The sequence below is a fragment of the Mycobacterium sp. IS-1590 genome (assembly GCF_001500025.1).
Lineage (GTDB): Bacteria > Actinomycetota > Actinomycetes > Mycobacteriales > Mycobacteriaceae > Mycobacterium.
Window position 1 is genome coordinate 173,015 of record NZ_LQIW01000049.1, and the last position, 90,596, is coordinate 263,610.

Here is a 90,596-nt window from a genome sequence, read left to right on the forward strand (position 1 = left end):
CACCGGCCTGACCATCGACGTCAATGCCGATCTTCTGGCCCTCGGCCTGGACAGCATCGTGGCGCTGTCGGTGGTGCAGGCCGCGCGCAGGCGCGGAATCCCGTTGCGCGCCAGGCTGATGCTGGAGTGCGCGACGTTACGGGAGCTCGCGGAGGCCATCGAGAACGAGTCCGCGCTCGCCGAACACGACGACGACCCCGACGGCCCGACGCCCGTGCTGCCCAGCGCGCACTGGCTCTACGAACACGGCGAACCACGGCGGCTGGCGCAGACCGAGGCCATCCGGCTGCCCGAGGGCATCACCGGTGAGCGACTCCAGCAGATCCTGCGCGCGGTGATCGGCGGTCATCCGGTGCTGCGAAGCCGCATCGACCGGCAGACGATGACGCTCGTCGAGCACGAGGCGCAGAATCTGCTGACCGAGGTGCGGGTGGACGACGACACGGACGAAGCGCTCGTCGCAGCCGTGGCCAAACACGCTCACCGGTCGGTGCAACGCCTCGACCCGGAACGGGGTTCGATGCTTGCCGCGGTGTGGCTGCACCCGCCGGCCGGTCCCGGCATCCTGCTGCTGACCGTGCACGTGCTGGCGGCCGACCCGGCGTCCTGGCGGATCCTGTTGGCCGAACTCGACGCGGCGTGGCACACGATCAGGTCGGGCCGTGAACCGGCGCCCATCCGGGAGCACACCAGCTACCGGCGCTGGGCGAGGCTGCTCAGCGAGCGGGCGTACGCCCTTGAGACGGCCGACTTCTGGGCGGCCCAACTCGAGGGCGACGACCCGCCGCTGGGCGCCCGCAGGCTGCGGCCGCAGACCGATCGCGTCGGCGATGTCGTCGTCTCCATGGCGGTGACCGACACGGACCTGACCCAACGGTTGCTCAACGCGTCCGAACCCGCACCGCACCTGCTGGCGGCGGCCGCCGCGCGCACCGTCACCCGATGGCGGCTGCACCGCGGCCAAGACACACCGACGCCGCTGTTGGCCCTGGAGACCCACGGCCGCGCCGACAGCCTCGTCGACGCCGTCGACACCTCCGACACCGTCGGCTTGCTCACCGCGATCTATCCGCTGCGCGTGCAGACCACCCGCAGTGCCGGCGAGATCCCCGGCGACGGCATCGATTACGGGCTGCTGCGCTATCTGCGGCCCGATACCGCCGAGCGCCTTGCGGCGCTGCCCGAACCGCAGGTGTTGCTCAACTTCCTGGGCCGGGTGCACGCGGGCTTCGACGGCGGTGCGCTGCGCCCGGACCGGGCGCTGCTGGCGGGAGTGTCGCCGCTGCCCGAGCCGCGGCTGGCGGTTCGGCACGAACTGACGGTGCTGGCGGCGGTGCTCGGCGACACCGACGCGCCGCTGCTCGGCACGCAATGGCGCACGCTTCCCGACATTCTGTCCGCCGACGATGTCGCCGCCCTGCAGGCGATGTGGCAGGAATCGCTACGAGAGGTCGTTTCATGAGCCGGACACTTGCGGTGGTGGGCGCGGGCGCGAAGGCCGTCGCCGTCGCCGCCAAGGCCGCCGAACTCCGCGACATGGGCATCGACGTGCCCGAGGTCGTGGCCGTCGAGAAGACCGGCGTGGCCGCAAACTGGCAGGCCGATGGCGGCTGGACCGACGGCCAACACCGGTTGGGCACGAGCCCGGAGAAGGACGTCGGCTTCCCATACCGCTCGGCCCTGGTACCGCGGCGCAACGCCGAACTCGACGAGCGCATGACCCGGCACAGCTGGCAGCAGTATCTGATCTCCACGGGCCAGTTCGCCGAATGGGTCGACCGCGGACGGCCGGCTCCCACCCACCGCCGGTGGAGCCAGTACCTGCGCTGGGTCGCGGGCAATGTCGAGATGAACGTGGTCAGGGGCGAGGTGCGGAGCATCTCGGTCGACACAGCCGACACCGGATCCGGTGAACCGCGGTGGGCGCTGCACACACCCGACCGCACCGTCACGGCCGAGGGTCTGATGATCACCGGCCCCGGGCAGCCGGAGCGCTCGATCCTGCCGGGCAACCCGCGGGTGCTGTCGATCGCCCAGTTCTGGCATCGCGCGGCGCAGTACGAGTTGATCCGCGCCGAGCGCGTGGCCGTCATCGGCGGTGGAGAGACCGCGGCGTCGATGCTCAATGAGCTGTTCCGGCATCGGGTTTCGACGATCACGGTGATCTCACCGCAGGTGACCCTGTTCACCCGGGGTGAGGGTTTCTTCGAGAACACGCTGTTCTCCGATCCCACCGGCTGGACCAGCCTGACCATGGCGGAGCGACGCGACGCTCTGTTGCGGACCGACCGCGGGGTGTTCTCCGCGCGGGTGCAGGAAGCGCTGCTCGCCGACGACCGGATCCGTCACCTGCGGGGCAGGGTCGCGCACGCGGTCGCCCGCGAGGGCCGAATCCGGTTGACGCTGAGCACAACTGCGGGCGGGGAGTCCCTGGAGACGGTGCACGGATTCGATCTGGTCATCGACGGCTCGGGTGCCGACGCGATGTGGTTCGTCTCGCTGCTCGGTCAGGACGCGTTGGATCTGTTGGAACTCGGCCTGGGCGCGCCGCTGACCCCGGATGTGCTGCAGGAGGCCATCGGCGACGACCTCGCCGTGGGTGGGTTGCGGCCCAAGCTCTTCCTGCCGGGTCTGTCAGGGCTCACACAGGGTCCGGGCTTCCCCAACCTGTCATGTCTGGGCCTGTTGTCGGACCGCATCCTGGGAGCCGACCTGGGCGAGGCCGCAGGCGCAAAGTCGCTGAAAGGACCTGCGCGTCAATCCGTTCGGTGACGGGCGCCGCTGAACCCGTTATGCCTGGGCCCATCCGTGGGCTGGGGAGGGCACGTCCATGTCGAACACCCGCGCGTGCAGCACCGTGCGGTTGCGCAGCGCGGCGCGCACCGCCCGGTGCAGCCCGTCTTCGAGGTAGATGATTCCCTTCCAGCGCACCGCGTGCGGGAACAGGTCGCCGTAGAACGTCGAATCCTCGGAGAGCAGTCGGTCGAGGGCGAGCACCGTGGTGGTGGTGACCAACTCGTCGAGCCGGATCTGGCGCGGCGGGATCTGCGCCCATTGGCGGTGTGACAACCCGTGGTCGGGGTAGGGCCTACCCTCCCTGACTCCCTTGAAGATCATCGGGCCAGCGTCCTTCGAGTCGTCCCCCGAGTCCTCCCCGGACTGTGATTTCACGATGACAACAACAAGCAAGGTTAGTGCACCGCAGTTGTGCGCGTCGCCCGTGTCGAAGGACCGCTCGCGCGCTATCGGCGCTGTTGGTGCCCCTAAAATGGGTGACAACGCGATTCGAGGGGTAGGTGAGCAGACATGGGTAGCGCCGACGACCGCCGGTTCGAGGTGCTGCGCGCGATCGTCGCCGACTTCGTGGCCACCAAGGAGCCGATCGGGTCGAAGACGCTCGTCGAGCGGCACAACCTCGGCGTCTCAAGTGCGACCGTGCGCAACGACATGGCGGTGCTGGAGGCCGAGGGCTACATCACCCAGCCCCACACCAGCTCCGGACGCGTGCCCACCGAGAAGGGCTATCGCGAGTTCGTCGACCGGATCGACGACATCAAACCCCTGTCGTCGTCGGAACGCCGCGCGATCCTGTCGTTCCTCGAATCCGGGGTCGACCTCGACGACGTGCTGCGCCGCGCCGTGCGGCTGCTCGCGCAGCTGACGCGCCAGGTCGCGATCGTGCAATACCCGACGCTGTCGACCTCCACGGTCCGCCATCTCGAGGTGGTTGCGCTCACCCCGGCCAAGCTGCTGCTGGTGGTGATCACCGACACCGGCCGCGTGGACCAGCGCATGGTCGAGTTGGGCGACACGCTCGACGAGCACGACGTCACCAAGCTGCGCGACCTGCTCGGCCAGGCGCTCGAGGGCAAACCGCTGGCTGCGGCATCGATCGCGGTGGCGGACCTGGCCTCGCAACTGGACGGGCACGGCGGGCTGGCTGACGCGGTCGGCCGGTCGGCCACCGTGCTGGTCGAGACGCTCGTCGAGCACCGCGAGGAGCGGCTGCTGCTGGGCGGCACCGCCAACCTCACCCGCAACACCGCCGACTTCGGCGGCTCCCTGCGCTCGGTGCTCGAGGCGCTCGAGGAGCAGGTGGTGGTGCTGCGGCTGCTGGCGGCGCAGCAGGAGGCCGGCAAGGTGACCGTGCGCATCGGCCATGAAACCGAGGCCGAGGAGATGGCGGGCACCTCCGTGGTGACCACCGCGTACGGCAGTTCGGGCAAGGTGTACGGCGGCATGGGTGTGTTGGGTCCCACCCGAATGGACTATCCGGGAACTATCGCTAATGTCGCTGCGGTTGCTCTCTATATCGGGGAAGTCTTAGGCAGCCGGTAACCACCGGCACAGGCGGAAGGTCAGGCAAGTCAGCGTGGCACGCGACTATTACGGGCTGCTCGGCGTGAGCAAAGGCGCGTCGGATGCGGAGATCAAGCGCGCCTATCGCAGGTTGGCGCGCGAACTCCATCCCGACGTCAATCCCGACGAACAGGCCCAGGCCCGGTTCAAGGACATCAGCGCCGCCTACGAGGTGCTCAGCGATCCGGAGAAGCGCCGCATCGTCGATCTCGGCGGTGACCCATTGGAATCGGCGTCGAACGGAGCCGGGTTCTCCGGTGGGTTCGGGGGCCTGGGCGACGTCTTCGAGGCGTTCTTCGGCGGCGGCGGCGCCACCCGCGGACCGATCGGCCGGGTGCGACCGGGGTCGGATTCGCTGCTGCGGATGCGGCTGGACCTGTCCGAGTGCGCGACCGGCGTGACCAAGCAGGTCACCGTCGACACCGCGGTGTTGTGCGACCTGTGCCACGGCAAAGGCACACACGGCAACTCCAGCCCGGTGGCCTGTGACACCTGCGGCGGTCGCGGCGAGATCCAGACGGTGCAGCGCTCCCTTCTGGGCCAGGTCATGACGTCGCGGCCCTGTCCGGTGTGCGGCGGCGTGGGTGAGGTCATCCCGGATCCCTGCCACCGCTGCGGCGGCGACGGCCGCGTGCGCGCCCGCCGGGAGATCAGCGTGAAGATCCCGGCAGGCGTCGGCGACGGGATGCGGGTGCGGTTGGCGGCCCAAGGCGAGGTGGGGCCGGGCGGGGGACCCGCGGGCGACCTGTATGTCGAGGTGCACGAGCAGCCGCACGCCACGTTCCTGCGCGACGGCGACGACCTGCACTGCACGGTCTCGGTGCCGATGGTGGACGCGGCGCTGGGCACCAGCGTCACCGTCGACGCGATCCTCGACGGGCCGACCGAGATCGCGATCCCGTCCGGCACCCAGCCCGGCGCCGTCGTCACGCTGCGCGGCCACGGCATGCCGCATCTGCGCTCCGGGGTGCGCGGCGACCTGCACGCGCACATCGACGTGGTGGTGCCGTCGCGGCTGGACAGCGAGGACGCCGAACTGCTGCGCAAGCTCAAGGCGAAGCGGGCCCGCGACGTCGCCGAGGTTCGCTCCGCGCAGCCGACGGCCGCGAGCGGCGGGGGGCTGTTCAGCAGGCTGCGTGAGACGTTCAGCGGCCGCTGACGGGGCAATGGTATGCCGAGGGCTGTGCGCGAGACCGCGCTGCGTGCTGTGCCGAACCGCGATCCACAACCAACCGGACAGTCTCGGATCGACAAGCCGTGACGCAGGGGCTGTTCTACGTCGACGCCCTGCCTGCGGTCGGTGAGCTCGCGGTCGTCGAGGGCGACGAGGGCTTCCACGCCGCCAATGTGCGCCGCATCCGGCCCGGCGAGCGGTTGCAGCTCGGCGACGGCGCCGGGGAGCTGGCGCACTGCGAGGTCAGCGAGGTCGCAAAGGGCAGAGTGACGGCGCGGGTACTGGACCGGCGCTCCGTACCGCCCCCGTCGCCGACCGTGACCGTCGTGCAAGCGCTGCCCAAGTCGGATCGCTCGGAGTTGGCGATCGAATCGGCGACCGAGGCGGGCGCGGATGCGTTCGTGGCCTGGCAGGCCGCGCGCTGCGTGGCGCGGTGGGACTCGGCGGCCAAGGCCGAGAAGGGGCTGCGGCGGTGGAGTGCGGTGGCCCGCTCGGCGGCCCGGCAATCGCGGCGGGCCCGCATCCCCGAGGTCAGCGGGCCGGTCTCGACGGCCCAGCTGGTCGACGAGCTCACCGATCGTGACGCCGTCGTGCTCGCGCTGCACGAATCGGCGACGCAGCGGCTCGCCGATGTGGCGGTGGCCGCGGCGGATGCGGTGGTCCTGGTGGTGGGACCCGAAGGCGGGATCGCCGACGACGAGCTCGCAGCGCTGACAGACGCGGGTGCGACGGCCGTGCGGCTGGGGCCCACGGTGCTGCGGACTTCGACGGCCGCGGCCGTCGCGCTGGGGGCATTGGGCGTGCTGACCGGCCGGTGGTCGTGATACACCGCCACTTCGAGCATTGGGTCGTGTCGCTGACCAGCGGTAAACTGTGCGCAGACATCTGCAACGGCCAGGTCAGAACCAGAAAGCAGGCACTGAACCCTCTTGACGCCCCGCGAGACGACCGCTGACTCTGATCAGTCTTCTGAGTCGGTACGCAGCAGCATCAACATTCCGCCCGACCTCGTCGTGGGCCTATTGGGTTCCGCCGACGAGAATCTGCGCGCGCTCGAGCGCGACCTGGCGGCCGACATCCACGTGCGTGGCAACGCGCTGACCCTGTCCGGCGAACCCGCCGACGTCGCCCTGGCCGAACGGGTGATCTCCGAGCTGATCGCGATCGTGAGCAACGGCCAGGCCCTGAACCCCGACGTCGTGCGGCACAGCGTCGGGATGCTCACCGGAACCGGCAACGAGTCGCCCGCCGAGGTGCTCACCCTCGACATCCTGTCGCGGCGCGGCAAGACCATCCGGCCCAAGACGCTGAACCAGAAGCGCTACGTCGACGCCATCGATGCGCACACCATCGTGTTCGGTATCGGACCCGCCGGCACCGGCAAGACGTATCTGGCGATGGCCAAGGCCGTCAACGCATTACAGTCCAAGCAAGTGTCGCGCATCATCCTCACGCGGCCGGCCGTGGAGGCCGGTGAGCGGCTCGGCTTCCTGCCGGGCACGCTGAGCGAGAAGATCGACCCGTACCTGCGCCCGCTCTACGACGCGCTGCACGACATGATGGACCCGGAGCTGATCCCGAAGCTGATGAGCGCCGGGGTGATCGAGGTCGCGCCGCTGGCGTACATGCGTGGCCGCACTTTGAACGATGCGTTCATCATCCTCGACGAGGCGCAGAACACCACCGCCGAGCAGATGAAGATGTTCCTCACCCGGCTCGGCTTCAACTCGAAAATCGTTGTGACAGGCGATATCACGCAGGTCGACCTGCCCGGCGGGGCCGCTTCGGGCCTGCACGCGGCGATGCGGATCCTCGACGGCATCGACGACATCCACTTCGCCGAGCTCACCAGCGCCGACGTTGTGCGGCACCGGTTGGTGTCGGAGATCGTCGACGCGTACGCGCGGCACGACGAACCCACGCAGCTGAACCGGGCCCAGCGCCGCGCGTCCGGCTCCCGGTCCCGGCGGTAGCGGTCGATATGAGCATCGAGGTGTCCAACGAGTCGGGCATCGACGTCTCCGAAGAGGAATTGATCAGCGTCGCCCGCTTCGTCATCCGCAAGATGAAGGTCAACCCCGCGGCCGAATTGTCGATGGTGCTGCTCGACACCGCGGCGATGGCCGATCTGCACATGCGGTGGATGGATCTGCCCGGTCCCACCGACGTCATGAGCTTTCCCATGGACGAGTTGGAGCCCGGCGGCCGGCCCGACGCGCCCGAACCCGGTCCGGCCATGCTGGGCGACATCGCGCTGTGCCCGCAGTTCGCCGCCGATCAGGCCGCCGCGGCGGGGCATTCGCTGGGCCAGGAGCTGGCGCTGCTCACCGTGCACGGGGTATTGCACCTGCTGGGCTATGACCACGCCGAGCCCGCGGAGGAAAAAGAGATGTTCACCCTGCAGCGTCAACTGCTCGAGGAGTGGGTCGCCGACCAGGTCGAGGCCTACCACCAGGACCGCCAGTCCGAGAAGGAACGCCGGCTTCTGGACAACTCCCGATACTTCGACGAGCTGTGACCGGCGTCGGGCAGCTGATCTTCGCGATCGTCCTCGTCTTCTTCGGCGGGCTTTTCGCGGCGATCGACGCGGCGCTGAGCACGGTGTCGATGGCGCGCGTCGAGGAATTGGTCCGCGAGGAACGGCCGGGAGCGGTGCGGTTGGCCAGGGTGATGGCCGAGCGCCCTCGCTACATCAACCTGATCGTGCTGCTGCGCATCGCCTGCGAGGTCGGGCCGACGGTGTTGTTGGCCGCCTACCTCGACGGCCATCTCGGCGTCACATGGGGGTTGTTCGTCGCCGCCGCGATCATGGTGGTGGTGAGCTTCGTCGTGATCGGCGTCGGCCCCCGCACAATCGGCAGACAACACGCCTACACGATCGCCCTGCTCGCCGCCCTTCCGCTGCAAGCGCTTTCGGTGTTGCTGACACCGATCAGCCGGCTCCTGGTGCTGATCGGTAACGCGCTGACACCGGGTCGCGGATTCCGCAACGGCCCGTTCGCCTCCGAGATCGAACTGCGCGAGGTGGTCGATCTGGCGCAGCAGCGCGGGGTCGTGGCCGACGACGAGCGGCGAATGATCCAGTCGGTGTTCGAACTCGGTGACACTCCGGCACGAGAGGTGATGGTGCCGCGCACCGAGATGGTGTGGATCGAAAGCGACAAGACGGCGGGGCAGGCGACCTCGCTCGCCGTGCGCAGCGGCCACTCCCGTATCCCGGTGATCGGGGAGAACGTCGACGACATCGTGGGTGTCGTGTACCTCAAGGACCTCGTGCAGCGGACGTACTACTCGACCGACGGCGGTCGCGGCACCAAGGTTTCCGATGTCATGCGGCGCCCGGTGTTCGTACCCGATTCCAAACCGCTCGACGAGCTGCTGCGCGAGATGCAACGCGACCGCGTTCACATGGTGCTGCTGGTCGACGAGTACGGTGCGATCGCCGGCCTGGTCACCATCGAGGATGTGCTCGAGGAGATCGTCGGCGAGATCGTCGACGAGTACGACGCCGGCGAAGTGGTTCCCGTAGAAGACTTGGGGGACAACCGGTATCGCGTCTCGGCGCGGCTGCCGATCGAGGATCTCGGCGAGCTCTACGACATCGAGTTCGACGACGATCTCGACGTGGACACCGTCGGCGGTCTCGTCGCGCTGGAACTCGGTCGCGTCCCGCTCCCGGGCGCGGAGGTGACGTGGGACGGGTTGCGACTGCAGGCAGAAGGCGGACCGGACCACCGTGGGCGGGTGCGCATCGGCACGGTGCTGGTCAGCCGCACCGAACCTGCCCAAGGAGACGACGAGGACAACAATGAACGCTTGGGCGAAGAGCGGTGAGGCACAATGACTGACCTCGACAGTGAGGACGCCAAGCTCGTGACGCTGGCGCGCGGGGCGATGGCGAGGGCCGAGGCGGGCAGCGGCGCCGCCGTGCGGGACCGCGACGGGCGCACCTACGCGGCTGCTCCGGTGGCGCTGACGGCGTTGGAACTGACCGCCTTACAGGCCGCCGTGGCCGCAGCGGTGTCCAGCGGTGCGACCGGTCTGGAGGCCGCGGTGGTGCTCGGCGGATCCTCCGACGACGCGGGCGTGGCGGCGGTGCGCGAGCTGTCGGCGGATGCGGTGGTGATCGTCGCCGATCGATCCGGGCGTCCGGTGTCAAACCCGTGAGCGACGAATTCCGTTCGGGCTTCGTCTGTTTCGTCGGCCGGCCCAACACCGGTAAGTCGACCTTGACTAACGCGCTGGTCGGCACCAAGGTCGCGATCACGTCGAACCGCCCGCAGACCACCCGGCACACCATCCGCGGAATCGTGCACCGGGAGAACTTCCAGATCGTGCTCGTCGACACCCCGGGGCTGCACCGTCCGCGCACGCTGCTCGGCCAGCGGCTCAACGACCTGGTCAAGGACACCTACTCCGAGGTCGACGTCATCGGATGGTGCATCCCCGCCGACGAGAAGATCGGCCCCGGCGACCGCTGGATCCACGACCAGATCCGCGCGGTCGCCCCCAGGACCACGCTGGTCGCGATCGTCACCAAGATCGACAAGGTGTCCAAGGACCGCGTCGCGGCGCAATTGGTCGCCGTGAGCGAACTGGTCGGCCCCGACACCGAGATCGTTCCGGTGTCGGCGACCGCGGCCGACAACCTCGATGTGCTCGTCGACGTGCTGGCCTCCGAACTGCCGCCGGGGCCGGCGTTCTACCCCGACGGCGAGCTCACCGACGAGCCCGAGGAGACCCTGATGGCCGAGCTGATCCGCGAGGCCGCGCTCGAAGGTGTGCGCGACGAACTGCCGCACTCGCTGGCCGTCGTCATCGAGGAGGTCTCCCCGCGGGAGGGCCGCACACCGGAGCAGGGTGAACTGATAGACGTGCACGCCATCCTGTTCGTCGAACGCGAAAGCCAGAAAGGCATCGTCATCGGCAAGGGCGGGGCCAGGTTGCGCGAGGTCGGCACCGCCGCGCGCCAGCAGATCGAAAAGCTGCTGGGCACCAAGGTCTACCTCGACCTGAGGGTCAAGATCGCCAAGAACTGGCAACGCGACCCGAAACAACTGGGCCGCCTGGGCTTCTAGCTCAGCTCTGGGCGCCCGAGCCGGGCTCCCCGAACGGCCGTCCCGGGCCGTGCGCCGGCGGGGCCCCGTCGCCCTTGCCGTAGACCGCCACCACCACCGTGCGGTCGATCGCGTTCGCCGACCACACACCGATGTCGACGTTCGAGCAATCGGCCATGATCGCCTTGTAGTCCGGCCGGTGATACCACTGGTTGATCAACTCGATACCGCTCATCGCCAGTGCCGGGTTGATCGCCACCGTCTCGGTCACCGCACCCGCGTAGCCGGCGTTGCGCGCACGGTCGGCCACCGTGCTCCCGTCCGACCCGATGTCGCCGCCGAGTGCGCGGTTGTTGAGCACGTCGTTGGTGTGCCATTCGGCGGCCAGGCGCAGCTTCGGGTTGATCTTGATGTCGGTGTCGCAGCCGGCCTGTCGCTGCACGGTGTAGACGTTGGCCACCACACCGTCGTTGAACCGCTTGTTGTCAGCGGCCGCGGTCGGAACTCCAGCCACCAAGCCGCCCACCAGCCCCAGAACCGGAAATGCGCACGCGTAACCCAGCGCTCTCATGCCCGCAGACTCTACGCGACCTCCTCGGAGACGTCGTCGGGTTCGCGCCGATCGCGGGCCGCTACCGGCTCGTCGGAGGCCGCGGCGGGCTCGGGGTCGGGCGCGGGTGCGGGAAACCACCACGGCTCGGGCTGGCGCACCGTCCAGCCGTTGATCGCTTCAAGCTCCGCGGCCAGCGAGATCAACAACGGCTCGCTGTTGGCCGGACCCATCAGCTGAACGCCGATCGGCAGACCCTCGGAGGTGAACCCGGCCGGCACGTTGATCGACGGCCAGCCCAGCAGATTCCACGGCCAGGTCACCGGGCACGCCTTGATCATCGTGCGGTCGGTGGCCAGCCCGCCGAGCTCGTCGAACTCGTGCACCTTCGGCGGTGGCTGCGCGGTCGTCGGCGCCAGCACCACATCGGCGATGTTGAAGATGTATCCGATGCGGCGGTGCGCGCGAGCCTCGCGGGCGCGGGCCTTGCGCAGCACGTGCTCCGACAGCAGCCGGCCGGTGCGCAGGTTGGCTTTGGTCCGTTTGTCCAGTGTGACGCCGTGACCGAGCCGGTCCGCCCAGTCCAGCAGCCCGGACGTGGAGCGGGACAGGAAGTTCCACGACATCTCGAGGCTGTAGTCGGGATCGGCGGCGAACAGGCTGTGCCCGAGGTCCTCGAGCTGAGCGGCGACGACGGACATCGCTGCCTGGATCTCCGGGTGCAGTTTGGCCCGGAAACCGGTGAACGGAAACTTCGTCGACATCGCGATCCGCAGGGGACCGGGCGCCTGAGCCACGTATTCCGAAACCTTGACCGGCGGCGGCTGATGGCGATCGCCTGCGACGTTGCCGGACGCGGCGTCGAGCACCAGCGCCGCATCGGCGACGGTGCGCGCCAGCACCCCGTTGACCGTGATCCCGTTGAACGCCTCGGGCAGCGGCCATGTCGAGATGCGGCCGCGCTGCGGTTTGATACCGACCAGATGTGTCCACGCGGCGGGGATGCGCACGCTGCCCGCCCCGTCGGAACCGATCGCGGCGGTCACCAGCCCGGCCGCCACCGCCGCGGCGCTGCCGCCGGAGGAACCGCCGGGCGTGTGGTCACGCGACCACGGGTTGCGGGTATGGCCGAACGCGGGCCCGCTGGTGAACGGCCACTGACCCAGTTCGCAGGTGTTGGTCTTGCCGACGATGACCGCGCCTGCGGCCTTCAACCGCCGCACCACCTCGGCGTCCCGGGTGGCGGGGCGCACGTCACCGTCGGCGCCGAACCTGGTCGGATAGCCCGCGACGTCGACGTCATCTTTTACCGCGATCGGGATGCCGCAGAGCGGATACTTCGAAAGATCCTGGCCCGCGGCGCGTTTGCGGTGGGCGCGGGCGGCGTCGGCCAGCGCCTGCTCGGTGAACACGACGCGGAACGCGTTGAGCGTCGGCTGGCTGGCCGCGATGGCGTCGAGCGAGCGCGCAACCAGTTCCACCGACGTCACAGAGCCGCTCGCGAGCTGGAAGAGCTGTTGAGTGAGGGTGGGGAAGCGCGTGTTTTTGACCATCGAGTAGAAGCTTATCGGCGGTGCGGATCGGAATCTGACGGACCGCAGTGGGAGACTGAACCGATGCGGCTGTATCGGGACCGGGCGGTGGTGCTGCGCCAGCACAAGCTCGGCGAGGCCGACCGCATCGTGACACTTCTCACCCGCGATCACGGGTTGGTGCGGGCCGTGGCCAAGGGGGTGCGGCGCACCCGCAGCAAGTTCGGCGCCAGGCTGGAGCCGTTCGCGCACATCGACGTTCAGCTGCACCCGGGCCGCAACCTCGACATCGTCACCCAGGTGCAGGCCATCGACGCGTTCGCCTCCGACATCGTCAGCGACTACGGCCGCTACACCTGCGCCTGCGCGGTGCTCGAGACCGCCGAACGCCTGGCCGGCGAGGAGCGCGCCCCGGTGCCCGCGCTGCACCGGCTGACGGTGGCCGCGCTGCGGGCGGTGGCCGACGGTGGCCGTCCCCGTGAGCTGGTGTTGGACGCGTACCTGTTGCGCGCCATGGGGATCGCGGGTTGGGCCCCGGCGTTGACCGACTGCGCCCGCTGTGCCGCGCCGGGTCCGCACCGGGCTTTTCACGTGGCGGCCGGGGGCAGCGTATGCGTGCACTGCCGGCCCTCCGGGTCGGTGACGCCGCCCCAGGCGGTGTTGGACCTGATGGCCGCGCTGCACGACGGGGACTGGGAGTACGCCGAGACGTCGACCCCGTCGCACCGCAGCCAGGCCAGCGGCCTGGTGGCCGCGCATCTGCAGTGGCATTTGGAGCGCCAATTGCGGACGTTGCCGCTGGTGGAACGGGTGTACCGGGTGGATAGGAGTGTCGGCGACCTGCAGGCGTCGGTGGTCGGGCAGGATGTGCCACATGGCAAGCGAACGGGATGGGCGGAGGAAGAAGGCTCCGCCGACCTACCCACAGCTGCCTCCGGCGCCTGACGACTATCCCACGTTCCCGGACAAGTCGACGTGGCCCGTCGTCTTTCCCGAGATCCCCGCGGGCACCAACGGCCGGTTCGCGCGCCCGCCCCAGCACACGTCGAAGGAGGCCGCGCCGCGGATCCCGGCCGACCAGGTGCCCAAGCACGTCGCGGTCGTCATGGACGGCAACGGGCGCTGGGCCACCCAACGCGGCCTGCACCGCACCGAGGGGCACAAGATGGGTGAGGCCGTCCTCATCGACATCACTTGCGGGGCAATCGAAATCGGCATCAAACACCTGACCGTGTACGCGTTCTCCACCGAGAACTGGAAACGCAGCACCGAAGAGGTGCGCTTCCTGATGGGTTTCAACCGGGAGGTGGTGCGTCGCCGCCGGGAGAACCTCAACGACATGGGCGTGCGGATGCGCTGGGTCGGCTCGCGGCCCCGCATGTGGCGCAGCGTGATCAAGGAGTTCGACATCGCCGAGCAGATGACCGTCGGCAACGACGTCATCACGATCAACTACTGCGTCAACTACGGCGGGCGCACCGAGATCGTCGAGGCGACCCGTGAGCTCGCGCGCCTGGCCGCCGACGGCAAGATCAAGCCGGACCGCATCAGCGAAGCGACGTTCGCCAAGCACCTGCACCGCTCCGACATCCCCGACGTCGACCTGTTCATCCGGACGTCGGGAGAGCAGCGTGCCAGCAACTTCCTGCTCTGGCAGGCCGCCTACGCCGAGTTCGTGTTCCAGGACAAGTTGTGGCCGGATTACGACCGCCGCGACCTGTGGGCCGCCTGCGAGGAGTACGTCAACCGCAACCGTCGCTTCGGCAGAGCCGAATGATGTACCTGAGCGGAAGAGCCTGATGGCACTGCAGGAGCGGCTCGGCGAGATCCTCGACGGTGTGCTGCCGGTGACGCGAGAGGCCGACGGGGCGCTCACCGTCCACCACGACGAGACCTTCGCCTCGCTGCGCACGGTTCCGATCGCCGAGGGCCTGGAATTGGTGTCGCTCACCCAGATTCTGGCCTGGGATCTGCCGCTGGACGCCAAACTGCGCGCCGCGGTCGCCGAACACGCCCACAACACGCTGCTGGGTACGGTGTCGCTGACCTCCAAGAGTGCGCCGAAACAGGTGGCCGCCGGGGCCAAACGCAACTCCAAGAAAGCCGCGGATGTGCTGCTGCGCTACAACTTTCCGGCCGCCGGGCTGACCGATGACGCGCTGCGCACGCTGATCCTCATGGTGCTGGCCACCGGCGCCGAGGTGCGTCGGGCGTTAGTCGGCTGAACCGTTCGTCGCTGCGCACTGGACACAGACGCCGAAGATTTCGATCGTGTGGCTGACATCGGAGAAGCCGTGCTGCCGGGCGATGTCGGCCGCCCAGGTCTCGACGTCGCCGCCTTGAATCTCCACCGTCGAGCCGCACGCACGGCAGACCAGGTGGTGGTGGTGGTCCTCCGAACAGCGGCGGTACACCGACTCGCCGGTGTCGGTGCGCAACGTGTCGACGACGCCGGCCGCCGCCATCTGTTGCAGGGTGCGGTACACGGTGGTCAGCCCGATACCCTCGCCGCGCCGCCGCAGCTCGTCGTGCAGTTCCTGGGCCGAGCGGAACTCCTCGACGTTCTCCAGCAGGTCCGCGATGGCCGCGCGTTGTCGGGTCGCGCGCACTCCGGTCGTGTTCACTCGTCGGCCTCGGCCGCGTGCGTCACCGCCGCGACGACGATGTCGGCGAGGTGATGATCGACGAGGCGGTACATCACCTCGCGACCGGAGCGCTCACCGGCGACGACGCCCGCGGCCTTCAGAATGCGCAGGTGCTGGCTCACCAGCGGTTGGGGCACCGCCAGCGCGTCGACGAGCTCGTGCACGCAGCGCGCCGACTCCCGCAACTGCAGCACGATCGCGATCCGCACCGGGGCGGCCAACGCGCGCAGCAGGTCACCGGAGGTGTCGAGCACATCGCGCGAGGGCAGGTCGGGATACGGGGCGCCGCCGTGGTCGTGGGCGTCCTCGGCGACGACGCGTCCCTCGGCCAAAGTGGAAACGATTTTCATTACGGCCAACAATACATGCGCTTCCATGCATGTCAACGCCGCATCGCGGCCCCCCACCTCGGCGCGAGCGACCGCGTCTGCCCCCGAAATTGCGGCGTGTCGCCGGCCAACTGCGGTCGCTCGGCGGCGGTGAGGGTGTCGCTAGGCTATGCAGTCGTGGCTCACTCTTCCTCGATCATCGACACAGTTGCGAACCTGGCGAAGCGGCGCGGTTTGGTCTACCAGGCGGGGGAGATTTACGGCGGCACCAAGTCGGCGTGGGACTACGGCCCGCTCGGGGTGGAACTCAAGGAGAACATCAAGCGTCAGTGGTGGCGGTCGGTGGTGACCAGCCGCGACGACGTCGTGGGCCTGGACTCGTCGATCATCCTGCCTCGCGAGGTATGGGTGGCGTCCGGACACGTCGACGTGTTCAACGATCCGCTCGTCGAATGCCTCAACTGCCACAAGCGCCATCGGCAGGATCACCTGCAGGAGAACTACGCCGAGAAAAAGGGGATCGAGGATCCCGAATCCGTGGCGATGAGCGAAATCGCCTGCCCGGACTGCGGGACCAAGGGCCAGTGGACCGAACCGCGCGACTTCAACATGATGCTCAAGACCTACCTCGGGCCGATCGAGACCGAGGAGGGCCTGCACTATCTGCGGCCGGAGACTGCCCAGGGCATCTTCGTCAACTTCACCAATGTGGTGACCACACAACGTAAGAAGCCGCCGTTCGGTATCGCGCAGACCGGCAAGAGCTTCCGCAACGAGATCACGCCCGGCAACTTCATCTTCCGCACCCGCGAGTTCGAGCAGATGGAGATGGAGTTCTTCGTCGAGCCGTCGAGCGCACGCGAGTGGCACCAGTACTGGATCGACGAGCGGCTGCAGTGGTACGTCGAGCTGGGCATCGACCGCGACAACCTCCGGCTCTACGAGCATCCCAAGGAGAAGCTGTCGCATTATTCCGACCGCACCGTCGACATCGAGTACAAGTTCGGCTTCCAGGGCAACCCGTGGGGTGAGCTGGAGGGTGTCGCGAACCGCACCGACTTCGACTTGTCCACGCACTCAAAGCATTCCGGTGTCGACCTGTCCTACTACGACCAGGCCAACGACACCCGCTACGTCCCGTACGTGATCGAACCGGCGGCCGGGCTGACGCGCTCGTTCATGGCGTTCCTGGTCGACGCCTACGCCGAGGACGAGGCGCCCAACGCCAAGGGCGGCGTCGACAAGCGAACCGTGTTGCGGCTGGACCCGCGGCTTGCGCCGGTCAAGGCCGCGGTGCTGCCGTTGTCGCGCAACGAGGCACTCTCGCCGAAGGCGCGCGACCTCGCCGCGGACCTGCGCAAGTGCTGGAACGTGGAATTCGACGACGCGGGCGCGATCGGGCGGCGCTACCGCCGCCAGGACGAGATCGGCACCCCGTTCTGCGTGACGGTCGACTTCGACACGCTCGAGGATCACGCCGTCACGGTCCGCGAGCGCGACGCGATGACACAGGACCGGGTGTCACTCGACAACGTCAGCGACTACCTCGCCGCCCGCCTCAAAGGCTGCTAAGCCCACTACCGCGAGCGCCCGTGTTTGTCCGCAACACGCCGCGAGACTGTGACACCTCGCGGTCGCTCGCGCGAGCCGAGCAACCTAGAAGCGCCCCCCGCCGCCGAACATCCCGCCTCCGCCACCGGAGCCGCCGAACGAACCGGGGCTGAATCCGCCACCGCCGAATCCGCCGAATCCCCCGCGCATTCCGCCGCTGAGGATGTTGCCGATGAGGATGCCGCCGATGATCGCGCCCATATTGCCCCCACCGCCGCGGCCGCCGCCGCCGAACGGGCCCATGTAGGAACTCTGCGCATTCTGAACATCGGCGTTGGCCAGGTTCTGCGCCTGTGATGCGAGCATCGCGGCGCCGTTGGCGTGTTTGACGGCCTCGGCCGGTTCGGTGGCCCGCCTCTCTTCGGCTGCGCCGATCTGGCGGACGGCCTCGGCCAAGCGGGTCCGGGCCTCGGGGCCGACGATGCCGCGACGGGTGTCGATGAAGTCCGACACCGACCTCACCCGCGAGCGCGCCGTGAACAGCGCCTCGTCCAGCGCTCGGTTGAGCCGTTCGGCGGCCTCTCGCTCCTGTTCGACGGCGGCCAGCAGCCGGTCCAGATCGGCGTCGGCCTTCGTCAGTTCGGTGAAAGTACCCAGTGGGTCAGCGGCTTTCGAGCGCTGCGCGGCGGCGACGGCGGCCGCTGCCGCATCGCGCGCCTCGGCCAGTTGCGCGGCCTGCGGCACGTTGCCCTGCTGCAGCAAGGCGCCGGCCTGCTTGATGCCGTTCTGGATGTCCTCGATCGCCGCGGGCAACGTGGCCGCGGCGCGACGGATGTCGCTGGCGGCGCTGTCCACCGCGTCGAGCAGACCGCGCGCCTGCACCAACGCCGACTCCGCCGCACGCACACACTCGACGAGCTCGCTCTGGCGTCCCGGCACCGGGCGGGCGGCAAGGTCGCGCCCGCGGCCGATGCTCTCATCGGCGAAGTCGAGCAGCTCCTTGGCCGCATCGACGTTGCCCGCAACCGAACTCAGCGCCGTCGAATCGAACTCTCTGTGCAGCTCGGCCAGTTTCTGGCGCGACGGCTCGAGCCGAGCGGTGATGTCCACCACCCGCTGAGTCATGGAGTCGAGTTTGGACGGAGCGTTGATCACCAGGTTTCGCAGCTCGGTGAACGCGTCGCGCTGCGCGTCGAGCTCTCGGTCGGCCTTGGCCGCCGCGACGACCACACGGGTCAGCAGGTCGCGCCGCTGCGCCGGGGTTTCGGGGATGGCGTCATCGAGGATCTGGCGGACATTGAACGCTTGGGCGAGCGTGGTTTTCGCATTGTTGACCGCCCGCGTGAACGGCTCGGTCCGTGCGGTGCCGAACTCTTCGACCGCCAACTCCAGCTCGTGGTCGCTGGTCCGCACCGCGTTGTCGACCTCGACCACCATCGCTCGCGACAGGTCGTCGAGCGCGTCCAGTGACACCGCCGCCAGTGCCTGCGGGTCGCTCGGGTCGACTCTGCGCGCAGCGGCGAACTCGGCCTCCCTACGCTTGCGCTGCCGTCGTCGGCGCCAGATCATCAGCACCACCACCGCGAACGCGATCACTCCCAGGGCGATGAGCAGTCCGACCCAACTCAGACTCGACCCCGAGCTGCCCGACCGGGCGAGCCCGTCGGCCGCCGCGACCGCCGCGCCGGCCCAGTCGCCGCTGCGCAGCGCGGGTTCGACGTCGTTGCGCCGCACGCTGTCCACCCGGCTCGAGCTCAACTCCGTTGCGCTGTCGGGCACCAGGAAGGCATATGAGCGGTCGACCGTGGCCACCGCCAACAACGCGTCATAGGAACCCAAGTCGCTGACGCGCATGGTGTTGCGCGCCCACGTCTCGGCCGACTGACCGGAGAACGAGTCGACGTAGACGACCCACAACCGGGTCCTGCGGCTGTTGTAGAGCGAGTCGACCGCCGAGGTCACCTCCGCCCGACCGGCGCTGTCGAGGACGCCCGCGTTGTCGGTGACGTAGCCCGGCAGTCGAAACGGTGGCTCGGCAGCCGCCGTCGGCGCGATGAGCGCACCGGCGGTGAGCAAGGCGAGCACGAGGGTCAGCAAGCGGACGAGGCGCATGCCCGCCAATCTAGTGCGCGACGCGGTCGGGCCGGTTGGTGCTGGCAGACTATCCGTCGGTGACAGGCAACGCAGATCCCTACGACGAGTTCGACCGCCGGCGATGGGTGGCCGAATCGCCGAAGAGTGCTGCGCTGCCGGGGACCGACACCGAGCACCGCACCGATTTCGCGCGCGACCGGGCACGGGTACTGCACTGCGCGGCGCTTCGTCGACTGGCCGACAAGACCCAGGTGGTCGGGCCGCGCCAGGGCGAGACACCGCGCACCCGGCTGACCCACTCGCTGGAGGTCGCCCAGATCGGCCGCGGCATGGCGATCGGCCTGGGTTGTGACCCCGACCTCGTCGACCTCGCAGGCCTGGCCCACGACATCGGTCACCCGCCCTACGGCCACAACGGCGAGCGTGCCCTCAACGAGATCGCCGCCGACTGCGGCGGCTTCGAGGGCAACGCCCAGAACTTCCGCATTCTGACCCGCCTCGAGCCGAAAACCCTTGACGCAGAAGGCGGTAGTGCGGGGCTGAACCTCACCCGGGCCGCACTGGACGCCGTCACCAAGTATCCGTGGCGTAGGGGGACGCGGCAGGCGAAATTCGGTTTCTACGAGGACGACGTGCCCGTGGCCGACTGGGTGCGCGCCGACGCGCCCGCCGAGAAACCCTGCCTGGAGGCGCAGGTCATGGACTGGGCCGACGACGTCGCCTACTCGGTGCACGATGTCGAGGACGGGGTGGTCTCCGGTCGCATCGACATGCGGGTGCTGGCCGACAACGACGCGGCGGCGGTATTGGGTCGACTCGGGGAGTCGAGCGGGATGGGCGCCGGGCTGCGGTCCGACGACCTGGTGGCAGCCGCGTCGCGGCTGTCCAGCCTGCCGGTCGTGGCCGCCGTGGGTAAGTACGACGGCACGCTCGCCGCATCCGTCGCGCTCAAGAAGTTGACCAGTGAGCTCGTCGGCCGGTTCGCGTCCGCGGCAATCGCAGCGACCCGGGAGGAATCGGGCCGGGGCCCCCTGGTCCGCTACCAGGCCGAGCTGCGCGTCCCGGATCTGGTGCGGGCCGAGGTCGCCGTGCTCAAGATCTTGGCGCTGCAGTTCATCATGTCCGATCCCCGGCATCTGGAACTGCAGGCCCGCCAGCGCGAACGCGTACACCGCGTGGTGGCGTGGGTCGCCGCGGGGGCGCCGGCGACGCTCGACCCGATCTTCGTGCCGGCGTTCAACGCCGCCGGTGACGACGGAGCCCGCCTGCGGGTGGTCATCGACCAGGTCGCGTCCTTCACCGAGGGCCGTCTCGAGCGGTTGGAACCCGCCTAGGCTTCCGCCCGGGGCGCTCTAGACTGGCCCGGTGGCCGGCCGCATTCCTGATCGCGACATCGCGGCCATCCGCGACCAGGTTCGCATCGAGGACGTCGTCGGCGACTACGTACAGTTGCGGCGCGCGGGCGCGGACTCCCTCAAGGGGCTGTGCCCGTTCCACGACGAGAAGTCGCCGTCGTTCCATGTGCGGCCCAACCACGGCCACTTCCACTGTTTCGGCTGCGGTGAGGGTGGCGACGTCTACGCGTTCGTGCAGAAGATCGAGCACGTCAACTTCGTCGAGTCGGTCGAACTGCTCGCCGACCGCGTCGGTTACACGATCACCTACACCGGCGCCTCGACCACCAATGTGCGGCGCGACCGCGGCAGCCGCAGCAGGTTGCTGGCCGCCAACGCGGCAGCGCAGGAGTTCTACGCGGCGGCGCTGGAGTCCGACGAGGCCGCACCGGCGCGGCAGTATTTGATCGAGCGCAACTTCGACGGCCACGCGGCCCAACGGTTCGGCTGCGGTTTCGCGCCGTCAGGCTGGGACACATTGACAAAGCATCTGCTGCGCAAGGGTTTTGAGTTCAAGGAGCTCGAGGCGGCAGGGCTGTCCCGGGAGGGCAAACGCGGCCCGATGGACCGGTTTCACCGCCGGCTGCTGTGGCCGATCAGGGCCAGTGGCGGCGAGGTGATCGGTTTCGGCGCACGCCGGATCTTCGACGACGACCCGATGGAGGCCAAGTACGTCAACACCCCCGAAACGGTTCTGTACAAGAAGTCGTCGGTGCTGTTCGGGTTGGACCTGGCCAAACGCGACATCGCCAAGGGGCATCAGGCCGTCGTGGTCGAGGGCTACACCGATGTGATGGCGATGCATCTGGCAGGGGTGACGACCGCGGTCGCGTCGTGCGGAACCGCGTTCGGCGACGAGCACCTGTCGATGTTGCGTCGACTCATGATGGACGACAACTTCTTTCGCGGCGAGCTGATCTACGTCTTCGACGGCGACGCCGCGGGTCGTGCCGCCGCGATCAAGGCGTTCGAGGGTGAACAGAACCTGGCTGGCCAGTCGTTCGTCGCGGTGGCTTCAGAAGACAAACTGGCCGGGATGGATCCGTGTGACATCCGGCTTCATTTCGGTGACGGTGCGCTACGCGACCTGGTGGCACGTCGAACGCCGTTGTTCGAGTTCGCCATTCGCACCGCGCTGGCCGAACACGACCTCGACAGCGCCGAGGGCCGGGTCGCCGCCCTGCGCCGGTGCGTGCCGATGGTGGCCCGCATCAAGGAACCGATGCTGCGCGACGAGTACGCGCGGCGGCTGACGGGCTGGGTCGGCTGGGCCGACGAGGGTCAGGTGCTCACGCGGGTGCGCGAGGAGGCGCAGAAGCGGGGGATGCCCGAACGCGCCGGTCGCAGGCGCGCCGCAGGCGAGCAGGTGCAGCCACGCAGGCCGCGCACTCCTGATCCGGGTTCGCGGCCCGACCCCGCGGACCCGACGCTGTGGCCACAGCGCGAAGCGCTCAAAGCCGCGCTGCAGTATCCGGCGCTCGCCGGACCGGTGTTCGACTCGCTGACGGTGGAGAGCTTCACGCACCCGGGTTACGCCGCGGTGCGTGCGGCCGTGGACGCCGCCGGTGGCACATCCACCGGCCAGTCGGGCGCGGAGTGGATCGAGACGGTTCGGACGCAGACCGAGACGCCCGCCGCGGCGAACCTGGTCAACGAACTCGGCGTCGAAGCCATCAACGTCGACGACGACGAGCGGTTGCCGCGCTACATCGGCGGGGTCCTGGCCCGGCTGCAGGAGGTCTGGGTGGGGCGGCAGATCGCCGAGGTCAAGTCGAAACTCCAGCGCATGTCACCGGTCGAGCAGGGCGACGAGTACCACGCGCTGTTCGGGGACCTGGTCGCGATGGAGGCGTATCGGCGCAGCCTGCTCGAGCAGGCCAGCGGAGACGACATCTCTGCGTAGTCCCCGGTAACGCGATAAGGTGGGCGCGCTATACAACCGTGGGAACGGTCAGGAAGGCGTGCACGTGACATCGACCAACAACCGGGCGCGACGCATCGTCGCCGCAGGCGCGTTCGCGGTGGCCGCGGTTGCGGCGCCGCTCGCCGCATCCGTGCTGTCCGAATCCGATGCAGCCCCACCGCTCAGCCAGTGCCTGGCGTGGTTCGGGAACAAGGAGGACGGCCGCTGCCTCGGCGTCTCCAACGGCAACGGCATCAACGTCGGCACACCCGACATCGGCCTCAATCAGGGGCAGGCCGGCGTCAACACGGGCCCGTTGGTCCCGGGCCAGACGATCACCGATCCGTACCGCTAACGGACCTTCCTCACCTGGGCGGTCTCGGGGGCGATGACCTCGGTTCCGTTGTCGATCTCGGTCAACCTGATCATCGGTGGATCCGGTGAGACCCGGTCGGCGATCTTGCGCCTTCCGGCATCGAGCACCGCTTTGGCCGCGGGGCTCTCGGTGACTGCCTTGTAGGTGCCGGCGATCTGTTCATATCGGCGGCGGCCGGCCTTCGAGCCGAGTACATAGCCGACACCCAATACGACGAAATACCCGATCACGGGGTCCCTTCCAGACGACGGTCGTTGCGTTCCATCCTGCCTCACGCACCTGAGAGCGCGAGCGGTGGCGGCGTATTGGCGGCGCCGCCGACACGTACGCTAGAGTCAACCCCCGTCCCGCAGACAGCGTGCTGGCGGGAGAGCAGTCCCCTGTAGCTCAATTGGCAGAGCATTCGGCTGTTAACCGAAGGGTTGCTGGTTCGAGTCCAGCCGGGGGAGCAGCCATCCGTCCCGGGCGATGCACGCTAGCGTCCAGAGCAAAGTCCTTCCGGCTCGGTGTAGGCGGTTTCGCGGCGGCGTTGCGTTCAACGCGTGATTGGCGGGTTTCAAATCCTTGGACGTGTCGGTGCTTCCGCTCCGGCCTTCGCGGGTCATGATGAGCGCATGGCCGAGGCAGGATTCTGGATCGCGTGGGGAATACCTGCGCGCGGACGCGAAGTGCAGGCACTCGGACTCCTCAGACAGTCCGTCACTGGGTATCTTGTCGAGCTCCAGCGGGACGGACGGATCGAGCGTTTCGACACCGCAATCCTTCGTCCCCAAAGCATCGAACTCGGGGGATTCATCTTGATCCAAGGCTCTCAGGAGCAGATCGACGTCCTTCGCCGCGACCAGCAGTTCGAGCAGTGGGTGACCCAAATCCAACTGGTAGCCGACAGCGTCGGAATGGTGGATGCCTGGGTCAACGACGGCCTCGGCGAGGCGATGGATCTTTACGACGAGGCGCTGCGCAAGGCTGGGCTGACCTCGTAGGAGATAGCTCGGCTGTGGCTCCGGTAACGCAAAACCCGTACACGGCGATGACAGCACTGACAGGTGTTGCGAGTGAGACATGTGTCGGATTTTGCTGTACACCCCCACGACTGCGACTAGATTCGTTCAACGGGGAGGGGGTTTCGTCGGAGGGTGAGCATGGGCGCAGCACGTTACATCGGTCGTGTCGGGGGTTTGGCCGTCGCTTTGGGGATCGGCACTGCGGTAGCTGCCGGGCATGGCATCGCAACGGCCGACACCAGCGACTCGCAGTCCGATAAGCCGTCGGCCAACTCCGAGCAGTCGTCGACGGCTACGACCGGCGGCGAGAAAACCGGGAGCGGCGCCGCGCCAGCGACTGCCGGCACGACATCCTCGACCGGCACCTCGAAGTCGACGTCCACTTCCACATCGGCGTCGAACGCGACGGAAACCGACGACGCGTCGGGCAACGACCCTGACGAGACGTCTTCGACCAGGACGGGCACCGTCACCGGTGGTGTGACCATCAGCGCCCAAACCATCACCGGGTCCTCGCGCAGCACCGCGAAAGAGGAAGAGGCCACCGTCGAGGAGAAGGCTCCGACGGCGGAAATGACTGGTGCCACCGCCACTCCGACTGCCGAGCCCACCGCGACTCCGACTGCCGAACCCACCGCCACCCCGACGGTCGAGCCCACCGCCATCCCGACGGTCGAGCCCACCGCCATCCCGACGGTGGCACCCGCACCGACAGTCGACCCGCCGCCAACGCCCGAGTCCGCGAAGGACACCTTGCAGGCTGATCGGCGCGACTCAGATCCGCAGCCGCCCACCCCGCAATCGCTACCCCACGGGTCCTCGGAGGGGTCGACTGATCAGCAAGGCACTGCCGTATCTGCGCGTGTCGCGCGTTCACTTTCAGATCCGGCCGCCGCGATCCAGGAAAGCGCCAACTTCGTGGTGTTCGCCGATGCGCGCTCGCTGGCCTCGACCACTACCAATACCTCGCCGATGATGGCTGCCTACCAGCCGACGACGGTTAAACCGACGGCACCCACCGCTCAGAACCTGTTCAGCGCAGTGGCCAATCTCGTTTCCAACACGATCAACTGGATCCTCAACCCGCTGGCCGGTACCGCACCGTCGACGCCCGCACAACCGCCTTTGGTCTGGGGCCTGCTCGCCTTCGCGCGTCGCGAGTTCGAGAACTTCTTTGCGACATTGGCCGGACGGTCCAGCACCGCGACCACGACAGTGACGGAACCACTCGCGATGGCTGCGATGGCGGCCGCGGCACCGGCGGGTCCGCTCTACTCGCCCTGGCAGAACCCGCAGGTCAGCCCGTCGACACAGTTCGTGTCCTGGGTCACGGGTCCCTGGGTGTACCCCAACGATCCGGCCACCGGCTACTCCGACCTGATGGCGAACACCGTCAGCCGTTACCGAGTGGGTGGTACTGATCTCGGGATCATGTGGGACAACGGGATAAAGGACAATCCGAACACCCCGGAGATCGAACGCAGCCAGGTCCTCATCGCGGTCGGTGACACATTCTTCGACGGCAATATGTCGGTTGACTGGCGGTCGAACACCATCTTCCGCAGCGAGGACACCGATCTCAGCAACGGAATCGAGATTCCCAACGGGCAGTGGTACACGGGCGACATGTTCGGCGGCGCGCCGCTCGGTCCCGACGGCAATCCGAACCGGGCCAGGCAGGTCATCTTCCCTGAAGGCCTGCCGGCCGGAATCACGCTGATCCCGACTGCAGGCATCTCCGTGCCCGTAGAAGGTTCTCGGTTCGGCGCAATCCAATATGTGAGTTTCATGTCGGTCACCCAGTGGGGCGCACCGGGTTCCTGGAAGACGAACTACTCGGCGATCGCATGGTCCGACGACAACGGCGAGACCTTCCACGTCGCGCCGCAAACCGTGCGCTACAACCAACCCTGGACCGGCAACCAGAAGTTCCAGCAGTCGGCGTTCGTCCGACCGGGCGACGGTTTCGTCTACATGTACGGCACACCCAACGGCCGTCAGGGTGCGGCGTATCTTGCGCGCGTCCCCGAGCAGGACATCCTTGATCTGAGCAAGTACGAGTACTGGAAGGGCGGGACTCGGCCCGGTTGGATCAAGAAGAATCCCGCAGCCGCCACGTCCGTCTTCGGGGTCGACAAAGGTGCGTGCGGCGTCGCCAATCCGGGCAACCAGGTAAGCGAGATGTCTGTGCAATACAACGAGCACTTGGGCAAATTCGTTGTGCTGCACGGGGATCAGTTCAACAACATCGTGATGCGTACGTCGGACACTCCGCAGGGGACGTGGTCGAAAGCGACCGTGTTGATGAAGCAGCAACCCGGCGGCATCTATGCGCCGATGATGCATCCGTGGTCGCCGTCGACCCTGGGGACCGGCTCTGACCTGTACTGGAACCTGTCGTTGTGGGATTCCTACAACGTTATGCTGATGAAGACGGACCTCAGCAAGGTGTGACGTGTTGAGAATCGTGCTCGCCGCCATGCTGATCGCACTGATCAGCGCACCGGTCGCGTGTGCAGAACCCGCTCCGCCACCCGGACCGCCGCCGCAAACCGGTCGGTGCACCGCCGATCTCGAGGGTGCCCGGACGCAGTCGTCGGGTACGGACACCGTTTCGGTGTGCCGGGGAGGCGCGTGGCAGGACGTCACCGGTCCGCAGCCGCCCGCCGACCGCTGGGTGAGCCAGGCAGCTCCGTTGAAACTGCACGGACAGGGCATGCGCAATCCGGACATGGCTGCGGGCAAATGGGTTGGGACACCGCAGGACTCGAGCACGACGTGCCGCGCCCAGCAGCAGGTGGTCGTCAGCCCCGGCGAACTCAGCACACCGACGATCGTCGAAGGCAAGCCTGGCCAACCGCTACAGTTCGACATACCGCCGAGGATGTTCCTCATCGAACTGAGCGGCGACTGCCTCTGGGCGCGGAGCTGACGTCCCGTCAGGCGCCGCAGTAGATGGGCGTCCCGGTGAACAGGTCCCTACCGCAGATGGCACCGGGCGCAGGCGGCGGCGCCGGATAGAGACGACCGCTCTCGTCGACGAGGTCGTTGCCCTGATACCGGTACTGGTGGCAGACGTTCCAATCCCAGTCCAGGTTGCGGTCTGACGCTGCCGAGGGCGGAGTCTGGCCCGGGCACCAGTTGAACCAGTAGTAGTCGGCGCCGGCCCCGCTCGCCAAGCCCAATCCGGCCAGCGCAAGCCCGCCGGATACCGTCGCTGTTGCGGCGAATCGCGAGATGTGTTTCATGATCGCTTCCTTGTCTTTGAGGTGCGATCAAGTACAGGCCGCGAGAGCGGCTACCGATCCCAAGAACTACTTCGGCTCGATCGTGCCCGAGCTGATCGCGTTCTGCTCGGTGTGCTCGTCGGCGTCGGGGATGCGCTCGGGATGCAGCATCTCCGCATAACGCAACTGTTCGGGGATGCCGAAGCCGTCGACGAGAAGTTCGGCGTACGGGCGCAGCGTCCGGCAGCGTTCGTTGACGCCACGGGTGACGGCCTTCGCGCGTTCGGTCGAGATGAACCTGTGCTCGATGAACCACGCCCGGTCCTTTTCGATCACCGACAGCGCGTACAGATCGCACACCATGTTCAGGATCTTGCGCGCCTCTTCGTCCTCGCACGCATCGATGCCGGCGACGAAGGCTTCCAAGATCACCCGGTCGATGTGGGCCTGGGCGCAGTGCAGCACATGGTCCTGCACCGCGTTGAACGCGTCGAACTCGCTCATCTCCTTCGACTTGCCCTGCAACCGGCGCGCCACCGTGGACAGCATGTATTCCTCGCGGTCCTCGAACATCTTGACCTGGGTGCCGCGGTTGAACAGGCTGCCTTCCTCCTCATTGTCCTGCCGGGTGTCGAGGATCGTCTGCATGATCGTCTCGGCCGCAGTGCGTTTGAGCACCCGTTCCCCGGCGAAGTTCGCGGCGAACCGCACCCATTCGACCGGGCTCATGCTCTTGACGTCGTCGGCGTACGCGGTGAGCAGTTGCTTGGCCACCAACTGCGTCAGCACGTGGTTGTCACCCTCGAAGGTGGTGAACACGTCGGTGTCGGCTTTCAATGCGATCAGGCGGTTCTCGGCCATGTAGCCCGCACCGCCGCAGGCCTCGCGAGCCTCCTGGATCGCGCGGGTGGCGTGCCACGTGTTGGCGGCCTTCAGCCCGGCCGCGCGGCCCTCGAGCTCACGCTGCTCCTCCGGGTCGGGATCCTCGGCGCTCTGCAGGTCGTGGCATTTGGCGACGAGTTCGTTCTGCGCGAACTGCAGCGCATACGATTCGGCGATCAGCGGCAGCAGCCGGCGCTGGTGCACCAGGTAGTCCATGATGACCACTTCATGGTCCTCGCCCGGCGCCTCGAACTGCCTGCGCTGCAAGCCGTACCGGGTGGCGATGTCGAGTGCGACGCGAGCCGCGGCCGCCGCGCTGCCGCCCACCGTGACCCGGCCCCGCACCAGCGTGCCGAGCATGGTGAAGAACCGGCGCCCGGGGCTCTCGATCGGCGAGCTGTAGGTGCCGTCGGGCGCGACGTCGCCGTACCTGTTCAGCAGGTTCTCCCGCGGCACGCGGACCTGGTCGAACTGGATTCGGCCGTTGTCGACGCCGGGCAGACCGCCCTTGTAGTGGCAGTCCGAGGTCGTCACCCCGGGCAGGTCGTTGCCGTCGTCGTCGCGGATCGGCACCAGCACGCAGTGCACCCCGTGGCCCTGCCCGTCCGGGGTGATCAACTGGGCGAAAACCGCTGCGATGCGGGCGGTTTCGGCGGCCCCACCGATGTAGTCCTTACGCGCCGTCGGTGTCGGGGAGTCGATGACGAACTCCTCGGTGGCCGGATCGTAGGTCGCGGTGGTCTCCAGCGCCTGCACGTTGCTGCCGTGCCCGGTCTCGGTCATCGCGTAACAGCCGAGAAGCTCGCAGTCGATGATCGGCTTGACGTATTTCTCGTGGTGTCGCTCGGTGCCGAGGTTCTCGATGGCCCCGCCGAACAACCCCCACTGCACACCGGCTTTCACCATCAGCGACAGGTCGCTCATCGCCAGCATCTCGATCTGGGTGACGGCCGCACCGACGTCGCCGTTGCCGCCGTGTTCCTTCTTGAAGCCGTCCTCGGCGGCACCCATGGCCGCCATGATCTTGAGCTGTTCAGCCACCTTCGTACGGGCGATGACGGTATTGGGCGTGTAGTGCGGCCGGAAGATCTCGTTGGAGAGCTCCTCGCGCATCCGGTTCTTCACATCGCGCCAACGTCCGTCGAGCGCATTGCGAAGATGTTCGGCAGTGGTGGTCATGCCTCGACGGTAGCCGTCCGCGGGCTCCCGCAAACTGTGATGTGGTAAACCGAGGCAATCCTCACTGGACCAGGCCATATCGGTGGCGTTGAATCGTCCTCATGACCGCCCCGACCGGAGTGCCGCACACCTCGACCCACCGGCACGCCGATGTCACCGGCGGCTGGTTGCGCGCCGCGACCTTTGGCGCCATGGACGGTCTGGTCAGCAACACCGCCCTCATCGCCGGTGTCGCCGCAGCGGCCGACCCCGACACCGTCGTCATCAGCGGCGTCGCGGGGCTGCTGGCAGGCGCGTTCTCGATGGCGCTGGGGGAGTACACCTCGGTGACCACCGCCAACGAACAGATCGAATCCGAGGTATTGGTCGAGCGACGAGCCTTCCGCAAGCACCCGCAAGCCGAGAGGGCGGAACTGGTGGCGATGCTGATGGACATGGGCATGACCCGCGATACCGCGCTCAAGGCCACCGACGAGGTGCATCGCGACGAGACCCGGGCCCTGAACTTCCACCTGGTCCAGGAGCTCGGCGTCGACCCCCGGGAGAAGCCTTCGCCGTGGGTCGCGGGTGGGTCGTCGTTCCTGATGTTCACGCTCGGCGCGATCATCCCGCTGATCCCGTACCTGCTCGGCTTCCACTCGCTGTGGGCGGGGCTGGCGTGTGGTGGCCTAGGCCTGCTCGTCGCGGGGGGTGTGGCCGCGCGTTTCACCGGGCGACCGATATGGTTCGCCTCACTACGTCAGCTGGCGTTCGGGACCATGGCCATCGCGGCGACCTATGTCGTCGGTCTTCTGGTGGGTACGACCGTCACATGAGCTCGGCGGTTCCCGTCGTGATCTTGTGTGCTGAATCTCTGAAGACGCCTCGCCGCCGCACGACTGTTGATACGGTCCAGGCGCTCTGCGAATGACGACAGACGTTTCCGACCGCAGGAGCGCCGTCTGGCCGCGGTCCCGTCCCGGCGTCAGCGCATGTGTGCGGGGTGGCGAAATCGGCTCGTAGACAAAGGAACCGAAAGTACGCTGACGAGAGGTTGACGATGTGACGGTTCAACAGCGGGTTGGTCAGTGCCCGGTGGACACGTTCGAGTTGGCCGCCCTCACCGGCCCGGCGTTGACAGGATTCGCGAACATCGATTCGCGCCAAGACCTCATGCGCCCGGTGTTCCGCAACACCGAGGGCGAAGCCGGCTATTGGATGTTCACCGACTACGCCGCCATCCTCGAAGGCCTGCAACATCCGGAGATGTGGTCGAGCAGCGTGATCGTGCCGACCGATCCCGATCCGCCGTATCGGTGGATCCCGGTGATGGTCGACCCACCGCACCACGCCAAGTGGCGTCAGGTGCTCGCCGAGTACTTCTCCCCGGGCAGGGTCAAGGGTCTGCGCGACGAACACCGCAGGCTGGCAGCAGAACTCGTCGACCGCATCGCGGCCGACGGCTCTTGCGAGTTCGTCAAGCAGGTGGCCAGGGTGTACCCCTCGCACATCTTCCTCAACGTCATGGGCATGCCCATCGAACGTCTCGACGAATTTCTCGAGTGGGAAGACAAGATGCTGCACCAATCCGGTTTGGGTGAGCAGGCCATGGCCACCCGGCTCGAGGGCATGACGCAGGTGGTGGGCTACTTCCAGACACTGATCGACCAGCGCCGCGCCGACCCCAACCCGGACGCTGAAGACATCGTCAGTGCCGCCCTCGGATGGACGATCGACGGCGAGCCCGTCAGCGACGGTGACCTGCTCAACTGCATGCTGTTGCTTTTCATGGCGGGCCTGGACACCGTGGCCAGCCAGCTCTCCTACGCGATGCTGCACCTGGCCACCCATGACGAGGACCGGGCCCGTGTCGTGGCCGAACCCGAGTTCATTCCGCGCGCTGTCGAGGAATTGCTCCGGGTCTACCCGATCGTGCAGACCGCTCGAAAGGCCACCCGGGACATGGAGTTTCACGGCTGCCCGGTCAAGGCCGGCGACATGGCCTCCTTCCCGCTGGCCGCCGCAGGGCGGGACGAGACGGTGTTCCCCCGGGCCCGAGAGGTCGACCTGGACCGCGGTATCACGCGCCACATCTCGTTCGGTGCCGGTCCGCATCGCTGTCTGGGGTCACACCTGGCGCGTCAGGAGATGACCGTGTTTCTCGAGCAGTGGCACGCGCGCATCCCGAGCTACCGGGTTACCGAGACGCCCATCGAGCACGCGGGGCAGGTCTTCGGGCTGGACTCGCTGCAGCTGAATTGGGAGAGCTGAGGGAGTCGTCAGGCGGAGGCGAGCACCTGCGCCCGGAACAGCTGTTCGCGGTGATGGTCGGCGTCGCCGTAGAGTGCCGCGCCGACCCGCGCCCGGCGCAGGTACAGGTGCAGGTCGTGCTCCCAGGTGAAACCGATGCCACCGTGCAGCTGAAGCGCCTCGCCTGCGAGCCGGTTCACCGCGTCGGAAGTGTAGGCCTTGGCCACGCTGGCGGCATGGGCGCTGTCGCGGTGTTCGCTGTCGAGCGTCATTGCGGCGAAATATGTTGCCGCAGCGCTGGATTGAATCCAAATGCGCATGTCGGCGCATTTGTGTTTCACGGCCTGGAAACTACCGACCGCCTTGCCGAACTGGACGCGTTCCTTGACGTAGGCCACGGTGAGTTCGAGCAGCCGCTCACCGATTCCCACCAGCTCGGCGCAGGTCAGTACCGCCGCGAGCCGGCCGGAGCGGGCGATGGACTCCTCGGCGGCCGCGTCCCGGGCCAGCATCGCCGCGTCGTCGAGCGTCACTTCGTCGAGCACGACGTCGCAGTACCGGCGCGTCACGTCGAGCGTGTGCTGGCGCTCGATCTTCACGCCGGTTGCGTCGGCGGGCACCAGAAAGCGTGCCGGCCGTCCGTCGAGCACGGCATCGACCAGAAGCGCCGCAGCCGAATCGGCGTCCTGAACCGAGGCCTTCGCCCCGCTGATGACATACCCGGAGCCGTCACGGGCGGCGGTGGTCTGGATTCCCGCCAGCGACCAGGGCCGGCCCGCCTCGGCGAAGGCCCACGCCGCGGTCTGCGTACCCGAAGCCAGCGCCGCCAGCAACTCAGCCCGGCAGGCGGCTGCCGATCGGGTGACGGCGTCGGCGACCACGGCGGTCGGCAGGAAGGGCGTCGATGCCAGCCCCCGGCCCAGTTCGACTGCCACCAAAGCCAATTCGATGGTCTGCTGACCCAGCCCCCCGTCTGCCTCGGGGATCGCCAACGCGGGCCAACCGAGCTCTGCCCCCGTGCGCCACAACTGCTCGTCGTATCCCGCGGGGCCGTCGATCAAAGCGCGGGCGGCGGTCACCGACGAATGCCGCTCCAGCAACTCCCGGGTCACGTCGATCAACCCGCGTTGTTCGTCGGTGAGGTCGAAATTCACGGCGTCTCCCTAGCTCTGATCGGTGACGGAGCGGACTGGATCCGTAAAAGCCTTCACAAGATACAGGATACTGATTAAGCTCGATTGCTGGTTCGGCCATTTGACGGAGAGGGGTTGAATTGCACCTCGAACGGGACACGCACCTCGACTTGCTGCGCGAGCGGGTACGTGCCTTGGCCGCCCGATATCAACCGCCCCGGCACGGTCGCACCGGCGTTCGGGCCCCCGAAGCCCACGACATCCCGAAACTTCGGGAGTGGACCGCGCGGCTGTTCTCCGAGCAAATGCTGGGAGTGAACTGGCCGGTCGAGTACGGCGGGCTGCCGGACCCGCATCCGCTGCATGAATCTGTCGTGATCGACGAGTTGATCCGGGTGAACGCGCCCGGCCCGGTGGGCGGCGGGATGCTGGCAGCGGCTGCGATCATCGCGTCCGGGTCCGGCGAGCAAAAGGACTACTTCCTGCCCCGCATCCGGTCCGGTGAGCACATCTGGTGCCAGCTGTTCAGTGAGCCCGATGCCGGCAGCGACCTTGCCGGCCTGCGCACTCGAGCCCGGCGTGAAGGTGACGTTTTCGTCGTCGACGGGCAGAAGGTGTGGACCACCAACGGGCAGCACGCCGACTGGGGGTATTTGCTGGCCCGCACCAACCCCGACGTTCCCAAGCACGCCGGCATCACGGCCTTCGCTCTGGACATGTCGCTGCCGGGGGTCACGGTGCGGCCATTGCGCGAGATCACCGGGACGGCGGACTTCAACGAGGTCTTCCTGGACGGTGTGCGTGTTCCGGCCGAGCACGTCATCGGCGAAGTCGATCAGGGCTGGGCCGTGACCACCGCCAGCCTGGTGCACGAACGTGCGGGCGCGGGCAGCGGTGCGTCGCTGTTCGGCGCACTGCAGCGCTTGGTGCGCCTCGCGGGCAACCTGCCCGACTGGTCCGGCGCCGACGGTGGCGGCGAGCCCGGTTCGGCGCTCGACCGTCGTGACGTGCGCCAGGCGATCGGAGGGTTCGTCGCGGACGTTCACGTCAACTCGTTGGTCGCCGCGTACAACGAGAGCCGGGCGCTGCACGGCGGTGCCGACCCGGCCGACGCGCCGGTGTCGAAAATCCTGTTCAGTCAGATCAATCTGGCGCTGCACGAATACGGTCTGCAGCTTCAAGGCCACGACGGCGTTCGCATTGAGACGGATTCGCATGTGCACGACGGCGGTTGGTGGCAGGATGCGTTTCTCTACGGACGGGCTTTCACCATCGCCGGAGGTACCAACGAGGTTTTGCGTAACGTCATTGCAGAGCGTGCGCTCGGACTTCCACGTGGCTGACGGCCGGTGAGCGCGGGATGACCGCACCGCGACAGGTGTACCCGAGCCCGCTGGGCGAGGTCGGCGACTGGAGCCGGGGTTACGTCCAGCGCCACCCGGTGGCGGCGCTCAACACGGTTGGCAGTCAATGCATTCTGGGGCTGCAGGCGATCCGGTACCTGGTCGTCGACATCGTCAGGTGGCGATTCCCGTTCTGGGAGTTCGTCGAGCAGGCGGCGTTCATGGCCTCGACGGCGATGCTGCCGACCATGTGCGTGGCGATCCCGATCGGGGTGACGCTGCAGATCCAGTTCGCCCTGCTGGCCGGACAGGTCGGAGCCACCTCGCTGGCCGGTGCCGCCAGCGGACTCGCGGTGATCCGGCAGGGCGCCCCGCTGGTGGCCGCCCTGCTCATGGCGTCCGCGGTCGGTTCGGCGATCTGCGCCGACCTCGGGTCACGCACCATCCGGGAAGAAGTGGATGCCCTTGAGGTGCTCGGAATCTCGGCGGTGCGCAGGCTCGTCGTCCCGCGGCTGGCGGCGGCCATCGTCGTGGGCGTCGCACTGACCGGACTGGTGTGCTTCATCGGCTTCCTGGCCGGCTATCTGTTCAACACGTTCGCCCAGAACGGCGCGCCCGGCAGCTTCGTGATGACCTTCGCGTCCTTCGCGACGGTCGGCGACCTCATCCTCACCATGATCAAGGCAGTGGTGTTCGCCGCCATCGTCGCGATCGTCGCCTGTGACAAGGGACTGACCACCAAAGGTGGCCCCGCGGGCGTGGCGAACTCGGTCAACGCCACGGTGGTGGCGTCCATTCTGCTGCTGATGATCACCAACGTGGTGTTCACCCAGATGTACGTGCTGCTGTTCCCCAAGGCAGCGCTCTGATGGCGGCCCCGTACTATCCGAAGGGCGTCCGACCGATCCTGACCGCGTCCACATCGGTGGCCGGGCTGGGCGTCCGGCTCGGTCACATGCTGACGTTCTTCAGCCGCGCGGTCGCCGGTTTCCCCTTGGCGGTGACGCGTTACCGCAAGGCATTCCTGACCATCCTGTCCGACGTCACGTGGGGGAACGGATCCATCGTGGTCGGTGGCGGTACCGCGTGGGTGATCATCCTGCTCGGGGCGACGGCAGGCGCGATCGTGGGCATCGAGGGTTATCAGGCCCTGCACCTGCTGGGTATGGAACCTGCTGCGGGACTGCTGTCCTCGACGGTGTCGACCCGCGAGCTCGCGCCGGTGATGGCGGCCCTGGCGTTCGCGGCGCAGGCCGGCTGCCGGTTCACCGCACAGCTGGGGTCGATGCGGATCTCCGAGGAGATCCCCGCGATCGAGTCGCTGGCGATCCGTCCGCTGCCGTACCTGGTCAGCACCCGGCTGCTTGCCTCCGTGGTGGCGATCATTCCGCTCTACATCCTGTGTCTGGTCGTGAATTACGCGGCGGTGCAGAGCATCGTGACGTTCGCGGGCGGATTGTCGGCGGGGTCGTTCGAGCACTACTTCCGGCTGGTGCTCACCGGTCAGGACATCGTGTACTCCGTGATCAAGGCGATCGTCTTCGTGATCATCACCTCGACCATCCAGTGCTACTACGGCTATTTCGCCGCGGGCGGGCCCCAAGGTGTCGGCATCGCGGCCGGGCGGGCGATGCGCGCCAGCATCTCGGTGATGATCATCGCCAACCTCCTTCTGACCATCGCCCTGTGGGGGATCGGCTCCGGCGCAAGGCTCGGAGGCTGAGATGGTGCAGAGTTTCGAATCGGCGGCCAAACCCGTATCGGATGCACGCTTGCTGCTGCGCGGGGTCGCGCTGCTGCTCGGGACGGTCTTGTTGGCGGCCGCGGCGATCGCCAAATCCGAAGGGGTGTTCTCGAACCGGGTCGAAGTGGTGGCGTTGCTCGCCAACGTCGGAGACGGTCTGCCGAAGGGGTCCGACGTCAAGTTCCGCGGCGCGCTGGTCGGCACCGTCGAGGGCGTCACACCGAGTATCGACGGTGGCGACAACGAGGTGGACCTGAGCCTGGACCCCCACTTCGCGCATGCGATTCCCGCCACCGTCACCGCACGTGTCGTGCCCGGCAACGTGTTCGCGGTGTCGTCGATCCAGTTGGTGGACAACGGTCATGGTCCCGCGCTGAGACCGGGGTCCCAGATCCGCCAGGACGACAGCCTGGCCACCGTCCAATTCCAGACCGCGCTGTCCAAGCTGCGCGAGGTGCTCGCCGCCGCGGGTCGGCCCGGCAACACCGATACCGTCGGTGTGCTGGCCGCCGTCGCCGAGGCCACCAGCGGCCGAGGTGACGAGATCGAACGTGCGGGTGGTGGGGCCAACCGCATCGTCGAACAACTCAACGGCGTGATGACCGACGACGGCACCGAGGCCACGCTCGCGGTGTTGTCCGACGCTTTGCAGGGCCTACAGACCAGCTCGCCGGATCTGTTGGACGCCGTCCACAAATCGGTCGTGCCCATGCGCACCTTCGCCGAGAAACGTCAGGACCTCGCGCACTTCCTGTCCGCCGGGCACGCCACGTTCGGTGAAGTGGGCACCGCGTTCGAAAACAACACCGACCGGATGATCGTGATCACCACCCAGCTCTCCCCGGTGATGGGCGTGATGGCCGACGGCGCAGGCGCTTTCGCCCCGATCGTCACCCGGATCAATGACGTCAGAAACCGCTTCTTCGATCACGTGTGGCATGAGGACAAGAACATGGCGGTCGGCAAGTTCATGTTGGTTCTCACGCCGAACCGGATGTACACCCGTCAGGACTGCCCGCGTTACGGCACGCTCGAAGGACCGAGCTGTCGCACCGCCCCCCTGACCGCCGACCCGCCGGTGCTGCCCCGACAACTCGATCCGCGAAACTACCAACCGCCTGGCGGCAACGTGGGGTCGGTCGGAAGCCCCGAAGAACGCGCGCAGCTGAACGAACTGTTCGGGCCGGAACCGAATGCCGCATCGCAGTTGTTGTTCGGACCGGTCGCTCGGGGTAACACCGTGCAGATCGTCCCGGATCCCTCGGCGCACGCGGCGGCGGCGCCGGGATTGCCTCTGCCCGCGGAGGCGGCGCTTCCCGGGCCCACCACTTCCGAAGGGAGGAACGGCCCGTGACGTCGACCGGCCCACCCGTCAGGACGCCGCTGAGGCGGCACATCCGCCCGCTGACCGGACTGTGCATATTTCTCGTCGTCTGCCTGGCGCTGATCTGGACCGTATTCGTCACCTTGAAGCGCGGGGTCGACGGTCAAACCCATTCGTACCACGCCATCTTCAGCGATGTGTCCGGGCTGAAGGTCGGCGATGAGGTGCGGATGGCCGGGGTCAAGGTCGGCCGCGTCGACGGCATCGCGCTCGACGGAACCGAGGCGCGGGTGCAGTTCCAGGTGCAGTCCGAACAGGTGCTCTACGGAAACACCAAGGCCGCCATCGTCTACCAGAACATCATCGGCCAGCGCTATCTCGGGCTGTCCCTCGCCGACTATGGTGATCCGCGCGTGCTGCCCGCCGGTGCGGTGATCCCGATCGAGCGCACCGAGCCATCGTTCGACATCTCTCGGCTGCTCAACGGGTTCGAGCCACTTTTCGCGCTGCTCAATCCCGATCAGGTCGACAACCTCACGACGGCCATCGTCCGGTCGTTGCAGGGGGACACCGGCGCGATCGCGACGATGATCTCCGAGACCACCCGTCTCGCGGAGTCGTACTCGGGCACCGACGCGATTCTCGACGGCGTACTGATCCACCTGAACAAGGTGGTGGCCTCGCTGGCCGACCACGGTGGCGCGCTGAACGACACCATCGATTCGGCGGAGACTACCTTCAACGGATTCGCCGCTCGCCGTGCCGAATTCGTCGATTCGATGGACCAGGTGTCCATCGTGGGCGAAAGGCTCGCCAACGTCATCACCGACGTCCAGCCGGACATGAGAGAGTGGCTGGCCCGCGAGCCGGGCTTCGCCAAACATTTCATGGAAGACAAGCAGGGATTCGCCTACATGGCCTTCAATACGCCGTTGATGCTCAAGGGCCTGGCCCGGTTCAGTCAGGGTGGTGCCTACCTCGACGTGTACGCGTGCAACCTGACCGTCAGTCAGTTCCCGCGCATCGACAGCCTGATCAACGCGATCGTGCGGGAAGGCACGCCCGAAGACCGTCTGACCTACAGCCAGAAGTGTCGGTGACGACGATGACAGAGGTGCTGGACAAGACGGCCGGAAAACGGCTGTGGCTTCGGTCCGTTCGGTCCTACAGCAAGTTTCAGCTCGGCCTGATCTCGGTTCTGGTCATCGCGCTGGCCCTGGGTGGGGCGCTGGGGCTGGGCCGGCTCGGGTTGGGCAAGGACGTCTACACCGCCGAGTTCGCGCAGGCGGCGGGTCTGAGCGTGGGCGACCAGGTGACCGTTGCCGGCGTGCGTGTCGGCCGCGTGACGAGCATGCGGCTCGCGCGAGACCATGTGGCCGTCGGACTCGAGATCGACGACGACATTCCGCTCGGCTCGTCGACCCGCGCCTCGATCAAGCTCACCACGCTGCTCGGCGCCCGGTACGTCGACGTGCAACCGTCGGGTTCGAAGCCGTTGTCGGACAGGCGCATCACGATGGCCAACACCGAGGTTCCCTACGACCTGCAGTCCGCGTTACAGGACGCCACCACGACCTTCGAGGCCGTCGATGCCGAGAAGATCGCCGACTCGATGACGACGCTGTCGACACAGCTGGAGGGCGCACCCGAGGTGCTGCCGCAGGCGCTGCACAACATCGAGCACCTGTCGTCGGTGATCGCGTCGCGCCGTGACCAGATCTACGACCTGCTGCGCAGCACCGAACAGGTGGCCCAGTTGCTGGGCAACCAACAGCGCAGCCTGGGGCTGCTGATGACCCAGGGCCGTGAGGTGCTCGGCGACCTGGCGGCGCGCAAGGACCTCGTCGTGCGGCTGATCGATGCCACCACGAAGCTGGTGAACCAGCTGCGGCCCGTGTTGATCGACGACCGGCAGCGCATCGACGAACTGCTGCACAATCTCGAGGGCATGCTCGGCGCGGTGGGCCGCAACGATGCGCTACTGCGCAGCACGCTGCAGCTGATGCCCGTCACGGTCCGCAACTTCGCCAACGCCACCGGCAACGGCAACGAGTTCGATTTCACCTCCACCGGCGGCACCATGATCGACACGTTCGTGTGCGCGATCAGCGGGCGCGCCAAACAGTTCAACCTGCCGCCCTACTTCGGGGACTGCAAATGAGCTCACGGTCGCTGCTGAAGCTGATCGCGATCGTCGCGATCGTGTGCGGCGCATGCGGCTGTTCCAGCGACCCGTTCGGTGAGCGAGCCATGACGATCATCGGCCTGTTCGACAGCGCCAGCGGGCTGTACGAGGGCAACGCGGTGTCGATTCTCGGCATGCCGGTCGGCAGCGTCGAGAAGATCGAAGCCAAGGGGGCCTATGTCGAGGTGACGATGCGCGTCGAGCCCGGCGTCAAGATCCCGGCCGACGCGCAGGCGGTGACCGTGTCCACCTCCATCCTCACCGACAGGCACGTCGAGTTCACCCCGGTTTACGAGGACGGTCCGACGCTCACCGACGGCCAGACCCTCGGGCTGGATCGCACCCGTACGCCGGTCGAATTCGACCGCGTGCTGGCGATGATCGACAAGCTCGCGGTGCAGCTGCAGGGCGACGGCCACGGCTCGGGACCGGTGGCGGACCTGCTGTCGGTGAGCGCCGCGATGACCGACGGCAACGGCACGAAGATCCGGTCGGCGCTCGGAGAGCTGTCGACGGCGTTGAAGATGAGCAAGGAACGCGGGGCGCCGACCGGTGATGCGATCACCACGATCATCACCAACCTGGAGCGCCTGACCACCGCGGCCGCCGAGAACGATCAGACCATCCGCGACTTCGGCTCATCAATGCGCCAACTCAGCGACGTGCTGGCCGCAGAACAGCTCGGCAGCGGATCGACGGGCGCGCAGATCAACCAGATCCTCTCCGAGACGGCCGATCTCATCGAGACCAACCGCGACGCACTGAAGACGACAACCGCAGGGATGGAGACGACGACCAAGGCCATCGCCGAGTACCGGCGCGAGCTCGCGGAGTCGCTGGACGTGGCGCCGATGCTGCTCGACAACGTCTACAACATGATCGATCACGAGAAGGACGCCATCCGTGCGCACCCCGTTCTCGACAAGGTCGAACTCAACGGTCAGTTCACCAAGGAGGTGTGCAACCTGCTGGGCATGAAGCAGTTGGGTTGCACGACGGGAACCATTCAGGACTTCGGTCCCGATTTCGGAGTCACCAGCATGCTCGAGGGATTGGCCGGTCTTCCCTGATGACAAAGCCCATGACAGAGCCCATGGCACAGACCGGGGTACAGCCCATCACACCTTCCTCACCGAGACCGGCGCGAAGAAGGGTCCGCGCACTGGGCGCCCTCACCGCTTCGATGTTCCTGGCGGGTGCGCTCGGGGGCTGTGCGATGGGCCTGGACCGGGTGCCGCTGCCTGCGCCGTCCGTCGGTCAGGACTCATACGAGATCAGCGCGACATTCGCCAACGCGCTGAATCTGCCCGCCAAGGCCAAGGTCCGGCTGTCCGGCGCCGACGTCGGTGAGGTCCAGTCGATGACCGCCCGGGATTACACGGCGGTGGTGACGATGCGGATCTCCTCCGACGTCCAGATTCCCTCCGGCACAAAGGCCGAGCTGCGTTCGGCCACGCCGCTCGGCGACATCTTCGTCGCGCTGACACCGCCTGCGGGCGCGTCCGCGGCGACGAAACCGTTGCAGCCGGGCGCCGTGCTGCCGTTGGATTCCACGGCGTCGGCCGCCTCGGTGGAGGACGTGCTGAGCACCGCGGCGATGCTCGTCAACGGCGGAGCGATCCGCAACCTCACCCGGATCATCAACGGTATGGGCCGCGCGGTCGGCGGCAAGGGCGAGGATCTGAACAAGTTCGTGGACGAGTCGACCCGGCTGATCCAGAACCTCTCCGCGCGTTCGGATTCCATCAAACGCGCACTCGCCCAGACTGACGACCTGTCTGCGACGATGGCGGCCCGGCAACAGTCGATCGATGCGGCCGTCGAGGCGGCCGGCCCCGCGCTGGGGGCCGTTGCGGAGAACACCGACCGGATCGTCGACCTGATCGCCCAGGTCAATCGAATCACCATGCAGCTGGCCAAGTTCCCGTCGGTGCGGGGAGAGGAGTCGCGCAGCATGATGGCTGACCTGAACCGGCTCTCGGAGGGGCTCAACGACGCATCGACGGCACCCGGTGCGTCGCTGCACAACTTCAACCTGATGTTCGGCCCGATCCTCAAGACCACCAACTCGACCGCGTCCAACGTCGAGATCGATCTCGCCGATCTCGCCGTCGGAGCCTTCGCCGATCCATATCACCCCGCCGACCCGGGCAGCCGCGGGCCGGGCCGCGAAGACTTCCGCAATCTCGTCGGCAGCATCTCCTACGAGTTGTTGATGATCCGCAACAAGTTCTGGGGTAAGCCCACGGCGCCACCCGGTGTGACGCCGCCGCCGAACCTGATCGGACCCAACCCGGCCAACCTCACACCCGCTGCGCCGCCGCCGCCCCTGCCGCCGCCCCCGCCGACGGCTCCGCCGGGGGCGTCGCTGGAGGGACCGCCATGAGAGTGCTGCTGAACGCGTTGCGCTGGGCCAAGGTGCGCCGCCTCGGTGTGTCGGCGTTCGCGCTGGCGATGATGTTCGTCGTCGGGGTGACCTATCTGATGTTCGGGACGTTGAGGCTCGACCCGGTGAGCACCGAATCCCTGGTGCGTGTCCATCTCGCCCAGACCGGTGGTCTGCTGCCCGGCCAGGACGTGACGCTTCGGGGCGTGCCGGTGGGCCGGGTGCGCTCCATCGAGTTGTCCGACACCGGCGCCGTCGCGGTGGCCGCGCTGCATCCGGGTACCCGCATTCCCACCGACACCGAGGTCCGGGTGTCGGCGCTGTCACCGGCCGGCGAGCAGTACCTCGACTTCCGCGCCGACCGCAACGACGGGCCCTACCTCGCCGACGGCGCCGAGATCGCCAGTGACCGCACGAGGACACCCGTGACGCTGGCCAAGCTGCTCGCCGACCTGGACGGCACCCTCGAGCAGATCGACACCGCGCGGTTGTCGGCGGTCCTCGACGAACTGCGGGTCGGACCGGAGGGGGCCGACAAGCTCGCCGCCATCCTCGACGGCGGCACCTTCCTGGTGTCGACGTTGGATTCGGTTCTGCCCCAGACGGTCAGCCTGATCCGCAACAGCAAGGTGGTGTTGTCGACGGTGCGGGACGTCAGCCCCGGAATGGCCGCGACCTCGGAGGACCTGTCGACGATTCTCGGGGGCGTCGAACGCATGGACGGCGGGTACCGGGCCCTGCTGGATCGCGGGCCGAAAGCCTTCTCGGGTATCGACGCCGTCATCGCCGACAACTCACCGACGATGGTCCAGCTGCTCGGGAACCTGACCACCGTGTCCCAGCTGGCGTATCTGCGGGTGCCGGCCCTACAGGAGTTTTTCTTCCCGCAGTACCGCGCCGGCTCGGCGCTCGAGGCCATCGGCAGCACCTTCCGCGACGGCGGTGTGTGGGGTGCGGTGAGCCTGTACTCCCGGTACGGATGCGACTACAACCTGCCCAAGGCGCCACCGACGCTGACCGACTTCCCGGAGCCCTTCCTGTACACCTACTGCCCGAACCCGGATCCGAAATACCTTGTGCGCGGGGCTCGCAACGCGCCTCGGCCGCCCGGCGACGACACCGCCGGCCCACCGCCCGGTGCGCATCCGCTACAGCGTGCCGATCCGGTTCCGACCGGTCCGCTCACCATCCCGACGCCGTACGGCGGTCCCGTCCTTCCACTTCCGCCACCGCCGAGCGGTCCGTGATGCCGAGCAGACGCGGGATCATCCTCACCGACATTGACCTACGCTGACGAGGAGCAGACGATGACCAACCGGGAACAGGTGCTGACACTGGACGCCACCGACGACACCGACGCCGATGAGACCCGGCCCGAGGAAGCCGGCGGGCAGACCGCCGCCACGGAACCCGAGTCCGAAGCCAGCGCGGAAGCCGATGAACACGATCCTGATTCACCGCGGCTACGGTGGCTGCGTCGGCCCAGCCGAAAGGGCGTTGCGCTGGGGCTTGGTGCCCTGCTCGTGATCGGATCGCTGGCCACCAGCGTGGTGCTGGCGATCGACCTGAAGCGTGAGCGAGACGTTGCCGACGCGGGCCGGCAGGCGCTTGCCGCGGCGCAGCAGTACGCGGTCGTGCTGACCAGCGTCGATGCGGCCAAGCTCGACGAGAACTTCGCCGCGGTCCTCGACGGTGCGACCGGCGAGTTCAAGCAGATGTACAGCGAGTCCAGCAGTCAACTCAAACAGGCGCTCATCGACAACAAGGCCAGAGCCGACGGCAAGGTGATCGCGGCCGGCATCAAGTCGGCGACCGAGGACAAGGTCGAGGTGATGCTCTTCTTGGACCAGTCGGTCACCAACGCGCTGAATCCCGAACCGCGACTTGATCGCAACCGCATCATCATCACCATGGAAAAGGTCGACGGCCGCTGGCTGGCCAGTGATGTCGTGCTTCCGTGAGCGGGCTTCTCGCGCGGTTGGCGGGCGCGCTGCTCGGCGCTGCACTCGTGGCAGCGTTCATCGGGACGTCGCCGACGGCGGGCGCCGACACCACATCCAACGGCGTCACCTACACCGTCGTACCCGACGTCCGCGCGGGAACCAGCCCACAAGGTCCGGGTGAGTGGACGGTGCACTACGAGAAGCTCGCGGGTGGTGACCCCGCGGTCACCGATGCGATCAACCGGATCCTCGACGACGAGGCCGACGGTCAGGTGTGGCTGTTCGCCGCCAGCGCCAGCAAGAGCTCGCCGTGGACGTTCAACACACAGGGCAGGTTGCAGTTCCGGCCGATGACCATCTCGGAACTGTGGCAGGGCCGATACCACGCCGTCGACCTGCCCAACATGCCCGTCGACACCGTGGCGACGCGAGTGTTCGACTCACGCAGCGGAATACAGATCGTGTGGAAGAACCTGTTCGTCGACGAACAGGCCGGGCTGAACCGGTTGGGCGAGTTGACCGAAAAGATCCTGCCCGCCACCTATCCGGAACCGCCGCTGGGCGGATGGGGGGAGTACTACGCGGGATGGGCGCCGGTGGAGCGCAACTTTCGATTCTGGATACCCACCGACGCGGGCATCCAGATGTACTTTCCCGAAGGCCAATTCGGCAGGGAGGTGCGTTCGATCACGATCCCGTGGGCGGCCGTCGAGGATCTGATCGCCCCCGTGTTCGCGCCGATCACCAGTTGAGGACGTCGTCCGGTCCGCCGGGGTTGCACCCGGAGTTCTGCATGATGATGCTGGACACGACCGGCCGCCACGGTTCGAGGTTCCAGGTGCCGACCTTGCCCGGATTGGTGAAGGTGGAGAGCTGCCAGTAGCACATGAACTGGTTCTGCATGGACAGCGTGTTGGCGTCGGGCGCATGCTCGAGCAACTCCGCCCACGCGTCGTAGCTCTGCGCGCCGTTGCTGAACGGTCCCGACCCCGCCCATCCCCAGGGCGTGGGATAAATCCGCAGCGTCGCCCGGTCGCCGTGGTACTCCCAGACGGTGTGGTCGATGTAGTCGGGGGAGCCCGGCGGACGCGCCGGCAGCGGCGCCGCATGCGCCACCGCGCCGGGAAACAGCACGACGGCGCCCGCAACGACGGCGAGCAATCGACCAATCCTCACGGCCTCACCTCATATCAGCCGACCGACCATTGAAGTGCCTTGTGCTGCAGGTACTCCGCAAGCCCGTACTCACCGAACTCCCGCCCGATGCCGCTGTGCTTGTACCCGCCGAACGGCGCGCTCGGGTTCAGTCCGCCACCACCACCGTTGATGATGACCGTGCCCGCCCGCAACCGGCGTCCGACCGCCACCGCCCGCAGCGGGTCGGCCGACCATACGCCGCCGGCCAGACCATAGCGGCTGTCGTTGGCCAGCCGCACCGCTTCATCGTCGTCATCGAACGGGATCACCACACCGACCGGACCGAAGAACTCGTCTTGGGCGATGCGCATCTTGTTGTCGACGCCGACGAACAGCGTCGGTTCCACGAAGTACCCACGCTCCAACTGCTCGGGACGCTTTCCGCCGAAGGCGATCTGCGCCCCCTCCTCGACTCCGGTGGCGATCAGCGACTCGACCCGCTCGCGTTGCACCTCGCGGATCAGCGGCCCCATCATCGTCGCCGGATCCGACGGGTCACCCACACTGATGAAGCCCAGCACACCGGTGATACGGGCGACCAGCTCATCGTGCAGCGACTGGTGCACCAGGATGCGGGTCAGCAGCGCACAGCCCTGGCCCGCGTGCGTGACGATGCCCGCGAGCACACTCTCCATCACCTTGTCGAGGTCGGCGTCCTCGAGGATGATGTTGGCCGACTTGCCGCCGAGTTCGAGAACGACCTTCTTCAGCGAGTCCGCCGCCTGCGTATAAACCCTGCGGCCCACCGCATCCGAGCCGGTGAAGCTGACCAGGTCCACCCCGGGATGGGTGGTCAGCGCCTCGCCTTCGGCGATGTCGCCGGTGACCACGTTGAGTACGCCCGACGGCAGACCCGCGGCCTCGGCCACCTCGCCGAGCACCAGCGCCTCCAAAGGCGTATACGGCGACGGTTTGAGCACTGCGGTGCACCCGGCGGCCAGTGCGGGTCCGATCTTGGCGAGGTTCAGCAGGAACGGGAAGTTGAACGGGGTGATGAGCGCTGCCACGCCGTAGGGTTCGCGCAGCATCATGCCCTGGCCGATGCCGTGGCCCATCACCGGACGCACCGGTGGCTCGAAGTCGAACTGCGGCAACACCCGCTCGGTCAGGTCGCGAAAGTGGTCGATCGGGGTGCCGACCTGAAGCATTTCCGAGAGCATGCGGGTCGAACCGGCCTCGGCGATGTTCAACTCGATGAGTTCGTCTCGGCGGCGGGTGAGTTCGTCGGCCATGGCGGCCAGGATGCGGCCGCGCTCGGCCGGGCGCATCGTCGGCCACGGTCCTTCGTCGAACGCGGTGCGGGCCGCGGTGACAGCGGCCTCGACGTCGGCGACGGTCGCCTGCGGCACCTCGGCGATGGTTTGCTCGGTCGCCGGGTTCACCACCGTGACGGTGTCGTTGCCGGTGCCCGACGTCCATGCGCCGTCGATGAACAAGCCCTTGCGGGTGGAAACGGTCGTGGCTGTCACTGAATTCCTCCTAGCTGGGCGTCATTGAGTAAGCTGAATTAGCTATTTCGTCGGTGGCTTCGGTGGGCAGGGCAGGAGGGCGATGGAACTGAACGGCCGTGGCGACCGCTCGTCCAAGCTCGTACGCGCCCCCAAGACCGCCGAGCTGATCGCCGACCATCTGCGCAGCAGCATCGTGCGGGGTGTGCTCAAGAAGGGCGACGCACTGCCGACCGAGGTGGAACTGGTCCGGCAGTTCGGGGTGTCCCGGCCCACGCTGCGCGAGGCATTCCGGATCCTGGAGAGCGAGTCGCTGATCGTGGTGCGCCGCGGTTCGCGAGGCGGCGTGCTGGTGTCCTCGCCCGAAACCGCGGTGGCCGCGCGGGATTTCGGCCTGCTGCTGCAGATGTCGAAAACCACGCTGGCCGACGTGTACGAGGCGCGTAAGGTCTTCGAGCCCGCCGCCGTCGAGCTGCTGGCCAAACGGGCCAAACCCGACGACATCGCCGAATTGCGGTCCACCTGTTCGGCTTTGGCCGCCCTGATCGCCGACGGCGCCGAGGACGCCGACCTCGGCGAGTGGTCGGCGGTCGTCTTCCGGTTCCACGACGTCATCCTCGAACGTTCCGGAAACAACACCATGGCGCTGGTCGGGGCGGTGTTGCGCGATGTCATCACCAAGCACATGGATCGCGCGGTCACCACCGCCGCCGGTCCCGAGGTGATCGAGAAGCAGTTCAAACAGACCCTGCGGACCTTCGAGAAGTTCATCGCATTGATCGAAGACGGGGATGCGGTGGGGGCCAGGGAACTCTGGACCGCCCACATGAACCGCGCGGGCCGCCAGATGCTGTGGGGCAACCTCGCCAACGAAACGGTCCTCGACCTGTACTCCTGACACGTCAGCCCAGCACTCCCTGTTCGCGCAGACCCGCGATCGTGTCCCAGTCCATGCCGCAGTCCAGCAGGATCTCCTCGGTGTGCTGGCCGAGCTCGGGTGCCGGGCCCACCGGAGTGGTTGGCACGCCGTCGAATTGGTAGGGCGGGGCCACCAGGCGGAACGGTTTGCCGTCGGTGCCGACGACCTCGGGCAGATAGCCGTTCTCGGCGACCTGCGGGCTGGCGCACACCTCCTCGAACGTCGCCGCCGCCGACCACACGCCGGAGAAACCGGCCAGCGCGCCGCGCCACTCCTCGAGTGTGCGGCTTGCGAATGTGGCGTCCAATTCCGCGACGCACTCGGCACTGTTGGCGAAGCGCGAAAAGGCGTCGCGGAATCGCTCATCGTCGACCAGATCGTCGCGCCCGATCAGTGTGCAGAGTTCGGGCCAGAACCGGTCGGCCTGCAGGCACACCAGGTTCAGCCATCGGTCGTCGGCGGTGCGGTAGTAGTTGACGATCGGATTCGGTGCCGCCTTGCGTTCGATGCGCGGCAGTTCTTTCGATCCGGCTGCCGCCGCCGCGATGTCGGGGCCCATGGTCCACATGCCGGTGTTCAGCAGCGAGACGTCGATCAGCGCGCCCTCACCCGCCCGTTCTCGTCGGAACAGTGCCATCGCCACCGCACCGGCGATGGCGCTGGAGCCTTGCAGGTCGAAGAACGCGGCCGGTTGCGCGGCGGGGTCGGTGGCCCCCGGGGCGGTCAGCTTGTTCTGCACCCCCGCCGCCGACCACGCTGCGGCGGAATCGAACCCGCCCGTTGAGGCGTTGGGGCCGGTGCTGCCCCAGCCGGATCCCCTCACGTAGATCAGCCGAGGGTTGTCCACGCGCAGATCGTCGGGATCGATCCCGAGTTTGGCCCGGACCTTCGGCAGGTAGCTGGTGAGGAAGACGTCCGCGGTCTTGACCAGTCGGCGCAGCGCGTCCAGGCCGGCCGGGGTGGTCAAGTCGAGGGTGATGCTGCGCTTTCCGCGGTTGGGCACGTGCAGGAAGGGGTTGGGCGCATTGTCGTCGGCGTTGAGCGCGTTGCGCAGCGCGCGCTGGGGATCACCGGTCGGGGGCTCCACCTTGATCACGTCGGCGCCGAGGTCGGCCATGATGGCACCGGCGCCCGGCACGAAGGTCCATGCCGCCACCTCGACGACGCGGACACCCTCGAATGGTCCAGCCATGCTCAATCTCCTGCTGTTCGCGAACGTTCGAATTCCGATGGGAGGGTCACCGCACCGCCTGAAGCGCGTCACGCATCCGAGCGAAGTGCTTGGGCGCCCAGATGTCCTGGTCCTCGCCCCACCCGATGTGGCCGTCCATGTCGAACCGCATCAATGCCGTACTGCCGCTGCCGTATTCGCTGATGTGGCTGACCGTGAAGCCTTCGGTGGCCATGTGCCTGCCCAGCACGTCGGTCAACCGCAGCTCCATGTGCGAACTCCACCCGGTGACCGGGTCGCGGTAGTTCTTCATCACGCTGGCCGATTTGTCGAGTGAGGCGAATTCGCCGTCGCGCAGCAGCCATCCGTGGTTCAGCGGCGACCACCCGTCAGGACCGCCCTCGGCAACCCTGACGAAGCCCAAAAAGCCGGCCTCCGGCCCGGTGTGGGCGAACACGTACTGGATGCGCCCGCGTCCGCGCTCGCGTTCGATCTGACGCCACAGCGGCCCGCCCGGGTGCAGGACCCGGCCGCTGTCGTCGGATCGTTTGCCGCTGCCCGATTTCCGAGGGGCGCCGCGCGGTGCCCAGGACCGGTCACGCACCGAGTAGCAGTCGATCGGTATGTGCTCGCCGTCCAACGTCAACGCGCCGGTCACGTGTCCGACCTGGTCGAAGTGCGTGTGGTTCATGAACGGTGGCTCGCCGGGGGTGAACCGGCGCGGATCGTGCAGGCCGTCGAAGTGCAGGTCAATGGCGAAGTCGGCTGCCGCATCGGCGAACTCGACCTGGTATTCGCGCAGGGGACGCAGCATCCGCACCGAGAAACCGCCGCCGGGAATGGCAATGTCGCGCAGGTCCGGATTCGGTTCGGTGACCGGCACCTCGGTCTGCATCCGGAAGTAGCGCAGCTGGTCCGGCAAGGCACCGCGGGGATCCCACAGGTACACGCGCCAGGTCACGGTGCGCCGGGTGGTGTGGAAGGTGGCGTGCAGCCAGCATCCGATCTTGCGTTCCGGGATGTTGAAGGACCACCAGGTGGTCTCGGCCCAGTACGGGTCGCCCTCCGGGGCCGGGTGGAAGTTGTCGTCGGCGGGGAGTATCGGCGTATCGGCGGTGATGTGCGTGCTCCGATGCGCCTGGTCGGTTGTGTCGGTGCGATCCGTCCGCGTCGCTGCGTCCGGACTGCTGGCCCGTGGCATGGCGTCATCCTAACGTAAAGGATACTAATTTAGGCGATACTGTCGAGATCGGCGCACGCAAATCTGCGACGGGTTTGATCTGCACTAATCCTCATGTGGCCGAACGCTTCTCGGCTCGTGGTCGAGGGATGTCGAAAAGCGACTCCTGTGCCAGTGTGGCCACGATCGTGCCCTGCGTGTTGTAGAGGTGGCCGGAATACATTCCGCGCCCGCCCGCGGTTGCGATGGGATCGAGATCGATCAGCAACCAGTCGTTCGGATCCGCGCCGCGGTGCAGCCACACCGCGTGATCGACGCTCGGCAGCAGCCCGACCTGCTCGATCTGCGGCGCCCGGGACAGTCCGGTGCAGAGGTCGGACAGGAACACCACGCCGCAGGCCCGCGTGTTGGGGTCATCGGCCAACGGCTCGCGGATCCGCAGCCACATTCGAGCGGGCCACCGGTACCACGGCCGGGTGTCCTCGGGGACGCGGGCCTCCACGTCGAACGTGCGCGACGCGTTGAGCTGGTGCGTGTCCAACTCGTCCGGCGGCTGCACCCGCGGTGGTTCGGCGGCCTGGTACTCGGGCGCGTCGGGTTTCGGTCGGCTGAACGAACAGGACATCGAGAAGATCACCCCGTCGTTCTGTACGGCGGTGACGCGACGCCCCGAGTAGCGCCCGCCGTCACGGTCGCGCTCCACCCGCAACTCGATCGGGGCGCTGGCATCACCGGCGAGCAGGAAGTAGCCGTGGATGGAGTGCGCGATGCGATCGTCGGGCACCGTGAGGCTCGCCGCACGCAGCGCCTGGGCCGCCACCTGCCCGCCGTAGATCGTGCGCCTACCGGTCACGCTGACCGGATCGGCCAGAAAGCGGTCATGCGGTAGAGCCTTGATGCCGAGCACCTCGGCGACGGTGGTCGGGGTGAGCTGATCGCCGTCGAAAACCTCGCGGGTCAAGCTCATTGCGGTCCCCGGTTCGCGGTCGTTCTCACCTCAGACGCGCCTGCCCGCTGCGGCCCAATGGGCGTCCCTGATCGAACGTTTCATCAGCTTCCCGGTCTCGGTGCGCGGCAGTCGGGCGGTGTACTCCACCGAGCGTGGGCACTTGTAGCCCGCAAGCCGTGAACGGGTGAACGCGATGAGTTCCTCGGCCAGCGCGTCGGTCGGCTCCGCGTCGGCGACGAGTTCGACGACCGCCTTGACCTGTTCACCCCACTCCGGATCGGGTATCCCGATCACCGCCACGTCGGCGACGGCCGGATGGCTGGACAGGACCCCCTCGACCTCGGCCGGGTAGATGTTGACGCCGCCGCTGATGATCATGTCCTTGGCGCGGTCGCAGATGAACAGGTACCCGTCGTCGTCGAGATAGCCCACGTCACCCAGCGTGAAGGCGTTTCCGCGGTGCACCGACGCGGTGAGTTCGGCGTCGTTGCGGTATTCGAAGCTCTGCCCGCTGAGCGACTCGATGTAGACATTCCCGATTTCGTTGGCGGGCAGGAGGTTTCCCTCATCGTCGAGAATCTTGACGCTCATCCCGCGCACGGGCCTGCCGACCGTGCCCGGCTTCTCCAGCCAGCGGTACGGTTTGGCGATGGTGGCCGCACCCTCGGTGCCGCCGTAGGTTTCCCAGATCACCGGACCCCACCAGTCCATCATGTCCTTCTTGACCTGCAGGGGGCACGGCGCGGCCGAGTGCACCACCGAACGCAGGCTCGAGACAACGTACTTGTCGCGAACCTCGCGCGGCAACTTGAGCATTCGCACGAACTGGGTGGGCACCATGTAGGCCGAGGTGACCGGGTGCCGGTCGATGGCGGCCAGCGTCTGCTCGGCATCGAACTTGCCGAGAATCACCAACGCCTGACCCACGTTCAGGGCCCCGAGATAGAAGCTCTGGCAGCCGGCGTGATGCATACCCGTCGACACCAGGTGTGCGCCGTCGAAGGGGCGGAAGTCGAACGCGCGGCCGAACACCGCCATGGCGTTGGCGGCCTCCGACGGGTCGCGATCGTCGAGCGCGCGCATGATGCCCTTCGGCTTGCCCGTCGTTCCCGACGAATACCGGATGGAATCGCCTTGTCTGCGATCGGCGGGCGGGGTCGACGGTGCACCGGCCATCAGTTCGGCGTCGGTGATGAATCCGGCGGGCACGTCGTCCTCGGGCGCGGCGCCGACAACGACGCGCAGTGCGGCACCGCCCGCCGCCGCGCCGCACCGGTCGAGGTAGTCGACGTGGGACACCAGCGCGGTGGCACCGGAGTGCTCGAGGATCGAGGCGAACTCGTCGGCCGACAAGGTCGGGTTCAGCGTCAGGTAGCGAAGTCCGATCTCGGTGGTCGCCAACTGCCACACCACGGCGTCGACGTCGTTCGGCAGCGCGTACGCGACCGTTTCACCGTCTCGGAGGTCGTGGGCGCGCAAGGCGTTGGCCACCCGGTGGGCTGCCGCGGTGAGTTCACCGAAGCTCATGGCGCGCCCGCTGGGCGAGTCGGCGATCGCCGGCGCGTGGGGGTGGTCTTCGGCGATCCACCACACCCCGAGCCGCTGATCCCACGGATGCTTCACGAGCGCTCCCCTCTTGAATTAGCTTAAACAGTATACTCAACACCGGGCCCTGAACAGCCCCGAGCCGAGTCGCCGAGAGGTCACCGTCCGGGCGGTGTGGTGGCCGTGACATGCGCGCGCATCCGCACCACGGCCAGCTCGCTGTCACCGGCCAGCAGCGCGTCGGCGATGCTGCGGTGCGCCGGGTCGATGGCTTGGGAGGCCCGTTCGAGTGCCTGGGGGTCGTCATCGACGTACTGGGCGAAGAAATTCCACCCGAGTCGCATGGTCACCCGGTGCACGAGTTCCAACGCCCGATTGCCCGAGAGTCGGGCGAGCACGGAATGGAAATCCTCGCGTTTGGCATACGCGGCGGTGACGCCCTGCTCGGACTCGGTGGCCAGCGCCTTCTCGATCATCGAGGCGTCAACGGTGCCGGAGCGCACGGCGGAGGCTGCCCGCTCGGCGACGGCGAGTTCCAGCCCGGTGCGCAACTCCTGGATGTGTTGTGCGTTGACGCCGTGGCGGCGCAGGTAGATCGAGATGATCTCGGTCAGCGCCGAACTGTCGGGCTCCGCGACGAACAGGCCGCCGCCGGGGCCACGCCGGGTGAGCGCGATCTGCTGGTATTCGAGGATTCGGATGGCCTCGCGCAGCACCGCCCGGCTGGCCTTGTACTTGGCCATCAGCGTGGCCTCGGAGCCGATGAATGTGCCAGGTGTGGCCCCGGTGTCGAGGACCCACGCGAAGATCTGTCTGGCCAGCGCCTCACCGCGCTTGTCGCCGTCGGTGCCCGCCAGGGCGGTGATGGGGTCCAGGGCCTGCACCGTCGCCGGCTGACGGTGAATGAATTCCGCTTCCGCGCGTAGATGCCTACTCATCCGCTCGCGGGCCACACCGGGGTTGTTGGTCAGAATCGCCCGCGCGATGCTCGCATGTGCGTGCTGTACTTCCTTGCTCATTCCGGTGGGCAGCATGGCCTCGTCGGCGAAGTGGAAATCGATGACACGGCTGAACGTTTCGACGAACAGCTGCAACACCGGGTTCCCGGTCAGCGCGGCCAGTTGGGTGTGTAGGAGCCGGTATTCGGTGAAGTTGCCCGCCGACTCCTCGGCCAACGTTTCGCGCACGGTGCTGATATCGGCCTCACCGGCTCGCTGGGAGGCCAGTTCGGCGACCAGTTCCTCCAGGATGATCCGGGTGTCGAAGAGTTCGTCGAGGGTGGCCTTGGCCCGCAGCAGATAGATCACGGTCGGACCGATCACCGCGTCGACGTCGGGTTCGTCGATGACCAGACCGCCGCCGGTGCCGCGGCGCATGCGCGCCACGCGCTGGTGCTCGACGAGGCGCACGGCCTCCCGTAGCACCGCCCGGCTCACCCCGTAGCGCTCGAGCAGCTCGGCCTCCGAACCGAGCACCTGACCCACCGGCCAGCCCAGTTCGATGACGTCGGCGACGATCTGCTCGGCGGCCCGACCCGCCAACTTGGCCCGCCGCGAGTCGATCCGCGGCGCGATCAGGTCTTGGTCCACCGCGTCACCGGTAAGTGGGTGGGCCGTTGCGCCGTGGCGTCGCGCGTCGTTCGGCCACCGGCGGGTTGCCGATGTGGGTGTAGGCCATGCCGTTCTGCAGCGCGGTCGACCTGGTCATGTCTAGAGATTCCCATATCGCCCGGATGGTTCCCTGGATCGCCTTCGGGTTCCGCTCGGCGATGGTCGCGGCGATCTGGTGCGCGCGCTCCCAGAGCTGTTCGCGGTCGACGACCTCGGTCACCAGCCCGAGTCGCAGCGCGGTGTGGGCGGAGATGCGCTCCTCGGTGCCCATCAGCGCCCAGCGCAGCACGTCGCCGAGCGGGACACCGCGCTGCAGCATCCCGATCGGCTCCAGCGCCGAGACGATCGACGCGTTCGCGTGCGGGTCGAAGAACGCGGCGTCCTCGGAGCAGATGATGATGTCCGCCTCGTTCAGCAGGTACTGCCCGCCGCCGGCCACCAGCCCGTGGACCGCGGTGATGACCGGCTTCCAGCACCGGTGCGCGATCTTCGGCGACACCCACACACCGGGATCGAAGCTGTTCCACACGTTGGACTTCAGAAACCAGCTCCCGTCGCCCTTGACGTCGACGCCGGTGCAGAAGGCCCGATCACCCGCCGCCCGTAGCACGACGACATGGATGTCGTCGGTATCGCGCACGGTCTGCCACACCCAAACCAGCTCGCGGGCCATCCGCTCGGAGATCGCGTTCATCGCATCCGGCCGGTTCAACGTCACCGTCGCGACATGGTCCGAACCGACCGCGAAATCGATGGCCTGAAGCGCGCCATCAGAGGAGCCCGGGTCGATGTCCGAGTGGGGGCTAGCGTAAATCATAGTATTCAGTGTACTAATAAATTGGATTCGCAACTGACACACGGGGAAATGAGATGGGCAAAGCCAGTCCGGGCCCGGCCGGGTTGCCGTACACCGACCTCGGCACCCGGCAGATGCTCGACAACCCGTTCGCGCGGATGGCCGAGTTGCGCGCGCGAGCACCCATCTCGTGGGCCACCGCCCCGCTGCTGCTGCGCGGCAAGGGCGGCTACCTGGTGACGTTGCACGAAGACGTCGGGACCGTGTTCGGCGACGATCGCTTCTCCAACGACATCATCAAGTACACCTCGGCGCGCCGGTTCGCCTGGATGCTGCCGTCGTCGATCCGGATGCTCACCCAGACCATGGTTTTCCGCGACGATCCCGACCACAAGCGGCTGCGGACGTTGGTGCACAAGGCGTTCACGCCGAAGTTCGTCACCACGCTGGTGCCCGACATCGACAAGATCGCAGAACAGCTCGCCGACGAGGTGGCCGCCGAACGCGACGTCGACCTGGTCCAGGCCTTCGCCGTGAAGCTGCCGCTGGCGGTCATCGCCACCATGCTCGGCATCGCCGATAAGGACCGCGACACCTTTCACGATCTGGTGGAGAAGCTGGGCGACGACGCGGGACGCCGCGCCGGGCAGATTCGCAGTGCGTATCACTCGATCCAGCTGTCTCGGCTCTTCGAGGAGATGATCTCCGACCGCCGGGCCAACCCCGACGACGGGTTGATCTCAGAACTGGTGCGGGCCAACGAAGGTGGCGACAAGCTCAGCCACAAGGAAGCCGTCGCGATGGTGTTCCTGTTGCTGCTGGCCGGCCACGACACCACCTCCAGCCTGATCGGCAGCAGCGTGCTGGCGCTGACCCAGCACCCCGAGCAGCTCGACCTGCTACGCAGCCGCCCTGAGCTGCTCGAGACGACCGCCATCGAGGAGCTGTTGCGTTACACCGCCCCCGTGGCCTACGGCGCGGCCCGGCTGGCCAAGGAGGACATGGAGATCCGCGGGGTGCACATCCCGCGCGGTTCACAGCTGTTGGGCGCGATCATCTCGGCCAACCGGGACGAGACGGTGTTCGACAATCCGGAGGCGCTGGACCTGACTCGGAAGCCGAACCGGCACTTCGGGTTCGCCTTCGGCATCCACTACTGCCTGGGTCACCAACTCGCGCGGCTGGAGGGGCGCGCGGCATTGAGCACCCTGCTGCGACGTTTCCCCAACTGGGAACTCAAGGCGCCACCGGAACAGCTGCATTACCGCCCGACGGTGTCGCTGCGTGGACTGACCAACCTACCGATACGGATGTACTGATATGACACAGACGCAACAGCAGGAATTCGACCACGCCATCAAGGACGAGGACATCGAGCGTGCGAAGCTGCTGATCGGCATCGACGCCCCGACGAGTATCGACGAGTTCTACCGCGAAGCCAGCGTCGACGGAATCCGCAACTTCGCTCGCGGAGCCGGTGATGACAACCCGCTGTTCTGCGATCCCGACTACGCCGCCGACACGAGGTGGGGCGGGGTGATCGCGCCGCCGATGATCTTCTCGGCGATGTCGAAGAAGATGCTGGGCGATCCGATTCCCGAGGACATCCGCAAGGCCACCAGGGGGCTGTTCTCCGGCATCCACGTCTTCGTCTCCGGTCAGACCACCGAGTGGTATCAGCCGGTGCGGCCTGGCGATTCGCTCTACGGCTTCGGTGGATTGGAGTCGATCGAGGAAAAGCACAGCGAGTACGCGGGCCGATCCATCATCCGCATCCTCCGCCAGGTCAAGGTGAATCAGCGCGCCGAGATCGTCGCGGTCGCGCGCATCATCCTGATTGCGACCGAACGGCAGCGCGCGCGCGAGCGCGGCAAGTACATGGATATCCAGCCCGCCACCTATACCGATGAGCAGATCGCCGAGATCGACGAGATCTACGCCGCCGAGGGCCCACGCGGTGCCGAGCCGCGGTACTGGGAGGACGTCGAGGTCGGCGAGCCGCTCCCGAAGATGGTGAAGGGCCCGCTGACCCTCACCGACGTCATCAGCTTCCACTCGGGCGGTTACGGATTCGGGCCGTACGGGATCGGAGCCGCGCGGATCGGCTACAAGAACCGCCAGCGGGTGCCCAAGTTCTACATCAAGAACGCCGCAGGTATCCCGGATGTCGCCCAGCGCCTGCACTGGGAGAACGAGTGGTCGCAGTCCATCGGCAACCCGATGGCCTACGACTACGGCGTGATGCGCGAGTGCTGGCTCACCCACTTCGTCACCGACTGGATCGGCGACGACGGCTGGCTGGTGCGCCAGCACGACGAGATGCGCAAGTTCAACTTCATCGGTGACACGCAGTTCATCACCGGTGAGGTCGTCGGTAAGCGTATGGAGAACGGAAATGCGTTGGTGGACCTGGACTTCCGCTGCACGAGCCAGCGCGGCGAGGTCACCGCACCCGCAACCGCCACCGTCGCGCTGCCCAGCCGCGAGCACGGCCCGGTGATCCTGCCCACCCCGGATGAGGAGTTGCGTCGCAAGGCCGCGGCGATGCTCGACCGGCATAACGAGCTGATCGGAAAATCGCGCAGGTGACTTCGGCTCACCCGATCGAAACCGGCACCGACACCGTGCTGGCCGAGGTCGTCGACGGCGTCGGGATCGTCACCCTCAACCGGCCCGAGCGCCGCAACGCGTTGCACGCCGAGATGTACGTCGCGGTGCCGCGGTTGCTCGAACAGTTCGCCGCCGACGATGCGATCGGCTGTGTGCTGATCACGGGCTCGGGCAATGCGTTCTGCGCGGGCGGCGATGTGCGGGATGGGAATTCGGGCAAGCAGGCATCTGGCGAATGGGGCGACGGCGTCGACGTCGAGGCCAAGGTGCGCTCGCAGACCGCGCAACTGGCCGACAACGCCAGGATGGTGACCCAGCTGCACCGCATGCCGAAGGTGACGATCGCCGCACTGCCCGGTGCGGCCGTCGGCGCGGGCATGAGCATCGCGCTGGCCGCCGACCTCCGTATCGCGGCGCGATCGGCGCGGCTCATCCCCGGCTGGTCGAAGCTGGCCTTCTCCGGTGATTTCGGCGGGGCCTGGTTCCTGACGCGGCTGCTCGGCCCGGCCAAGGCGCTCGAGCTGTTGATCGCCGACGAACCGGTGGACGCGGAGGCCGGGCTGCGGCTCGGGGTGTTCAACCGGGTCGTCAACGACGCCGACCTACGGGACTCGGCGATCCAGTGGGCCGCGCGTATCGCCGCGGGACCGACGTCGGCCTTCGCCGGCACCAAGGCCAACGTCCTTGATGCCCAGCAGCTTCCGTTGGAGCAGGCTTTGCTTGCCGAGAGCGAGCGCATGGTGCGCAGCGGTATGACCGTCGAGCATCGCAGGGCGGTCAAGGCATGGTTGGCCGCCGCCGCGGCGAAGTCGGGTGTCCGATCATGAGCGGCGGCGCGACGATCTCCGCCGAGTTGCAGCAGTGGATGATGCAGACCACCGGCGCGGACCGAGTCGAGGTCAAGCAGGTACCCGGAGGCGCCAGCAGGCAGGCATGGTTCGTCGACACGTACGGTCCGGGAGGGGATGAGCAGCTCTTCCTGCGCTACGACCCGAATCCACCCAGGCCCGGCAGCGCCTTTCACCCGTTGCAGGTCGAAGCCGAGATCATGGCGGAACTGTGGCGCCACGGCGTGACGGTGCCGCGGGTGGTGGCCGCGCACCCGGACGAGCAGGCGGTGCTGCTGGAGCGCGTCGGCGGTGACACCTGGTTCCGGCTGATCAAGGATCCCGACGATCAGGTCCGCACCGCGCGGGACTTCATCGCCAAACTGGCCTATCTCCACCGCATCGACGCCGGCACGTTGGACATCTCGAGCCTGGGCCGTGCCGGCCCGGTGCACGGGCACGTGCGGACCGAACTGTCCCGGATGCGCGAACGTGTTGCGGCGCACGGGAGACCGGCCCCGCTGGTGTCGTTCTGCATCGATTGGCTCGAGCGCAACATCCCCGACTACGACGGGCCGACGGTTCTGGTCCAAGGTGACACCGGGCCCGGCAATTTCATGTACGCCGACGGCACGGTGACCGCGATCGTGGACTGGGAGCTGGCCCACTTCGGCGACCCGATGGACGACATCGCCTGGCTGTCCCTGCGCACCGTGCAGGACACCTTCACCCATTTCCCGGACCGCATCGCCGAGTACGAACGGCTGTCCGGGCACCCAGTCGACGAAGACCGCGTCTGGTATTACCGGCTGTTCGCCGAGACGCGGCTCGCGTCGATGAACCCCGGCGGCGTCGATGCGCGGGCATCGGTGCCTGCGAACTCACCCGACGCCGGGAACAGCCTGATCTACGGCATGCTGCACCGGCGGCTGCTGATCGAAGCGCTCGCGCGGGTGGTCGGGATCCCCGACGTCGACGTCGAATTCCCCGATGAGGACCAGGAATCCGAGCGCGCCTCCGTCTATGCCGCGACCGCGGCGGCGCTGTCCGAGGCCGCGGGGCGCTCGAGCGACCCCCTGGCGATCCGCTACGTCAAGGGCGCCGCCCGGCTGGTCAAGTACCTCGCCGAGGTGGATCGCGTCGGTGCGCAGGTCGACGCGGCCGAACTGGCGGAGCTGGCCGAATTACTCGGCGACGCCCCGGCTTCGGTGCCACAGGGTCGGGCCGCGCTGGCGGAGCGGGTCGCGCGCGGCGAACTCGACGAGCGCGACTACGTCGCCCAGTTGTGGCGCGGCATCAAGCGCGACGACTACCTCACCAGAACCGCGTCCGGCGCGTTGCGGCGCCGGACCTGGCCCGAGCTTCACGATTCGAGCGAGACAGGAGCGCAGCGATGGGCATCGCCATCACCGAAGACCACCGTGAGCTAGCCGAGGTCGCACGGTCCTTCCTCGCCGCCCGTGGTGCGCGCACGGCAGCGCGAGCCTTGTTGGACGCCGAGACGGAGTCGCGGCCCGAGTTCTGGTCCGAGCTCGCCGGGCTCGGGTGGCTCGGCCTGCACGTGCCGGAGCAGTACGGCGGCTCGGGGTGCGGACTTCCCGAACTGGTCTCGGTGACAGAGGAATTCGGTCGTGCGGTCGCGCCGGGGCCGTTCGTCCCGACGGTGATCGCCTCGGCGGTCATCTCGGCGGCGGGTACCGAGGAGCAGCGTGCGCGCTGGTTGCCGACCCTGGTCGACGGGACGTCGACCGCGGGTGTCGGTTTCGATACCGCGTTGTCGTCCGACGGGTCGCGCTGCACCGGTGACGCGGGTGTGGTGCTCGGCGCCGGGCTGGCCGACCTGCTGGTGCTGACGGTCGGGGACGACGTCGTGCTGCTTCCGGCTGCGGCCGACGGCGTGGTCGTCGACGTGAAGACCAACCTCGACCCGACGCGACGCTCGGCACGCGTCACCGTGACCGACGTCGAGATCGGCGCTGCCGAATTGCTCCCTGGCGCCGCCGGAATCGCGCGCGCCATGGCCAGGACCGTCCTGGCCGCTGAAGCCGTTGGGGGAGCGCAGGATTGCCTTGATTCGGCAGTCGAGTACGCGAAGGTGCGCGAGCAGTTCGGCCGCACCATCGGTACGTTCCAGGCCATCAAGCATCATCTGGCCAACATGCTGGTGGCCGCCGAATCGGCCGGTGCGACGGTATGGGACGCGGCGCGGGCGGCGGATGCGGGGGAGCAGGAGTTCGCGCTGATGGCCGCCTGTGCGGCGACGCTGGCTTTTCCGGCATACGTGCACAACGCCGAATTGAACATTCAGGTGCACGGCGGCATCGGGTACACGTGGGAGCATGACGCGCACCTGCATCTGCGGCGCGCCGTCACGCTGCGCGGACTGGCAGGTGGACGCGACGCCCCGCTCGATGTCTATCAACTGACCGCGAAAGGTGTGGTCCGGGAGAACTCGATCGACTTGCCTCCCGAAGCCGAACAGTTGCGCGAGGAGGTGCGCGCGGAGTTCACCACCTGGTCGGGCTTGGACCCGAAACAGTTGCGGGAAAAGATGATCGAGACCGGCTACGTCATGCCGCACTGGCCGAAACCGTGGGGTCGAGCGGCCGGTGCGGTCGAGCAACTGGTCATCGAGCAGGAAATGGCCGAGGCCGGCATCAAGCGACCGGAGTTCGGCATCACCAGCTGGGTGGTGCTGACGATGATCCAGCACGGGACCTCCGATCAGATCGAACGACTGGTGCATCCGGCGCTGACGGGTGAACACGTCTGGTGCCAGCTGTTCTCCGAACCGGGCGCCGGTTCGGACGCGGCCGCCGTGAGCACGAAGGCCGTGCGCGCCGACGGCGGCTGGATCATCAACGGGCAGAAGGTCTGGACCAGCGGCGCGCAGCACTGCCGCTATGGCCTGGCGACAGTGCGCACCGATCCCGCGGCGGCCAAACACGCGGGCATCACCACGGTCATCATCGATATGAAGGCGCCCGGCGTCGAGGTCCGGCCGTTGCGCCAGATCACCGGCGGATCGGAGTTCAACGAGGTTTTCTTCAACGACGTCTTCGTCCCCGACCGCGACGTGGTCGGCGAACCCAACGACGGATGGCGGGTGGCCCGCGCGACGCTCGGCAACGAGCGGGTCAGCATCGGCGGTGGACTACCGGGCAGCCAGGGGGCCGCGGGAATGGTGGTCGACCTGACGCAGCGCTACGGCGACAGGGTGGCGGGCGCACCCGAACGGGCAGGCAGATTCCTCGCCGACGATCACGCGCTGCGACTGCTCAACCTGCGCCGGGCGGCGCGCAGCGTGGTCGGCGCCGAACCCGGTCCAGAGGGTAACGTCACCAAACTCCTGATCGCCGAACACGTGGTGGCGCGGGCGAGCCTGGCGGCCGAGTTGGTCGGGCCCGACGTCGCGCTCGTCAGCGGAGCCGGGAAGTACCCGGGCTTCATGGTGCTGGCCTCTCGGGGTATGACCATCGCGGGCGGCACCTCCGAGATCACGCGCAATCAGATCGCCGAGCGCATCCTGGGATTGCCGCGCGACCCGCTGATCAAGTGACCGGCACGAACACCGGAACCCATGAAACGTCGTGTCGTTCGAACCGGACCTCGACCGCCATCCCGGAGTGCACCGCCTCGGGATCGCAGTCGACGACGTTGGCGCTCAGCCGCAGCCCGGGTTGTTCGGGCAGCTCGACCAGGGCCACCACGAACGGTGTCGGCACGCTGGGGTTGAACTGTTGATGACACACGGTGAACGTGAACACTGTGCCGCGACCGGACACCGCGACGAACTCCGGATCCGCGCCGCACGTCGGGCATGCCGCCCGTGGCGGGTGGAAGTAACGCCCGCACGACGCGCAGTGGGCGATGAGCAGGCGGCCTTCGGCGCCGCCGGTCCAATACGGGCGCGAGGCGTCGTCGAGGGGCGGCAGGATGCGCGGGGCGGGCGAGAAATCCGAGGTAACCGACGTATCAGACACGTTATAAAAGTACACTGATTAAGTTCATTGTTCCGAAGGAGGACGGATGCCCGCCCCGCCGAGCGCACCGGTCATCTCGGGCGCCGGAATCTCTGCGATTGGCCGGCGCACCGGCATTTCGGCGCTGGATCTGACCGTGCAGGCCTCGACGGCCGCCATCGCCGACGCCGGCCTGGCGCCTGCCGACATCGACGCGGTTCTCACCATGGGAGACACCCCGGCCGACGTGGCGGCCGCCGCGTTGGGCATTCCCGATCCCGGCGCGCAGGGTCCGGTGCTGGGCCGCAACGGGCTGCTGACCCCGGTGGTCGCGGCCCGCGACCTGATCGCCGAGGGCAAGGCCCGCCACGTGCTCGTCTACCGGACGGTGCAGATGATCGGCGGCACCGTGGACCGCCGCGCCGCAGACCGGGCGCCCGAGTCCGGCGGAAAGCGCGCCGAGGGCGGCATGGACATGACCGAGGTCGGCTATCTGCTTGCCGCGCACGCGTATTCGGCCGCCAACTGGCTCGCCATGCACTGCCGCGCCCACATGGACCGCTACGGCACCACCAAGCAGCAACTCGGCTGGATCGCGCTGAACGCCCGGCGCAACGCCGCGCGCAATCCGCTGGCGGTGTACCGCGATCCGATGACCATGGAGCAGTACCTGGACGCCAGGATGATCTCCTCCCCTCTGGGCCTCCTCGATTGCGACGTGCCGGTCGACGGTTCCATCGCGCTGGTGCTCTCCACCCCGGAGCACCGGGCCAACGCCCCACACGGTGCGGTCACCGTCGAAGCGGCGGGCGGGGCCTCAGGCGCGGGTGGATGGACCGGCCGTCCGGACTACCCGAAGATGGCGATGCACGACGCCGCCGCGGACATGTGGTCACAGACCGACCTGAAACCGGCCGACGTCGACCTGGCCGAGTTGTACGACGGTTTCAGCTATCTCACGCTGGCATGGCTGGAGGCACTGGGCTTCTGCGCCGACGGTGAGGGTGGCCCGTTCGTCGATGGCGGTCACCGGATCGCGCGTGCGGGCCAATTGCCGCTGAACACCTATGGCGGTCAGCTGTCGGCCGGCCGGATGCACGGGTACTGGGTGCTGTACGAGGCATGCCAGCAGCTGCGCGGACTGGCGGGGGACACGGCGATACCGAAGCGTCCCGAGGTGGCCGTCGCGTCGGCTGGTGGCGGCCCGATCGCCGGATGTGTGCTGTTGTCGTGTTGACCGAACTCGACCGCCGCGCAGGGACAGCCGCGGACACCATCCCCGACGAGATCGCCGGGTTCATCGGCGAGCACCCCGACACCGCGGTCATGGTGCACAGCGACGACCGTCCCGATCAGTTCACCGCCGCCGAGTTGTTCGACGAGAGCATGCGGTTGGCCGCCGGGCTGGCCGGACTGGGTATCCGGCCCGGCGATGTCGTCGCTGTCCAGCTGCCGAACTGGCGCGAGTGCTTCTCCGTGCACGCCGCCGCCTGGTTGTGCGGTGCGGTGGTGCTGCCCATCGTGCCGATCTACGGGCCTGCCGAGGTCGCCTTCATCGCCAGGCAATCGGGGGCCCGTGCCATCGTGCTGGCTCGTGAGCTCCGCAACCGCGACACCGGCGCGACCGTGTCAGCGCTGGCCGATCTGCCCGAGCTGGGACACCGCATCGTGCTGGGCGGTGCGCACACCGGAACCATCCCGTTCGAAGAGCTGACCTCAACGGCGGCAACGGGTTTCACGCCGTGTCGTCCCGACCCCGAAGGTCGCGCGGTGCTGGTGTACACATCAGGGACGACGGCGGAACCCAAGGGCGTCCAGCACACCCACGGTTCACTGCTCGGTGAACTGCGCGCGATGGATGCGCTGCGCAACACCGATGCCGACCAGACCACGTTGGCGGTCTTTCCGGCCGGACACATCGCAGGCACGCTGGGCATCCTGCGCATGATGTGCCGCTCCGGAGACACCATCGCCATGGACGCATGGAACCCCGAGGCCGCCGCCCGGCTCATCGCCAAGCACGGCGTGAGCGTCTCGGCCGGCGCGCCGATCCATCTGGGTGGCATCCTCGACGTCGCCGAACGCGACTGTCTCGATGTGTCGAGCCTGCGCGAGTACACCACCGGCGCGGCCGGTGTCGCGGGCACGCTGATCCGTCGCGCCGACCGGTTCGGCATCGGTGCCTACCGCTGCTACGGATCCAGCGAACACCCCACGATCAGCGTCGGCCGGCCGGAGGATCCATTGGACAAGAGGGCCGACACCGACGGGCGGATCGCCCCCGGTACGCGGATCCGACTGGTCGACGACCGCGGGCGCGACGTACCGCCGGGCGCCGACGGCGAGATCCTCACGCAGGGGCCCGAATTGTTCCGCGGTTACACCGATCCCCGCTTCACCGAAGCCGGCTTCGTCGACGGCTGGTTTCGCACCGGCGATGTCGGGCGATTGGACGCCGACGGCTTTCTCACCATCACCGACCGCAAGAAGGACATCATCGTCCGTGGCGGCGAGAACATCTCGTCGAAGGAAGTCGAAGACGTCGTCAGCAGCCACCCCGCGGTGGCCGAAGCCGCCGCGATCGGCGCCCCCGACGAGAAGTACGGCGAACGGGTCTGCGTGTTCGTCGTGCTGCAGGAGGGCGGGTCCTTCGACACCGCCGACGCCGCGGCCCATTTCGCCGCCTGCGGGCTGGCCAGACAGAAGACGCCCGAACGCATCGTGGTGGTGCCGGAGCTGCCGCGCACCATCAGCGGCAAGGTGCAAAAGCACCGCCTCAGAGAACAACTCGGCACGACCGGCCAATAGATATCCGACGGAAGGAACGAACGTGGGCAGAGTGCAGGACAAGGTCGTCCTCATCACCGGCGGCGCCCGAGGTCAGGGCCGGTCGCACGCGGTGCGACTGGCCGAGGAGGGCGCCGACATCATCCTGTTCGACATCTGCGGCGACGTCGAACACAACGATTACGCGCTGTCCACCGAGCACGACCTCGAAGAGGCGGGTTCAGAGGTCGAGAAGACCGGGCGCCGGGCGGTGACGGCCGTCGTCGACGTGCGTGACCGCGCCGCGCTCGCCGATGCGCTGAAGTCCGCGGTGGATGAACTCGGCAAGCTCGACGTGGTGGTCGCCAACGCCGGCATCTGCCCGCTGGGGTCGGACCAGCCCATCGACGCCTTCGCCAACGCGTTCGACGTCGACTTCGTCGGCGTGGTGAACACCGTTCACGTTGCGCTGCCGTATCTTTCGGCCGGAGCCTCGATCATCACCGTGGGGTCGGTCGCCGGGCTGCTGGCCGAGAAGGCCGGGCCGGCCGCGAGCATGGGGCCCAACGGCTCGGGCGGGGCGGGCTACAACCTGGCCAAGCAGTTCATCGACAAGTACACGATGGCGTTGGCCAACCAGTTGGCGCCCAGATCGATCCGGGTCAATGTGGTGCACCCGACGAATGTCAACACCCCGATGCTGCACAACGAGTCGATGTACAAGATGTTCCGGCCCGACCTCGAGCATCCGTCCCTCGACGACGCGTTGCTGACGTTCCCGATGATGCAGGGCATGCCGATTCCCTACGTGGAACCCGAGGACATCTCGCACGGGATCTGCTACCTGGCCTCCGACGAGTCCCGCTACGTGACGGGGTTGCAGCTCAAGGTCGATGCCGGCGCCACCGTGAAGTTCTGATCGGACGGATTTGCATGGCGATGCAGTGGGCGATGCCGTGGCCGGGCGGCGATCTCGCGAGACAGGCCGAATCCGCTGGAGCAGCGGCGTTCTGCGCGGGCGAGTTCGCCGACACCGGCGCCTACGTCACGGCCTCGGAGATGGCACACCAGACCAGCACGGCGCGCATCGGGCCGGGGATCGCGTACGCGTTCGCACGGTCGCCGTTCGTCCACGCCGCGGCCGCAAGGCATCTGAACAAGATCGCACCCGGCCGGGTGTTCCTCGGGCTGGGTGCGGGGACGGGAAGGATGAACCGCGACTGGTTCGGGGTGGACTCCTCGCATCCGGCGCCGCGGATGACGGAACTCGTGCGCTGCATCCGCGCGTTCCTGGAGGCCGACAACGGTGAGCGGATCGTCTTCGACGGCGACTTCTACCACATCGACGCCCGCATCCAGGCGCCGGTGCTCGGCCGGATCGACGTACCGATCCTGTTGGGCGCGTTCAATGTTCACATGCTGCGTGCCGTCGGCGGCGTGGCGGACGGGGTGCTCGGACACGGACTGTTCACCGACCGGTGGTGGAGCGAGGTCGTCGAGCCGAATCTGACCCTCGGCGCGAAGCGCGCCGGGCGCGACCCCACCGGGCTTTTGCGCTGGGGCTGGGTGATCACCGCGATCAACGACGAGGATCCTCAGCGCGCGATCGACGACGCCAAGCGCCAGATCGCGTTCTATCTGACCGTCAAGACCTATGACTCGCTGGTCGAGCTGCACGGCTGGCAGGACGAGGTCGCCGCGATCCGTGCGGACTTCGCCGCGGGAGATCCGCGCGCGATCGGTGCGCACGTCACCGACGAGATCCTGTGGGCGATGGCGGCGTGCGGTGACACCGAGCAGGCGCGGGAGATGCTCACCGCCCGCAGCGCGCTTCCGGATCTCGGGTTTCATTCCCCGCCGGGCTTTCTCGTCAGCACACGGCGGCGCGCCGAGTACGGCACGAAGATCGTCGAGGCCTTCACGCGAACAGGAGTCGTCACGTGACCACCCATCAGCACACCGAGACCCCCGAGTTCCTGCCCGAGGGGTCGAAGACCTACCGGGATTCACCACCGATCATCTGGCTGGCCCGGCTGGGCGCGGTCTTCGTCGTATTCCAGCTTTACGTCTATGGGCGCTGGATCTTCTCGGACAAGTTCGCTCCTGCGCCGACGGGGCCCGACCCCATCCCCGGATCGAGCATGGCCTGGATCCGGTTCTGGGAGATCGGCTGCATGATCGGCGGGGTGATCTTCCTGATCTGGATGATCCGGAAGACGCGTCGGGACAAGCAACTTCCGCCCGTCGGTATCTTCGTGGTGGCGTGGCTCCTCGCGGCTTGGCAGGACCCCGGTGTGAACGCCGTCCGGCCGGTGTTCGGGTACAACGCGGGATTCTTCAACATGGGTACCTGGGGTGAGTTCATCCCCGGGTGGGTGGACAAGGGCGCCGAGAACCCGCAGCCGATCATCTACTTCCTCGCCAGCTACATCCTGTTGACACCGCTGGCCATCATGGGCATCGACCAGGTGATCGCTCGGATGCGAAAGGTGTACCCGCGCATCAACACCGCGGGCGTACTGGCGGCGATGCTGGTGCTGTTCATCGTGCTCGACATCGTGTTGGAACAGTACTTCCACCGCATCGGGCTGTGGACCTACCTGCGGGTCGACGACACCTGGTCGATCTTCTCCGGCACCATGTACCAGTTCCCGCTGTACGAGGGGATCGTCTTCGGCGGGCTGGTCAGCGTCTCGTCGATCGCCATCTACTGTCTGCGGGACCGTAACGGCCACATGCTCTCCGACATCGGCATCGATCAGCTGAAGAACAAACGCACCGTCACCGCAGTGCGCATCCTGGCGCTCACCGCGGTGTTCAACCTGATCATGTTGGTGTTCAACCTGGGCTTCAACCTGGTCAACCAGCACGCAGAGGTGCAACCCCCGGCCCACGAGGTGCCCAGTTACATCCATCACGGAATGTGCGGTGTGGGTCCGAATCCGCCGTGCCCGCCGCGACCGTGAGACAGGTGAGGGCAGTGCGCGTGACGAACGGTTATTCGCAGAGATTGCGTTTCGGGGTGCCCGAGTATCCGAAGAACTTCTCGAAGTTGGCGTCGTTGATGCGTCCGGCGCTGTTGCGCTTGGCCGCCGACTCGAGTGCGGCCAGGCGGGCGCGGGCCTGCTCGAGAGCGGAGGCGTCGCCGCTGGCCTCCGATTTCTCGACAGCGGCTCGGGCGGAGGCGATTTCGATGCGTAGTCGTTCACCGACCTCGCCGAACGTCAGCAGATCGTGGTCGTCCTCGTCGATCCGCTTGCGTGTCGTGTCCGAACCCCCAGGCGATCCCGCATCTCCCATGCGGCCCACGTTACCGACAGCTCAGGAGGCCCACCATGCCATTGCAGGACAACCATCAGATCGTCTCCGTCGACGATCACCTGATTGAACATCCGCGGGTCTGGCAGGACCGACTGCCGGCGAGATTCCACGAGAACGGCCCGCGCATCGTCGAGATCGAGGGCAGGCATCTGTGGAGTTACGACGGGCAGATCCTGCCGACCATCGGCCTCAACGCCGTAGCGGGCAAGCCGCCCGAGGAGTGGGGGATGGATCCCGTCCGCTATGAGGACATGATCCCGGGCTGCTACGACCCGGTGGCGCGCATCGCCGACATGGACCTCGACGGCGTGCAGGCCGCGCTGTGCTTCCCGTCGTTCCCCGGCTTCGGCGGCAGCACGTTTTTCCGCGGACAGGACAAGGAACTGGCGCTGCTGTGCGTCAAGGCGTGGAATGACTTCTACATCGACGAGTGGTGCGCGACCGCGCCGGAGCGCTACATCCCGCTGGCGATCCTGCCGGTGTGGGACATCGACGAAACCGTTGCCGAGGCCGAACGCGTCGCCGCCAAGGGGGCGCGCACCGTGTCGTTCCCCGACAGCCCCGTGCCGATGGGTCTGCCTTCGTTCCACTCCGACCATTGGGACGGGCTGTGGCAGGTCTGCTCGGACGCGAAAATGCCGGTGTCGCTGCACTTTGGCTCCGGCTCGTTCGTCCCGGGCTTCTCCTACTCGGCGCTTGCCAACTCGCCGACCCCGGCCTTGCCGGACGCGCCGTTCGCGGTGGCGATCACGCTGTTCTCGACCAACCTGATGTGGACCACCGTCGATCTCTTGTTCTCCGGCAAGCTGCAGAAGTTCCCGGATCTGCAGTTCTCGTTGTCCGAGGGCGGTATCGGTTGGGTGCCCTACATTCTGGAGCGCGCCGACTACGTGTGGGAGCGGCATCGGTACTACCAGCCGATCGATTTCGACACGCGCCCTTCGGATCTGTTCCGTTCGCACTTCTACGGCTGCTTCATCGACGACGAGCACGGCCTGGAGAACCGGTACACCATCGGCGTGGACCGCATCACGCTGGAAATCGACTTCCCGCACTCGGATTCCAACTGGCCGAACTCGCGCAAGCGTGCCGCTGAGGTGTTGGCTGGAGTGCCCGACGAAGAGTGCGCGCTGATAGTGGAGGAGAACGCGCGGCGCATGCTCCGCTTCCCGCGCGTGCAGACGGAGCAACCCGCGGCGGTCAGCTGACCGATTTGGACGCCGAGGCCTCCTCTAGAAGTCGCCGCAACACGCGCACCGCCTGGGCGAGCGTCTCCCGGTCGGCGGCCTCGAGCCGTTCCAGGTACGGATCGATCGCCGCACCGCGGTCCACCCGCACCTGGCGCAGCGTGTCCACCCCTTCTGGCGTGATGCGGATCAGCACCGCGCGCGCGTCCTCGGGGTCGACGGTCCGCGACACCATGCCGGCCTCCTCGAGGCGGCGGACCTGGGTCGTCATCGTCGGCTGTGAGCAGTGGTCGAGCGCAGCCAGATCGGAGATGCGGGCCTCGCCCTGATCCTCGATCGTGGACAGCAGTCGCGCCTGGGCATAGCCGAGCGGCAGGCGGGTCCGCTGCGTGGCCAGTCGGTTGATCCGGGCGACCACGGACAGCAGATCGGCTCCGAGCGTCTGGGTCATGCGACAACATTATGTGTTCGGCGCGCGGGTTTCGGCCCGACCGATCATCGCGCCGTGTGGCCGCCGCAGTCGCGACTGGCAGAATCGTGCAATGACCGCGACCGGGGGCCGAACTCGCCGCACCGGTCGTCTGCGTCCCGTCGAACTGGCGCAGGCCTCCGTCATGGCGGCGCTCTGCGCGGCCACCGCGATCATCTCGGTGGTCGTCCCGTTCGCGGCGGGGCTCTCCCTGCTGGGCACGGTGCCGATGGGGCTGCTGGCCTATCGCTACCGGCTGCGGGTGCTGCTCACCGCCACCATCGCCGGTGGCATCATCGCGTTCCTGATCGCGGGCATGGGCGGGTTCATGACCGTCGTCAACTGCGCCTATATCGGCGGGCTGACCGGCATCGTCAAACGCCGCGGACGCGGCACCCCGACCGTGCTGTTCGCCGCGCTGATCGCCGGGGCGGTGTTCGGCACCGCGGTGGTGGCGGCGCTGTCGATCCTGTCGCGGCTGCGTCACCTGATCTTCGAATCCGTCACCGCCAACATCAACGGCCTGGCCGCGGTGATCGCCCGCATCCCCGATATGCAGGGCGCGGCCGAGCGACTCAAGCGCGACTTCGCGACGGCGCTCGACTACTGGCCGCTGCTGTTCTTCAGCGCCGGGGTGATGTCGATCACCTTCGTCAGCCTCGTCGGATGGTGGGCCCTGTCGCGGGTGATGGAGCGGCTTGCCGGCATCCCCGATGTCCACAAACTCGAGTCCTCCAAAGACGTCGGCGCCATCGCCCCGGTCCCGGCCCGGCTGCGCGACGTCCGGTTCCGCTATCCGAGCGCCGACCACGACGCGCTGGGACCGGTGTCGCTGAGCGTGGAACCGGGCGAGCACCTCGCGGTGACGGGGGCCAACGGCTCGGGCAAGACGACGCTGATGCTGATGCTGGCCGGGCGCGAGCCGACGGCCGGGGTCATCGAACGGCCGGGCGCTGTCGGACTGGGCCGCATCGGCGGCACGGCGGTCGTCATGCAGCACCCGGAGAGTCAGGTGCTCGGCACCCGCGTCGCCGACGACGTGGTCTGGGGGCTGCCACCCGGCAAGGCCACCGACGTCGGCCAGCTGCTCGCCGAAGTGGGTCTCGACGGGCTGGCCGAACGCAACACCGGCGGGCTCTCGGGCGGCGAACTGCAGCGCCTTGCCGTCGCGGCGGCGCTGGCGCGCGAACCGTCGCTGTTGATCGCCGACGAGGTCACCAGCATGGTCGACCAGCAGGGCCGGGACGGACTGATGTCGGTGCTGTCCGGGCTGACGCGGCGCCACCAGATGTCGCTGGTGCACATCACCCACTACAACGACGAGGCCGACGCCGCCGACCGCACGGTCGACCTGTCCGGTAACGGCGGCGCCACCGACAACACCGACATGGTGGAATCGGCCGACGCCCCAGCCGGGACGGTCGCTCCGGGCGCCGATGCCGCTCCCGTGCTGGAACTGGTAGACGTCAGCCACGAGTACGGCAGCGGCACACCGTGGGCCGCGACGGCACTGCGCGACATCACCTTCACGGTTCACGAGGGCGACGGCCTGTTGATCCACGGCCTCAACGGGTCGGGCAAGTCCACGCTGGCCTGGATCATGGCGGGTCTGACGGAACCGACCGCAGGCCAATGCCTGCTCGACGGGAAGCCGGCGTCGGATCAGGTTGGTGCCGCGGCGATCTCGTTCCAAGCGGCGCGGCTGCAGCTGATGCGCAGCCGGGTCGACCTCGAGATCGCGTCCGCCGCCGGGTTCTCGCCGCGTGATCGCGCGCGGGTCACCGAGGCGCTCTCGACCGTCGGCCTGGATTCCACGCTGGCGCAGCGGCGCATCGACCAGCTCAGCGGGGGACAGATGCGTCGCGTCGTCCTCGCCGGACTGCTCGCCCGCTCGCCACGGGCCCTCATCCTCGACGAGCCGCTGGCCGGCCTGGACGCCGCGAGTCAGCGGGGCCTGCTGCGGCTGCTGGTCGACCTTCGCCGCCGCGCCGGGCTGACCGTCGTCGTGATCTCGCACGACTTTGCCGGGCTGGAGGAATTGTGCCCGCGCACTTTGCATCTGGAAGGTGGCGTGCTGGTGCCCGCACCAACGACGGCGGGGGGACTGTCATGACGGCGCCGACGAAGCGTCGACAGCGCAGGGGTGTCGTGCTGCTGCGGCCCGTGCCCGGCAACAGCGTGATTCACCAACTGTGGGCGGGTACGAAGCTTCTGCTGGTCGCGGCCATCGGCGTATTGATGACGTTCTACCCGGGCTGGGTGCCGATCGGCGCGGTCGCGCTTCTGGTGCTCATCTCGGCTCGGCTGGCCAACATCTCGCGCGGCGTGCTCCCGTCGATACCCGGTTGGCTGTGGTTCCTGCTGTTCCTCGGCGGATTGACGGCCACCTTCGCCGGCGGCAGCCCGATCATCTCCATGGGTTCGGTCGATGTCGGGCTGGGCGGACTGCTGAACTTCCTGCGCATCACCGCGTTGTCGATCGTGTTGCTCGGTCTCGGGGCGATGGTCTCGTGGACGACGAACGTCGCCGAGATCGCCCCGGCCGTCGCGAAACTGGGGCGTCCGCTGCGGGTGTTCCGGATACCGGTCGACGAGTGGGCGGTCGCACTCGCGCTGGCGCTGCGCGCGTTCCCGATGCTGATCGACGAGTTCCGCGTGCTTTACGCCGCACGCAATCTGCGCCCGAAGCAGGTGCACACACGCCGCCGCGGACGGTGGCGTCGCTGGTGGCTCGAAGCGATCGATCTGTTGGCCGCGGCCATCACCGTCGCGCTGCGCCGCGCCGACGAGATGGGCGATGCGATCACCGCACGCGGCGGTGCCGGGCAGATCTCTGCCGCACCGTCGGGGCCCAAAGCCATTGACTGGTGGGCGTTCCTCATCGTCGCCGCGGTGTGCGGCACGGCGTTGGCGCTGGAGTTGACGGTCGCGGGAACCAGCGCCGTCACGCGATGATCACCGCTGGGCGGCGGCGTTCGCGGCCTGCTGGGCCTGGGCCAGTGTCGGCGCCACCTCGCGCCGACCGAGAAACATCTCGTCGAAATAGGGCTTGAGCGCGTCGAACCCCGCGGCGAAGCCGACGCCGCCGGGCGCCTCGATGCGGGGACCGTCGAGCACGTCGAAGAACGGGCTGACGTCGACGCCGCGGGAGCGCCAGTACTGGTGGTAGACCCGCTGCGCGTCGAGCACCGCGGGTACCGCCGCGCCGTTAGCGCCGAGATACGCGTTGCCGCGGGCACTGCCCATCCAGGCCAGCACCTCGCGCACCGCGTCCGGGTGTGCCGTCGCCGAATTACCAGCGGCGGCAACCCCGTTCGTCACGCTGACACGGCCGGCTGGCCCCTCGGGCAGCATCGCGACTCCCCAGCGGAACGGTGCGGCGTCGGCGATCGCCGCCAGGTTGTATGTCCCGGACTGAAACAGCGCCATCCTGCCCCGCAGGAACTGGTTGCGGGAGAAGTCGCCGTTGTCGTTGGTCGCCGACGCGGGCGGGGCGACGTGCGCGGTGTCGATCAGCCCCACCAGATAAGTGAATGCCTGGGCGGCCTGCGGGTTGTCGAATGCGAACCGGTCGCCGACGGCGAACACCCCACCGGCCGAACCGATGTAGTTGAGGTAGATGCCCTGCAGGTCGTTGGCGGCGTTGTAGCCCCACTGCCGGATCCGCTGCGCGTCGAAACCCGCAGCGCCGGCGGTGCGGCCTTCGCGGTCGAGGGTGAGCCGGGCCAGCAGTGGTCGCAATGTGTCGGCCGCCGGATCGGTCGACCAGCGCAGCGTGTTCAGCTCGCCCGGGTCGACTCCGGCCGCGGAAAGCAGGTCGGCGTTGTAGTACAGCCCGATGCCGGCGTCGGTCAGTTGCGGTACACCCCACAGCGTTCCGTCGCGGGTGAACTGCTCGACGACCGATGGCTCCCACGCCCGCGCGGCCATCAAGCGGTCGATGTCCATCAGGCGGCCGCTGTCGGCGTACTCGGCGAAGTACGCGTTGCTGATCCAGAAGATGTCGTCGGCGCCGCCGCCCGCGACATCGGTGCGCAGGCTGTCGAAATACGTCGAGTAGGCGACGAGGTTCACGCGCACCTCGATGCGCGGATGTGCACGCTCGAACTCGGCGAACGACTCGCGGTAGGCCGCGGCCACCTGCTCGTCCCACAGTCGCACGGTCACCACGGTGCGCCCGCCCGCGCCGTCGGGTTGTCCGAGCAGCATGGCCGCGACCAGCAGCAGCACACCGGTCAGCGCCACACCCGCAGCGAACAGCGTCGAAAGCCTCGGCCGCAGGTTCATTTGAGCCCCGTCACCACGATCGAACGCACGATGTGGCGACCCAGCGCGACGAACAGCACCAGCAGGGGCACGATCGCCACCGTCGTCGCCGCCATCACCAGCGGCCATTGCGCGTTGTAGCGCGACTGCAGGCCCGCCGTCGCGACCGTCAGCACCTGCCACTGGCCGCCACCGGTGATCACCAGCGGCCACATGAAGCTGTTCCACTGTGAGACAACGGTGATCAATGCCAGCGTCACCAGGATCGGCCTGCTCGCCGGCAACACCACATGCACGATGACGTCCAACGTGTTGGCGCCGTCGATGCGGGCGGCGTTGATGAGATCACCGGGGATGGTGCGAAAGTACTCGCGCAGCAGGAAGATCGCGTATGGCGAACCGAACATGAACGGCAGCACCAACGCCCAGAAGGTGTTGCGCAGGCCCGCCTCGGCCATCATGAGGTACAGCGGGACCACGGTTACCGTCGCCGGCACCATGAGCGTCGCGACGTACACCCAGAACAACGCGTCGCGGCCGGGGAACCGCAAACGCGCGAACGCATACGCCGCCAGCACGGAGAACGTCAGTTGACCGAGCAGGATCACCGCGGTCATCAGCGCGGTCACGGCGACGGCCCGCCCGAAGCCGGCGTCGGCCAGGTTCGCGTAGTTCTGCAGCGTCGGCGGCAGAGGCAGCGACAGCGGCGATGCCGTGTCGAACGTGCGCGGGTCCCGCAGCGAGGCCAGCACACCGAGGATGAACGGCGCCAACGTGATCAACGCTCCCGCCAGCAGGACGGGGTAGATGACGGCGCCCGACGCGACCCGGCTAGACGAGGTCATAGCTGATCCGTCGACGGAAGTACAGCTGCTGCACGACGGTCACGCCGACCAGAAGGACGAACAACACCACCGCCATCACCGCGGCCCGCCCCACCGCCGCGGCGCCGAACGCCTCCGCGTAGATGCGGTGCGCCACCAGGTCGGTCCGGTTTTGCGGGCCACCGCCGGTCAACGCGTACACGGTATCGAAAACCTGAGCGGCGCTGATGATTCCGGTCACCAGCACGAAGAACAACGTCGGCCGCAACATCGGCAGGGTGATGTGTCGAAACCGTTGCCACGCCGTCGCACCGTCGGTGCGGGCGGCGTTGTGGACGTCGGTGGGGATGTTGAGGATGCCGGCCAGGAAGAACAGCGTCACGTATCCCACGTTGGTCCACACGACCACCGCCGACACCACCGGCAGCGCGAGCGTCGGATCGGTGAGCCATCCGATCTGGCGGCCGAGCACGGCGCTGACCGCCCCGTCGGTGGGTGCCAGGATCCAGCGCCACAGCACCGCGATCGCCAGCGGCGCGCAGATCCACGGCAGCACGTACACCGTCCGGAAGAATCCGCTGCCGGGCAGCCCGCGCGCCAGCAAGAAGGCCGCGATCAGTCCCAGAAGGGTCTGCGCGGGCACCACGAGCACGACAAACAACCCCGTGACGACCAGAGAGGTGCCGAAGGACGGATCGGTCAGCACCGACTGCCAATTGCGCAGGCCCACATACTCCATCGGGCTCAGCAGATCCCAGCGGTGCAACGACAGCCAGACCACCACGAGCATCGGCAGCAGCATGAACGCGACGACTCCGAACAGGCTGGGGGCCAGGAGTGCGTACGCGGTGGCGGTTGTGCGGCGGCGTTGTGCCATCGCTGTCATTAAAGCGGCCCGGCGGCGCCACCACTACGGTGGTGGCGTGAGGGCTACCCGACGAGTGGACGCCGACTTCCTCGACCTGCCGCGCACCCAGCTGGCCGACGCGGCGACGTCGGCAGCGCTGGCCGCCGGCGCCAGCTACGCCGACCTTCGCATCCACGCGGTCACCTCCGAGGTCGTGCAGTTGCGCGACGGTGAACTGCAGACCGCGGTCGTCGACCGCGAGATCGGCCTGGCGGTCCGCGTGATCGTCGATGGGACGTGGGGCTTTGCCTCCCATGCCGAGCTCAGTACGGACGTCGCGGCCCAGACCGCGCGCCGCGCCGTGGGGGTGGCACGGGCGCTGGCGGCCCTGAACGCCGAGCGCATCGAGCTGGCGCACGAACCGGTGTACAGCGACGCCACATGGGTTTCGGATTATGTGATCGACCCGTTCACCGTCGCCATGCCCGACAAGCTGGCGGTGCTGGGCGAATACTCCGGGCGGTTGTCGGCCGCTGACGGTGTCGATCACGTCTCGGCGGGACTGCACACCGCCAAGGAGCAGACGTTCTACGCCGATACGTTCGGATCGGCGATCACCCAGCAGCGGGTCCGGGTGCAGCCGTCGCTGGAGGCGGTCGCCGTCGACGCCGCGGCCGGGACGTTCGAGACGATGCGCACACTGGCCCCGCCGACCGCGCGGGGCTGGGAGTACGTCGCCGACGACGACGTGTGGAACTGGACCGAGGAGCTGGCCATGCTGCCGACGTGGCTGGCGGAGAAGGTCAAGGCGCCCAGCGTCACTTCCGGGCCGACGGATCTGGTCATCGATCCGTCGAATCTGTGGCTCACGATCCACGAATCGGTCGGCCACGCCACCGAATACGACCGGGCGATCGGATACGAGGCGGCGTACGCGGGCACCTCGTTCGCCACGCCCGACAAGCTCGGCACCATGCGCTACGGCTCACCGGCCATGAACGTGACCGCCGACCGAACCGTCGAATACGGCTTGGCGACGGTGGGATTCGACGACGAAGGGGTGCAGGCGCAGAAGTGGGACCTGGTGCGCGACGGTGTCTTCGTCGGCTACCAACTGGACCGGGTGTTCGCACCGCGGCTCGGGGTAAAGCGCTCCAACGGGTGCGCCTACGCCGACTCGCCGCACCACGTGCCGATCCAGCGGATGGCCAACGTATCGCTCGAGCCGAGCAGCGACGATGTGAGCACCGACGACCTGATCGCGCGCGTCGACGACGGCATCTACATCGTCGGCGACAAAAGCTGGTCGATCGACATGCAGCGCTACAACTTCCAGTTCACCGGCCAGCGTTTCTTCCGCATCCGCGACGGTCGGCTCGACGGCCAGGTGCGCGACGTCGCGTATCAGGCGACGACGACGGACTTCTGGGGATCGCTGGAGGCCGTCGGCGGCCCGTCGACGTGGCGCCTTGGTGGCGCGTTCAACTGCGGCAAGGCGCAACCGGGACAGGTGGCGGCGGTGAGCCACGGATGTCCGTCGGCGTTGTTCCGCGGGGTGAACGTGCTCAACACCCGGGACGAGGCGGGGCGCTCGTGATCGGCGCACAGCAGGTGGTCGAGATCGCGTTGACGGAGGCGGCCCGGCTGGGTGAGGCCGACGAGACGATCGTGTTGGTGACCGACCGCGCCGACGCGTCGTTACGGTGGGCAGGCAATTCGATGACCACCAACGGCGAGTCGACAACGCGCTACACGACGGTGATCTCGGTGGTGCGCAAGGGCAGTGGGTCCCATGTCGGCTCGGTGCGGTCCAGCGAGGTCGACCCATCGACGATCGCCGGTCTGGTGGCGGCGTCGCAAGAGGCGGCGCGCTCGGCGCCCGAGGCCCGCGACAGCGCTCCGTTGTTGGCCGGAGGCGATGCACCACCCGATTGGGATGGGCCGGTGCCGAGCACCGGAGCGGAGGTGTTCCTGCCGGTGGCCGACGGCCTCGCCCGCGCATTCCGCGGCAGCGATCGGCTGTACGGGTATGCGCGGCACATCCTGGAGACGACGTTCGTGGCGACATCGGGCGGGCTGCGGCGGCGCTACACGCAGCCGACGGGTTCGGTGGAGATCAACGGCAAACGCGACGGCGCGAGCGCGTGGGTCGGTGTCAGCACCGCCGACTTCGACGGCGTACCAATCGATTCCATGCTCTATGACTTGTCGATGCGCCTCGGCTGGGCCCGGCGCACGGTGGAGTTGCCCGCCGGCCGCTATGAGACGCTGCTGCCGCCGTCGGCGGTGGCCGATCTGATGATCTTCTTGACCTGGGCGATGGACGGTCGGGGCGCGCAGGAAGGCCGCACCGCGTTCTCGGCGCCGGGCGGCGGCACGCGGGTGGGGGAGCGGCTCACCGATCTACCGTTGACGCTGTACTCCGATCCGTTCGCATCGGGACTGGCGTGCACGCCGTTCGTCGCGACGTCGACGTCGTCGGAACGGATTTCGGTGTTCGACAACGGGATGGACATCGACCGGGTCGACTGGATCCGCGACGGCGCGATCAACTCGTTGGCCTATTCGCGGGCCGCCGCCGCGGAATTCGACGCGGCCCCGGCGGTGCCGGCGGACAACCTGCTGATGACCGGTGGAGAGTCGGAGTTAGCGGACATGATCGCGGGGACCGAGCGGGGGCTGCTGCTGAGCACGCTGTGGTACCTGCGGGCGGTCGACCCGGCAGTGCTGCTGTTGACGGGACTGACCCGTGACGGCGTGTATCTGATCGAGGACGGCGAGGTGACGGCGGCGGTCAACAACTTCCGGTTCAACGAAAGCCCGTTGGACCTGCTGCGCCGTGCGACGGAGGCGGGCGTCGGCGAGGTCACGTTGCCGCGCGAGTGGGGTGATTGGGCGACGCGGGCGTCGATGCCGTCATTGCGGATTCCCGACTTTCACATGTCTTCGGTCAGTCAGGCGCAATAATTCTCTGATGGTCGAAGAAGAGCTGGTCGCCAGGCTCAACGGGTTGGTGCCGCTGTCGTCGGGAAACACTCGCCTCGACACGCTGATCCGGTTGACTTGTGGCAGGGCACTGTCGCTGCCGCCGCTGCCTGTGGAGGCCGACCTCTTCGACGAGCATTCCGACGTGGACCGCATCGTCACAGCCTTTGCCGAGCAGTTCGCCGTGGACGTGACCGGAATTGGCGACAACCAACGGGTCCGGTTCATGGATGCCCTGGGTGACAACGCGTTTCGAACCGCGACGATGATCTTCATTGCCGACTTCGTGCCGCGGGTCTGGTGCGGTTTTGAGGCCCTGGGTCTCGGTAGGCCACGACTTGGCGAAGTCACCGCGTGGGATCACGAGACCGATCCGACTGACGCGCTGCTCAACGGGTTCGCGCCGGCGGTGGCGCGGTTACGGGCGCTCGATCCGGTGACGACGGAGATCGTCCGGTTGCGCGGTGCGACCCAGCACAACTGCAGGCTGTGCAAGTCGTTGCGCGACGGCGAGGCGTTGGATTCGGGCGGCTCGGAGGAGATGTACGGGCAGATCGAGGACTATGAATCCGCCCAGAACCTGACCGAGGCGCAGAAGGCCGCGCTGCGGTACGTCGACGCGCTGATCTGGTCGCCGGCACACATCGACGCGGAGGCCGCGGCGGCGGTGCGGCGGAATTTCTCGGAGAAGCAGTCGTTCGAGCTGACGCTGGACGTCATGCGCAACGCGTGTAACAAGATCGCAGTGTCGCTGGGCGCCGACGCGCCGCGGGTGGCTTCGGGCACCGAGCGGTATTCGATCGGCGACGACGGACAGCCGGTATACGCCGACATCGCCTGACGGCGGCGCGGAGGTAGTGCTGTAGGTGCCCACCTATGAGCGAATAAATCGCTGGGAGCGAATTAGTCGCTGATAGGTGGGCACATCGCGATATGGGACGATGGTGCCGCGCAACGCGCCGGGGGCGGTAGCTCAGTCGGTTAGAGCCGCGGACTCATAATCCGTTGGTCGCGGGTTCGAGCCCCGCCCGCCCCACTTCAGTGGTGTATTACTGCGGTTGATGCCTGACATTTGGTCTTCGGGTGATGCCTGACAGTATTTCGGCTGATGGTTGACAGTTACTTCGGCTGATCCTTGACACTCCCTGCGGCCGGGCGCTGTCGGCCGCTCGGGTCGACCGATCGGTGGACGCCGATTCCCCCGTCGAATCCACCGCTCTGCGGACTGTTCAAGCTGTCGCCGCGGGCGATAGTCGAATCACCGAACGGGCCTCGACCAGCGGGCCCGGCAACAGAAAGGTACGCACCATGAGCAAGACCCAGAACACCACTGAGAAGGTCACCGTCGGCAGGCTCACCATCACCAGCCCCGCAGGACGATCGGGCCCGGCCTACTGCTCGTGCATCGTGCCCGGCGCCTGCGATTCCGGCAGAGGGTAATCTGCCGTGGCGCTCGAAGGTCGCCTTGAGGCGGCGTTGGCGTTCGAAGCGCCCTACGTGATCGATCGACTTGTCAGGGACCGGGTCGTCGCGACCCGGGACTCTGCCGCAGAGCTCTTCACCGAGGCCAAGAAGTACCTCGTGCTGTGCGCGGCAACCCCTGACAAGGCGTTCGACATGTGTTCGGCGCTGGTGGACGAGGCCTGGCACGCCTTCGTGCTGTTCACCACCGAGTACACCGACTACGGTCAGCGCTACTTCGGAAGCTACGTCCACCACGCGCCCGCCGGTGAGCGCGGCGGGCCCGAAACATTTATCTTGGACGGCGGCTCACACGAGACCGCATCCTTCGACGACTTCTGCCGAAGATATGAGGAGTTGTTCGGGCACCCGCTCCCCGCGATCTGGTACGACAGCGACAACGTCGCTCCGTGCACTCGGGTCATCAACGACATGGCACAGACGTTGACGGTCACCACCGAACACCGCACCGTCCACATAATGAATAGCACGGGCGACACGGTGCTCTCTGTTGATGAAATGGCAAGCGAAGCAGTGAAATTCATCGTCAACACGCACGCGTTCTACGTCCGCGAGCTCCCGGGTGACCTCACCGCGGCCGAAAAGGCCGGCATGATCGAGCCCCTCGTGCGCTTGGGCGTGCTACGCCTGGCGCCCTAGCCGCCCCGTCAAGCGAGGCCCTCACCCGAAATCGGCACCGCTGCGCGGTATGTTGCGACGCGTGAGCGAAGACAGGGTTCGAGTGGAGATCAGTGGTAGCGGCGTGGCGACCGTGACGATGATGCGCGCAGACAAGCACAACGCGCTCGACCACGCCATGTTCGAAGGCCTGGTCAATGCCGCTGAGCAGGTGGCAGGCATCCCTTCGATCCGCGCGGTCGTGCTGCACGGCGAGGGTAAGAGCTTCTGCTCGGGCCTGGACGTCGCGAGCTTCGCAGCCCAGCGGGGCGGTACGAACGTTCTGTTGAACCGAGAGGCCGATCACCCCGCCAACTTCGCCCAGCGCGTGTCGTACGACTGGTCGCTGGTGCCGGCACCCGTCATCGCCGCGATTCACGGCAACTGCTTCGGCGGTGGCCTTCAGATCGCGCTGGGCGCAGACATCCGGATAGCGGCCCCCGACGCGAGGTTGTCCATCATGGAAATCAAGTGGGGCCTCGTTCCGGACATGGGTATCACGCAGACGCTGCCGCGGCTGATACCGATCGACGTCGCCAAGGAGTTGACGTTCACCGGCCGCATCGTCTCCGGCAGCGAGGCGTCGGAGATCGGTCTGGTCACCCGAACCGCTGACGATCCACTCGGCGCCGCGCTGGCACTCGCCGGTGAGATCGCGCAGAGATCCCCGGATGCCGTGCGCGCCGCCAAGCGCCTCTACACCGAGACCTGGGTCGGTGATGACGCCGCGGCGGCGCTGTCGCGTGAATCCCAGTTGCAGACCGAACTACTCGGCAGGCCCAACCAGATCGCGGCTGTCAGGGCCGGCATGTCGGGGGAGCAGCCCGTCTTCACCGATCCCGAGTAGAGTCCTTCCCGGCGGTGTGACGATCACGATTCGATCTCTCGGAATTTGTTGAGTCAGTTCTCAGTCCACTCTCAGTCAACGCGGGGACCGTGTGCTGAGGCCATGTGGGCTGATCAACGATCCAGAAAGAGAACGAACGCAAATGACCAACACTCCGCGGTATTCCACGGACCAGCCCTCGACTTCGGCTACGGGACAGCCGCATCTGCGGTACCAGGCTCACATCCCCTCACATCTGCGCTACGAGTGGCGGTATGGCCAGCCACCTCTCTACGACCTGAATCACCCTGCGCAGCAAGCTGATACCGCTCCGATCCCCAGGATTCAGCTGAAGAAGTCCCGCCGCGGGCTCATCGTCGCGGGCGCTGTCGTATGCGCGGTCGTCGGCGGCGGGATCGGCGCCGCCGTCGTGGGCATCGACGACCGTACGCACCACCCGGCCGCCGCGCAGACACCCATCGGTGGTGCGCCCCTCACACCGCGCGCCGCGGCCACCGCGCCCGCGGGCACGGTCGAGGAGGTCGCGGCCCGGGTGCTGCCGAGCGTCGTCCAGTTGAAGATCGACTTGGGTGGTGAGGGCCCTTCGGGTTCGGGGATCGTGTTGAGCGACGACGGCCTCATCCTCACCAACAACCACGTCGTGGCTGCCGCGGCCGGCGGCGAGCGGGGAGTGTTTCCCAGCTCGCGACGTGGCGCGCCCACGGCAACCGTGGCCTTCTCCGACGGCAGAACCGCACCCTTCACCGTTGTCGGTACCGACCCATCGGGCGACCTTGCCGTCGTTCGCGCCGAGGGGGTTTCCGGATTGACGCCCATCGCCATCGGATCCTCGGCGGATGTGAAAGTCGGCGAGCAGGTCGTCGCGATCGGCTCGCCCCTCGGCTTGCAGGGAACGGTGACGACGGGCATCGTCAGCGCGCTGAACCGGCCGGTGTTCGCCGGCGGCGAGGCGGGTGGCGACGTCACCGTGCTCAACGCCATCCAGACAGATGCCGCGGTGAACCCGGGTAACTCCGGCGGCGCCTTGGTGAACATGCGCGGCGAGTTGATCGGCGTGAACTCCGCAATCGCGAGCATGGGCGGCGGCTCCGGCGGTCCGAGCGGTTCCATCGGGCTGGGCTTCGCGATCCCCTCGGATCAGGCCAAGCGTGTCGCCCACGAACTGGTCACGACGGGCTCCGCCAGTCACGGTGCGCTCGGTGTGAAGCTTGGTAGAGAAGCCACCAAGGCCGGCGGCGCAGCCGTCGCCGTCGTCGACGGTGGGCCCGCATCCGCGGCTGGACTGCCGGGCGAAGCAGTGATCACCAAGATCGACAACCAGCCGATCGACGGCCCTGAGGCGCTCGTGGCGGCGATCCGCTCGCGCGCCCCCGGTGACAGCGTTTCTGTCACCTATCTCGACGCAGCGGGGGCTGCTCAGACCACGCAGGTCACCCTGGGCGAAGCCTAGGGCCCGCCCCGCCCCGCCCGGCAGACACGTCGCCGGCTTCCGGACCAGCAGGCGAATCCTGGCGGTGGCGCTGATCGCCTCAGATCGGCGTGAACTCCAGGTGCAATTCCTTGAGGCGTCGAAACAGGAAAGTCCGGTCCCACGTGAACCGGCGAGCACCTGCTGGCCCGTGCCGATGCTCCGAGAGGCGGATATCCGCCATCCGGTCAAGGACCCGCTCCAAGGTCAGGCGTGCCTCGGCCCGGGCGATGGGGGCGCCCGGGCAGGTGTGGATACCGCGCCCGAACGCGATGTGCTGCAGCACGTTTGGTCGGTCCAGACGGAACTCGGCGGGTTCGTCGAACCGTCGCGGATCGCGGTTGGCCGCGCCGTTCATCACCAGGATGCTCGCACCTGCCCGCACATCGACGTCTCCGATCCTGGTCGTGCGCCGCGCCATGCGGAAGTTGGATTTGATCGGGCTCTCGAATCGAAGCAACTCCTCGATGAACGGTGAGATCTTCGATCGGTCGCGGCGCAGCTCGGCTTGGAGGTCAGGCCGTTCGGCCAGCATCAGCATCGCGCTACTCATGAAGTCGACCGAGGTGCCGTGGCCGGCGGCGAACATGAACGTCGCGACGCGAGCGACCTCCATCGCGCCAGGTGTGGTCCCGTCGGGGAATTTCGCCGTCGCGAGCTCGGTGAGGACGTCGTCAGCCGGTCGGCGACGACGCTCCTCGATGTAGTGGACGAACCACTCCTCGCGGGCGCCGACGAAGTCCCGGCGTTCACCTTTGAGCCTGCTGACTTCCGCGGCGCTGCGAAATCTATCCAGGTCGGCCTCCGGGACGCCCAGCAGATGAGCGATCGCCACCACCGTGAACGGGAAGCTGTAGTCGAGGACGAACTCGCACTTCCCCCGCTCGACGAAGCAATCGAGCTGCTCGTCGGCGAGACGCCAGAGGAAGTCGGCGTTGTTCTTGAGTTGCTTGGGCGTGAACAACCTGCTCAACAAGGAGCGGTGCGCGGTGTGCTTCGGCGGATCGAAGGTGATGAAGTAATCGCCGAACGTCACCTTGTGCCGATGGCGTTCGATCAGATCGGAGATGTCATCGCTGTCGGTGTCGACCGGGATCCCCGACCAGGGGCCGCTGACGATATTGCATACCGACAAGTCCTGGGCGGGATCGCGTTGCACGGCGACGGCCTCGTCGTACCCCGACACCAACACCACACCGTGCGCCGGTTCACGCCGCACGGGGCAACGACGGATCGCGTCGTAATAGTCGTAGGGATTCTCCACGAGCGACCTGTCGGTGAAGAAGTCGAGGTCCTCGAGGCTGCTGACGCTGCGCCCTTTTTGAGGTCTCAGAAGGGAGACCTCGGACGCACGGAGGCGGTCGCGCATTGGTTCATTGCGCTAGCTTCGTGGCCTTCTGAACGCGTGGCAGAGATCCACTGTTCGCTTCCACATACAGGTCATTGGCCCGTTTCTGTTCCACCGCAAGTACTTCTAGCGCCGTGACGGCACGTGTGAGGAGTTCGAAGGCTTCCTCGACCTGTTCCTTCATTTCGCCGAAGACCGGTATCAATCCCATGCGGGTTTCCCTTCAACGCGAGCCGCGACCACCACAGTTGTCGAATGCGTCTGCTGCTCCGATACATCGTAGGTCAGCTCACCGAACCTCGGTCGCGACTTCGCCAGACGCCCGCCACGGGCAACGCGACAGCGCCGAGATACGGTCAAAAAGTTTCCTAGGCAACTGCATTCAGGGCTGTCGACCACGGTGCGAGTGCACCCGACTGGCCCCGCCTTCATCCGCGACGCCGACTTCACTCAATTCGGGCGATACATACGTATGGCCTGGGGTGGAATGTTTTTCTCCGACGAACTCACCTCCCGCCGGTATGCGCAGGAGGCGATTTGCTCGCCGCCAATACGGATACCGGGGAATCGATTGGAAGAATGGTTGTGCGCACAGATCCTCGGTCAAGAACGAGGTGAGATTTGCATACAATCATTTAGCGATTGCCCCTGCGCAGTCGAGTGCTGCCGCGACTCACGTCGCCACGTCGCGCCGGGCATACCCGTAAACCCCCACCGCAACCGAACCCGCGCCGATGAGCACGAGAATCGCAGCTGCCGTCCAGTCGAACGTTGCGCCCGCAGCGGTGGTGAGGTGCGTCCACGGCGACAGTCCGGCGATCCACGACGGAGAATTCGTTGTCTGGGCAACCACATTGATCATGTAGCCACCGACCAGCGGGAGTGCGCCGAGCACACCGACGGCAGAGGGGAACCACCCAACGCCGACTGCGGCCAGACCCATCGCAAGCCACGCCACCGGCACGAAGATCAGCGCATTCGCGAGGGCATCGGTGAGCTGCATCGGGCCACCGGTGATCCTGGCGCCACCCCAGAGGGCGACGGCAGCCGAACAGTGCAACACGAGCACGCCACAGGCGGTCACCGCGATCTCGGCAGAGATCAGCCGGGAGCGAGAAAGTGGCTGAGCCAACAGGAGGGTCCGCCGGCCCGCATTCTCATCTGCGACGGTTCGCGCGAGCTGCAACGTCGCGTAGAGCCCGGTCGCGATGGCCAGCACGCCGAACATAGACGTCGCGAAGACCTCCGGTATGTCGTCAACACCCGTTCCGGCTGCGGCCGCTAGTTGAGCGAACCGCGAATTGGTGGCGAACAATTCGAGGACCGAGGCGAGCAATGCGCCGGCGACCAGGAAGTAGGCCGAGATGCCCAATGCCCACCACTGGGTGATCCGTAGGCTGCTACGAACGGCGAAACCCTCGACGGAGTGCAGCAGTCGGTATCGCCGCCGACGGGTCTTGGGCATCGCCACAAGGCCGCTCGCCAGATCACGGCGCTCAGCAGCGGCGATAACCGCACCGGCCAGCACCACCGGGATCATGCTCAGTATGAGCAACGGCAGGATTCGGTTCTCCGCGTAAGGTGCCGTGCGGTTCATCAGCCCGAACGGTGTCGTCCACGCCAACCACGCCAGTTGACCCCCAACATCGGCGAGCATGCGCAATGCGAGGGCAGTTCCGAGAACCCCGGTCGCCAGTGCCGTGGCGCCGAACCGCGTCGGCGCCAGTTGCCCGGTGAGCACTCCGGTCATGGCGAAAGTTGAAGTCACACAGGCAATACCGATCGCATAGATCACCGTACCGGCCGTCGCCGTACCGGCCGCCAGAAGTCCCGCCGCCACACACGCGCCGACCAGCGCGGCGGCGCCGACGAGGACCGCGAGACAGCGGACGACAAGGTCCACAACTCGCAGTCGGCTCGCAAGGATGAGATCCCACCTTCCGGCGTCTTCCTCACCGCGAGTGATACGGGTCGCGACGAGGATGATCCATACGCTGGCGAGCAACGCCACGGGAATACCGGTGCGCCACACCGCGAAGCCACCGGGATCGTCGAGAGCGACGGGCGGGCCCGAGAGGATCCGGACCGCGGGATTCTCCGAAAGTGCCGCCATGCCCGACTCATCCAGCAGATCGCCGATCGGTTGGTATTGGCTCGCGACGCACGCCGACATGACCCCGCAGACCACCGCAACCGCCACGGCTCCACCTCGCACCTGGTGCACCGCAAGTCGGGCCACAGCCCGCCCCGGCGCCAGCCGGAGTCCGACGGCCGACGAACCGGGCCGCGTGTCGGTGGTCATGGCGGCGCCTCACCGTAGTAGTCGAGAAAGATCTCTTCGAGTGTGGGTTCGCGCATCGCGAGTGCGGTGACATCGGCGGCGGCCAGCGCCTGCAGTGCGGGTCCGGGCGGGCCGGTCAGGCTGAACCGCAACCGGTCTCCGTCCAGTTGCTCGACGTTCGCCACGCCTGCGACGCCGGTGAAGGACGGCGGGGCACCGCGCCAGGACACCTCGACCACCGTTCTGCGCAGCCGCCGCAGATCGGCGATGCTGTCGATCTCGACGATCCGCCCGGCACGAAGAATGGCCACGCGGTCGCACACGGCTTCCACCTCGGCCAGCTGATGCGAGCTGAGGAACACCGTCTGGCCCCGCTCGCGTGCCTCTGCGACGCAGCAGCGAAACTCCCGCTCCATCAGGGGATCCAATCCGCTCGTCGGCTCATCGAGGACCAGAAGTGGAGCACGGGTGGCGAATGCCGCCACGATGGCGACTTTCTGGCGGTTGCCCGTCGAATACGTCCTTGCGGGCTTGTCCAGCTCGAGCCGGAATCGGTCGACCAGGTGGTCGCGGTAGGGCGCGTCGACCCCTGGGCCCAGGGACCCGAGTAGCTCGAGGGTCTCGGCGCCAGTCAGCCTCGGCCAAAGCGCAACGTCAGCGGGTACGTACGCAAGGAACGAATGCGACCTCCGAACGTCCCCGACAGCGCAGTCGAAGATCTCCGCGCTCCCTGCGGTCTCACTTATCAGTCCCAGCAGCAGGCGGATCGTTGTCGACTTGCCGGCACCATTGGGTCCCAGAAAACCGAACACCTCGCCGGGCTCCACCGTCATCGTCACGTCGTTGACGGCGACCACATGGCCGAACCGCTTCGTCAGCCCCTTCGCTCGGATAGCAGGGCCGCCGCCGGCTCGGGCCTGGGATGGCACTCTCAGAGGGTAAGTCAGCACACCGTAGGCGCCACGGTCTTTCGCCAGCTCGCGCGAGGTCGGGGCGCGTCACAAGCGGCCGCAGCAGACAATGCGGTTTCGGGCGCTTTACCAATAATTCGAAATAGCGTTTGGCGTCAATTTAAGGGGGCTGGGAGCTAATTCGATTGTGCGCTCTTCAGTTTTCCATTCGGTGTTCGCTGGCAGTTATCGGGCGCGCACCGCAATACGCGTCGGAATGGACGGTTCCACCGCGACCCGCGCCCCGGATTGAACAGAGCTAAAAGTTTGCTGACGGCGGGTTTTCTAGTGCCTGAAAGCTTGCTGTACGCACCGTTCAAGCGCTGGAACCGCTTTGGTCGTCAAAGCTTCTGTAGCGCAATGACCAGCGCTAATCGGGTGATCAAGGCTGCAGCGGGAGATCGACGCCTTTGGCCTTGGCGCACCCGCAAGGAATCTTTGCCAAAACAGAACACTAACCGCCATTCGGATGAGTAGGGTTTTGGCTTGCCGGCGTCAATTCATGTCTTCGGTGGTCTGGGAGCACTGATGGAGATCGATCCGTTCGAATATGGCTACGCGGTAGCCCAGAACGGGTGTGGCCAAGTACGACGATCCACACGGGCGGTGGCCGGTCCTTGCCGGCTCAACTGGGGGCGGTTCGCTTCCGGAGAAGCGCGGTGCGGCCCCTTCGAATTGCATCCAACAGCAGCGGCCGATGGACGGTCGCAAGTATTCGATCCGCTTTCCTGATCGATAACCCCCTCAGGCGGGAGTGGAATGGAACTTGATACTGAAACCTTTCCGCTTACGCGCGGGCAGCTGGACATCTGGCTTGCGGAGAAATCGGGAAGCTTCGGGCCGAAATGGCAACTCGGCGAGTTGGTGCTGATCGAGGGAAGGGTCAACCTCGGCCTGGTCAAGCCGGCCATCATCCAGGCGGTGCGCGAGGCGGAACCCCTTCGAGCCGTCTTTTTCGAGATCGACGGGGCGGTCTACCAGAGACCGATCGACTACCCCGATATCGAGCTCGCCCGCTACGACCTCATGGACTCGAAGAATCCGGCGCAGGACGCCCTCCTGGTGGCGTCGTCGATCCAACGGAAGTTGATGCCCCTGGACGGTCCGCTGTTCAAATTCGCGTTGCTGCAGACCCGGGTCGACGAGTTCTATGTCTTCGCCTGCTGCCACCACATCGTGGTGGATGGCATCGGGCTGACACTCCTTTGTCATCGGATGGCGGAGATCTATTCGGCGATGGCTGCAGACCAGCCCGTCCCGCCTGCCTACTTCGGATCGCTGCGTGACTTGATCGCCTGCGAAGCAGACTATGAATCGTCGCCGGACTACCTCGATGACTATGCCTATTGGACGAGGAACCTCCCGCAAGACAGCGAACCGGCGTATCGGCCGCCAGATGTGGAGACGGGCGGGCGCAGCGAGGAGTCGTCCGCGCCGATTCCACTGAACCGATCTGCTGTGGACGCGATCCAGGTGTTGTCACAGAGCTTGGAAGTCCGCCGCTCCTCGGTCGTCACAGCAGCGTGCGCACTTCTGGTCCGCGCCTTTGAGACGCACCGATCAGAAGTTGTGCTCGACTTCCCGGTCAGTAGGCGAGTGCGTCCGGAAACCTTGTTGGTGGCCGGAATGGTCTCTGGCTTCGTGCCGCTGGTGTTGAGTGCCCCGCCGGGCAGGACCGTCGCGGAGTTCTGCGGCCACGTCCACACCAGGATGCGAGAAGCGCTGCAGCATCAACGTTTCCCGGTCCACTCCCTCGACTACCGCGCACGACTTCGAGGCTCTGGTCAGGCGTCGAACCGGGTGGTCGTCAACTACATACCCGCCAAGCACACCGCGCACCTGGTTGATGCGGAAGCCACGGGAACGCTGACTCATGCCGGACCCGTCGAATTCGGGCTCGTGTTCTTCAAGGACGACGACCAGCTCTACCTGAACACCGTTGGCGGAGGACACTTCTTCGCTGGTTGTGATGTCCGCGATCTGGCGGCGCGGCTGGAGCGGATCCTGTCCACGATGGCTGCTGATCCAGAGCGGCCGCTGGCTTCGATCAGCGTGCTCGACGATCACGAGCAGACCCTCCTCGATGGACTCGGCAATCGCAGGGTGTTGTCGGATTCTCGCCCGGCGGTGACCATTCCGGAGTTGTTCCTCGATCAGGTGACGCGTGCACCGGAGGCAGTCGCGGTGAGCTCCGAGGACCGATCGATGACGTACCTCGAGTTAGACGAGGCCTCGAATCGAGTGGCGCAGTCCTTGGTGGAACTGGGCGCGGGTCCGGGCCGGTGTGTGGCGTTGTTGTTACCGCGCTCAGCCGACGCGGTCGTGGCCATGTTGGCGGTACTGAAGACGGGAGCGGCGTATCTGCCGATCGACCCGGTCTTACCGGAGGATCGAATCGACTTCATGGTCACCGACGCCGCACCGGTCGCCACGATCACCACCGCGGAGTTGGCCGCCCGGCTCGACCAACCGGCCACGGTGGTCATCGATCTCGACGATCCCGCGACCGACCTTCGAACTTCTGCGGTATTGGCGATGCCGCGCGGTGACGACCTCGCTTACCTGATCTACACCTCGGGCACCACGGGTGTGCCCAAGGCCGTGGGGATTACGCATGACAACGTGACGCAACTGTTGGCGTTGCAAGAGCTGGGCTTCGGAGCGGTGCGGGTGTGGGCGCACAGTCATTCGTTGGCTTTCGATGTGTCGGTGTGGGAGATCTTCGGTGCGCTGCTGCGCGGTGGCCGGGTGGTGGTGGTCACCGAGGACGTGGTGGGTTCGGCCGAGGATTTTCACGCGTTGCTGACGGATGAGCGTGTCGACGTACTGACCCAAACCCCCTCGGCGGTGGCGGTGTTGCCGTCCTCGGGCCTGCAGTCGGTGGCGCTGGTGGTGGTCGGCGAGGCGTGTCCTGCTGAGGTGGTGGACCGCTGGGCACCGGGGCGGGTGATGGTCAATGCCTACGGGCCGACCGAGACGACGATGTGTGCGGCGATCAGTGCGCCGTTGACGGCGGGCTCGGGTGTGCCGCCGATCGGCGTGCCGGTGGGTGGGGCTGCGCTGTTTGTCCTCGACGGCTGGCTGCGGCAAGTGCCGATGGGTGTTGTGGGGGAGTTGTACGGGGGGGGGGCGGGGGTGGGG

Annotated in this window: 84 protein-coding genes and 2 tRNA genes (1 of these 86 cut by a window edge); 57 read left to right on the plus strand and 29 right to left on the minus strand. The window is 67.3% G+C overall.

Annotated elements, in window-relative coordinates; translation table 11 throughout:
• Together AU197_RS23135 and mbtG are read left to right on the plus strand one after the other, a co-directional pair.
• Positions 1–1,462, plus strand: partial view of a non-ribosomal peptide synthetase gene (locus AU197_RS23135; RefSeq protein WP_064405998.1) — the 3' portion only. 2,882 nt of this gene lie to the left of the window's left edge; only the last 1,462 of its 4,344 coding nucleotides appear in the window; its start codon lies off the left edge, out of view; it ends in the stop codon at positions 1,460–1,462.
• A complete protein-coding gene (gene mbtG, locus AU197_RS23140) occupies positions 1,459–2,772 on the plus strand; it encodes an NADPH-dependent L-lysine N(6)-monooxygenase MbtG (RefSeq protein ID WP_064405826.1) in 1,314 nt (437 codons plus the stop codon). The genes AU197_RS23135 and mbtG overlap by 4 nt, the downstream gene beginning before the upstream one ends.
• 18 nt (positions 2,773–2,790) lie before the next feature.
• Here mbtG and AU197_RS23145 read toward each other — a convergent pair whose 3' ends face one another.
• Positions 2,791–3,117 carry a type II toxin-antitoxin system VapB family antitoxin gene (locus tag AU197_RS23145; protein WP_064405828.1) on the minus strand — a complete coding sequence of 109 codons (327 nt, stop codon included), beginning with the start codon at positions 3,115–3,117 and terminating at the stop codon, positions 2,791–2,793.
• A gap of 189 nt (positions 3,118–3,306) precedes the next feature.
• Here AU197_RS23145 and hrcA point away from each other — a divergent pair, with 189 nt between their 5' ends.
• The 8 genes from hrcA to era all read left to right on the plus strand — a co-directional run bounded on the left by hrcA (position 3,307) and on the right by era (position 10,611).
• Positions 3,307–4,338 carry a heat-inducible transcriptional repressor HrcA gene (gene hrcA / locus AU197_RS23150; protein WP_064405829.1) on the plus strand — a complete coding sequence of 344 codons (1,032 nt, stop codon included), beginning with the start codon at positions 3,307–3,309 and terminating at the stop codon, positions 4,336–4,338.
• A 34-nt stretch (positions 4,339–4,372) separates the two neighbouring features.
• Positions 4,373–5,518, plus strand: coding sequence for a molecular chaperone DnaJ (gene dnaJ / locus AU197_RS23155; RefSeq protein WP_064405831.1), 1,146 nt, complete (start codon positions 4,373–4,375; stop codon positions 5,516–5,518).
• Between the two features lie 98 nt (positions 5,519–5,616).
• Complete coding sequence (locus AU197_RS23160) at positions 5,617–6,357, plus strand: 16S rRNA (uracil(1498)-N(3))-methyltransferase (protein ID WP_064405832.1); 741 nt, start codon at positions 5,617–5,619, stop codon at positions 6,355–6,357.
• 105 nt (positions 6,358–6,462) lie between these two features.
• Positions 6,463–7,506: a PhoH family protein gene (locus tag AU197_RS23165; RefSeq protein ID WP_064405834.1), complete on the plus strand. Its 1,044-nt coding sequence runs from the start codon at positions 6,463–6,465 to the stop codon at positions 7,504–7,506.
• Positions 7,507–7,514: 8 nt separating this feature from the next.
• Positions 7,515–8,051, plus strand: a complete 537-nt coding sequence (gene ybeY / locus AU197_RS23170; RefSeq protein ID WP_064347598.1) for an rRNA maturation RNase YbeY — start codon at positions 7,515–7,517, stop codon at positions 8,049–8,051.
• Positions 8,048–9,367, plus strand: a complete 1,320-nt coding sequence (locus AU197_RS23175; protein ID WP_064405836.1) for a hemolysin family protein — start codon at positions 8,048–8,050, stop codon at positions 9,365–9,367. Before ybeY ends, AU197_RS23175 begins: the two co-directional genes overlap by 4 nt.
• A 6-nt stretch (positions 9,368–9,373) precedes the next feature.
• Positions 9,374–9,700: a cytidine deaminase-like protein gene (locus tag AU197_RS23180; protein WP_064347603.1), complete on the plus strand. Its 327-nt coding sequence runs from the start codon at positions 9,374–9,376 to the stop codon at positions 9,698–9,700.
• Complete coding sequence (era, locus tag AU197_RS23185) at positions 9,697–10,611, plus strand: GTPase Era (RefSeq protein WP_064405838.1); 915 nt, start codon at positions 9,697–9,699, stop codon at positions 10,609–10,611. The genes AU197_RS23180 and era overlap by 4 nt, the downstream gene beginning before the upstream one ends.
• A 1-nt stretch (position 10,612) precedes the next feature.
• Here the strand turns inward: era and AU197_RS23190 are convergent, their stop codons facing one another.
• The gene (locus AU197_RS23190; protein WP_064405840.1) at positions 10,613–11,161 is read right to left on the minus strand and encodes a CAP domain-containing protein; all 549 of its coding nucleotides are present in this window, start codon (positions 11,159–11,161) and stop codon (positions 10,613–10,615) included.
• Between the two features lie 11 nt (positions 11,162–11,172).
• Positions 11,173–12,693, minus strand: coding sequence for an amidase (locus tag AU197_RS23195; RefSeq protein ID WP_064405844.1), 1,521 nt, complete (start codon positions 12,691–12,693; stop codon positions 11,173–11,175).
• A 63-nt stretch (positions 12,694–12,756) separates the two neighbouring features.
• On the opposite strand from AU197_RS23195, the gene recO reads away from it, so the two are divergent.
• The 3 genes from recO to AU197_RS23210 are packed head-to-tail and all read left to right on the plus strand — an operon-like array spanning position 12,757 to position 14,897.
• Positions 12,757–13,617, plus strand: coding sequence for a DNA repair protein RecO (gene recO, locus AU197_RS23200; RefSeq protein WP_064405845.1), 861 nt, complete (start codon positions 12,757–12,759; stop codon positions 13,615–13,617).
• Positions 13,547–14,449 (plus strand): decaprenyl diphosphate synthase, encoded by a 903-nt coding sequence (locus tag AU197_RS23205; RefSeq protein ID WP_064405847.1) that lies wholly within the window; start codon positions 13,547–13,549, stop codon positions 14,447–14,449. Before recO ends, AU197_RS23205 begins: the two co-directional genes overlap by 71 nt.
• A 22-nt stretch (positions 14,450–14,471) precedes the next feature.
• Positions 14,472–14,897, plus strand: coding sequence for a hypothetical protein (locus AU197_RS23210; RefSeq protein ID WP_064405849.1), 426 nt, complete (start codon positions 14,472–14,474; stop codon positions 14,895–14,897).
• Here AU197_RS23210 and AU197_RS23215 read toward each other — a convergent pair.
• Entirely contained in the window at positions 14,886–15,296 is a 411-nt protein-coding gene (locus AU197_RS23215) for a Fur family transcriptional regulator (RefSeq protein WP_064405850.1), read from the minus strand. The two genes, AU197_RS23210 and AU197_RS23215, sit on opposite strands and share 12 nt — an antisense overlap.
• Positions 15,293–15,667, minus strand: a complete 375-nt coding sequence (locus AU197_RS23220) for an ArsR/SmtB family transcription factor (protein ID WP_064405852.1) — start codon at positions 15,665–15,667, stop codon at positions 15,293–15,295. The genes AU197_RS23215 and AU197_RS23220 overlap by 4 nt, the downstream gene beginning before the upstream one ends.
• 156 nt (positions 15,668–15,823) lie before the next feature.
• Here AU197_RS23220 and AU197_RS23225 point away from each other — a divergent pair, with 156 nt between their 5' ends.
• Positions 15,824–17,218, plus strand: coding sequence for a glycine--tRNA ligase (locus tag AU197_RS23225; RefSeq protein WP_064405854.1), 1,395 nt, complete (start codon positions 15,824–15,826; stop codon positions 17,216–17,218).
• Positions 17,219–17,302: 84 nt separating this feature from the next.
• Here AU197_RS23225 and AU197_RS23230 read toward each other — a convergent pair whose 3' ends face one another.
• Complete coding sequence (locus AU197_RS23230; protein WP_064405856.1) at positions 17,303–19,309, minus strand: TPM domain-containing protein; 2,007 nt, start codon at positions 19,307–19,309, stop codon at positions 17,303–17,305.
• A gap of 59 nt (positions 19,310–19,368) precedes the next feature.
• Here AU197_RS23230 and AU197_RS23235 point away from each other — a divergent pair, with 59 nt between their 5' ends.
• The 3 genes from AU197_RS23235 (at position 19,369) to AU197_RS23245 (ending at position 22,943) form a co-directional block, all read left to right on the plus strand.
• Entirely contained in the window at positions 19,369–20,625 is a 1,257-nt protein-coding gene (locus AU197_RS23235; RefSeq protein ID WP_064405999.1) for a deoxyguanosinetriphosphate triphosphohydrolase, read from the plus strand.
• Between the two features lie 31 nt (positions 20,626–20,656).
• On the plus strand, positions 20,657–22,588 hold the full coding sequence (dnaG, locus tag AU197_RS23240; RefSeq protein ID WP_064405857.1) for a DNA primase: 1,932 nt from the start codon (positions 20,657–20,659) through the stop codon (positions 22,586–22,588).
• Between the two features lie 64 nt (positions 22,589–22,652).
• Positions 22,653–22,943: a DUF7155 family protein gene (locus AU197_RS23245; RefSeq protein ID WP_231745168.1), complete on the plus strand. Its 291-nt coding sequence runs from the start codon at positions 22,653–22,655 to the stop codon at positions 22,941–22,943.
• Here the strand turns inward: AU197_RS23245 and AU197_RS23250 are convergent.
• Positions 22,940–23,194: a hypothetical protein gene (locus AU197_RS23250; RefSeq protein WP_064405859.1), complete on the minus strand. Its 255-nt coding sequence runs from the start codon at positions 23,192–23,194 to the stop codon at positions 22,940–22,942. The two genes, AU197_RS23245 and AU197_RS23250, sit on opposite strands and share 4 nt — an antisense overlap.
• A gap of 146 nt (positions 23,195–23,340) precedes the next feature.
• Here AU197_RS23250 and AU197_RS23255 point away from each other — a divergent pair.
• Positions 23,341–23,413: transfer RNA gene (locus AU197_RS23255), tRNA-Asn, on the plus strand.
• 165 nt (positions 23,414–23,578) lie between these two features.
• Positions 23,579–23,947, plus strand: coding sequence for a hypothetical protein (locus tag AU197_RS23260; protein WP_064405861.1), 369 nt, complete (start codon positions 23,579–23,581; stop codon positions 23,945–23,947).
• A 173-nt stretch (positions 23,948–24,120) separates the two neighbouring features.
• Here the strand turns inward: AU197_RS23260 and AU197_RS26725 are convergent, their stop codons facing one another.
• Entirely contained in the window at positions 24,121–24,555 is a 435-nt protein-coding gene (locus AU197_RS26725) for a hypothetical protein (protein ID WP_231745169.1), read from the minus strand.
• Here AU197_RS26725 and AU197_RS23265 point away from each other — a divergent pair.
• The gene (locus AU197_RS23265; protein ID WP_231745170.1) at positions 24,542–26,422 is read left to right on the plus strand and encodes a glycoside hydrolase family 183 protein; all 1,881 of its coding nucleotides are present in this window, start codon (positions 24,542–24,544) and stop codon (positions 26,420–26,422) included. The genes AU197_RS26725 and AU197_RS23265 overlap by 14 nt on opposite strands.
• Before the next feature lies 1 nt (position 26,423).
• Positions 26,424–26,900, plus strand: coding sequence for a hypothetical protein (locus tag AU197_RS23270; protein ID WP_064405865.1), 477 nt, complete (start codon positions 26,424–26,426; stop codon positions 26,898–26,900).
• 7 nt (positions 26,901–26,907) lie between these two features.
• Here the strand turns inward: AU197_RS23270 and AU197_RS23275 are convergent, their stop codons facing one another.
• A complete protein-coding gene (locus AU197_RS23275) occupies positions 26,908–27,216 on the minus strand; it encodes a hypothetical protein (protein ID WP_064405868.1) in 309 nt (102 codons plus the stop codon).
• A 66-nt stretch (positions 27,217–27,282) separates the two neighbouring features.
• Positions 27,283–29,256 carry an acyl-CoA dehydrogenase family protein gene (locus AU197_RS23280; protein WP_064405870.1) on the minus strand — a complete coding sequence of 658 codons (1,974 nt, stop codon included), beginning with the start codon at positions 29,254–29,256 and terminating at the stop codon, positions 27,283–27,285.
• Positions 29,257–29,357: 101 nt separating this feature from the next.
• Here AU197_RS23280 and AU197_RS23285 point away from each other — a divergent pair, with 101 nt between their 5' ends.
• Both AU197_RS23285 and AU197_RS23290 read left to right on the plus strand, forming a co-directional pair.
• On the plus strand, positions 29,358–30,071 hold the full coding sequence (locus AU197_RS23285; RefSeq protein ID WP_064405872.1) for a VIT1/CCC1 transporter family protein: 714 nt from the start codon (positions 29,358–29,360) through the stop codon (positions 30,069–30,071).
• A gap of 259 nt (positions 30,072–30,330) precedes the next feature.
• Entirely contained in the window at positions 30,331–31,506 is a 1,176-nt protein-coding gene (locus tag AU197_RS23290) for a cytochrome P450 (RefSeq protein WP_064405874.1), read from the plus strand.
• Between the two features lie 8 nt (positions 31,507–31,514).
• Here AU197_RS23290 and AU197_RS23295 read toward each other — a convergent pair whose 3' ends face one another.
• Complete coding sequence (locus tag AU197_RS23295; RefSeq protein ID WP_064405876.1) at positions 31,515–32,639, minus strand: acyl-CoA dehydrogenase family protein; 1,125 nt, start codon at positions 32,637–32,639, stop codon at positions 31,515–31,517.
• 119 nt (positions 32,640–32,758) lie between these two features.
• On the opposite strand from AU197_RS23295, the gene AU197_RS23300 reads away from it, so the two are divergent.
• Genes AU197_RS23300 through AU197_RS23350 form a run of 11 tightly spaced genes read left to right on the plus strand, consistent with a single transcriptional unit; the run spans position 32,759 to position 44,295 of the window.
• Positions 32,759–33,961, plus strand: a complete 1,203-nt coding sequence (locus AU197_RS23300) for an acyl-CoA dehydrogenase family protein (protein ID WP_064405878.1) — start codon at positions 32,759–32,761, stop codon at positions 33,959–33,961.
• Positions 33,962–33,978: 17 nt separating this feature from the next.
• Complete coding sequence (locus AU197_RS23305; protein ID WP_064405880.1) at positions 33,979–34,830, plus strand: MlaE family ABC transporter permease; 852 nt, start codon at positions 33,979–33,981, stop codon at positions 34,828–34,830.
• A complete protein-coding gene (locus AU197_RS23310; RefSeq protein WP_064405883.1) occupies positions 34,830–35,684 on the plus strand; it encodes an ABC transporter permease in 855 nt (284 codons plus the stop codon). Before AU197_RS23305 ends, AU197_RS23310 begins: the two co-directional genes overlap by 1 nt.
• 1 nt (position 35,685) lies before the next feature.
• Positions 35,686–37,059: an MlaD family protein gene (locus AU197_RS23315; protein ID WP_064405884.1), complete on the plus strand. Its 1,374-nt coding sequence runs from the start codon at positions 35,686–35,688 to the stop codon at positions 37,057–37,059.
• On the plus strand, positions 37,056–38,129 hold the full coding sequence (locus AU197_RS23320) for an MlaD family protein (protein WP_064405887.1): 1,074 nt from the start codon (positions 37,056–37,058) through the stop codon (positions 38,127–38,129). Before AU197_RS23315 ends, AU197_RS23320 begins: the two co-directional genes overlap by 4 nt.
• 5 nt (positions 38,130–38,134) lie before the next feature.
• A complete protein-coding gene (locus AU197_RS23325; protein ID WP_064406003.1) occupies positions 38,135–39,190 on the plus strand; it encodes an MCE family protein in 1,056 nt (351 codons plus the stop codon).
• Complete coding sequence (locus tag AU197_RS23330; protein ID WP_064405889.1) at positions 39,187–40,284, plus strand: MCE family protein; 1,098 nt, start codon at positions 39,187–39,189, stop codon at positions 40,282–40,284. The genes AU197_RS23325 and AU197_RS23330 overlap by 4 nt, the downstream gene beginning before the upstream one ends.
• Positions 40,285–40,295: 11 nt before the next feature.
• Entirely contained in the window at positions 40,296–41,600 is a 1,305-nt protein-coding gene (locus AU197_RS23335; RefSeq protein WP_231745171.1) for an MCE family protein, read from the plus strand.
• Positions 41,597–42,847, plus strand: coding sequence for an MlaD family protein (locus AU197_RS23340; RefSeq protein ID WP_064405893.1), 1,251 nt, complete (start codon positions 41,597–41,599; stop codon positions 42,845–42,847). Before AU197_RS23335 ends, AU197_RS23340 begins: the two co-directional genes overlap by 4 nt.
• A gap of 60 nt (positions 42,848–42,907) precedes the next feature.
• A complete protein-coding gene (locus AU197_RS23345) occupies positions 42,908–43,561 on the plus strand; it encodes an Rv1363c family protein (protein ID WP_231745172.1) in 654 nt (217 codons plus the stop codon).
• Positions 43,558–44,295, plus strand: a complete 738-nt coding sequence (locus AU197_RS23350; protein WP_064405895.1) for a hypothetical protein — start codon at positions 43,558–43,560, stop codon at positions 44,293–44,295. Before AU197_RS23345 ends, AU197_RS23350 begins: the two co-directional genes overlap by 4 nt.
• Here the strand turns inward: AU197_RS23350 and AU197_RS23355 are convergent.
• Together AU197_RS23355 and AU197_RS23360 are read right to left on the minus strand one after the other, a co-directional pair.
• Entirely contained in the window at positions 44,285–44,719 is a 435-nt protein-coding gene (locus AU197_RS23355; protein ID WP_082696818.1) for a DUF2599 domain-containing protein, read from the minus strand. The two genes, AU197_RS23350 and AU197_RS23355, sit on opposite strands and share 11 nt — an antisense overlap.
• A gap of 14 nt (positions 44,720–44,733) precedes the next feature.
• Positions 44,734–46,209: an aldehyde dehydrogenase family protein gene (locus AU197_RS23360; RefSeq protein ID WP_064405897.1), complete on the minus strand. Its 1,476-nt coding sequence runs from the start codon at positions 46,207–46,209 to the stop codon at positions 44,734–44,736.
• An 82-nt stretch (positions 46,210–46,291) separates the two neighbouring features.
• Between AU197_RS23360 and AU197_RS23365 the strand changes: the two genes are divergently transcribed.
• On the plus strand, positions 46,292–47,086 hold the full coding sequence (locus AU197_RS23365; RefSeq protein ID WP_064405899.1) for a FadR/GntR family transcriptional regulator: 795 nt from the start codon (positions 46,292–46,294) through the stop codon (positions 47,084–47,086).
• A gap of 4 nt (positions 47,087–47,090) precedes the next feature.
• On the opposite strand, the gene AU197_RS23370 is transcribed toward AU197_RS23365, so the two are convergent.
• From AU197_RS23370 to AU197_RS23395, 6 genes are all read right to left on the minus strand, one after another.
• Positions 47,091–48,299 (minus strand): CaiB/BaiF CoA transferase family protein, encoded by a 1,209-nt coding sequence (locus tag AU197_RS23370; RefSeq protein WP_064405901.1) that lies wholly within the window; start codon positions 48,297–48,299, stop codon positions 47,091–47,093.
• 46 nt (positions 48,300–48,345) lie between these two features.
• Positions 48,346–49,479 carry a DUF7064 domain-containing protein gene (locus tag AU197_RS23375; RefSeq protein ID WP_231745173.1) on the minus strand — a complete coding sequence of 378 codons (1,134 nt, stop codon included), beginning with the start codon at positions 49,477–49,479 and terminating at the stop codon, positions 48,346–48,348.
• A gap of 91 nt (positions 49,480–49,570) precedes the next feature.
• Positions 49,571–50,425: an acyl-CoA thioesterase gene (locus AU197_RS23380; RefSeq protein ID WP_064405902.1), complete on the minus strand. Its 855-nt coding sequence runs from the start codon at positions 50,423–50,425 to the stop codon at positions 49,571–49,573.
• Positions 50,426–50,455: 30 nt separating this feature from the next.
• Entirely contained in the window at positions 50,456–52,030 is a 1,575-nt protein-coding gene (locus AU197_RS23385; protein ID WP_064405904.1) for an AMP-binding protein, read from the minus strand.
• A gap of 80 nt (positions 52,031–52,110) precedes the next feature.
• Positions 52,111–53,541 carry a FadR/GntR family transcriptional regulator gene (locus tag AU197_RS23390; protein ID WP_064405906.1) on the minus strand — a complete coding sequence of 477 codons (1,431 nt, stop codon included), beginning with the start codon at positions 53,539–53,541 and terminating at the stop codon, positions 52,111–52,113.
• Between the two features lie 4 nt (positions 53,542–53,545).
• Positions 53,546–54,379, minus strand: a complete 834-nt coding sequence (locus tag AU197_RS23395; RefSeq protein WP_082696819.1) for an enoyl-CoA hydratase/isomerase family protein — start codon at positions 54,377–54,379, stop codon at positions 53,546–53,548.
• A 53-nt stretch (positions 54,380–54,432) separates the two neighbouring features.
• Here AU197_RS23395 and AU197_RS23400 point away from each other — a divergent pair, with 53 nt between their 5' ends.
• From AU197_RS23400 to AU197_RS23420, 5 genes are read left to right on the plus strand one after another with little or no spacing between them, the layout of a single operon-like run.
• Positions 54,433–55,677 (plus strand): cytochrome P450 family protein, encoded by a 1,245-nt coding sequence (locus tag AU197_RS23400; protein ID WP_064405907.1) that lies wholly within the window; start codon positions 54,433–54,435, stop codon positions 55,675–55,677.
• A 1-nt stretch (position 55,678) separates the two neighbouring features.
• Complete coding sequence (locus tag AU197_RS23405) at positions 55,679–56,947, plus strand: FAS1-like dehydratase domain-containing protein (RefSeq protein WP_064405910.1); 1,269 nt, start codon at positions 55,679–55,681, stop codon at positions 56,945–56,947.
• The gene (locus tag AU197_RS23410) at positions 56,944–57,795 is read left to right on the plus strand and encodes an enoyl-CoA hydratase/isomerase family protein (RefSeq protein ID WP_082696820.1); all 852 of its coding nucleotides are present in this window, start codon (positions 56,944–56,946) and stop codon (positions 57,793–57,795) included. The genes AU197_RS23405 and AU197_RS23410 overlap by 4 nt, the downstream gene beginning before the upstream one ends.
• Positions 57,792–59,225 carry a phosphotransferase family protein gene (locus AU197_RS23415; protein WP_064406014.1) on the plus strand — a complete coding sequence of 478 codons (1,434 nt, stop codon included), beginning with the start codon at positions 57,792–57,794 and terminating at the stop codon, positions 59,223–59,225. Before AU197_RS23410 ends, AU197_RS23415 begins: the two co-directional genes overlap by 4 nt.
• On the plus strand, positions 59,189–61,354 hold the full coding sequence (locus tag AU197_RS23420; RefSeq protein ID WP_064405912.1) for an acyl-CoA dehydrogenase family protein: 2,166 nt from the start codon (positions 59,189–59,191) through the stop codon (positions 61,352–61,354). The genes AU197_RS23415 and AU197_RS23420 overlap by 37 nt, the downstream gene beginning before the upstream one ends.
• On the opposite strand, the gene AU197_RS23425 is transcribed toward AU197_RS23420, so the two are convergent.
• Entirely contained in the window at positions 61,347–61,778 is a 432-nt protein-coding gene (locus tag AU197_RS23425; protein WP_064405914.1) for a Zn-ribbon domain-containing OB-fold protein, read from the minus strand. The genes AU197_RS23420 and AU197_RS23425 overlap by 8 nt on opposite strands.
• A gap of 46 nt (positions 61,779–61,824) precedes the next feature.
• Here AU197_RS23425 and AU197_RS23430 point away from each other — a divergent pair, with 46 nt between their 5' ends.
• Genes AU197_RS23430 through AU197_RS23450 form a run of 5 tightly spaced genes read left to right on the plus strand, consistent with a single transcriptional unit; the run spans position 61,825 to position 67,489 of the window.
• Positions 61,825–62,994, plus strand: coding sequence for a thiolase family protein (locus AU197_RS23430; RefSeq protein ID WP_064405916.1), 1,170 nt, complete (start codon positions 61,825–61,827; stop codon positions 62,992–62,994).
• The gene (locus tag AU197_RS23435) at positions 62,988–64,565 is read left to right on the plus strand and encodes a class I adenylate-forming enzyme family protein (RefSeq protein WP_231745174.1); all 1,578 of its coding nucleotides are present in this window, start codon (positions 62,988–62,990) and stop codon (positions 64,563–64,565) included. The genes AU197_RS23430 and AU197_RS23435 overlap by 7 nt, the downstream gene beginning before the upstream one ends.
• Positions 64,566–64,587: 22 nt before the next feature.
• Positions 64,588–65,442: a mycofactocin-coupled SDR family oxidoreductase gene (locus AU197_RS23440; protein ID WP_064405918.1), complete on the plus strand. Its 855-nt coding sequence runs from the start codon at positions 64,588–64,590 to the stop codon at positions 65,440–65,442.
• 20 nt (positions 65,443–65,462) lie between these two features.
• Entirely contained in the window at positions 65,463–66,467 is a 1,005-nt protein-coding gene (locus tag AU197_RS23445) for an LLM class flavin-dependent oxidoreductase (protein WP_064406017.1), read from the plus strand.
• On the plus strand, positions 66,464–67,489 hold the full coding sequence (locus tag AU197_RS23450) for a spirocyclase AveC family protein (protein WP_156434532.1): 1,026 nt from the start codon (positions 66,464–66,466) through the stop codon (positions 67,487–67,489). The genes AU197_RS23445 and AU197_RS23450 overlap by 4 nt, the downstream gene beginning before the upstream one ends.
• 31 nt (positions 67,490–67,520) lie before the next feature.
• On the opposite strand, the gene AU197_RS23455 is transcribed toward AU197_RS23450, so the two are convergent.
• A complete protein-coding gene (locus AU197_RS23455; protein WP_064405920.1) occupies positions 67,521–67,823 on the minus strand; it encodes a hypothetical protein in 303 nt (100 codons plus the stop codon).
• Positions 67,824–67,858: 35 nt separating this feature from the next.
• On the opposite strand from AU197_RS23455, the gene AU197_RS23460 reads away from it, so the two are divergent.
• Complete coding sequence (locus tag AU197_RS23460) at positions 67,859–69,052, plus strand: amidohydrolase family protein (protein WP_064405922.1); 1,194 nt, start codon at positions 67,859–67,861, stop codon at positions 69,050–69,052.
• Here AU197_RS23460 and AU197_RS23465 read toward each other — a convergent pair.
• Positions 69,045–69,482: a MarR family winged helix-turn-helix transcriptional regulator gene (locus tag AU197_RS23465; protein ID WP_064405923.1), complete on the minus strand. Its 438-nt coding sequence runs from the start codon at positions 69,480–69,482 to the stop codon at positions 69,045–69,047. The two genes, AU197_RS23460 and AU197_RS23465, sit on opposite strands and share 8 nt — an antisense overlap.
• 91 nt (positions 69,483–69,573) lie before the next feature.
• Between AU197_RS23465 and AU197_RS23470 the strand changes: the two genes are divergently transcribed.
• Together AU197_RS23470 and AU197_RS23475 are read left to right on the plus strand one after the other, a co-directional pair.
• Positions 69,574–71,613, plus strand: a complete 2,040-nt coding sequence (locus tag AU197_RS23470; protein ID WP_064406019.1) for an ABC transporter ATP-binding protein — start codon at positions 69,574–69,576, stop codon at positions 71,611–71,613.
• A complete protein-coding gene (locus AU197_RS23475) occupies positions 71,610–72,455 on the plus strand; it encodes a CbiQ family ECF transporter T component (protein ID WP_064405924.1) in 846 nt (281 codons plus the stop codon). Before AU197_RS23470 ends, AU197_RS23475 begins: the two co-directional genes overlap by 4 nt.
• On the opposite strand, the gene AU197_RS23480 is transcribed toward AU197_RS23475, so the two are convergent.
• The 3 genes from AU197_RS23480 to AU197_RS23490 are packed head-to-tail and all read right to left on the minus strand — an operon-like array spanning position 72,456 to position 75,467.
• A complete protein-coding gene (locus tag AU197_RS23480) occupies positions 72,456–73,787 on the minus strand; it encodes an ABC transporter substrate-binding protein (RefSeq protein ID WP_064405926.1) in 1,332 nt (443 codons plus the stop codon).
• Entirely contained in the window at positions 73,784–74,611 is an 828-nt protein-coding gene (locus AU197_RS23485) for a carbohydrate ABC transporter permease (protein ID WP_064405929.1), read from the minus strand. The genes AU197_RS23480 and AU197_RS23485 overlap by 4 nt, the downstream gene beginning before the upstream one ends.
• On the minus strand, positions 74,598–75,467 hold the full coding sequence (locus AU197_RS23490) for a carbohydrate ABC transporter permease (RefSeq protein ID WP_064406021.1): 870 nt from the start codon (positions 75,465–75,467) through the stop codon (positions 74,598–74,600). The genes AU197_RS23485 and AU197_RS23490 overlap by 14 nt, the downstream gene beginning before the upstream one ends.
• Before the next feature lie 46 nt (positions 75,468–75,513).
• Between AU197_RS23490 and AU197_RS23495 the strand changes: the two genes are divergently transcribed.
• The 8 genes from AU197_RS23495 to AU197_RS23525 all read left to right on the plus strand — a co-directional run bounded on the left by AU197_RS23495 (position 75,514) and on the right by AU197_RS23525 (position 82,858).
• Positions 75,514–77,034 (plus strand): TldD/PmbA family protein, encoded by a 1,521-nt coding sequence (locus AU197_RS23495; RefSeq protein ID WP_064405930.1) that lies wholly within the window; start codon positions 75,514–75,516, stop codon positions 77,032–77,034.
• Positions 77,031–78,404: a metallopeptidase TldD-related protein gene (locus tag AU197_RS23500; RefSeq protein ID WP_064405932.1), complete on the plus strand. Its 1,374-nt coding sequence runs from the start codon at positions 77,031–77,033 to the stop codon at positions 78,402–78,404. Before AU197_RS23495 ends, AU197_RS23500 begins: the two co-directional genes overlap by 4 nt.
• Before the next feature lie 7 nt (positions 78,405–78,411).
• Positions 78,412–79,263, plus strand: coding sequence for a carboxymuconolactone decarboxylase family protein (locus AU197_RS23505; RefSeq protein ID WP_064405934.1), 852 nt, complete (start codon positions 78,412–78,414; stop codon positions 79,261–79,263).
• A 121-nt stretch (positions 79,264–79,384) separates the two neighbouring features.
• Positions 79,385–79,458 (plus strand) — tRNA-Ile (locus tag AU197_RS23510).
• A 272-nt stretch (positions 79,459–79,730) separates the two neighbouring features.
• Positions 79,731–79,862: a hypothetical protein gene (locus AU197_RS26795; protein WP_286145570.1), complete on the plus strand. Its 132-nt coding sequence runs from the start codon at positions 79,731–79,733 to the stop codon at positions 79,860–79,862.
• A 6-nt stretch (positions 79,863–79,868) separates the two neighbouring features.
• Entirely contained in the window at positions 79,869–80,543 is a 675-nt protein-coding gene (locus tag AU197_RS23515) for a glycine-rich domain-containing protein (RefSeq protein ID WP_064405936.1), read from the plus strand.
• A 61-nt stretch (positions 80,544–80,604) separates the two neighbouring features.
• A complete protein-coding gene (locus AU197_RS23520) occupies positions 80,605–81,408 on the plus strand; it encodes a crotonase/enoyl-CoA hydratase family protein (RefSeq protein ID WP_064406023.1) in 804 nt (267 codons plus the stop codon).
• A gap of 142 nt (positions 81,409–81,550) precedes the next feature.
• Positions 81,551–82,858: a S1C family serine protease gene (locus tag AU197_RS23525; RefSeq protein ID WP_064405937.1), complete on the plus strand. Its 1,308-nt coding sequence runs from the start codon at positions 81,551–81,553 to the stop codon at positions 82,856–82,858.
• A gap of 79 nt (positions 82,859–82,937) precedes the next feature.
• Here AU197_RS23525 and AU197_RS23530 read toward each other — a convergent pair whose 3' ends face one another.
• From AU197_RS23530 to AU197_RS23545, 4 genes are all read right to left on the minus strand, one after another.
• Entirely contained in the window at positions 82,938–84,245 is a 1,308-nt protein-coding gene (locus AU197_RS23530) for a cytochrome P450 (RefSeq protein ID WP_064405938.1), read from the minus strand.
• 4 nt (positions 84,246–84,249) lie between these two features.
• Entirely contained in the window at positions 84,250–84,435 is a 186-nt protein-coding gene (locus AU197_RS23535) for a hypothetical protein (protein WP_064405940.1), read from the minus strand.
• A 462-nt stretch (positions 84,436–84,897) separates the two neighbouring features.
• Complete coding sequence (locus AU197_RS23540) at positions 84,898–86,526, minus strand: efflux permease Rv1217c-related protein (protein ID WP_064405942.1); 1,629 nt, start codon at positions 86,524–86,526, stop codon at positions 84,898–84,900.
• Entirely contained in the window at positions 86,523–87,434 is a 912-nt protein-coding gene (locus AU197_RS23545) for an ABC transporter ATP-binding protein (protein ID WP_353612136.1), read from the minus strand. Before AU197_RS23545 ends, AU197_RS23540 begins: the two co-directional genes overlap by 4 nt.
• A 780-nt stretch (positions 87,435–88,214) precedes the next feature.
• Here AU197_RS23545 and AU197_RS23550 point away from each other — a divergent pair.
• The coding region (locus tag AU197_RS23550) for an AMP-binding protein (RefSeq protein ID WP_156434533.1) at positions 88,215–90,596 on the plus strand (2,382 nt) is incomplete at its 3' end.

Excerpts from the sequence above, each read along its gene's own strand:
- mbtG (WP_064405826.1), top strand. The coding sequence starts at position 1,459 with ATGAGCCGGACACTTGCGGTGGTGGGCGCGGGCGCGAAGGCCGTCGCC.
- AU197_RS23145 (WP_064405828.1), bottom strand. The coding sequence starts at position 3,117 with ATGATCTTCAAGGGAGTCAGGGAGGGTAGGCCCTACCCCGACCACGGG.
- hrcA (WP_064405829.1), top strand. The coding sequence starts at position 3,307 with ATGGGTAGCGCCGACGACCGCCGGTTCGAGGTGCTGCGCGCGATCGTC.
- ybeY (WP_064347598.1), top strand. The coding sequence starts at position 7,515 with ATGAGCATCGAGGTGTCCAACGAGTCGGGCATCGACGTCTCCGAAGAG.
- AU197_RS23180 (WP_064347603.1), top strand. The coding sequence starts at position 9,374 with ATGACTGACCTCGACAGTGAGGACGCCAAGCTCGTGACGCTGGCGCGC.
- AU197_RS23190 (WP_064405840.1), bottom strand. The coding sequence starts at position 11,161 with ATGAGAGCGCTGGGTTACGCGTGCGCATTTCCGGTTCTGGGGCTGGTG.
- AU197_RS23195 (WP_064405844.1), bottom strand. The coding sequence starts at position 12,693 with ATGGTCAAAAACACGCGCTTCCCCACCCTCACTCAACAGCTCTTCCAG.
- recO (WP_064405845.1), top strand. The coding sequence starts at position 12,757 with ATGCGGCTGTATCGGGACCGGGCGGTGGTGCTGCGCCAGCACAAGCTC.
- AU197_RS23205 (WP_064405847.1), top strand. The coding sequence starts at position 13,547 with ATGGCAAGCGAACGGGATGGGCGGAGGAAGAAGGCTCCGCCGACCTAC.
- AU197_RS23210 (WP_064405849.1), top strand. The coding sequence starts at position 14,472 with ATGGCACTGCAGGAGCGGCTCGGCGAGATCCTCGACGGTGTGCTGCCG.
- AU197_RS23220 (WP_064405852.1), bottom strand. The coding sequence starts at position 15,667 with ATGAAAATCGTTTCCACTTTGGCCGAGGGACGCGTCGTCGCCGAGGAC.
- AU197_RS23230 (WP_064405856.1), bottom strand. The coding sequence starts at position 19,309 with ATGCGCCTCGTCCGCTTGCTGACCCTCGTGCTCGCCTTGCTCACCGCC.
- AU197_RS23260 (WP_064405861.1), top strand. The coding sequence starts at position 23,579 with ATGGCCGAGGCAGGATTCTGGATCGCGTGGGGAATACCTGCGCGCGGA.
- AU197_RS23265 (WP_231745170.1), top strand. The coding sequence starts at position 24,542 with ATGACTGGTGCCACCGCCACTCCGACTGCCGAGCCCACCGCGACTCCG.
- AU197_RS23275 (WP_064405868.1), bottom strand. The coding sequence starts at position 27,216 with ATGAAACACATCTCGCGATTCGCCGCAACAGCGACGGTATCCGGCGGG.
- AU197_RS23280 (WP_064405870.1), bottom strand. The coding sequence starts at position 29,256 with ATGACCACCACTGCCGAACATCTTCGCAATGCGCTCGACGGACGTTGG.
- AU197_RS23285 (WP_064405872.1), top strand. The coding sequence starts at position 29,358 with ATGACCGCCCCGACCGGAGTGCCGCACACCTCGACCCACCGGCACGCC.
- AU197_RS23305 (WP_064405880.1), top strand. The coding sequence starts at position 33,979 with ATGACCGCACCGCGACAGGTGTACCCGAGCCCGCTGGGCGAGGTCGGC.
- AU197_RS23310 (WP_064405883.1), top strand. The coding sequence starts at position 34,830 with ATGGCGGCCCCGTACTATCCGAAGGGCGTCCGACCGATCCTGACCGCG.
- AU197_RS23315 (WP_064405884.1), top strand. The coding sequence starts at position 35,686 with ATGGTGCAGAGTTTCGAATCGGCGGCCAAACCCGTATCGGATGCACGC.
- AU197_RS23325 (WP_064406003.1), top strand. The coding sequence starts at position 38,135 with ATGACAGAGGTGCTGGACAAGACGGCCGGAAAACGGCTGTGGCTTCGG.
- AU197_RS23330 (WP_064405889.1), top strand. The coding sequence starts at position 39,187 with ATGAGCTCACGGTCGCTGCTGAAGCTGATCGCGATCGTCGCGATCGTG.
- AU197_RS23335 (WP_231745171.1), top strand. The coding sequence starts at position 40,296 with ATGACAGAGCCCATGGCACAGACCGGGGTACAGCCCATCACACCTTCC.
- AU197_RS23340 (WP_064405893.1), top strand. The coding sequence starts at position 41,597 with ATGAGAGTGCTGCTGAACGCGTTGCGCTGGGCCAAGGTGCGCCGCCTC.
- AU197_RS23345 (WP_231745172.1), top strand. The coding sequence starts at position 42,908 with ATGACCAACCGGGAACAGGTGCTGACACTGGACGCCACCGACGACACC.
- AU197_RS23365 (WP_064405899.1), top strand. The coding sequence starts at position 46,292 with ATGGAACTGAACGGCCGTGGCGACCGCTCGTCCAAGCTCGTACGCGCC.
- AU197_RS23370 (WP_064405901.1), bottom strand. The coding sequence starts at position 48,299 with ATGGCTGGACCATTCGAGGGTGTCCGCGTCGTCGAGGTGGCGGCATGG.
- AU197_RS23375 (WP_231745173.1), bottom strand. The coding sequence starts at position 49,479 with ATGCCACGGGCCAGCAGTCCGGACGCAGCGACGCGGACGGATCGCACC.
- AU197_RS23380 (WP_064405902.1), bottom strand. The coding sequence starts at position 50,425 with ATGAGCTTGACCCGCGAGGTTTTCGACGGCGATCAGCTCACCCCGACC.
- AU197_RS23395 (WP_082696819.1), bottom strand. The coding sequence starts at position 54,379 with ATGATTTACGCTAGCCCCCACTCGGACATCGACCCGGGCTCCTCTGAT.
- AU197_RS23400 (WP_064405907.1), top strand. The coding sequence starts at position 54,433 with ATGGGCAAAGCCAGTCCGGGCCCGGCCGGGTTGCCGTACACCGACCTC.
- AU197_RS23405 (WP_064405910.1), top strand. The coding sequence starts at position 55,679 with ATGACACAGACGCAACAGCAGGAATTCGACCACGCCATCAAGGACGAG.
- AU197_RS23415 (WP_064406014.1), top strand. The coding sequence starts at position 57,792 with ATGAGCGGCGGCGCGACGATCTCCGCCGAGTTGCAGCAGTGGATGATG.
- AU197_RS23420 (WP_064405912.1), top strand. The coding sequence starts at position 59,189 with ATGGGCATCGCCATCACCGAAGACCACCGTGAGCTAGCCGAGGTCGCA.
- AU197_RS23430 (WP_064405916.1), top strand. The coding sequence starts at position 61,825 with ATGCCCGCCCCGCCGAGCGCACCGGTCATCTCGGGCGCCGGAATCTCT.
- AU197_RS23445 (WP_064406017.1), top strand. The coding sequence starts at position 65,463 with ATGCAGTGGGCGATGCCGTGGCCGGGCGGCGATCTCGCGAGACAGGCC.
- AU197_RS23455 (WP_064405920.1), bottom strand. The coding sequence starts at position 67,823 with ATGGGAGATGCGGGATCGCCTGGGGGTTCGGACACGACACGCAAGCGG.
- AU197_RS23460 (WP_064405922.1), top strand. The coding sequence starts at position 67,859 with ATGCCATTGCAGGACAACCATCAGATCGTCTCCGTCGACGATCACCTG.
- AU197_RS23465 (WP_064405923.1), bottom strand. The coding sequence starts at position 69,482 with ATGACCCAGACGCTCGGAGCCGATCTGCTGTCCGTGGTCGCCCGGATC.
- AU197_RS23470 (WP_064406019.1), top strand. The coding sequence starts at position 69,574 with ATGACCGCGACCGGGGGCCGAACTCGCCGCACCGGTCGTCTGCGTCCC.
- AU197_RS23475 (WP_064405924.1), top strand. The coding sequence starts at position 71,610 with ATGACGGCGCCGACGAAGCGTCGACAGCGCAGGGGTGTCGTGCTGCTG.
- AU197_RS23480 (WP_064405926.1), bottom strand. The coding sequence starts at position 73,787 with ATGAACCTGCGGCCGAGGCTTTCGACGCTGTTCGCTGCGGGTGTGGCG.
- AU197_RS23485 (WP_064405929.1), bottom strand. The coding sequence starts at position 74,611 with ATGACCTCGTCTAGCCGGGTCGCGTCGGGCGCCGTCATCTACCCCGTC.
- AU197_RS23490 (WP_064406021.1), bottom strand. The coding sequence starts at position 75,467 with ATGGCACAACGCCGCCGCACAACCGCCACCGCGTACGCACTCCTGGCC.
- AU197_RS23505 (WP_064405934.1), top strand. The coding sequence starts at position 78,412 with ATGGTCGAAGAAGAGCTGGTCGCCAGGCTCAACGGGTTGGTGCCGCTG.
- AU197_RS26795 (WP_286145570.1), top strand. The coding sequence starts at position 79,731 with ATGAGCAAGACCCAGAACACCACTGAGAAGGTCACCGTCGGCAGGCTC.
- AU197_RS23525 (WP_064405937.1), top strand. The coding sequence starts at position 81,551 with ATGACCAACACTCCGCGGTATTCCACGGACCAGCCCTCGACTTCGGCT.
- AU197_RS23530 (WP_064405938.1), bottom strand. The coding sequence starts at position 84,245 with ATGCGCGACCGCCTCCGTGCGTCCGAGGTCTCCCTTCTGAGACCTCAA.
- AU197_RS23535 (WP_064405940.1), bottom strand. The coding sequence starts at position 84,435 with ATGGGATTGATACCGGTCTTCGGCGAAATGAAGGAACAGGTCGAGGAA.
- AU197_RS23540 (WP_064405942.1), bottom strand. The coding sequence starts at position 86,526 with ATGACCACCGACACGCGGCCCGGTTCGTCGGCCGTCGGACTCCGGCTG.